The sequence below is a fragment of the Sinobaca sp. H24 genome (assembly GCF_023845525.1).
The window spans coordinates 457,096-544,670 of the sequence record NZ_JALBWT010000001.1 but is presented as its reverse complement, the minus strand read 5'-3'; the positions used below and the strand labels follow the sequence as shown (position 1 = coordinate 544,670).

Genomic DNA, 87,575 nt, shown 5'->3' with positions numbered 1-87,575 from the left:
CAGCAGCAGCCTCTCATTGATTTCTATACAGACAAGGCTACATCCGTAATGTCAGGGAGACCAGGATATTAATGTAGTGTTTGATGAAATAGATGCTTTGTTGAAAGGAATTCATGAATGATCATTTGTAAAACAGAACGAGAGCTTGATATTATGCGGGAGGCCGGCAAAATCGTTGCGCTGACGCATCAAGAGCTGCAAAAGCATATTAAGCCAGGGGTTACTACCCGGGAACTTGATGCTATTGCAGATAAAAATACGTCAGCATGATGCGGTCCCATCCTTCAAAGGGTATAATGGATTCTCCGGAAGTATCTGTGTATCAGTCAATGAAGAATTGGTGCATGGCATACCGGGTAAAAAAGTATTAAAAGATGGCGACATCATTTCTATAGATATCGGAGCCGAATATAAGGGCTATCATGGTGATTCTGCCTGGACTTATGCGGTAGGCACCATTACGGAAGCTGACCAGCAGCTGCTCGATGTGACGGAACAAGCGTTATACGAGGGGTTAAAGGAAGCATCACCGGGAGAGCGTCTTACCAACATGTCCCACGCAATTCAAACTTACGCAGAAAAGCATGGTTTTTCAGTCGTTCGTGAATACGTGGGGCATGGAGTCGGGCAGAATCTGCATGAAGACCCGCAGATCCCTCATTACGGTCCTCCAGGAAAAGGACCGCGCTTAAAGCCGGCATGGTACTTGCCGTAGAACCGATGATCAATGCGGGAGAACGTTATGTCCATACTCTTTCGGACAATTGGACAGTCGTAACGACTGATGGGAAAAAACTGTGCTCATTTTGAGCATACTATTGCCATTACCAACGAAGGATATGAGATACTAACGAAAGCCTGATTAACAATAAAGGTGATGATGAATGAAAGAATCAGAGTCGCTGCCCGGGATCGGCCAGATTGTCCGGATTCGCAAAAGGGCGGGAAGCCGGTAATTTTGCTGTAGTCATTGGTTTAGTAGATGATCGTTTTATTTTAGTAGCAGATGGAGAAAAGCGGAAATCCGACCGTGGAAAAAAGAAAAACAAAAACCACGTAGAGTTTCTGCGCACACTTCTGAAGAGGTTAAAGCGAAGTTTAATGGAAACCGGACGTGTGACCAATGCTAAATTGAGATATGCTCTGATAATTTATAAAACAAAGCATAGCACAGAGTTACTGAAGGAAGGAGAATACTTGCATGGCCAAAGATGATGTTATTGAAATGGAAGGTACTGTTCTTGAACCTCTTCCAAACGCAATGTTTCGGGTAGAGCTTGAGAACGGGCATAAAATTCTAGCGCATGTTTCTGGTAAGATCCGGATGCACTTTATCCGTATACTCCCAGGAGACAAAGTAACCGTTGAAATTTCCCCATATGATTTGTCACGCGGACGTATTACGTACCGCTATAAATAAAAACCGGCAGGATGAGTCGTAGCACGTTTACTCTCGCATGTACTCCAAGCGGTTAAGGAGGTAAATAAACATGAAGGTGAGACCGTCAGTCAAACCAATGTGTGAAAAATGTAAAGTAATCCGCCGTAAAGGTACGGTTATGGTTATTTGCTCCAATCCAAAGCACAAGCAAAAACAAGGCTAAATAAAAAGGAGGTGCTCAAATGGCACGTATTGCAGGCATAGATGTTCCGCGCGATAAGCGTATTGTAATTTCTTTAACGTATGTATATGGTATCGGTAAATCTGCAGCACAAAAGATTCTTAGCGAAGCTAACATTGATGAAAGCACGCGTACTCGCGATCTTACAGAAGATGAACTTGCTAACATTCGTACTGTAGTTGAAAACTTCACAGTAGAAGGTGACCTTCGTCGTGAAAAGTCACTAAACATCAAGCGTCTTATTGAAATCGGAAGCTATCGTGGCATTCGTCATCGCCGTGGTCTTCCTGTAAGAGGACAGAACACGAAGAACAACGCTCGTGGCCGTAAAGGTGCACGTCGTACAGTAGCAAACAAGAAAAAATAATCATTTACGAAAAGGAGGTTAACTTCTATGGCTAAGCCAAAAAAAAACAACCGTAAACGCCGTCAACGTAAGAATATAGAAACTGGAATCGCACACATCCGTTCAACATTCAACAACACGATCGTGACGATTACAGACACACAGGGAAATGCTTTATCCTGGGCAAGTGCTGGAGCATTAGGTTTTAGAGGTTCACGTAAATCTACTCCTTTCGCTGCGCAGATGGCTGCTGAAACAGCTACTAAAGCTGCAATGGAGCACGGTCTTAAAAGCGTAGAAGTAGCTGTTAAAGGACCAGGGTCCGGACGTGAAGCTGCTATTCGTTCTTTGCAGGCAACTGGACTTGAGGTAAACATGATCCGTGACGTAACCCGGTTCCTCATAACGGATGCCGTCCGCCAAAACGCCGTAGAGTATAATTTTCAGAGGTTGGTGCAACGCCTAGCTTTATGATGGATACAGATTTCCTTGTAAAAGCTTATGCATTATAAAGAAACAGGTTCGTCGCTTAATCGAAAGCTGACTAAATGAAAATGCCCAAATCGCTTATTTTGTAAGTCGATGACAGGAAATTCTACGTTTTGAAGGAGGGTATATTGTTAAATGATCGAAATCGAAAAGCCTAATATCGAAACGGTTGAAGTAAGCGAGGATGCCAAATATGGCAAGTTTGTTGTAGAACCACTAGAGCGTGGGTATGGAACAACACTTGGAAACTCCTTACGCCGTATCCTTTTATCCTCTCTTCCAGGTTCAGCTGTCACAACAGTTCAAATTGACGGCGTCCTGCATGAGTTTTCCACTATTGAAGGTGTGGTAGAGGATGTCACAACCATCATATTAAACCTAAAAAAGCTGGCTCTGAAGATTTATTCAGATGAAGAAAAAGTATTGGAAATTGAACAAACGGGCGATGGCATTATCAAGGCGAAAGATATTACCCATGATAGTGACGTAGATATTCTAAACCCGGATCTTCATATCGCTACTCTTACAGAAGGAGCGAATCTTCACATGCGTTTAACTGCTAAGCGCGGAAGAGGTTATGTTCCAGCTGAAGGAAACAATGCGGATGACCTTCCGATTGGTGTTCTTCCTATCGATTCCATTTATACTCCGGTTTCACGTGTAAACTACCAGGTAGAAAATACGCGTGTCGGGCAGATCACTAACTATGATAAGCTCACTATGGATGTATGGACAGATGGAAGTATTCGCCCTGAAGAAGCTGTTTCGCTTGGAGCGAAAATTCTTAACGAACATTTAAACATCTTCATCGGATTAACAGACCAGGCTCAAAACGCCGAAATCATGGTAGAAAAAGAAGAAGATCAGAAAGAAAAAGTGCTTGAGATGACTATCGAAGAGCTTGATCTATCTGTTCGTTCTTATAACTGCCTAAAGCGTGCCGGTATTAACACCGTGCAGGAGCTTACCCAGAAATCCGAGGATGACATGATGAAAGTTCGTAATCTTGGACGTAAATCATTAGAGGAAGTTCAAGAAAAACTAGCGGAACTTGGTTTAGGTCTTCGTAAAGAAGAATAGAGCAAGCCATGCAATATTTATGAAGGAGGGAATTAAATGACTGCATATGCAAAGCTTGGACGTGACAGTTCAGCAAGAAAAGCATTATTTCGTGATTTGGCTACAGACTTGATCATCAATGAAAGAATTGAGACAACTGTATCTAAAGCAAAAGTATTGCGCCCTATTATCGAGAAAATGGTAACTCTTGGCAAGCGCGGAGATCTTCACGCACGCCGTCAGGTTGCTGCTTATATTCGTAAAGAGGTAGCTAATGAAGAAACAGGACAGGATGCTATTCAAAGTTATTCGATGAGATTGCTCCTCGTTTCGAAGACCGCCAAGGCGGATACACTCGCGTTCTAAAAGCAGGCCCGCGCCGCGGAGACGCAGCTGAACTTGCTATTATCGAGTTCGTATAAGTAATTTTCACGGGCTGATAAAAAAGGGCTGGACGGATCTTTAGAGGATTGCGTCTACGCCCTTTTTTAAAAACCGAAAAGATATGTAATCAAGAGACCAGGTTCTTTCTTCCCGAAAGGCCTGGAGCCTCTCTTTTTCTAAAAAAGCAGGCCTCCTTTGAAGCCTGGATACAGTTGTGCTGTAAAGGTAAGAGGACGATGTACATTAGAGAAAAGAGGACTAAGCAATGAAGGCAGTAACGTTAAACAATATTCATTTTCAATATGAAGAAGACGGCCCCGTCATATTATCCGACGTGAGTGCCTCTATTCAAAATGGAGAATGGATTGCTGTTATTGGCCCGAATGGTTCAGGAAAATCTACATTGTCACGATTATTTAACGGATTGCTGCTTCCCCAGTCAGGAGATATCCATATTAATGGAAAATCTATTTTTTCTGATGAAGATCTTCCTAGTATTCGAAGAGAAGTGGGAATGGTCTTTCAAAATCCGGACCATCAATTTGTAGCACCTACTGTTAGGGATGATATCGCATTTGGAATGGAAAATGCCGGTGTACCTAGAGAAGACATGCTTCAACGTATTGAAACAGTAGCCCGCCAGACGGGAGTAGAAGATATTTTAGATAAAGAACCACATCGGTTATCCGGTGGACAAAAACAGCGTGTTGCTATCGCTGGGGTATTAGCTCTTTATCCATCCATCATGGTATTGGATGAAGCGACCTCTATGCTGGATCCAAATGGTAAACAAGAAGTTTTACATACTATTCGTTCTCTGCACGCATCAAGTGATGTGACGATCTTATCCGTTACGCATCAGCTGCACGAAGCCCTTATGGCGGACCGCGTATGGTACATGGAAAACGGACGCATTATTTATGATGTTACAGCCGAAGAGCTGCTGAACAATTTAGATTGGCTGCAAGAGAAGAACATCCCATTGCCTTATGCTGCATCCTTGTATCAATCTCTAGCACATAAAGGGATTTCCTCCCGGTCATTAGAAGCGTTTCTTTGGAGGGAAAAAAGCAGATGAAGGTATCATTAAAAAACATAGAACACACTTATATGAAAAAGACGCCGTTTGAAAAACAGGCATTAGCGAACGTTAATGTTGATTTCGAAAAGGGGTCTTTTACTGCTATCATCGGACATACCGGTTCGGGAAAGTCTACGCTTGTGCAGCATATTAATGGTCTTTTAAAGCCCCATAGCGGACATGTAACGGTAGGGAGCCTGACGGTTGATGCGAAGTCCAAACGCAGGCAGATCAAAGCGCTGCGCGAGCACACGGGCATGGTGTTTCAATATCCCGAGCATCAGCTGTTTGAAGAAACGGTAGAAAAAGATCTATTGTTTGGTCCTCGTAATGCAGGCAAGGAAGAAGCCAGAACCAAAAAAAAGCTTCCGGAACTTCTGGAGCTGGTCGGGTTGGATAAAAGCTTTCTTGCCCGTTCTCCTTTTGAGCTGAGCGGCGGGCAGATGCGTCGTGTTGCCATAGCCGGTGTACTGGCCGTGGAGCCTAAAGTACTCATTTTGGACGAGCCGACTGCAGGCCTTGATCCACAAGGCCAGGAAGATATCCTTTCTTTGTTCAAATCCTGGCAGGAGCAGTACCAGACAACAACTATTATGATCACTCATCAAATGGAGGAGGCCGCACGTCTGGCAGACCGGATTATTGTTATGAGTGAAGGCCGGATTACGATGGAAGGAGCTCCTTCTGTCATTTATGAAAAACAGGCAGAACTAAAAGCCCTTCATTTGGATGTGCCGGAACAGGTTAAAGTATTGAAGCAGATAGAGAAGGAAATGGGAGTAGTCTTTTCCAGCTATCACCTGAAACCGGAAGATGCAGCCCGGGAATTGGAAGCGAAACTTCAAGAGAAAAAAGGCGATACCGATGTTTGAACACGTGATTATAGGGCAGTATCTCCCAGGCCGCTCGATTCTTCATCGAATGGATGCGAGAGCAAAGCTGGCCTCCATTTTTCTATTAATTGCGGCTATTTTCCTAACCAATTCCTGGACAGGCTACGCTGTATTGGGCGGGGCTGCAGCAGTAATATATCTATCATCCGGTGTGCCGTTTCGCTATATACGAAAAGGGATGGCTCCTATTTTTCTATTAGTGGTGTTCACCTTTTTTATCCATGCCCTGTTTACGAGGGAAGGAGAGGTGCTCTTTTCATTAGGGGCATTTCAGTTTTATGAAGACGGGGTTATTCAGGGGCTTTTTATTGCGCTTCGCCTGCTGCTGCTGGTGTTTCTAACATCACTTCTCACCTTAACGACGAGTCCGATTGATTTGACGGATGCCATGGAGCAGTTCTTATCACCGTTGCGTCGTTTTCACTTTCCGTCCCACGATGTGGCAATGATGATGTCTATTGCGATCCGTTTTATTCCGACGTTAATGCAGGAAACAGAAAAAATCATTAAAGCTCAGACTGCGCGCGGCGCTGATTTTAACAAAGGGTCCTTAAAAGACAGGGCTCAGGCATTCGTTGCCTTACTGGTGCCGTTATTTGTACGCTCTTTTAAACGAGCGGAGGATTTAGCGTATGCTATGGAGGCAAGAGGCTATAACAGCGGAGCTGAGCGCACAAAGCTCCGTCAGCTGGTCTGGAAAATGAAAGATACAGCAGTTTGTGTGCTGGTCGTGGTGCTGGCAGCAGCATTATTTTTATTAAGGGAGTAACAACAGAATGAAGTACAGAGTAAAAGCAGTTATTGCCTATGATGGAACGAATTATTCCGGCTGGCAGGTGCAGCAGAACAGCAAAACGCTGCAGGAAGCAATAGAAAAAAGCCTGACCAAATGCACCGGGGCAGAAAAGTAACGATCTTTGCTTCCGGACGTACGGATGCAGGTGTCCATGCCAATGGGCAGACAATTCATTTCGACACCGATTTTTTGTTCCGGAAGAACGTTGGCCAATCACCTCTTCCGGTTTGTTTCCGCCTGATATTCAAATACTATCGGCAGAATATGTAGATCCTTCTTTTCACGCCCGTTATGACGCACTCGGTAAAGAATACCGATATCGGGTACTGACTGGAAGAACAAGAGATGTGTTCCGCCGTCATTATACGTATTTTTATCCTAAGCCGGTGCAGGTCGCCAAAATGAGAGAGGCGCTTCCTTTGATTGAAGGCACTCACAATTTTTCGTCGTTCTGCTCTACTGGGACGGCGTAACTAGCATGGTACGAACCGTTTATGAGGCACGTATTGAAACGCATGGAGACGAGCTGCATTTTGTCTTCAAAGGAAACGGCTTTTTATACAATATGGTCCGCATCTTAGTAGGTACGTTTCTTCTTGTCGGCAATGGCAGTATAGAACCCGGGGAAATCAAAGCTATTCTGGAAGCAGAAGACCGGGCAAAAGCAGGGCAGACTGCGCCGGGACATGGTCTTTATCTGGAGCGCGTTGTATATGAAAAAGGCCTGTTCTAACAGTAGTTCAGCGCCTATCGAAAAAAATCTTAAAAAACAACGATTCCTGGTGTACATTGCATTGACATTAAGTATTGCATGTTATATGATAGTTGTTGGCATTTCAAAGTCCCACAGCCCCGGGATACGGAATGATAATGGACGATGACAACTGACAAAAACCAATAAAAAAGAACTAATTAGGAGGGAAAAAATAATGCGTACAACATACATGGCAAAGCCAAAAGAAATCGAACAAAAATGGCACGTTGTAGACGCTGACGGACAAACTCTTGGACGTCTTTCCAGTGAAGTAGCATCTATCCTTCGCGGCAAGAACAAGCCTGAGTTTACTCCTCACGTTGATATGGGAGACCACGTTATTATTATTAATGCAAGCAAGATTCACCTTACAGGAAAGAAGCTCCGTGATAAGATTTACTACAAGCACAGCGGACATCCAGGCGGTCTTAAAGAAACAACGGCCGGAGACATGCGTGCAAACAAGCCGGAGAGAATGCTTGAGCTTGCTATCAAAGGCATGCTTCCAAAAACATCTCTTGGACGCGTACAATCTAAAAAACTTCACGTATTTGCAGGTTCTGAGCACAATCATCAAGCACAACAGCCAGAGAAGTACGAACTTCGCGGCTAAATTAGAAGGAGGGAAATTATATTATGGCACAAGTGCAATACTACGGTACCGGACGTCGTAAAAATTCTGTTGCTCGTGTTTTTGTCGTACCAGGCGATGGCCGTGTGACGATAAACAACCGCGACATTGATGAATACTTCAACTTTGAAACACTTAAGCTTATTGTAAACCAACCACTCGTAGAAACGGGAACTGAAGGTCAGTACGACCTTAAAGTGAACGTAAACGGCGGTGGATTCACAGGACAGGCCGGCGCTATCCGCCACGGCGTAGCCCGTGCGCTTTTAGACGTTGATCCTGATTTCCGTAAGTCTCTTAAGGCTGCCGGATTCCTTACACGTGACCCACGTATGAAAGAACGTAAGAAGCCCGGTCTTAAATCAGCCCGTCGTGCTCCTCAGTTCTCAAAGCGTTAATCATCTCGATGCAAAACCTTTCAGCCTCATTGGCTGGAAGGTTTTTTTGTGGATAGACATTGTAGTTGACTTTCTGGAGAGTTCGGGATAAATTACGAACATAACCTGTTAGGAGGGAAGCGCCATGATCAGCGGACAGTTAGAAAAATGTGTACGGAAAGCTCTGCACTGTAATGAAGGCAGCACTTACGGAGGTAACGTTACGGCTTCGTTTATAGAAGGCAGAGGCGGCGTTTTTACAGCAGCTTCGGTTGCGCTTGCCCATTATTACAGAGAAGGCAGTGTAGCTTCCAAGAAAAAAATAGAAGATATTTTAAATAAAGCTTCTTTTTTTCAGGAACATCCATTAGAAGATAACCAGGAGCTTGCCGAGGAAATTTTGAACGAAATTAAACTGATCCAGGAAGAAATCTTCATTGACCGTTATCAGGTCGATTAGACAACAGGCACCGGCAGGGTGTCTTTTTTTATGCCTTTTTCAAGAGAAACTAAATTTTTGATGTCAATACACATACTTTAGTTGTAATACTAACTAATCATAATATATACTTAATATGTAAATAAATGATTGCAATTAAGTGCACTGCTGAGAAACGTCTACTAGATATGATGCAGCTGCCATATTGAGCAGGAGGAAGAATATGAGCAACCAAAGGCGGGATGTCCGTTTCAATTTTGAATCTCATCCTATTGAAGGAATGTTTTCTATATATAAAATGCAGGAAGAGATTATAGAAAGCAAACCGGCACGTATGTATCTCCAGGATTTGTCCGCCGGCGGTCTGCGCTTTTCCAGCAGACTGGATATTCCACCAGCAGCAGGAGTGACGTACTGTTTTACTTTTCAGGTATTGCAGACCTCTTTTCAACTATATGGCACAATCCAGCGTAAACAAAAAGAAGGAAACCGTTATTACTATGGAGTGAAGCTGGTGCACAGTGACCGGCAGATGCGGCTGAAAATCATTCAAATTGTTAATCGTCTTGCTATCAATAGAAGAAAAAGAGAGCGGCTGATTAAAGGCCGATAGGATTTATTTTGCCGGTTTGTATAGCAAACGTTTGAAAAGAACCTAGAAAACAATGTATGCTAGGAACAGAACAAATTGCTGCTAAAAGGATGGTGTCCGTTTTGATCACAGAAGAGCAGGTCCTCGAGGCCTTAAAAAGTATAGATGATCCCGATTTAAATAAAAGCGTTACAGAAACAGGTGGAGTAAGAAGCGTTAGAATTAAGAACGGCAATGTAAGCGTTAAGATTGCCCTTGCCCGCACAGGTACGCCGGAACAAATGAAATTACAGCAGGAAGTAGTTAAATTGTTAAAGGATGCTGGAGCCGACTCTGTTGGTCTTCGTTTTGAAGCATTGGAAGAAGAAGAAATAGAAAAGCACGGAGGCGGATCTCCTGCATCTGCGTCTCTGCTATCCAAAGATAATAAAGCTGAGTTTATCGCAGTAACAAGCGGTAAAGGCGGCGTAGGGAAATCAACTGTCTCTGTTAACCTTGCAGTAGCACTAGCAAGAGCAGGGAAAAAAGTCGGTATTATTGATGCAGACATATACGGTTTCAGTGTACCGGATATGATGGGCATTGATACGCGTCCAAAAGTAGAAAATGACCGGATTTTCCCAGTAGAGCGTTTTGGAGTGAAAGTAATGTCGATGGGCTTTTTCGTAGAAGACAATGCTCCAGTTATCTGGAGAGGTCCGATGCTTGGGAAAATGTTAAATAACTTCTTTAACGAAGTTGAGTGGGGCGAGCTGGACTATATCGTACTGGACCTTCCACCAGGTACAGGGGACGTAGCTCTTGATATTCACACGATGCTTCCGGAATGTAAAGAAATCGTCGTAACCACTCCTCATGCGACTGCGGCATTTGTAGCAGCGCGTGCAGGCGCAATGGCAATTCGGACTCATCATGAAATTCTTGGTATTGTCGAAAACATGGCCTACTTTGAAAGCAAGGTTACCGGTGAGAAAGAGTACGTGTTTGGTGAAGGCGGCGGAGAACGTCTGAAAGACGAACTTAAAACAGAAGTGCTTGGCCGTATTCCATTAGGCCAGCCAACAGAAAACAAAGATGTCTTTGCTCCTTCTGTGTATGAAGAAGAGCACCAAATTGGCGGTATCTATAAAGATATGGCGCAGCGGGTCGTCGAGAAAATCGGCAAATAACACGATAAAGCACTTCTTTTCTTTTACATAAAGAAAGGAAGTGTTTTTTTGTATTCTAGTGAAGCGGTTTCAAATACCAGGTAGCTTTTTTAAACCCTGCTTGATAGAATTTATATGAAGCCACACGTGAAGACATAAGGGGTGCAGCAATAGTGAATGCGAGGAAAGTAGTTTATTTGTTTTTTTCTACACTGCTTATAGGAGCACTAAGTGGAGCAGTGGTAGGGATAGTGATAGATCCCTCTACATATTTTAATGGCGGGTTTTTAAATTTCCTGTTCGGATTGATCTGGATTTTAGGTATCAGTGCAGCCATCAGCCTGGTCGCTCAAATGGGTTTTTTTGCATATTTAACTCTTCATCGCTTCGCGCTGAGCCTGTTTAAAACGACAAAGCTTTGGAACCGGGTGCAGACAGTATTGATTGTTTTTGTATTCTTTGATCTTGTTTACTTTCGCTATATTGCTTTTGCAGAAGGTACGGAAACGATTTTTAATTACATGGTGATGCCGGTTATCTTTTTGGCCCTTGCAGGAGCGGTTGCTTATCGAAAGAAGGTAGAAACGAACAATCAGGCTTTTATTCCTGCTTTCTTCTTTATGTTTGTTGTTACAACAATAGAATGGCTTCCGGCTCTTACAGTGGGAACAGTGAACGAATCCAAATGGCTTTGGATTTACATCACTCCGCTGTTTGTATCCAACGCCTGGCAGCTTCTTCTTCTTCACCGCCTAACGAAAGACAGCCGTTCGGCAGTTAAAAAGAAGCCTCTTTGACCCTAAAAAAGAGGCTTCTTTTCTTTTTAAAAAAAGCGAGACTGAAAAAAAGAAAAATACTGAATAAAATGATTTTGGGATAATATGAAAAAATAATGTATAACATGTTGACGTTTATTAATTGACCGTGGTACATTACTTCTTGCGCCAAAAAGCGAAACAGTAAAGAAAAGTTGGAAAACAAAAAAACAAAAATAAAGTATTGACTTACTTTGACCAACTTGATATACTATGAAAGTCGCCAAAACACGACGGCAGCAAAAAACAGTGTCCTTTGAAAATGGAATGAAAACAACGCGCGAACAAGAAGTCGCGGCAGCAAGGTCTGCTGCGCAATGTAAGACCAGCAAGAACTAAGTATCAACTTTCATGGAGAGTTTGATCTTGGCTCAGGACGAACGCTGGCGGCGTGCCTAATACATGCAAGTCGAGCGCATGAACCCGGCGGACCTCTTCGGAGGGAAACCGGGGAATTGAGCGGCGGACGGGTGAGTAACACGTGGGCAACCTGCCCTTCAGACGGGGATAACTCCGGGAAACCGGAGCTAATACCCGATAATCAAGCGATCTCCTGATCGGCTTGTAAAAGCATGGTCTTCGGACCATGCACTGGGGATGGGCCCGCGGCGTATTAGCTAGTTGGAGAGGTAATGGCTCCCCAAGGCGACGATACGTAGCCGACCTGAGAGGGTGATCGGCCACACTGGGACTGAGACACGGCCCAGACTCCTACGGGAGGCAGCAGTAGGGAATCATCCGCAATGGACGAAAGTCTGACGGTGCAACGCCGCGTGAGTGATGAAGGTTTTCGGATCGTAAAGCTCTGTTGTGAGGGAAGAACAAGGGCGGTTCTAACAGGGCCGCCCCCTGACGGTACCTCACCAGAAAGCCCCGGCTAACTACGTGCCAGCAGCCGCGGTAATACGTAGGGGGCAAGCGTTGTCCGGAATTATTGGGCGTAAAGCGCGCGCAGGCGGTTCTTAAGTCTGATGTGAAAGCCCACGGCTCAACCGTGGAGGGTCATTGGAAACTGGGAGAACTGGAATGCAGAAGAGGAGAGTGGAATTCCACGTGTAGCGGTGAAATGCGTAGATATGTGGAGGAACACCAGTGGCGAAGGCGGCTCTCTGGTCTGTTATTGACGCTGAGGCGCGAAAGCGTGGGGAGCAAACAGGATTAGATACCCTGGTAGTCCACGCCGTAAACGATGAGTGCTAGGTGTTAGGGGTTTCGATGCCCTTAGTGCCGAAGCTAACGCATTAAGCACTCCGCCTGGGGAGTACGGCCGCAAGGCTGAAACTCAAAAGAATTGACGGGGGCCCGCACAAGCGGTGGAGCATGTGGTTTAATTCGACGCAACGCGAAGAACCTTACCAGGTCTTGACATCTTTTGCTACTTCTGGAGACAGAAGGTTCCCCTTCGGGGGACAAAATGACAGGTGGTGCATGGTTGTCGTCAGCTCGTGTCGTGAGATGTTGGGTTAAGTCCCGCAACGAGCGCAACCCTTAATCTTAGTTGCCAGCATTCAGTTGGGCACTCTAAGGTGACTGCCGGTGACAAACCGGAGGAAGGTGGGGACGACGTCAAATCATCATGCCCCTTATGACCTGGGCTACACACGTGCTACAATGGATGGTACAGAGGGATGCGAAACCGCGAGGTGGAGCCAATCTCGCAAAGCCATTCTCAGTTCGGATTGCAGGCTGCAACTCGCCTGCATGAAGCCGGAATCGCTAGTAATCGTGGATCAGCATGCCACGGTGAATACGTTCCCGGGCCTTGTACACACCGCCCGTCACACCACGAGAGTTTGCAACACCCGAAGTCGGTGAGGTAACCCTTTGGGAGCCAGCCGCCGAAGGTGGGGCAGATGATTGGGGTGAAGTCGTAACAAGGTATCCCTACCGGAAGGTGGGGATGGATCACCTCCTTTCTACGGAGCTTTGATTCGTGGATCGACCCCGGACCACCGGTCCGGAGTGCGCGCAGTTGTTTTCATTCCATTTTGAGAGGATACCCTCTCGCAAGATGAACCCTGGTTCTTTGAAAACTGGATAGCGACAACGAAACAAAAAGACCAAGCAAGCCCTGCATTATGCAGGCGCCAGCTGTTTTTTTACGGAAAAACGGTTAAGTAAGAAAGGGCGCACGGTGGATGCCTTGGCACTAGGAGCCGATGAAGGACGCGACGAACGGCGATACGCCCCGCGGAGCTGTAAGTGAGCTGTGAGGCGGGGATGTCCGAATGGGGGAACCCACTATCGTTAATCCGATAGTATTTCTACCTGAACACATAGGGTAGATAAAGGCAGACCTGGGGAACTGAAACATCTTAGTACCCAGAGGAAGAGAAAGCAAATGCGATTTCCTGAGTAGCGGCGAGCGAAACGGAATCAGCCCAAACCAGGATGCTTGCATCCTGGGGTTGTAGGACACTCCATCGGAGTTATCAAGATCAGCGATAGGCGAAGCGGCCTGGAAAGGCCCGCAGGATACGGTAACAGCCCGGTAGCCGAAATCGCTGATCCTCCGGAGTGGATCCTGAGTACGGCGGGACACGAGAAATCCCGTCGGAATCCGGGAGGACCATCTCCCAAGGCTAAATACTCCCTAGTGACCGATAGTGAACCAGTACCGTGAGGGAAAGGTGAAAAGCACCCCGGAAGGGGAGTGAAACAGATCCTGAAACCGTGTGCCTACAAGTAGTCGAAGCCCGTTTATGGGTGACGGCGTGCCTTTTGTAGAATGAACCGGCGAGTTACGATCGTATGCCAGGTTAAGCCGAAGAGGCGGAGCCGCAGCGAAAGCGAGTCTTCAACGGCGTATTAGTATGCGGTCGTAGACCCGAAACCGGGTGATCTACCCATGTCCAGGGTGAAGGTAGGGTAACACCTACTGGAGGCCCGAACCCACGCAAGTTGAAAATTGCGGGGATGAGGTGTGGGTAGCGGTGAAATGCCAATCGAACTCGGAGATAGCTGGTTCTCCCCGAAATAGCTTTAGGGCTAGCCTCGGATAGAGTCCTGGAGGTAGAGCACTGATTGGACGAGGGGCCCTTACCGGGTTACCGAATTCAGTCAAACTCCGAATGCCAGAGACTTGTTGTCCGGGAGTCAGACTGCGAGTGCTAAGATCCGTAGTCGAGAGGGAAACAGCCCAGACCACCAGCTAAGGTCCCTAAATCCGCATTAAGTGGAAAAGGATGTGGAGTTGCTTAGACAACTAGGATGTTGGCTTAGAAGCAGCCACCATTGAAAGAGTGCGTAATAGCTCACTAGTCGAGTGACTCTGCGCCGAAAATGTACCGGGGCTAAATGCGGTACCGAAGCTGTGGAGGATCCCCCATCGGGGGATCGTGGTAGGGGAGCGTTCCAGGGGCTGTAAAGCCAGACCGTGAGGACTGGTGGAGCGCCTGGAAGTGAGAATGCCGGTATGAGTAACGAAAAGAAGGGTGAGAATCCCTTCCGTCGAAAACCCAAGGTTTCCTGAGGAAGGTTCGTCCGCTCAGGGTTAGTCGGGTCCTAAGCCGAGGCCGAAAGGCGTAGGCGATGGAAAACAGGTTTAAATTCCTGTACCACCTCCTTTCCATTTGAGCAATGGGGGGACGCAGGAAGGTAGGGCAAGCGTGCTGCTGGATATGCACGTCCAAGCCGTTAGGCCGAAGAGCAGGCAAATCCGCTCTTCATCAAGGCTGAGCGGCGATGGCGAGGGAAATTAAGTACCGAAGTTCCCGATCCTACACTGCCAAGAAAAGCCTCTAGCGAGGAAAAAGGTGCCCGTACCGCAAACCGACACAGGTGGGTGGGATGAGAATTCTAAGACGCGCGGGAGAACTCTCGTTAAGGAACTCGGCAAAATGACCCCGTAACTTCGGGAGAAGGGGTGCTCTTTCGGGTGAATAGCCCAGGAGAGCCGCAGTGAAAAGGCCCAAGCGACTGTTTATCAAAAACACAGGTCTCTGCGAAGCCGCAAGGCGAAGTATAGGGGCTGACACCTGCCCGGTGCTGGAAGGTTAAGAGGAGAGGTTATCCCCTTGGGGAGAAGCTTTGAATTGAAGCCCCAGTAAACGGCGGCCGTAACTATAACGGTCCTAAGGTAGCGAAATTCCTTGTCGGGTAAGTTCCGACCCGCACGAAAGGTGCAACGACTTGGGCACTGTCTCAACGAGAGACCCGGTGAAATTATATTACCTGTGAAGATGCAGGTTACCCGCGACAGGACGGAAAGACCCCATGGAGCTTTACTGTAGCTTGATATTGGATGGTTGTACTGCTTGTACAGGATAGGTAGGAGCCTTGGAACCGGACCGCTAGGTTCGGTGGAGGCATTGGTGGGATACTACCCTGGCTGTACGACTATTCTAACCTCGGTCCGTGATCCGGATCAGGAACAGTGTCAGGTGGGCAGTTTGACTGGGGCGGTCGCCTCCTAAACAGTAACGGAGGCGCCCAAAGGTTCCCTCAGAATGGTTGGAAATCATTCGCAGAGTGCAAAGGCAAAAAGGGAGCTTGACTGCGAGACCTACAAGTCGAGCAGAGACGAAAGTCGGGCTTAGTGATCCGGCGGTCCCGTATGGAAGGGCCGTCGCTCAACGGATAAAAGCTACCCTGGGGATAACAGGCTTATCTCCCCCAAGAGTCCACATCGACGGGGAGGTTTGGCACCTCGATGTCGGCTCATCGCATCCTGGGGCTGAAGTAGGTCCCAAGGGTTGGGCTGTTCGCCCATTAAAGCGGTACGCGAGCTGGGTTCAGAACGTCGTGAGACAGTTCGGTCCCTATCCGTCGCGGGCGTTGGAAATTTGAGAGGAGCTGTCCTTAGTACGAGAGGACCGGGATGGACACACCGCTGGTGTACCAGTTGTTCCGCCAGGAGCATCGCTGGGTAGCTACGTGTGGACGGGATAAGTGCTGAAAGCATCTAAGCATGAAGCCCCCCTCGAGATGAGATTTCCCATCACGCAAGTGAGTAAGATCCCTTGGAGATGACAAGGTAGATAGGTTTGAGGTGGACGTGCGGCGACGCATGGAGCTGACAAATACTAATCGATCGAGGACTTATCCAACAACTTTTTCCATTCGGATGTCGCTATCCAGTTTTGAAGGAACCAGCCTTGTCCGGTGACGATAGCCAAGAGGTCCCACCCGTTCCCATGCCGAACACGGAAGTTAAGCTCTTGTGCGCTGATGATAATTGGGGGGCGACCCCCTGTGAAAGTAGGACGTTGCCGGGCTAATTATTTATAAGCTTTATAGAAAATTTGATCTCCAAGAGATCAGATTTTTCTTCTATATAATAGACATGCTTCCTTAGCTCAGCTGGTAGAGCGCATCCATGGTAAGGATGAGGTCACCGGTTCAAATCCGGTAGGAAGCTCCATTACACAAACGCGTAACCTCTTGGGATGGTATAATCACTCAAGAGGTTTTTATTGTATATGGAGTCTTTTCAGCAGGTTTGAGCTTGGTATAATAAGGATTCAAATGACAGCTCTTATAGGCATGGGTACATCACCTTCTTATGAGGAATATAAAACGATGAATCAACAGAAGGAGAAGATAGTTATGGAAGCAAAAAACGTATGAACGAGGCGAATTAGTAGGTTATCCAACGGCACCGACTTTATCACAGACGAGAGTGCTGCGTATTGATCAGGGAGAAGAACTGGTGATGCTTGTCGAAATTACTTTGGCCGCCTGTTTTGATATGGGGTTTGACCCGGTGGATGGCGAAGAGCATATTCACGATTTCCTTTGGGACCAGGGACTTACTTTTATAGACAATGAGAAGCCGACAGAACAGAAGCGGCTTGTGATTGCTTCTATTGATATTAAAGAAGGCCGTGTCAACAGCAAGTATTCCGACATGCTGAAAGCATTTGACATCGTTTAAAGACAGAGCAAAGGCATCCTCCCATAAGAGAGGATGCCTTTTATTTGTTTGTAAAGTCAATTCGGCTCATCAGCTTTCGAATGCGCGCGGGAGAAAATAGGCAAGCGGAAATGCCACAATGAAAGCAAGGAGCCAGGAGCGAAGCCATAAAGGAAACCATCCTGTAAAGCCGTTGTTTACTAAAAGCATAATCAATGAAATAAGACCGGACATCCCCAACGCCATTAAAAATGTAAAGATCAGGTGTTCATATCGTTTATTGATTTTCATTTTGTTTCTCCTTTTACCGGTTCTTTTGCGAGAGTCTCGTGACACAGTATACTACAGAAACAAAAGAAGGTATAAAAAAATGTTTTAAGAGGCTGTGCCTATTTTTCAGGAGAACATCCGCTGTACTTTCTGAAAATAAGCCTCTGCGCCCTCCTGTTCCTTCAAGGCTATAAACTCCCTGGCGTCCTCGCCGATCACATATCGAAGCTGAACGCTTTCATCGACGGCTGCCTTATAAATCTCTTCCGCTACAATATTGGGGGAAATCCGCCGCTCGACAGCTGCTTCATTTTCTGCAGGAGGTCTTGGCTGTAGGTTTTATAGTCTTCGAGACTGTCATCTTCAAAAAAAGTCATGGACCGGCCGCTGAAGTCAGTCAGCACCACGCCCGGTTCAATTAGTTTCACCCGGATACCCTGGGGCTCTAATTCAAATGCGAGGGATTCTGTGAAACCTTCAACAGCAAACTTTGTCGCGTGGTAAAGAGAAGTAATGGGGAGGACCACCCGGCCTCCGGCAGAAGTTACATTCATAATCAGTCCATTCTTCTGTGAACGAAAATGGGGCAGGAGGGCTTTGGTCACATCCATTAAACCAAACACGTTCACATCAAACTGTCGACGGATCTCGCTGTCCTCCGCTGCCTCAAATATACCTGTAGATCCATAGCCTGCGTTATTTAAAAGTACATCTATGGTCCCGAATTTTTTCAGAGCTTCCTGTACCGCCTGCGAGATAGTTTCTTTCTTTTCTACATCCAGATAAAATAGCTCGATTGACGAGTAGGCCTGCAGTTCTTCCTCTTTTTCCGGTGTCCGCATGGTAGCCGCTACGTTCCATCCCTTTTTGGCAAAGTACACCGCAGATGCTTTTCCGATACCTGATGAAGCTCCGGTAATAAAAATGGTTTTCATTCTTTTTCTCCCCTTTGTATATAAAAACGTTTCTTTTGCTATAGTTCCCTTCTTGTTAAAAAATCCCTTTTTTTCGGTTCCATTGATTATTGTTATAAGTATCCTTAAAAGGGGTAAAGTCATTAGTTAGCTATCATATAATAATGGGGTGATTGTTTGTCACAGGAAAAAGAAAAGGCATCATCAGGGATTGAATTAAAGGATCCGCAGAATGTATTGACGATAATCGGACTGGCTGCGGCACTTGTCCTTACATACTTTGCTTACTTTTATTCCGGATGGTCTCTTGTTTTACTTTTTTGGATTGGTGCCGGTATAGGATTTACTCTATTCCACGCGCGTTTCGGATTTTCTGCGGTGTACCGGGAAATTGTCGAAAGCGGAAATACACAGATGCTGCGTGCTCATATGCTTATGCTCGCTATAGCCGCCACACTGTTCCTTCCTATTTTTGTATTTGATCTCGGATGGTTTAATGCCACTCCAGAAGGAGCTGTTTCGGCTCTTAGCGTAGGGCTGGTTGTGGGATCATTTATTTTTGGATTCGGTATGGAGATGGGAAGCGGGATGGCGCCTTCTTCTTTATACAAAGCAGAAGGCGGCCGCTCTGCTATGATGTGTACGCTCTTAGGGTTTCTGACAGGAGCCGTTATTGGCGCTTCTCATTTTGGATTTTGGAATGATACGCTTCCGGCCGGTCCTGATATTTCGCTGGCTGTGGATACAGGACTTGGTTATGTTGGAGCCTGGCTTCTATCCCTGTTCATTTTTGCAGCGGTAGCGGCTGGTTCTTATATGTATAAGAAAAGAAAAAGACCGCCTGTACTGCCGGCTCTTCCGGCTGCAGTCGGCTGGAGAAAAATATTTTTTGGTTCGTGGCCTTTATGGGTTGGTGCGCTTCTGCTTGCCGTATTGAATGCTGCAGCACTGATGGTACAGGGTGAACCGTGGAAACTGACGGCAGCCTTTATTTTATGGGGGTCACAGCTCGTGGAGTTAACGGGGGTCAATGTAGATCAGTGGCAGTATTGGATCGCGGAAGACCGCCTGGCTGCACTTCAGCAGACGATCTTTATGGATGGCACCAGCATGCTGAACTTAGGAGTAATAACTGGGACGTTCCTTACTATGACTATTGGAGGGCTCGTACGTTTTGAGCGTATACCGCTGCGAATTATCATTTTGGCATTAGGAGGAGGGCTTCTCATGGGATATGGTGCCAGCATTTCTTTTGGAGCCAACATCGGATCTTATTTCAGTGGTATTGCTTCGTTCAGCCTGCACGCCTGGGTATGGACATGTTTTGCGGTGCTGGGCGTGTACAGTGCCTATTTCCTGGAAAAGAAACTACAGCTCACTCAATCGAAAAAAGAGAAATAAAACAGGAAGGGACCCCGGTCTCTTCCTGTTTTTCATACATAACGGCGGTTGACATATAGGTTTTCGTGCATTAATATATAAGCAAATAGCTATATAGTGATGGAGTGATATAAATGGAACGATTACAGGCAGAAAACTTAAACGGCACCCGCTATTTGTTTTTTACCGGTAAAGGAGGCGTAGGCAAGACAACGACAGCCTGCGCCATCGGTACCTCTTTAGCGGACAGCGGAAGCCACGTGCTGCTCGTAAGTACCGACCCTGCTTCAAATCTACAGGATGTGTTTGAACAAAAAATTGAGCAGACTGCTACGGCCATTGCTTCGGTTCCGGGCCTGCACGCGATCAACCTGGATCCGGAAGAAGCGGCAAAAACATATCGTGATTCGGTAGTCGGTCCGTATCGGGGGCTTCTCCCTGAAGACGCGATTACAAATATGGAAGAACAACTTTCAGGGGCCTGTACGACAGAAATTGCTGCGTTCGATGAATTCTCGCATCTTCTTACCGATAAACCGGTTGCAGAAGCCTATGACTTTGTTTTATTTGATACCGCTCCAACAGGTCATACGCTGCGCCTGCTTCAGCTTCCGCTCGCCTGGTCCTCTTTTTTGGAAACGAGCGATCACGGGGCTTCATGCCTTGGCCCGCTTTCTGGACTTGAGGCGAAGAAAGAGCTGTATCAGGATGCTCTTCATACGCTGACAGATCAAGCAAAGACGTCATTAATCCTGGTAGCAAGACCGGATATCTCCTCGTTAAAAGAAGCGGAGCGGGCAGGCAGGGAGCTACAGGATATTGGTATTGAAAACCAGACCCTCATCGTTAATGGGTTGTTTCAACGCAGTACAGAGGATGCGACAGCTGTGCAGCTGGAACAGGGGCAGCAGGAAGCGATAGATGCGCTGCCGGCATTTTTCGCAGACAAAAAGCAGTATTATCTGCCGCTCTTTGGTTTTCATTTAACAGGGATGGATTCGTTAAGACGTCTCTGGAATGAAGAAGAGTCAGCGTCGCCTTCTGTGTCAGAAGAAGAACGGCCGTCTCTTGAACTTCCTTCCCTGTCTTCGATTGTGGAAGAGCTGGCTCCGCTTGAAAAAGGAGTCTTTATGACGATGGGTAAGGGCGGTGTAGGAAAAACGACCGTCGCCGCTTCCGTAGCGATGGGGCTGGTGAAAAAAGGACTGCGCGTTCATTTAACGACGACTGATCCTGCTAATCATCTATCCTATTCAGGCCTTACCAAAGACATGAAAGAAAAATTAAAAGTCAGCAGCATTGACCCAAAGCAGGTTGTCGCTGATTATAAAGCAAAGGTCCTGGCTGATGTTACAGGTGAGCTGACCGAGGATGAGCTTGCCTATATTAAAGAAGATCTGGAGTCACCATGTACAGAAGAAATTGCTGTTTTTCAGGCTTTTGCTGAAGTAGTAGAAGAGGCAGATAATGAATTTGTCATTATTGATACGGCACCGACCGGCCATACGCTGCTGCTGCTGCTTGATTCTGCTGGTTCTTATGAGAAAGAGGTGGAAAGAAGCAGCGGCTCTGTTAATAAGGCGGTTACCAATCTTCTGCCGAGACTGCGAAATCCCGAGGAAACCTTTGTAGCGGTAGTAACCCTTCCGGAAGCAACACCGGTTCTTGAAGCAGAAAGGCTCCAGGAGGACCTGAAACGCGCGTCTATTCAGCCGCACTGGTGGATTATTAATCAAAGCCTGTATGGTGCAGGCACAACAGATCCGGTTCTTCAGGGCCGAAGTGCTGCAGAATACAGATGGATCAATAAAGTAAGTACGGAACTTGCGGATCGGGCTGTCCTGATTCCATGGAAACCGGCCGAAACGGCAGCAGCCTCTGTGCAGAAAGTTTAGAAAGGGGGAAGGAACTTATGGAAAAAAAGAATATATTGGAAATAGAGCGTACGGCCGTTATTTTAAAGCTGATGGGTGATAAGACAAGACTCACTATGCTCCGCCTTCTTGCCGATCATGACTGCTGTGTGTGTGAATTCGTAGAAATTTTTGAGATGAGTCAACCTTCTGTCAGTCAGCATGTCCGAAAAATGAAAGACGTCGGCATGGTAAAGGAGCACCGGAGAGGCCAATGGATTGTTTACTCTTTGAACGATTCATTTGAAGGATATGATTTGGTTAAGGATATGCTTGAATACGTTCCTGATCAAAATCACCATTTGGAAGAACTCATTGCAGCAGGCAAACGTATCAGCTGCTGCGAATAATATCAGGGAGTGTTTGAGACGATGGAAGTAGGACTTGCGAGTATTATCTTTCTTGTTACCCTGACGCTGGTTATCTGGCAGCCAAAAGGTCTGGGAATCGGCTGGTCGGCGTGCGGGGGAGCCATTATAGCTTTATTGATTGGAATTGTTTCTTTTCAGGATGTTCAGGACGTAACCGGCATTGTATGGAATGCCACATTAACATTTGTTGCCCTTATTATCATTTCGCTTATTTTAGACGAAATAGGATTTTTCGAATGGTCCGCTCTGCATATGGCAAGGCTTGCTAAAGGAAGCGGCATTCGCATGTTTATTTACATTATCCTGCTGGGATCCGTGGTGGCGGCTTTATTTGCAAACGATGGAGCGGCGTTAATTTTAACGCCTATTGTTCTGGCCATGGTCCGTAATCTTCAATTTAAAGAAAAAATGATCATGCCTTTTATTATGGCCAGCGGCTTTATTGCAGATGCTACATCTCTGCCGCTGATCGTCAGTAACCTGGTTAATATTGTATCAGCTGATGTATTCGGAATTGGTTTTGTCGAATATGCCACCCGCATGATTGTGCCAAACTTTTTCAGCTTGGGAGCCAGTATTCTGGTGCTGTGGATTTATTTTAGGAAAGACCTGCCGGATCGTTACGACGTAGCTGATTTAAAGGCACCGGCTGATGCCGTGAAAGATGCGAAAATGTTCCGGCTTTCCTGGATGATTCTAGTCTGCTTCTGGTTGGTTATTTTGGCAGTGAATTTCTGGAAATCCCGGTATCGCTGATTGCCGGCATTATTGCAATTGTGTTTCTCCTGGTAGCAGAAGAAGCGAAGCCGTAAATACAGCGACTGTAGTTAAGGGAGCCCCATGGGCGATCGTGTTTTTTTCCATCGGTATGTATGTGTTGTATACGGTCTGCGTAATGTAGGTCTGACGGGCGTGCTTGCGGATGGAATTCAATGGACGGCGGAACACGGAATGTTTGCAGCGACAATCAGCATGGGCTTTATCGCAGCGGTATTGTCCTCTGTAATGAACAATATGCCGACAGTACTTATTAATGCGCTTGCGATTCAGGAGACGGTAACGTCCTCTGAAATCCGGGAAGCGCTGATTTATGCAAATGTTATTGGTTCAGATCTAGGTCCAAAGATTACGCCAATCGGTTCTTTAGCCACTCTTCTGTGGCTTCATGTGCTGAAACAGAAAGGCTTTAAAATCAGCTGGGGCTACTACTTTAAAGTCGGAATTGTACTGACGATTCCTACACTGCTTATTACGCTGATTGGCCTTTATTTATGGCTGGTTCTTATTTTATAATTAAAGGAGAGAAAAAAGATGGAGAGAAAAACGCTTTATTTCTTATGTACAGGCAATTCGTGCCGAAGCCAGATGGCAGAAGGCTGGGGGAAAGAACTGCTCGGCGATGAGTGGGAGGTAAAAAGCGCTGGAATTGAGGCACACGGCCTGAACCCGAATGCGGTAAAAGCGATGAATGAAGTGAATATCGATATTTCAAATCAGACGTCTGACATCATTGATACAACGATATTAAACAACGCAGACCTTGTCGTTACTTTGTGCGGCGACGCAGCAGACCGCTGTCCAATGACACCTCCTCATGTGAAGCGAGAGCACTGGGGATTTGATGATCCGGCAAAAGCGACGGGGACAGAGGAAGAAAAATGGCAGTTTTTTCAACGCGTTCGTGATGAAATTGGCGGGCGTCTGCAGGAATTTGCCGATACAGGAAAATAAAGGAGAGGGGATATTTTCATGACATCGATTAAAATATATGATCCTTCCATGTGCTGCTCTACAGGGGTGTGTGGACCGACAACAGATCCGGAACTGACAAGAGTTGCCACCGCTCTTTATATGCTGGAAAATCAAGCAGAGATTGAACGGTATAATTTAAGCGCTGAGCCGCAGAAATTCATTGAAAATCGTGACGTCCAGCAGATTCTTCAAAAGGAAGGGATCGATGCTCTGCCTCTTACCTTTGTTAATGATGAGTGCCGTCTGAAGGGCAGATATCCTTCCAATATGGAACTAGCGGAATGGACGGAAACGACACCGGATGAATTAAAAGAGAAAAAGTCAGGATTTACAATTGATTTGATGCAAAAATAAAAAGAAGGGTGCCGGATTCGTTCCGGCATCCTTCTTTACGTTTGCAGCATACGTTTAACTGTACGATAGTACAATTCAGTGCCTGCCGCGATGTCCTCATCGGTACTGAATTCTGCTGGATTGTGGCTGATACCCTTTTCGGAGCGGACAAAAATCATGCCGTAATCACAGACCTGGGATAGGGGGAGGGCGTCATGAAAGGGACCGCTCATGAGATGGGGAATGCTGTCTGCCCCCATACTGAAAGCCTCCTCTGTCATATAGTCCATAATCCAATCGGCACAATAGCGGGGATCGCTTCTTGTATCCTCCTCCAGTTCGAGTTCAAGTCCCCGGCGGTTGCAGATAGCATGAAGTTCATCCATCAGCTTTTGTTCACAGGCGTTGCGGCGTTCCAGATCAATATCGCGCAGATCGATCGTAAAGGATACTGTTTCCGGAATAATATTTCGCGAATTAGGAAAAATAGTCATGTTGCCCACTGTTCCTACCGTAGGGGCGGGGGAATGTTCGGAAACAATAGTATGAAGAGCTGCCACCGCTTCCGAAGCGCCTAGGAGGGCGTTTTTTCGCAGATGCATCGGTACAGAACCTGCATGCCCGGCAAATCCTTTAAAGGTTGCAGTCAGCCAAAGGGGTCCTGAAATGCCGGTTACGATGCCGATCGGCTCATTTTTTTCCTCCAGGACAGGTCCCTGTTCGATATGCATTTCCAAATAAGCACGGATCGATCCTTGGGGATAAACAGAAGAGCTGAACTGGGAAGGATCGCAGTTCATACTGAGAAGGGCTTCCCGGCGTGATATGCCATTCTCGTCGGTACGTTCGAGTTCTTCTTCGGTCACTTCGCCTAAAATACCGCGTGAACCAAATAATCCTTTGTTGAAACGGGCGCCTTCTTCATCAGCAAATGCGATCACGTCTACAGGCCATGGAGGCGTCACGCCTTCTTCTATAAGTGTCTGTACACTTTCTAGTGCGCCCAGGACGCCTATAGGACCGTCAAACCTTCCGCCATAAGGCTGACTGTCAATGTGAGACCCAAGCATCAGTACAGGGGCCTGCGGGTCCTTTCCTTCCCAGCGTCCGATCAGATTGCCAAAATGATCTACTCTTGCTTTCAGGCCGGCTTCTTCCATCCATGCCTTTACCTGTTCTATTCCTTCTGCGTCTTCTGGGGAATGAGCCAGGCGCCTTACGCCGGTACCCTGGATTTTTCCGATTTGGGAGAGGGCATGAATGCGGTTCGTTAATCGTTTATCGTTAATATGATAGGTGCTGCCGACTGTCATGTAATCCCTCATTTCTTTAGTATAAGAAGATATAGTATGAATTTTACAGAAAAACTACAATAGAGGCATTAGACATAATGTAACAAAATGTTTTGAATTATTTAACATTTTGGGAAGCATGAGAATCGTTCAAAGGTTTGATACAAAAGAAGAGGGGAAAAGAGGCAGGGGAGCTCATGCTTTTATATTGAGGTTTCTGCTATACTGTAACGAGCGATAAATACTACGAAGCAAAGGAGTCAGCACCTATGATTGATCTGCACACCCATATTTTACACGGTATAGATGACGGCCCGAAAACAATGGAAGATTCTGTTGAGCTGGCCCGGTCGGCGGTGGAAGCAGGGGTTGAGTCCCTAGTGGCAACTCCTCACCATCGTAACGGCATGTTTACGAACAGCGGAGAAATGATCCGCAGCAAAGTACAGGAGTTAAATTCTCTGCTTGAATACGAAGAAGTGCCGCTGGAAATAAAGCCGGGTCAGGAAATTCGCATTAACGGAGACATACTTGATGAACTAAAGGACGGCACGGCGCTTACTTTGAATGACAGCCGCTATTTGCTGATTGAACTTTCATCAGTGGAAGTGCCTTCTTACTTAAAGCGTCTTTTTTATGACCTGCAGGTAGCAGGTTATATTCCGCTGATTGCCCACCCCGAACGAAATAAGACCTTTGTTTCGGAGCCGGGAAAGCTGTTTGATATTGTAACGAACGGAGCAATTACCCAGATTACCGCAGAAGCTTTGTCAGGAAAAGGGGGCAAGGCCTCCCAGCAGTTCTGTGAAACGCTGATTGAACATAATCTGGCCCACATTATTTCCTCCGATGCCCACGGTATTGACCACCGGCCATTTGCTTTATCTGAAGCCTATGCTCATGTAGATGACGTATTTGGACCAGAAGTAAGCGATATGTTTAAAGAAAATGCCGCGGCTATTTTTGATAATCAGCCGATAGGACTGGATCAGCCTGAACCATTCGAAAAAAAGAAAAAGAAAAAACGGTTCGGTATATTTTAATAATGAAGAGACTCCACCTGCCTGCAGGATGGAGTCTCTTTTTAAGGGTTATTTAATAGAAGAACGAGGCTCGCGGACGCTCCGGGAGATCGGAGCAGGGTTTGTTACGAGCCTATTTTTCATATAATGTACTAAAGGTAGCTCTATATAGGAATAAACCAGGCACCCTCCTGCCGAAGAAAGAAAGATAAAAAGAAGGGTCGTCACCCAGCCTCCCACTAGTTCAAATAAGGAAAATGCAGCAAACAGCTCAGAAAGCACGTCGAGCAGCACGAGATGGGAAAGATAAATAGAGAATGCTGCTCTTCCCAAATAGTCCAGGGCCCGGGGGAGGTAAATATCTTTTCTAAGGTCAATGGACCCCAGGCCAAGGAGAAGAAGAATGGAAGCGGCAGCTGTTGTGAAATCAAATGCTAAAGGAAGCCATTCATAATGGTAGTTGGCCCACGTCAGCGGAAATCCAGCCAGCCCAAGCGCAGTAAGCAGCCAGCCAATACCGGCAGGAAAGGGTGCACGGAGCACAAGCCAGGCGCTCGCGATCCCGGCGGCAAACATAAGGTTATACTGGCTGAATGCAAAATACACAAGCTCTTGATCTCCTGGTACAAGACCGAGCGAATATAACAGCGATCCGGCTATCCAGAACATAAAGAAACCTCGTGCTAGCTTCTGCTGTTTCAAAAAGAACAGGGAAAAAACGGCATAAAACAATACGGTGTGAATAAGAGACCAGGCGACAAGAAGAATGGGATCAAGCGCCTGATTACTCGGAAGCAGAAGCAGGGAATACCACAATGTGGCAGCCTCTGTTTCATGACCAACGCCAAAATGAGCAGGCAGAAGCACGATAATCATCAGCCATATAAAGGATAAGAGCCAATACAGCGGATAAATGCGAATAAACCGCTGCAGCAGGTAAGGACGAAGTTCCGCAGGATGAGCCATTTTTTTATAATAAATATAAAAAACCATAAAACCGGTGAGCGTAAAAAAATAGTTCACTCCGCCGGAAAGCGGATAAACGGAAAGCCCCAGAAAATCAAAGTCAAAGTAATACATAACGCTGGCGGCCGCATGAAACGTTACGACCATCAACGGGACTAAAGCTCGTGAAAACTGAATAAGGGCCAGTTTTTTTCGCGGCACCGGGTACTCCTCCTGTGTAAGTAAATGTATGTAAAGAACTGTATCATGATTTTCATTCTTAATAAAGAACAATAATGTCATTTTAAAATAAAAGCAGGATAACAGTCTGTCATAAAGAAATCAATTAAAGAAAAGAAGGAGGAGAGCAGCATGAATAGTATTCATTTAATCTGTTTAGGGGTAAAAAATATCGAAGCTTCACTGGCTTTTTATCGGGACGGGCTGGGATTTGAAACCACAGTAGAAGAAAAGAAGCCGGCGATTGTCTTTTTTAATAATGGAGGTACCAAGCTGGAGCTTTTTCCGCTGGGAAATCTGCAAAAGGAAATAGGAGAAGCAGCGGCAGTCGCGTCAGAAGGGTTTCCCCGTTTTACGCTTGCACATAACACTACCTCCAAAGAAGAGGTCGATTCACTCTTGAGCCGGGCGGAACAGGCAGGAGCGGTTATTGTAAAAAAAGCAGTAATCCAGAGCTGGGGAGGATACAGCGGTTATTTTAAAGATCCGGATGGGTTTATATGGGAAGTAGCATATGGGGAAGACTGGACATTTGATGACCAGGGCATGTTGATTATCCCCTAGCACTGTTTCCTTTTACTAATTGACAAATAACAGCGCGTGCGATTTAATCAACTCGACCCACCGTTTTCTTTTGGTATAAAATGGTGTGCTTACAAAGGAAAATGGGAGAAAACAAATCATGAAAAAAAGAACATATCAGGAAGGGACCCACAGGCATTTTCTGGCCCTTGCCCTTCCTTTAACCCTCGCAACAATTACGACCCCTGTTCTTGGGGCCGTAGATACGGCGGTGGTAGGCTATTTGGATTCGCCTCATTATCTCGGCGGTGTAGCTGTGGCAGCCCTGATTTTTAATACACTGTACTGGCTCTTTGGTTTTCTAAGGGTCAGCACGTCAGGCTTTACAGCCCAGGCAGCAGGAAGAAGCTCTGCTTCGGATATGAATATCTTGTTTGCCCGCCCCCTGCTCCTGGCAGCTCTGATCGGTTCTCTGTTTATTTTGTTTCAGCATCCTATTAGAGAAGCAGCTTTTGCGCTGCTCCAGCCTCCGGCTCAAGTGGCAGCTCAGGCTGACGCTTACTTCAGCTTTCGGATATGGGGAGCACCTTTTGCACTGATGCAGTACGTAGTTATCGGCTGGCTTGTAGGAAGTTCCAAAGTGAATATAGCGCTTTTGCTTCAGCTGGGCGCCAATGTGCTTAATATGGGATTGGACGTTTTGTTTGTGTTTTACATAGAGATGGGTGCAGCGGGTGTCGGCCTTGCTACGCTGATTGCCGAAGTATCAGCCGCAGCGGCAGGTCTCAGCTATGTTCTTTGGAAAACCCGGATGCCTTTTTCTCTTTTCCGGTCCGGGAGCCTGTGGAAAAAAGAGCCTTTACTGCATATGCTGCGCGTCAATCGCGACTTATTCATCCGGACTACCTGTCTGCTGGCTGTATTCGTCTGGTTTACTTCTTCCGGTGCCCGATTTGGAGAAGTCATTCTTGCGGCTAACGCTATTTTATTTCAAATCCATTTTATTATGGCTTATTTTTTCGACGGTCTTTCCAATGCCGGGAGTATTACATCCGGTCGGGCGATAGGCCGGCAGAACAAACCGCTCTTGTGGAAAGCGATGAAAATAGGAATGCTGTGGTCCGGGATTGTAGCTGCTGCAGCGACGGCCGTTATGCTGCTTGCCGGACCTTCTATAGTAGGCTGGTTTACCTCTATTGCTGAAGTTCAGGAAACGGCGGTGAAGTACAGCGGCTGGGTGGTATGGTTTCCTGCCGCCGGATTTGCCGGGCCAGCTGTATGGATTCTTTATTGGTGCGACGCAGACCGCTCCAATTCGCAATTCGCTGATATATTCAATGATTGTCTTTTTTTTCGTGTTATGGGTGTTTATTCCTATTCTAGGAAACCATGGACTCTGGCTGGCGTTTATTCTATTTTCACTTTCCCGTTCTGTCGTACTGGCAGCTTATATTCCGCGGCTGCTGAGAGATCCTTTCGAAGCAGCGAATATGGAGAGAAAATAGGAAAAATAAGAACTAAAAAAGAACCTTTTCCCTTTTAGGAGGGAGAAGGTTCTTTTGAGCCTGGTTTTCTATCCCGCACGAGCAGTAAATATGCTAGAAGAGCTAATCCGTCTGCGGTAAAAATTACAACCCCCATCGGAACAGCTGTATCTTCGCCGGCAATCCCCACTAAAGGAGCCGCTGCGGCTCCAAGAATAAAGGGAAGCAGACCTAAAAGCGCAGAAGCACTTCCTGCCCGGTGTCCCTGCGATTCCATCGCAAGTGAAAAGGAAGTAGTAGCAATAATACCGACACAAAATACAATAACAAAAATAGGAATAACAATACCGATTAACGGTGCTTCAATCAATGTCATCACCAACAACACAGTACTGGCTGCAAAAGTAAGGATAAGACCTATGGAGAGAAGCTTCTTCTCCGGCACAATACCCGCAAGACGTCCAACGATTTGGGTGCCGATAATTAAGCCGATGCCGTTCATTCCAAATAGTATACTAAATGTTGTGGGAGACACGCCGTATATCCCTTGATAAATGAATGGGGTGCCGGACACATAGGCGAAAATACCGGCCATTTTAAACCCCTGTGCCAGAGAGTATCCTGTAAAGGAGCGATCTTTTAAAAGCGAACCGAATGTTCGTATCGTCTCTCCGATATTGCTTTTAGACCGGCTTTCCACAGGAAGCGTTTCCGGAAGGGCCCATACTACGGTAGCAAACATCACTACTGCTATAGCACTTAACACAATGAAAATACCATTCCATATAGTGAATTCAAGAATGATTCCCCCGAATACGGGAGCTAAGATAGGGGCAAGGCCATTAACAAGCATCAACAGGGCAAAAAACTTTGTTAATTCTTTTCCCTGAAATAAATCACGTACGATGGCTCTGGATATAACAATTCCTGCTGAAGCGGCAAAGCCCTGGATAAACCGGCAGACGATGAGAACCCAAATAGTAGGGGCGATGGCGCAGAGGATGGAAGCTACAAAAAAAGCAGCAAGTGCTCCCAGAAGCGGTCCTTTTCGGCCGCGCACATCGCTCATAGGACCCATTACGAGCTGTCCTACTGCCAGACCGAGAAGACAGGTAGTCAGGCTCAGTTGTACGAGTGAGGCAGTAGTCTCCAAATCATCAGAAATAGAGGGGAAGCCCGGTAGATACATATCAATTGTCAGAGGACCAAAAGCAGCAAGAGATCCCAATATGACAGCCATCCATAGACGGCGTTTAGGTGACAGAACAGTAGCCATAAGAACGCCTTCTTTCTTTCCATATATATTTCCATTAAATGTATGAAGCAATTCTCTTATTGTAACGCAAAAATGAAAAAAGAAAAGAGATTCCTTATTCCTTCTGAAACCGCCGGCAATTCTTGTTATAATGAAAGAAGATAGAGAGAGAAAGAGGAGGTTACCCTTGTTGATGTGGGAAAGCATAGTATTAGCAGGTATAATACCCCTTTTACTTATTGTTCTGCTGCTGGTGCTGCTGGCAAAACAATTTGGAGGTACGATTACCACGCATGTAAGAGATACACATTTTGATTATAGCCATTTAGAAAATGGCCAGTTGGTTCCGGCCGATCCAGATTCAGCCACAAGGCTGATTGTCACTCTATTCGTGCAGGCCCACAATAGTTCAGCCGCCACGAAAGCTGTTCATAACAGACATATTGCCGTAAAAGATAAGACTGGTGCAGTAGTCCGCATTGAACTGCTCGAACAAAAGAACGTGGTGCAGGACGGGGAAAAGCAGATAGTAAAAGAGCCTGTGGGCATTATCAATATGCCACCCGGACATTTACAGGAATGGCGGCTTGAAGGAGTTATACTTGCCAATCAGCCGAATTTAACGACACCGCTGACAGCTTTTACTGACGCCGAAAGCTTTGCATTTTCTTACGATGTGCAGAAAAAGAAAGCCGGACAAACCAAAAAAGCTACAAAAGTCCTGCAGCATCAATCGTGAAAAAATGTGTAAAATGTAACACTGTGAAGGAATTATCGTCTTAATAGAGAAGTGGTTTTTAAAGCAGAAAGAGGAGGAATAGTGATGAGTTACGTAAAGAATGATCCAGAAACAGAGGAATTTATTCAATCACTCGAAGAACCCCAAAGAGAGATCTACCTATTTATGCGCAAGGAATATGACATCTTGACAGACCAGGGTGAGCATTTTGATGAAGCAAAAAATGATGAATATGTAGAACAAAAAGCAAGCGAGCATTTTGACATTTCCTCAGAAGAAGCAGGAAATGTTTTTGCTAAGACAGAATCACAGATCCGTTCCTTCCAGAATTACAAAATCTAAGCTGGTTTTCCGGTCTTATCCTTATACGTATATAACGAAAGTCTCCCAGATCCGGGAGGCTTTTTTTGTTTCATTTATCCAATACACTCAAAGACTTGTTATATAAATAAAGAGAAGGCTTTCATACAATATGCCGGAAAAAAAGAGTCTATGTTCTTTCTGAAAAAAGGTAGACAACACCTAAAAAATGTCATAGTATCATCATTCGTTGGAAAAAACAGAGCATAGGAGGTATTGTATGATAAAACACATCCAGGGTTCTACAAGAATCGTTTTACTCGTTTTTATGATGTGTACATTTGCGATTGGAATGACAGAATATGTAGTAACCGGACTTTTAACCCAAGTTGCTGCTGATTTGGATGTGCCTGTCTCAACAACCGGTATGCTTTTGAGTGTATACGCAATCAGTGTGGCGGTCTTTGGACCGATTTTGAGGATTTTGACAATTAAATTTCCTGTAAAGCCGCTTTTGTTGGCATGTATGCTGGTATTTGTGGCCAGCAATAGTATGGCTGCTATGGCACCTAATTTTGAAGTGCTTCTGCTTGCCCGATTATGTTCAGCCGCTATGCATGCCCCGTTTTTCGGCTTGAGCATGGCAGTAGCTTTCAAAATGGCGGAGGCTTCGAAAAAGTCCCAGGCGCTGGCTGCCGTGAATGGAGGACTAACGATTTCTATTATGATCGGAGTGCCTTTTGGCTCTTATTTGGGCGGAATGCTCGATTGGCGTGTCGTTTTTTGGTTAGTAGCTGTTCTGGGCACGATAGCGCTTATTGGTCTGCTATTAGCCGTACCGAATGAAAAACCGCTTCAGGCCCCTAATATTAGAAAAGAGCTCGGCGTCCTGAAAAATAAAAATGTACTGCTCGTTATTGCTATTGTTTTATTCGGCTATTCCGGTGTATTTACTACGTATACATTCAAAGAACCAATTTTGAGGGAAATTGCCGGGTTTGGTGTGACAGGAGTCACTTTTGCTTTATTTGCTTTTGGGTGCGGAGCGGTGATTGGAAACTTTGTATCCGGAAGAGTTCGTTCCGAGGTTTTAACCCAGCGTCTGTTTTTTGCGCTGGCGGCTCTTTGTATTGTACTGGGATCTTTTACATTTCTCGTACAGTGGGGGCCTGCGGCTATTCTGGCAGGTTTTCTGCTTGGTCTTTGTGCTTTTGGAACAGTGCCTCTTCTAAATGCAAAGATGATTATTGCCGGTCAGGAAGCACCTTCCCTTGCAGGAACAATCGCTGCTTCAGCGTTTAATTTATCCAATGCCCTCGGAGCTGTGATTGGAACCTTTGTCTTAAATAGTGGAGCTTCTTTTCTTGTGTTAACGTTCATTGGTGCAGGAATTACAATTTTAGGCCTTATTATTACAACCATTACGAATAGAGTAGAAGATAAAGAACTGTTTGATCCTTCCCTCTCTTAAAATGAAAACCGGTCTCCTGCTTTCCAGCGGGAATCGGTTTTTTCTAAAAAAAAGAGGGTATTGGAAAATATATACGAGAAAGGAGAAGGGCTATGCCAATTATAGAAAAATCGGTGGTTCTGGATTACACTTATAAAAACAGGCAGCAGCATACATTATCGATCTGGCTTGCCGTTCCTCCCCAAATGGCCTGCCAGCGCGTAAAAAAGATAACTTACTCCATAGAGCCGGATCACCACTCCAAACAAATGGGGCAGGAGCTTGCGTTTTACCAGCTGGCTCCGGGAGAGGCTGTTCACGTAAATACAGAACTGGATCTATATTCTTCCTCTCTGGAAGAAGACGAGGAGCCGGAGAACCTTTCCTTGAAAGAAAAACAATTTTATCTGCGGGATACTTTTTTAAGTCCGGTTAATGAATCCATGCGAACGCAGGCTGAAGCGGTAGTGAGGGAATCAGCAGATCCAATGGATAAACTGCAGGACTTATTTGAACATATCTATTCTACTTATACATATCATTTTCCACCAAACAGACGAGGAGCACCTTTCTTTTTAGAAGAAGGAAAAGGGGACTGCGGGGAATTTTCCTTTCTATTCTGCTCGTATGCCCGTGCTCTGGGTATTCCCTGCCGTTCCGTAATCGGAGCGTTCACGAAAAAGTTTCAGCCGCACGTATGGAACGAGTGTTATGTAGACGAATTTGGCTGGGTTCCCGTTGACACCAGCGTAGCCGCTTCATTGAAAAAAACGGATAATTTAACGAGGCATCCGTTGCAGCGGGGAGAAAGTACGAGAGCTTTTGATTATTTCGGCGATTTTTCAGGGCGTCGTGTTGTGTTCTGTCTTGACGCAGAGTGGCCGCTTACCCCGGAATATGCCGATGCCAAAGCGCCGGACGAACTGTCTCTTAGCACGTTTGGAAAAGAAAATTTTGCCTATGGTTTTCATAGTCTCGACGGGGCAGCTCCATACCTTCAGCCTATTTATACAAAGTTTGAAAGCAAGCCTTCTCCCGCGAAAATCAAAGACGTGCTGGGTACCTGGAACATTCGGGATGCCAGTATGTATCTGCAGAGTCTTTTATGGGTGAAACGGGCTTCTTATTACTTGTTTATCGCGGCAATGGCTGCCAGCGTAATCGCTATTCCTTTTACAGACAATATTTATTTTTTAACAGCAGGATACATGATAGGGGCAGCAGGACTTGGTGCTTCTATCCTTCGAAAAGAATACAATGGATTAGTGATTCTTGGATTTCTTATGTTGGTGATCCTTTCTATACTGTATCTAATCATATGAGACAGCGTTGACAAAAATAAACCCTCCCATTATGCTGATAGCAGAAGTTATTCTACGGAAAGAGAGGTACCCTGCCAATGAAGCAGTAATCCTGATTACAAGACGTGCCTATCATGATTGATGAAAAGCAATAAACGTCTGGACAGGATTAGTTTGTCTTCATAAGGGTACTTTTCTGCAAAACGTATTATTTAACAGGAAAAGTATGTCTTTTTTGAAAGCGGCTGATCCTCTCTAGCACATCTAGGGAGGTTTTTTTATGTTGGCAGCAGAAACAATAAATGTGGAAAAAAGCTATGGCGTCCGTAAGGTAGTCCGGAACGTCAATTTAAAAATATATGAGGACAGCCGGATCGGTATTGTTGGAAGAAATGGAAGTGGTAAATCAACGCTTCTGCAGTTAATTGCCGGCGTCGATGAGCCGGATAAAGGCCATGTGAATTTGTGGTGGCCGCCGGCGTTTATTCCACAGCTGGAGAAGGCAGAACCGTTATTTCTGACAGCGAAAGAAAAAGATATCTGGGGAGTCTCCGGCATGGATGAGCCAAAGAAGAGCGGGGGAGAAGAAACGAGGAAGAAAATTGCCGAGGCATTCTCAGCAGAAACCCGGCTTCTTTTGGCAGATGAACCGACCAGTCATTTAGATATCGAGGGAATTGAGCAGCTCGAAAAAAGCCTGAAGCGCTATCAGGGTGGCATTGTTTTAATTTCCCATGATGAGATGCTGTTGAACAACATCTGTACTGTAATCTGGGAAATAGAAGACGGTGTAGTTACAGAATATGCTGGAAATTACAGTGCTTATCAAAATCAGAAGCAACAAGAAAATGAGCGCAAAGCAAAAGAATACGAAAGCTACCATAAAGAAAAAAAGAGACTAGAAGCAGCCGCGGAGGCAAAAGAACAGCATGCCCGCCAGCTGAAAAAAGCACCGAGCCGCATGGGGAATTCGGAAGCCCGGCTGCACAAACGCAGTGTCGGCCGGCAAAAAGCTAAATTGAGCCGCGCGGGAAAATCGGTAGAAAAACGAATGACTCAGCTCGAGGAAAAAGAAAAACCGTTCGTACAGAGCCAGTTGAGCTTTAAACAGCAGCCCTTTACTCCGCTTTATGGAAAGTCAGCTGTTTTTTTAGATGAAGGCAGGATTACCCGTAACGGCCGCCTGCTTTTTCAGATGAAACAAACTGATGTGGTTCCGGGTACTAAGTTAGCTGTTACCGGCAGCAATGGATGTGGAAAAACCACGCTTCTGGAGAAAATATATCAGCAGGAAGAAGGTATCATCACAGCAAAGCCTGCGGTGATAGGCTATTTCGATCAAACAGTTTCCCGGCTTAACCTACAAAAATCTGTCCTGGAAAATGTGAAAGAAAGCAGTCTTTACACTGAACCGTTTATTCGCACAGTGCTGGCCGGTCTTCAGTTTAAAAAAGAAAAAGTGCATCAGCCTATGTTCTCCTTCAGCGGGGGAGAGCGGGTGAAGGCGGCTTTATTAAAAGTTATGATGGAGCCTGCTAACCTGCTCCTTCTTGATGAACCGACCAATTATTTGGATATGGAAGCTAAAGAAGCATTAAAGGGATTGATTCAAACGTATCCAGGCACTATTATCTTTGTAACGCATGATAGAGAATTCACAGCCGATACAGCAACACATGTAATGGAAATTGAATCGGGAAAAGCAGAAATAAGCAGGATAGCCGATTTGGAACAACCTTCAGGAGAAGAAAGGAATGAAAGAATAACGCTGCTGGAGATGAAGATAACAGAAGTGTTGAGCCGGCTGGGAGAAGCAGAGGGTGAAGAGAAAATCAAACTGGAGCAGGAGTTCCAGGAGCTTATAAAACAAAAAAATATACAAGGAGAGCAGCACTGAGCTGCTCTTTTTTTAATCTGGCATCTCCTCCTGACTGAAAGAATAAGGATATATATACAATGGTTGTCAAAAAACAGTAAGACACCCTTTAGAAAGAGTAAGCAAAAAAATCAGGAGGCGATGAGATTGTACAGAAACTTAGCTCAGCTTGTAGATGTAAGAGGACAGGTCAAAAGAAATGGATCGTTTGCTTCCAGGTCATGGTCTCAAATTACAGGCATTGCCCGACATCACTCAGCAACGACGTCAGGAGATGCTTTTTCGTTTGCAAACTATCACGTAGATACTCTTGGCTGGCCGAGCGTCGGCTATCATTTTGTTATTACGAGAGACGGGGCGATTCAATGGGCAAACAGCGTAGATCGTATTTCTTATCATGTAGGAAATAATAATACTCCGCTGATTGGAATTTGTCTGGTAGGAAGCGGTTCTTTCACCGCAGCACAGGAACAATCCTATTTTGACCTAGTTACAGCTCTGCGAAGCACAACTGGTATTAACGTATCCATCGCGAATCTGCGCGGTCACAATGAATATCCCGGACACGCTTCTAATGCCTGCCCTGGTATAAATATGGACACGGTTCGCGCTGCCATAGCAAATGGACATCCAGTAGGAGACCCGGGGCGCCCTGTGCTGCAGAGAGGCGACAGCGGGCCGGAAGTTCTTGTACTGCAAAATGATCTGATGGCTGTTGGAGAAAGTCTTCCACAGTTCGGGGCAGATGGAGATTTTGGCGCTGAAACAGAAACTGCTGTAAGGTCTTTTCAACAGAAAACTGGTCTTACTGTAGATGGAGTCGTTGGAGCTCAAACGTGGGCTGCTCTTGATCGTGCCAAAGTAGAAGGACGTCTGGTAGTCGTTACCGCGGCTTCAGTAAATGTTCGTTCCCGGCCTTCCTTCGCTGAAGATGCTATAGCCGGCCAGGTATTTCAAGGGGAAGCATTTACGGTTGTAGAGATCGTATCTGTGCCAAACAGTTCGTCTACTTTGTATCGTCTGGTTTCCGGATTGTATATTACGACAAATGAAAGCTACGTAACGCTTCGCTGACAGGAGGATAGTTAGAAAAATGAATAAAAAAAACATTAAAAAGATAGTACTATATAATGTACCGCTTATCGCTTTAGCCATTGGCTCTTTCTTTGGACTGGATAATCTGACGGAAATTGAAACGGCCCTGTCAGCGCTGATTTCCTCTATTTTCGCTGTGCTGGCATCTCTTGGCATTTACTCGAACAATGAACAGCTCACTATAAGAAACGAAATGAATCAAAAAGGATAATTTATATTCGAGCAGAACCCGGAGAAAGATCTCCAGGTTCTGCTTTTTTATGTTAAAACTGTTTCCGCCGTGCTTTTGAGAGAACAAAAGAGTCTCCTTCAGGTAAGAGCAATAGACAGTTCAAAGCTGGGATAATAAACCAACAGTCAATAGAATCCTCTCTGAATGCTAATTCATCAGAAATAGCTCTGTTTCAATATAGAGAATGTATTCTTTTGGTTATTTTTAGAAAATAATGAAATTTGAAGTAAACAGAAGAATGAGTTGCTTAGTTCGTTTTAAAGAACCTAAAATGCTTTATATAGTTCTAAATCGACTTTGTATTCTTTTTAAAGAACGTTTAGATTCTTTATTAAGAATATAAAAAGATTTAGGGGGATGGCGGATGAAAAGAAACAGGATTCTGGCCTGGGGTTTGGTGTTTGTATTGCTTATGAGTGTTTTTCCAGTGAACATGGCAGAAGCAGAGCCTGATGGCGGGGAAAAAGCGGTCATAATGTATTCTTCAGAGAATAATGAGATTGAGGAAAATCAAAAGGTATTGGATGGCATGATCAGCCGGTATACAACAGATATTTCCTATGTAAGAGCAAACGAAGCAGAAGCTGAAGATTTGGAAGGTGCCACCCATCTGTTCTATTACGGGCAGACAGAGGAGAAACTGAAGGAAGAAACAGTAGAACAATTTACTAATTTCGATGGTGTAAAAACCGCGATTGGTCAAAATGCCGACCAGTTAAGTTCTCAGCTTGATCATGTGGATACTTCTTTACAGGAAACAATGGATGGAGCTTACGAGGCAGAAAATGAAGAAAAGGCAGTAGAATTTGAGGCCCAGGCTATGTTCCCTGCCGCACCCTCAGAATCGGCAGAAGTACTGTTGTATGGAACAAACGGAAATCAGGAGAATCCTCTGTTTTTTTTAGAGGATGACATATACTATTATGCTGCTCCGGACTTAGAATCTATGCACGCTGTACTGTTGGCTAAAGAAATGCCTGAATTATTTAACCAGCCAGAAGAAGAAGGGCACCCCGGCTATTTGAGGCTGGAGGATGTTCATCCTTTGGGAGATGCAGAGCAACTGCAAGAGATAGCTGATTACTTAAAAAGTGAGAATATTCCGTATATGATTGCGGTTATTCCTATTTATACCGACCCGGAAACAGGCCGGGAATATCATTTTTCTGATAACAAAGAGCTTACTTCTGTATTGCAGGAAATGCAGGCAGATGGAGCGAGTATTGTTTTGCACGGGTATACTCATCAATTCAGGCAAAGTGAAACTGGAGAAGGGTTCGAGTTCTGGGATGTAGAAAACAATATGCCTATTTACCACGGACCAGATGAAGAAGTAGTTCAAAAAACAAAAGAAGATTTCGACAGTGCGGAAGAATTTGAAGAATACAACCAGGATAATCTGGATTATGAAAGAGCTTATATAGAGAACAGAATTGAAAGCGGAATTGATGAGATGGCCAAATATGATCTGTATCCGCTTGCATTTGAAGCTCCACACTACACAATGTCTCAAAATGGCTACAAAGTTTTGTCTGAATATTTTTCCACTTATGTAGGGCAGATACAGCTGAGCGATGAAAACTGGGAGATTATGCGGCCTATCCCAACGGTAGGACAGCCGACATATCTTCATGGGATGACGTTATATCCGGAAACGATGGGTTATGTGCAGCCGGAGGAACCTGATTCTGTCGACATTATGATGAAAAACGCCGAAGAGTATCAATTTATTGATAGGGGTGTTACTTCTGCGTTTTATCATCCTTATCTCGGTTTGGACGGTTTAATTGAAGTAGTAGAAGGTATGAAGCAGATCGAAGGTATTGAGTGGATTGATCTGAAAGAGACGGATAGTCAAGTGATAACAGATAGAGTAGAAATAAGAGCAGATAACGGCGAGATAGACGTTATGAAAGATCGGATCGCTCTTTACACTTCAGGCTTTTCCTATCCGCTCTATTTCTTAAACAATACCGTCGAAACAGTCGTTAGAGGCATAGCTGTTATCGGCGGGCTGGCAGTGCTCATATTTTTCTTTTACATTTTCAGAAACCGTTCGCAGGCAAATAAAGGATAAGGGGAGGAACCCGTATGGCAGATGTATTGTTATATACTTCGTTATTTATTATCTGGCTGATGTTGTTTTATCATATGTTTCTTATGCACGGGGGTATTTGTACTCGTTAAAGCATAAAAAACTGGAAAAAGATTGGACAAGTGAGCCGGTGGAACTTCCGACCGTCAGCATACTCATCCCGGCTCACAACGAAGAAGTCGTTATCGAGCAGACGATCCAGTCGATGATCGCCCTGCGATATGATAAAACAAAACTGGAAGTCATCGTGATTAATGATAATTCCAGTGACAACACGGGCCATATAGCAGACTTGTATGCAGCAAAGCATCCTTTCGTTAAAGTAGTGCATACAAAACCTCCTAATATCGGAAAGGGTAAGTCCGGGGCTCTAAATCAAGGATTAAAGCACGCCACAGGGGAAGTAGTTGTTGTATATGACGCGGATAATACTCCGGAACCTGATGCTGTGTATTATTTAGCTCTTGGCATCGCAAAAGATGAAAAAGCGGGAGCGGTCGTTGGTAAATTTCGAGTAACAAACGCCAACCAGAATTTGTTAACCCGATTGATAAATATCGAAACCCTTACGTTTCAGTGGCTCGCCCAGGCCGGCCGCTGGTACTGGTTTAAAATGACTACTATTCCAGGTACAAACTTCGCGATACGGCGATCCATTCTGCAGAAACTAGGCGGATGGGATGAAAAGGCGTTGTCTGAAGATACAGAACTAAGCTTTCGCGTATACAATCTCGGCTACTATATACGTTTTTTCCCTTCGGCGGTCACATGGGAGCAGGAACCTGAAACGCTTAGAGTATGGTGGAAGCAGCGTACTCGTTGGGCACGAGGCAATGAATATGTGATTTTTAAATACTTGTTTTCTCCAATGAAAAACAAAACTGTTACGTTTGACCTTTTCTACTTTTTGTTTACCTATATTCTTTTTTTCTCCGGGATTCTTTTATCGCACGGTATTTTTGTATCGAACCTGATTTTTGATTTAGAGCTGAGCATCGGACCTATCTCTATCGTACTGCTTATCACCGGCTTTCTGCTCTTCGTAACGGAGGCGTTAATTGCGTTGAGTATGGAAAAAAAGCAGCTGACGTTTAGGAACACTATGGTTGTAGTGCTGATGTATTTCACTTATTCGCAGCTCTGGGTAGCACTGGTTGCTTATGCAACGGTGCTTGAAATCCGCAGAGTGGTATTCAAACAAGAAGTGAAATGGTACAAAACCCAGCGTTTCAAGCAGAATCCGGAAAAAAATCCAACGGATCAGAGGAGCGGATAAGATGATAAAGGTTATGACGATTCTAGGTACAAGGCCGGAAGGTATTAAGATGGCCCCGGTCATTCAGGCATTAACTCAAAGTGATCAATTTGAAAGTGTGTTTGTTAATACAGCCCAGCACCGGGAGATGCTGGACCAGGTACTCGAGCTGTTTCACATAGTCCCGGACTATGATTTAAATATTATGCAGAAAGGCCAGTCCCTGGAGCAGCTGACAAGCCGGATATTTCTGGGGCTTTCGCCTATTATAGAGCAGGAGAAACCAGATCTGGTACTCGTTCATGGGGATACAACGACTACGTTTATTGGGGCCTACGCTTCCTTTTTGAAGCAGGTGCCGGTCGCTCATGTAGAAGCCGGGCTGCGGACAAATGATATGAAGTCTCCATTTCCGGAAGAAGCCAACCGTCAGCTTGTAGGGAGGATTGCAGACTATCATTTTTCTGCAACAGCCGCTAACAGAGAGAATTTACTTCAGGAAAATAAAAAACGAAAAAATAGCTGTAGTCGGCAATACAGTGATTGATGCTTTACTTACAGTCGCTGATAAACCATACGTTTTCCCGGAGCATTTGGAATCTATTTTTCTTTCAGATAAAAAAACTATTCTGCTGACAACGCATCGCAGAGAAAACCTGGAAGAGCTGCAGCATGTCTACAAAGCTATAAATCGCCTGGTTAAAGAAAATAATGATATTCAAATCGTCTTCCCCGTGCATAAAAATCCGGTTATCCGTAAAAAAGTGTCGGAAACAATCGAAGATACTTCGAGAGTTCACCTCATTGAACCGTTGGATTATGAAAATTTTGTTCACGTTATGAAGCATTCCTATTTGGTTATCACTGATTCCGGAGGTATCCAGGAAGAAGCTCCCGCTTTAGGGAAGCCGGTACTTGTAGCCCGTAACACTACAGAGCGGCCGGAAGGTGTAGAAGCGGGGACGTTGAAGCTAGTAGGAACGTCGGAAGAAATGATATATAAAGAAGCGTCCAGGCTTTTAAATGATGAAGAGGCCTATCATGAGATGAGCCAAATCAAAAATCCGTTTGGAAACGGGGAGAGCGCTCTGGCCATTTTACAGCACATTCAAAACTGGAAGGCAGCTGACCTCAATCTTGAGAAAAAATCAGAGTCTATTATCTAAAGGAGTGGGGAGTGGTTGAAGATGCTTGTGATTATTCTAATTGTTGCAGCCTTAGTGGGAACAGGTATTTATTTATATTCCTCTTCTTCCTCCCCTTCACCTTCTTCAGAAAGAGTGGTGGATGACAAGTATCCCGTCTCTGGTTTTATTCAAACCTGGATGTTAAACGATAATGGAACTGTTGCCACATATATTCAGGATGGGGATATAGAAGACTCAGATGAAGTAAAAGGAAGAGAATCACTATCGGAAACGCTGGGATTATGGATGGATTTCGCTGTCGAAGAGAACAATGAAGAGCTTTTTCAGAAAGGATATGAACAGCTGGAGAATTATTTTTAGAAAGAAATGGGTTTGTTAACTGGAAAATTCAAGAAAACGGAGACAGGCTGGAAACGACGAATGCACTGGTAGATGACATCAGACTCGTGGAAGTGCTCTACAAAGGATTCGAAAAATGGGAAAAACCTGAATATCAGAAAACGGCTCGGAGTATTGCTGCTTTTACGACCAGCAATAATGTAAACCAAAATGTGTTGACGGACTTTTATGAGACAAACGATGAGTATGCAAGCGATGTAATTACGCTGTCGTATATTGATATGCAGGCGCTCACCCGAATGAACGAGGAAGAATTGCTGGAGCAGCAGATCTATGAAAATATGGAAAGAATATTAGAAGAGGCTCCTTTACGGAATGGATTCTTTCCAAAAAGCTATAACGTGGAAGAACAAGAATATGAATACGACGAAATCGTTAATATTGTTGATCAATCCCTCGTTGCTTTATATAGAGCGCAGAGCGGAGGACAGACTACGGCATTTCTTGAATTTATACGTAAAGAAATGGATGACCATGGAATGGTGTTCGGACAGTATGATATAGAAACAAAACAGGAAAATGTGGATTATGAATCTCCCGCTATTTATGGGATTCTGATAATGTACTGTTTAGCTGCAAACGAAGAAGAGCTGGCAGTGGACATATTTGAACGTTTAAAAGTACACCAGAACAGCAGGAATAGTGATCAATATGCAGGAGGTTACTCAGTGTATGATGACGACACCCACATTTTTGATAATCTGCTGCCATTACTTGCAGAACAGCAGCTGCGCAAGGATGAACTGATTTAACAGAAGAGGTAATGTGAATATTATATTCGATATATGTAAAGAGCAGACCAAAGCAGTGTACTGTTTTGGTCTGCTCTTTTGTGCCTAGAAGGAAGCTGCGGGATAAAAAGCCCGGTGCAGCTCTGCAGCAACAATATTCCATGCTGCGACAGCTTCCTTTTCGGGACCGGTGTTCATAAATGTGTGGGTGCAGTCAGTCTTTAAACAATTCATATCGGACTGGAATCTGTGCGTCTTGCAGCTTGTTAGAATAACGCTCTATTTCAGGACGAAAAGCATCATATTCACCGGCAATAATTAATGCAGGAGCTACCTCCCTTACATCAGCCGCCAAAACAGGAGAAGCAAGCGGATTGGAGGCCTTTTCAATCGTTGGCACATAGCAGGCATTTAAAAAGCCGGCAGCCTGAGGATATTTTGCCCTCAGCGGGTCCGGTTCCGGTTTATCGGCATGAGGGGTAATGAAGTCCAGCATCGGTGCAGAAAGAACCTGCAGCACGGGCTGTTTTTCCTGGCGCTGTTTGAGAAGCAGGCAGACAGCTGCAGCGAGATTACCCCCTGAGCTCTGTCCGCCGACAGCGATCTTATCCGGATTGATTCCTAACGTCTGGCCGTTGCTGCGAACCCATTGGATTACTTGATAACACTCTTCGAGCGCACCTGGAAATGGCGTTTCAGGGGATTTACTATAGTTCACGTTAACGACCACAGCACCGGCCTGGTTAGCTGTGAGCCTGCAGTATGGATCGTCTATGTCTTTATTATTCATAATAAAGGCTCCTCCATGAAGGTTAATGTACACGGGGAGTGAGTCGTTTATGGATGTTAAAGGGTAATAGCAGGTGAGATGTATCAGCCGTCCGTCTGTTTCCAATAAAAAATCCTGAACTCCCCGGACAGCTTCCAGATCCACGATGGATCTGCCCGCTTCTTTATCAGGAAGGGTGCGCAGTATAGTTGCAGCAATTGTTTTTAGCATAAATAGTCCTCATTTCTTTTTTTACTTATACCCTTCCCGAATGAAATGTAATCGAAGCAAGGGCTGGAGAGAGTAATTTCCAGTTAAAAAGGGTATATTAGAGAGAAGAAAAATTTGTTATCGTTTTCTTTTTAATGAAGAAATAAACATAATTTTATTACAAAGGGGTCTGCAATTATGTCCGAACAAGTAACTGTTATCGGTGGAGGACTTGCAGGTATGGCATCTGCGATCCGCTTAGCCGGAGAAGAATATAATGTAACGATTATTGAAAAAGGAGAGCGCCTGGGCGGCAAGCTCAATCAGCGTATGGGAAAAGGATATATTTTTGATACCGGTCCGTCTATTCTGACGCTTCCCTGGGTGCTGGAAGAGCTATTTGAATCAGTTGGTAAGGATGTCCATGATTATTTAGACATACAGCGCATTGAACCAGGCTGGAGAACCTTTTTTGAAGATGGGACGAAGATTGACTTAACAAGCGATCTTCCTAAAATGCTGGAAGAATTGAAAAAGGTATCAAAAGATGATGCCTCCCGCTTTTTTGAGTATCTGGATTACTGTAATAAAATGTACGATTTAAGCATGAAGTCTTTTTACCGGGATAGTATTTCAGGAGTATCTGATCTTCGAGCCAATCATTCCCTCAAAGAAATGTGGGCAATGGATCCGTTTCATTCCCTGAATCAGACGACGGAGCGGTTTTTTAAGGACAAGCATCTTCAGCAGCTGTTTAATTTTCTCATTATGTACATCGGCTCCTCTCCTTATGAGGCTCCTGCTATGTTATCCCAGATGACTCATGTCCAGCTGGGTGTGGGCGTTTATTATGTACAGGGAGGCATGTACAAGATAGCAGAAGCGATGGAGAGCGTACTTGAGGAGCAGGGTGTAAGCATCCGCCTGAATACAGAAGTAGAGAAAGTCACAACGAAAAAGAAAAAGGTGACAGAAGTTCATTTAGCCGGCGGCGACGTGCTTACTCCGGATCTTGTCGTATCCAATCTGGAAGTTATTCCTTTTTACGAACACTTAATGGAGAGCAAAAAAGCTCCGTAAAAAAGCCCTGGCCGACCGCAAAAAGTTTGAGCCTACGGTATCCGGACTCGTGCTTCTGCTTGGAGTGGATAGTAATTATGATAAACTATCCCACCATAACTTCTTTTTCTCTGAAGACCCTGAAAAAGAGTTTCATCAGATTTTTAAAGAAAAGAAGCCGGCTGATGATCCTACTGTATACGTTGGAATTTCTTCAAAAAGCGATTCCTCGCAGGCGCCTGCCGGCAAGGAAAATATGTTTGTCCTAACGCATGTCCCAGCGCTTCAAAAGGGAGAAGACTGGAACAAAAATATGGCAGGCTATCGTGACATTATACTTTCCAAGCTCGAACGCATGGGAATGACCGGTCTGCGTGATCGGATTGAATATGAGCATACATTTACACCAAACGATATTGAATCTCTCTACGGCTCCAATGGAGGGTCAATCTACGGAGTAGTAACGGATCGTAAGCTGAACGGCGGATTTAAGATGGATACGACGAGCAGCGTAGTGGATAACCTTTATTTTGTCGGAGGCGCTACACATCCAGGAGGCGGTGTTCCGATGGTCACTTTATCCGGTCATATGGCAGCCAATGCTATTCTGGAAAAGCACGGAAGCCCGAAAAAAGCTGTAAAATCCTGAGGTGAATAGTCATGTGGTTTCTTGTAACAGCAGTACTGGTGACCCTTCTGCTTTTTTGGCAGAGGGTCTCTTTTCCTATCACTCCGGAAAAAGAAACCGGCACATATTCGGTTATTATTCCGGCACGTGATGAAGAGAACAATCTGAAACGGCTGCTGCCGTCTCTTTTAGCTGTTCCTAATAAAAATCGGGAAATCATCGTGGTTGACGATGATTCGAGCGATAAAACAAAAGAGACAGCGGCCTCTTTCGGGTAAAAGTAATCAGCACTCCTCCTCTTCCTGATGGATGGATGGGCAAATCCTGGGCCTGTTTCCAGGGAGCAGAGCAGGCAGAAGGAGATACGTTCTGTTTTTTAGATGCGGATACGTGGTTTTCACCGGACGGACCGGATCGAATGATTCGATACTTAGAACAATCAGGAACGGTTTCTTTTGTCACCGTCCATCCTTTTCATTTTATGTATTCTTTCTGGGAAAAACTGTCGGCTGTTTTTCATTTAGTTGTGTTTGCCTCTTCTGGAATTACTCATATCTTTGCGAAACAGAGCAAATCGCAGGAGGATTTGGGCCGTGTCTCTTAATAAGGAGAGAGACCTATTGGAAAATGGGCGGGCATGCCTGTATCAAAAAAGAAATTGTAGAACATTTAGCATTTGCCCGAAAAGCGCAGCAACAGGGAATAGAAACCCGTGCTTTCAGCGGCAGAGAAGTATTGAATATGAGAATGTATGAAGCAAAGCTGATGGATGTGATTCAAGGCTGGTCGAAAAGCTTTGCTTCTGGAGCCAAAACAGCTTCTCCATGGCTGACTGCAGCGAATGTGATATGGATTACAGCCGTCGTTTCTTTTTTCGTAAACAGTCCTGAGGCTGGATGGTGGAGCCTGGCCGGATATTTGGTGATTGCGCTGTGGCTCTACAAAACGCTTCGGGATATTGGGAATTTTCAGTGGTTCGATGCTCTGCTGTTCCCGGTATACTTCTTGTTTTTTATCACGATATTTGTATATTCACTTCTTAAAACATTTTTCTTTAAAAAAGCGACGTGGAAAGGCCGTAATATTGCAGGGAAGTAGAGAGAGGGGGCACGTAAGATGATTTGGATAAATGCAGCAGCCTGGCTGTTTATTCATCTGAGCATTGGAACTGCCGTGTATTTTCTTTCTTCATCTGTGATAGCTTCTTTTTCGTGGCTGTATAGAATCCGGGAATGGGAAGAAGATGGAAAAGTATACGATGCGCTTAAAATTAAAAAATGGAAAGACCGTCTTCCGGAAGCAAGCTCCTGGACAAAACTTGGAATTTCCAAAAGCACCCTGAGTCTTCGAAATACGAATGATATTGCGGTATTTTACACGGAAGCAAATCGCTCCGAGCTTTCGCACTGGCTGCAGATTCTGCCGGCTCCACTTTTCTTCTTATTTAATGAACCATGGGTCGGCTGGTTTATGATTGTTTATGCGGTTGGTTTTAATCTCCCCTTTATCATGATTCAGCGCTACAACCGGGGACGGCTGCAGCGCTGGGAGAGAAAGCGTATCTAGAGAGATTAGATGCCTATACTTGCAACGATGACAATCAACAAAACAATAAAGATGACGATTGTAATGATGAAACTGACAACTGCGGCTCCTATGGATTTTCCAATAGAAAATCCATTAGCTTCTCCGAACATGCCAATGATTAAAATAAAAGACCATACGGTCAGAAGGTTTACAGCGATGGAATAGAGTTCAACTATGACAGATGTTTCTGTAATAATTCCTGTTATATGAAGCAGGAAAAGCAGGACGGTCACAGGCAGAATGATAATATAGGGAAATAAAGAAAGACCGTAGATTTCCATCATTTCTTTATACGTTGCTTTTCCTTCGAAAATCACAGCAATCAGCTTCATAAACGCAGCAATGACAAAGAACAAAACAACCGTACCGGCAGTAGCTATTAAAATCAGAACCGGCTGGCTGAGCATTTCCTCTTCCTCTGCTACAGGCAGGAAGGAAAATTCAAACAGCGAGGTAATAATGGATAATGCCAGAATAGAAAAAGCAATAGGCAGCAGCGGCCGTTGTTCTTTTAAAGCGGCATACTGTTTTCTTGGATTAATCATTAAACGAAAAAGATTGGAAAGCATATATACACTCCTCTTATACAATAAATGGAAAATATTTAAAAAATTAGTATACCACACACAAAAACCAGGAGCAAAGCAGCTCCTGGTTTTGTGTATTATTTTTCTTTTTTAGAGATAGTAAAAGCCTGTTTCATACCATTTTTAATGGAGAATTTGCCATACATCAGCACGCCGCCTTTGTATATTCTGGCAGCCAGCATGTTAATAAGAAAAGCGCTGGCGGTAAGAATAGCGATGATCAAAATAATTTCCCAAACAGGAACCGAAGTCATGCCTATTCTTAAGAACAGCAGCTGTGGTGTGAAAAAGGGAATGTACGATAAAATTTGAATGATCGTTGCATCTGGAGCATTTAAGCCAAAGATGGCTATAAAAAATGCAACCATAGCTACATAAATGAGCGGCTGGATCGCCTGGTTCACTTCTTCTGCGCGGCTGACAAGCGCTCCGAGCATAGCGGCGATACCACCGTACAGGAAATAGCCTAGTACAATAAACAGCAGGGCATATAACAGCAGAGATATTTCAATTGTTTCACTGAATAAGCCCTCCAGAATGTTATCCCCGCTGATGGCGTCGCCAATGAGCGCAGCTGCGGCTAATACGACTACATTTAAAAGACCGACAATCCCAATACCTACAAGCTTTCCAAACATTTGTGTAATAGGATTAACACTGGAAACAATTAATTCCATCACCCGGGAAGACTTTTCAGTAGCGACTTCTGTCGCGATCATAGATCCAAACATAATGACGAGCAGATAAATCGCAAATACAAGAGCATACACCATCCAATAAGCTTGATTGTGTGCTTCTTCGGTCTGGACTTCCGCTCCTTCAGTCAAAGGCTGCTCGGAAAATGATACCGGTTCGTAGATGGTGGCGAGCTGCTGCTCATCAAGATTGAGTTCATTCGTAACAAACCCTTCTTTAATACGCTGCACATCCTGATTGATCACCTGACCATCCTGAAAATCACTCTCACTGCCGTACAGAACAGCGTCCAGCTCAGCCGGCTCTCCTTCCAGCGTGAGGACAAATGCATATTCCTCCTCTTCTGCTGCAGAGAGGGCCTCTTCTTCTGTACCAGAATAATTTTCATAGGCAAAGGAGCTTTCTTCGTAGGAGGCGAGAGCCGCTCCCATTTCTTCGTCTTCTGATGTGTTGTCTATAACGGCTACATTCGATGCTTCTCCAGCCTCGTCATCGGAAAAGGAGGATAATATACCGGCAGCGTTCATTAATCCTACAACCAGTATAATGGTAACAAGGCTTGACCAGAAAAAGGATTTGGAGCGTATGCGTTTTGTCATCGTATGGGCAACGGTAATCCAAAAATTATTCATCGTTTTCTACACCTGCCTTATCAATAAAGATATCGTGCAGGCTGGGCTGTTCTACTTCAAATTTACGGACAAATCCTTTTTCGGCAATGCGCTGAAAGACGGGTTCTGCAACCGTCTCATCCTTTACACGGAGCACCGCTCCATTTTTATGCTGCTGCAGGTCCAGAACGCCTGGGACATCGTGGAGGAAAGCAAGGTCATAGTCGGCCTGTACCGATATATTCTTTACGCCGTAGGAGTGCTTTATATCCCGCAGGTTTCCCTGCAGTACTGCCTTTCCGCGCTTAAGCATAATTAAGTCTTCGCACATTTCTTCAACATTTTTCATTTGATGGCTGGAAAAAACAATAGTAGTGCCTTGCTGTTGAATGTCCTGAACAGCCTGCTTCAGCATATCGGTATTTACAGGATCGAGTCCGCTGAAGGGTTCATCTAAAATCAAAAGCTCTGGTTTATGTAGGACAGCTGCAATGAATTGAATTTTCTGCTGATTTCCCTTGGACAGCTCTTCAATTTTTTATTCTCGTATTCCGGTACTTGAAACGTCTCAAGCCATGCCTGCAGGGCGGGAACGATACTGGCCTTTTTCATTCCTTTCAGCCTCATTAAGTAAATGATCTGTTCTTTTACTGTCAGCTTGGGATAAAGGCCTCTTTCTTCCGGCAGGTATCCAATTAAACTAGTGCGCTTATAGGAGAGAGGATGACCGTCCCAGGTTACGGAACCTGAAGTGGGATCAAGCAGCCCGAGAATCATACGGAATGTAGTGGTTTTGCCGGCTCCGTTTGCTCCAAGCATCCCAAACATGCTGCCTTTTTCTACAGATAACGACACCCCATCCACCGCTTGGTGAGAGCCAAATCGTTTCGTTACATTGTTAATGACGAGCGTCAATGGTCATACCTCCTGATCGTAGTAGTTGTTAGATCTTCTTTTACTATGATGGAAAGTGAAAGTAATATCAATTCTTTTAGTATATTTTAATACACTGTAGTTAACCGGTGTGCTTCTTTTGCTCTTCTTTTTTTTGACCCAGTGCCCGTCTTCAAGCTGATACCCTTTTCCTTTCATTCGTATAATGTAAAAAATAAAGGAAAGGACGGCACCGCCTGCGAATAAAGAAGCCTGAAAAATAATGTCTCGAAGAGGAAAATCAAAGGAATAGGAGACAAGGAGAACACCCCCTACAAAAGCTAATATAGCAAACAAAATATCCGGTTTAAGGTTAAAGTCTTTATCCGCCTGGGATAATGAATCTTCGGTCGTTTTCTTCAGGCGGGTGTCCACGTATAAAGAAATACCGATTAATAGAATAAACCCGATAAAGTAGTTGTTCGTTGATCTTGCAATAGAATCACTAGGGGAGGGTTCTGTGAACGAAACGGATCCCAGGAAAATCAGAAGAACAAAAAGCCCCCCAAATCTCAGCTGCCATTTAGACGGATCAAATCTTCTTTTCATTCTATCCACCTCATTATAGAAAAATCACCGGGCCTGTTTTAATCTGCGCAGGCCGGCCAGGCATCCTAAATAGGAAGCGGCCAGGGCAGCGATGGCCGCTGAAATGCTTTGAAATAGTAAAAAGAATAGAAAAAAAGGAATAATAATGTAACGTTTTTTGAATCTGGAAGAAGCAGCAAAAGAAACAAAAAAAGCAAATAGAAAAATCACGGCATGAAATAAAATAAATGGACCAATAGGCATAGGCCGGCTCCTTTGTTCAAACAGATGGTATAATTCAAAAAGATGATTTGTTAAAAATATTCTTCTATTTATAGAATAAATTGTAAATTAATCCTATCATAAATCCGCCCGGATACTAAAGATTTTTCCCGGGCAGGACAATAAGTGAAAACAGCGAAAGAGACTAGAGAGGGCTCAGTAGTCAGGGGGAGAAGAGTACGATGAATATTGCTATTATATTTGTCATTCTTATAGGAATTGCGGCTGTGGCGATTACGCTTGGTTTAACAAAAATAACAGACGAAGAAGACAAAAAGTACGATTCCGGCAAAAGTACATCAAATATGCTGGTGCTCTATATTATTATTCTGCCTATACTAGTGATTCTTGTAGGAATTGCGGCCAGCATGGCCGTTTTTTCTTAAAGGGGTTCTACTGCCAGCGTTTCACAGCATAATGATAAAAAGCGTACATCAGCACAAACAATCCTACTGCGAGAGGCTGCAGCGTGATGAGATAGTAAGGCCATTCTCCAAGCCAGTCAAATGGAGTAGGCGAGGGCGGTTTTTCCATTAAGTACATATAATTGCCGCCTGTCAGGGTATTTACGAAAAATACAATGGCCGCAAGCCCATTCATTACAAGCCATACTGGAAAAAGTGAACGAAAGGTTATCGGTGTTCTTTCGATAATAAGCTTATAGAATACGGCTGTAATGACGAGACCGTGGGTTATAAAAAAATGCAGAAAGCGCAGATGGGGAAAGCCGTAGTTATCGATATCAGGAAAGACCAATGTTAGAGAAGCACTTGTCGCACCGGCATAAAAAGCAAATGCTGTCCAAAAGGAGGGTCCTTTTGTCAGAAGCATAGCAATTGCGGCCATCCAGGCAAAGCTGCTTAAATTTAAAGGCAGGGCAAAACGAATATCCCAGATTCCTTCAAAAGCGTACCAGACGTGCAGCCATATTTCTGATAGAAGAAGTATGGCTGCAGCGCTCCAGCAGAAAGTTTTCTGGAAAACCTGCGACTGCCGGAGCGGGCGCCGCCAGACAAGTAGGAATATACAACTTAAAATAACAAATGCAAATACAAGAAGATGGGCAGAACCGAACGGATCAAATCCCGGCCCATCATGATGAAATTCCGTCCACCACATAGAGATACCCCCTTTTTATATGGTTCCTTTCTTTCCCATAACCTTTTTTGGAATACTTTAACCGCTTAACCCCATGGGTATGTTTTTAGTGAAAAGGGTATAGAAGCAAAAAAGAGGTGATAACATTGTGCGGTAGATTTACGTTATATTCTTCTTCCACAGCCATCGAACAGGAAACAGGTACAGCGATTCCTGAAATGCAGCCAAATTACAATGTAGCACCCACCCAGCTTGTGTTGACGATTGCTTCAAATCATGAACAGACGAAGGCGGGATTTTTGAAGTGGGGGCTTGTGCCGTCCTGGGCTGATGACCCTTCCATCGGTCACAAAATGATTAACGCGAGAGCGGAAACAGTAGACGAAAAACCTTCTTTTAAAAAACTGCTGGAGCGAAGACGCTGCCTCGTAGCAGCTGACAGCTTTTACGAATGGAAAAAAAGGGCAAAGAAAAGCAGCCGTATCGTATTACGGTAAACGATGAAAGTATTTTCACATTTGCAGGGCTCTGGGACAGATGGGAAGGCGAAGAAGAGACAATTACTTCCTGCACTATTATTACAACAGAAGCCAATGATTTAATGAAAGATCTTCACCACCGGATGCCGGTAATTATTCCGAAAAGCCAGAGGGAAAAGTGGCTGCATCCCGATACGTCTAAAGAAGAAGCAAAAGCGATGCTCAAACCCTACGACAGTCAGCAAATGACAGCATATCCTGTAAGCCGTGCAGTAAATAGTCCTAAAAACAACACTCCCGACCTATTAGAAAAACAATAAGGAGGCGCTGCTATGTCCCTGCAGAAAAAGTATGTACCGGAAGAATGGGATCATCAATATGCAGAAGTGAATGGAATAACGGTTCATTATGTGCAGGCCGGAACGAATAAGGCTGCTCCTATACTGCTGCTTCATGGATTTCCACAGAGCTGGCTGATCTGGAGAGACCTTATCCCAAAGCTGGCGGAGGATCATTATGTACTGGCTGTTGATTTACGAGGGTACGGGGATTCGAGCAGGCCGGAAGGGCTTCACGAATATGACAATGAAAAAATGGCTGCGGACGTGTATGGTCTGGTGCAGCTGCTGGAGCTTGAAAATATAGCAATGATTGGTCATGACCGGGGAGCGCGTGTTACCAGAAGATACGCCCTGGACTACCCTGAAAAGCTTGCAGGTATCGGACTGATTGACATTCTGCCGCTGGAATACATTTATGATAACCTCACAGCAGGCGAAGCGGCAGAAAAGTATTGGCACTGGGTATTTCAAGTCGTGCCTGATGTACCGGAGACATTAATTGAAGGCAAGGAAGAAGCGTATTTAGAGTTTTTTTTAAACGTTCCCCCGTTTAATGGAAGTCTTTAAAGCAGATGGGGCCTGGGAGGAATACCTTCGAACCTGGCAGAAAAAAGGGTCTGTGCAGGCCGCTTTAAATGATTACCGGGCTTCGTATCAAGTGGATCTGCCCAGGTACAGAGAGAAACAAAAGAACGACATAAAAGTGGAAGTACCCGTAATGCTGCTTTGGGGAGATACAGGAAACTTAGCAGGCCAGCCGGTAGTCGATATTTGGAAGCAGAAAGCCTCTTCCATCGTTATGGCTGAAGAAGTAGAAAACTGTGGGCATTATGTCCCGGAAGAACAGCCGGATATAACATTTAAGTACATTCAGGCATTTACAGAGGATTTATTTTCAACATAAAAGAGCCGGGGCATCTGCCGCCCCGGCTTTACTTGTGTTCAGAAAGAGTAAACCCTATATGCTTTAAAGCTGTTTCCAGACTGTGTACGATTTTGATATTTAACTGCAGCAGTGATACGGCTCCTGTCTGGTTTTGGGCAAAATCTGGTGAAATACCGGTAAGAATAGCTTCAATACCCATCAATTTAAGCGATTTAACAAGGTCGATTAATACTCTTGGAAAAATACCGTCCAGTATAATCAAACCGGATAAATCAATAATAAAATAGTTAATATGGTGAGAAGCTCCATAGCTTAAAACAGACTGGGTGATTTTATCCGCCCGTTGCTCATCTACAATACCTTGAATACTAAGGATGGAAACGCCCTTTGTGATCGGAATGATCGGTACGTTCAAGAATCCCATATTAAATTTGGTTCGGTCCAGTTCAATAATGTGGGAAAGAATTTCTGCCATTGATTTTAAGTAGTTAACGTCTTCTTCGGTGAAATTATTTTTTTCTCTATCCATTACGCAAAGAGTGCCGAATACATTTCCCTCCAGATCAAAGAGAGTAACTCCCAGAAATCCTTTTACTTTAAATTCATCCGTTATTTTTAAATGTTTCATTACATTTTCTTCGTTCACATTGTTTGTAAAAAAAGAGTGGTTCTTTTCTGATAAAATCATCTGGCAGTAGGTGTCTGAATGATCAAGTGAGTACCCTTCCGGGACGATGAGATCTTTTGCGTTGTAGGAGCTGAGAGCAGTCATGCTTTTATCGCCGCGCAGGGCAACATACGCTGTATTTACATTTAAACGTTTACTTATAATATGAAATATCTTCTGAGAAACAGATTTTAATGAAGAAAAATCAGAAGAGTGTAAGTTATATTCATTCGACACTTGCGAAAACTCCCTTCGCTGCTGGTACATGATAATAAAATGATCTACTGGCATATGAAGTTGAATATATCACTTTCCGTCTTTTTTTTCTATAAAAAGCAATTATGAAAAAAAGCAGAGTTTTTTTGCTATTTTTATGGACAAATGTTATCCATAATGGATACAATGTGTCTATATTAATAAAAAGGATGAGTGCTGTGAAAATGAAAACAGGAGTAGAACAGGCCGCCTGCATTCTGGCGATGATTTCTACACAAGAAGAGCATAAATTAGTCAGCAGTGATGTGATCAGCTCTAAGCTTAAAGTATCGTCATCTTATTTGAAAAAAATGCTAAGAAAGCTGGTAGTGCATGAGCTGATTGTTTCAGTTCCGGGAAATCAGGGGGGATTCGGCTGACAAGACCGCCTCAGGATATAACGATTTATGATGTGTTTGTTGCTATTGAAGAAGACACGCCTTTTATAGAATTAAACGGGTTAATTCCACTGGCATTTCCGGACTCGGAAGTAGCGCCCGAAGGAGAGGCCTTATTGAATGACATATTCGCCGAAGCACAAGAAAACTATTTTTCTACTCTAAAGAAAGTAACGGTTGCAGATGTACTAAAACAAATTATCGGAACAGATCAATTCAGAATTATTGATTGGAATCAAAAGCCGGATCATGAGGATATCCAGGCACTGCGCCGGAAAATGCAATTAGGAGACGATGTCGAGTGAAAATGATAAAAGCGGAATGGCGCCATTTGCTGCAAAACAAAAAAATAATGGTAGTGGTGCTTGCAGTTATTCTTATTCCTCTTATTTATGCCGGGATTTTTCTGCGGGGGGCCTGGGATCCCTTTGGAAATGCAGATCACCTTCCTGTAGCTGTTGCAAACGAAGACAGGCCTGCAGAGTATGAAGGAGAGACATTAAACGTTGGCCAGGAAACCGTAGATAATTTAAAAGAAAACGATGAGCTGGACTGGATATTTACCAGCGAAGAAAAAGCCCGGCAGGGAGTGGAAGACGGCGAGTATTATATGGCCGTAGTCATTCCTGAAAATTTTTCGGGAAATGCTGCTACTGTTTTCGATGAACAGCCCGAAAAAATGGAGCTTGATTATTATACAAATCCAGGTTTAAACTACACTGCCGGACAAATCAGTGAACAGGCAGCCGAAGGACTTTATGAAGAAATCGCAGATAGTGTATCAGGAGAATATGCAAAAGCGATGCTGAGCCAGTTTGGTGATATTGAAGAAGGTCTGCAGGATGGAGCGGAGGGAGCAGGGGAATTAAAAGAAGGAAATGAAGAGTTGGAAAGCAATCTAGCTGTTCTGTCTGATAGTACTTTGACCTTCCGAGATGGGCTGGAGGAAGCAGCAGATGGAAGCGGTGATATTGAACGAAGCATGGGAACGGCAGCAGCCGGTGCGCAAGAGCTAAATGATGGAGTAAATACGTATACAAGAAGTGCCGGGGAGTTGAATGAAGGCATCCAGCAATACGTATCCGGTGCTGAAAATCTCGATGAAGGAGTACAGGAATATACTGGAGCAGCCGGGGAATTAAACAGCGGTATCCAGCAGTACACCAGCGGAGTAGAGGAGCTGAATGAAGGCATTCAAACTTTTTCTACAGGTACAGAAGACCTGGGAGAAGGGCTGGAGCAGTACACGAGCGGAACGGGGCAGCTGGAGGAAGGATTAGTCCGTCAGCAGGAAGGCACGGAAGAACTAATTTCCTATAATGAAGAGCTGGTTAGCGGAAGCAGTGCGCTCGCTTCCGGCCTGGAAGAAGCAGCTCCCGGCGTGCGCGCGTTAAATGAAGAGGTACAGGCGGTTGCATCAATGGCAGACGCATTAGGCAATGTAAATTCATCCGCCATTGAAGAAGCTGTGGAAGAAGCAGCTGGAGATATTCACCTGGAAGCTGCCGCTTCTTCTGAAGAAGCAGAACGAATAACCGAAGCGTTAACCTCGATCGCGGCCATGGAACAGGGCGGCGCACAGATAGAAGGAAGAGCCGAAGTGGAAGAAGCCCTTCAGGGTTTAGCTGAAGCTGTAGATCGTTTAGAGGAACCTGCCCCTTCTTCAAGCAGGGATCAGATGACAAGCTTGATAAACAATACATCGGCCGAGCTGACAGAAGAGCAGGAGCAGGTGCTTTTGCAGGAAGCGCAGAGTACAGAAGAGCCGGAAGCTGCAAACATAAATAAAGAGGAAGTAACTTCGGCTCTTCAACAGCTGGAGTCAACGATAGAGGGTTTGTCCCCTTCCGAAACAGAAGGCGCTTCTGAAAGGGCAGCCTCAGCGCTCGACTCTGCCGAATCTTTGCAGGAAAGTCAGTATCAGATTCTTTCTATTACAGAAAACGGCTCTTTAGCCTCTCAAATCTCGGCTTCTCTTCCGGAAATTCCCGAGAACCTTTCTTCTGAGCGGATAACGGAATTTGCTGCCGGGACGGAAGAATTAAATCAAGGGCTGGGAGAGCTTGCAGAAGGCGCCTCAACACTTCAGACCAGTCTTGTTGATTATACGCAGGGGGTATCAGCCCTTAACGAAGGGGCACGAACGCTAACAGAGGGAGCGGGCATGCTTACTGAGCAATCTGATACTCTTCTAACGGGTGTCAATCAAGTAACGCAAGGATCAGCGGAACTGGCGGAAGGATCCGGGCAGCTTGCAGCTCAATCCGGAAGCTTATCTGAAGGGGCACAGGCTTTTGAAGACAATGGAGAAGAACTGGCAGCAGGATCAGCAGAATTTGCCGCGGCAGGAGGGGGGCTGGCAGAAGGCGGAAGCGCCCTTGCAGACGGCGGCAGTGAGTTAAATGAAGGAGCCGGATCTTTATCAGAGGGCATGCCGCAGCTTCAAGAGGCGACGCAGTCTTTAAACACAGGGCTGATTGACTTGAGAGACGGTTCGGTGGAACTTATGTCCGGCACAGGTGAACTGCAGGACGGGGCAGGATCACTGGTCGAAGGAGCAGATGAACTGTCTGGAGAACTCGCAGAAGGAGCGGAAGATATAGGAGAAGTCGGTTCTGGGGATGCAAACAGCGATATGTTTTCCAGTCCGCTTCTCCTCGGAGAACACGAGATGTCTTCTGTTCCTAATTATGGAAACGCAATGGCACCTTATATGATGGCAGTAGCACTTTTTCTGGGAAGTGTGATATTTTGTCTGCTGTATCCGGTAAAAGACCCGGAAATAGTACCAAGCTCAGGTGCTGCCTGGTGGTTAAGCAAGTTTTCTATTCTTCTGCCTGTATCTATTTTACAGGCGGTGATTATGGCAGGCGTAGTATTGTGGATGGGAGTCGACGCCCAAAGCACAGGACTTGTCTTCCTGATAGCGGTCATTTCTGCTCTTGCTTTTATGGCTGTCGTACAGTTTTTTGCAGTAGTCTTCGGTAATCCGGGACGTTTTATCGTGTTAATTCTAATGATTTTACAACTGACGGCAGCTGGGGGAACGATGCCGGTGGAACTGCTTAACGATTTCTTCCGGTCTATCAGTCCGTTTCTGCCAATGACCTATGCTGTATCTGCTTATCGGGAAGCTCTTTTTCTGGGCGGCTCGGTAACAACAGAGCTAGTTGTGCTATTAGGAATCTTCCTTGTTTTTCATACAGCTTCCATCGTTTATTTCACATGGAAAGCGAAGCGTTGGACGACAGAAACGATTTCCTCTTAATGATGGAAGAGCTTCCCTTTGCCAGGGAGGCTCTTTTTTGTTTTTAATCGGAAAGAATAGAAACTCAAATCCAGTGGTATAATATATAAAAGCGCATTCATAAAATAAACGGGGTGAACCAATGATTACGAAATTTATGGCACCTGAAATCATTTTTGGAGACCACGCTATTAATCAGGTTGGAGAGAGTTTTTTACGTTTGGGTGCGCAGCGTATTCTTGTAGTCAGTGATCCAGGTGTAAAGGCTGCTGGATGGACGGGGCAGGCTGTGGAGAAAATAGAAGAAACAGGACTGGCTCATACTTTGTTCGATAAAGTCACAACTAATCCAGATTCGCCGCAGGTAGAAAAAGGCGCGGCATTATATCGAAAAGAAAAATGTGATGCTGTACTCGGGGTTGGAGGCGGAAGTGCTTTGGATGTAGCGAAAGCTGTGGCTATTATCGTAAGCAACGGAGGCAGCATTGAAAACTATGAAGGAGTGGACCATATTCACAGTCCCCTGCCGCCGACGATAATGGTACCAACTACTGCAGGCTCAGGATCTGAAGTGTCGCAATTTTCGATCATTATCGATCCGAAACGAAAAAAGAAAATGACGATTGTTTCTAAATCATTAGTACCTGATATTGCGATTGTCGATCCTTTCGTATTAATGACCAAAGATCATTTATTGACGGCCGCGACCGGTCTGGATGCGATATCACATGCAATTGAAGCATATGTCAGCGTAGCAGCTACCCCGCTTACGGATGTAAACGCCTTAAATGCACTAAAGCTGGCAGCTGCCAATTTAAGACCTTCGACAGCTTCTCATACGAACCTCGAAGCCAAGCGTTCGATGGCTATGGCAAGCATGCAGGCCGGTTTGGCCTTCTCCAATGCTATATTGGGAGCTGTTCATGCCATGTCTCATGCTATAGGGGGTCGCTATGAGCTGCCTCATGGAGAAATTAACAGTATTCTGCTTCCTCATGTGATGGAGTTTAATTTGATCGCCTCTCCTGCCCGCTTTGCTGAGATAGGAGACATACTGGGAGCCTCGGCACACACAGAAGATGAGATGGAAAAAGGACGCTTCGGTATTCGTGCACTGCGAGAACTTGCAGCTGATATTGGAGCTCCCAAAACGCTGAAAGAAGTAGGGCTTCACAACCCTGATTTTCATAAGATGGCAAAAATTGCTCTTGAAGATGCCTGTATGGTAACGAATCCCAGGGACGTGAGTATTCGGGACATAGAGGACTTATTTCAGAAAGCTTATGAATAAGGGGGAGGTTCCATGTTTACAGAAAAGGAAAGTGTGATTGAAAAACTGACAGGGATTAAAGCATCTAAGAAAAGCTACTATACCGATTTGAAAAAAACGATAGAAGAACTGGAAAAGAAAAATCAGAAGCTGGAAATATTAAATGAAGTAGCAAAGGGATTTCAATTGACTGGAACAATGGAGAGATCCCTTCGGCATATTTTAGAAACCATCTATGAGCTTTATCCTATTGACCGGGTCAGCATATCCCTGATTGAGAACGATGTAATGACCCTTCAAAGTATCTATCCGGTTTCCGCAAAGGTAGAAGAAGTTGGCCTGCATCTGCCGCCCGGCCGGTCGATCTACTGGAAAGCCATCAATCAGGGCCTTATTGTCATTCATGAATGGGAGCCTGGAGCCCCCCACCGCTTTGTGGAAGAACAGACACTTGCCGATAACAATTTGTATCATGCCTGTGTGATTCCACTGCGTATGAAAACTTCTACAATTGGCGTATTAACCTTTGCTACAGCAGAACGTATAGACTATGACTATTCAGATATTACTTTTTTCCGCCAGCTATCTGATCATATTGCTGTGATGGTGGAAAACTCCAGACTCTATCGGGAAGTATCTGCTAGCAAAAAAGAGTGGGAAGAAACGTTTCAGGCGGTGGCTGACCTGCTTATTCTTACTGATACCGATCACCGAATTATCCGGTGCAATCAGGCATCCTACCATTTTTTCAATCAGCCTCCTGCGAGCATGACAGGTCTTCGCTGCCATGATGTGCTATTTCCAGAAGATCATACGTTTTGTCCAATAGAAGAAAGTTATCATACGCAGTCCATGAAAAACTACCAAATGACGTTAAAAAACGGGAGTATGTGTGATATTCAAAACCTATCCTGTCCGTGGTCAGACCGGTGAAATGAAGGGGCTGCTGATCTATATTAAAGATATCACAGAGAAAATCAGGCAGGCTCAGGCTCAGCTTCAGCACTCCGGCCAGCTTGCGGCCATTGGGGAAATGGCAGCTGGGGTTGCGCATGAATTGAACAGCCCACTCACTGCGGTCATTGGAAATACACAGATTTTAAAACGCCAGCTTTCAGTGGATGGCAGGTCCCTTGAGCTGGCAGAGGCCATTGAAAGAGGCGGAAAAAGGTGCCAGGGGATTATCCGCAACCTTCTCTCCTTCTCTCGTCCGGATAAAGAAGAAAGTACAGAGTGCTGCCTGAATGAATCTGTAGAGGATGTCCTAAGTTTAATAGGCTTTCAAATCGAACGGGAAAATATCCAAATTAAGCGGCGCTTCTCAAAAGATATTCCACTGGTCGAAGCCAGTCCTCATCAAATCGGACAAATTATTATCAATCTGCTTCTCAACGCTAAAGATGCATTAGCTGAGAGAAGAGGAACCAAAGTATATTACGTTATCGACCTGTCACACATCGAAATATATCAGCTTATTTGTAAAAGATAACGGGTGTGGGATTGCTGATGATAAAAAAGATGTTATATTTGATCCGTTTTTTACGACAAAAGAAAAACAAAGCGGCACAGGGCTTGGACTTTCAGTCAGCCGCGATCTGGCAGAACGAAATGAAGGAAGCCTGGTTGTAACAAGTACAGCCGGGCATGGCAGTACGTTTGAGCTGAAGCTTCCAATAGTGTCGCAGAAGGAGGTGGAGGATTGAATATCTTAGTCGTAGATGATGATAGAGATATAGGAGATTTTTTCACGTATCTGCTGGACGGGCAGGATCATACCATTCACTTGGCCCGAAATGGAAAAGAATTTCATCAGCTGATGCTGGCCTGGGAGAAATTTGATATGGCTTTTATAGATATAAAGCTCCCGGACACGAACGGCCTGCGGCTGCTCAAAGAAATAAGGCTGCAGCAGCCCGGCTGCCGATGCATTGTAATGACTGGATATAGTACGATTGAATCGGCAGTGGAAGCGATTAAACTGGGAGCAGAAGATTATATTGAGAAACCATTTGAAAATATAGCGTTTCTTGAAGAAAAAGTAAATCGAAAAGACAACGTGGAACAAACCAATGTTGTAGAATATGCAGCCAGAAAAAGCGGTATGGTGATAGGGAGAAGCAAAGCGATGCAGGAGCTTGTGCGGCTGGCCTCCCGTTTTGCACCTAAGCCGCTGACTATTTTAATTGATGGTGAAACAGGAAGTGGAAAAGAAGTAGTGGCCCGCTTTATTCATGAAGCGGCTGGTGAAAAGGAACGTCCATTTCTTGGAGTGAATTTTGGGGCGCTGCCTGAGAACGTGATTGAAAGCGAGCTGTTTGGGCATGAAGCAGGCGCTTTTACAGGAGCACAGAAAGTCCGCAGAGGTTTCTTTGAAATGGCAAAAGGCGGTACGCTTCTGCTTGATGAGATTGGGGAAGCATCGTTATCGACGCAGGTGAAGCTGCTGCGTGTGCTGGAATCAAAAGAATTTTTTCGTGTAGGAGGCGAGCGCTCTGTAAAAAGCAGTGCAAGAATTATTGCCGCGACGAACCGATCGCTTCATGAAGCGCTGGAATCGGGGCACTTTCGTGAGGACCTGCTTTACCGTCTGGAAGTCGTCTGCTTGACTATCCCTCCTTTGAGAGAACGAAAAGAAGATATTCCGGAGCTGGTAGAGGCGATGCTTCAAAAAGAAGGGCCAGATGCAAAACAAATAAGCCATGGGGCGCTGAAAAAGCTGGAAAGCTATACATGGCCGGGAAACATCAGAGAACTAGCCAATGTGCTGGCAAGAGCCTCTGCCCATGCAGATGAAAAAATTGAGGCAGACCACATCTTGTTTCATGGAAATGGAAAAGCACTAATGGATAAAGCCGAAGAAGCAGGGCCCATTTCCAATACGTGGGTGGATGGACGCAAAAAGCAGCTGGAAGAAGACGATTACCTCTCTCTTGAAAAAATGGTCGATGAAATGAGAGAGTCAGAAAAAAAGGCTGTACAGCAAGTGATAGACCATACATTGATGATGACAAGAGGAAACAGGCAGAAGGCAGCAGAGCGGCTTGGAGTAAACACAAGAAAGCTGCGCTACTGGCTTAACGAATAAAAAAACCTTCAGCAGCTGAAGGTTTTTTTGCGTACATGATGCTGTTATTCGTGTATTTTCAGAACAATTCGTCCATTAATATCTCCATGTTCCATTGAATCGAATACTTCATTGATATCATCAAGAGATCTTGTTTCGATAATCGGGCGTATCTGTCCTTCTGAAGCAAGCGTCAGACACTCCTGGAGATCCTTTCTCGTTCCGACGATAGAGCCCCGCACGTTTACTGCATTTAATACAGTTTCGAAAATAGGAATCGGAAGCTCTCCAACGGGCAGTCCCACTACTACAAGGGTGCCGCCCCGTTTAACGGAACGGTAGGCCTGCTCAAATGCTTTCGCATTGACTGCTACACTTATAGCTGCCTGCACTCCATTAAAACGCTCCATGATAGCCTCACCAGGATCTTCGTTCATTCCGTTAATGACTTCATCTGCCCCAAGCTGCTTGGCAAGCTCTAATTTATCATCACGAATATCAACAGCTACCACTTTTAAGGACATAGCTTTAGCATATTGAACCGCTACGTGGCCAAGTCCTCCGATGCCGAAAATAGCAACCCAGTCACCTGGTTTGGCCTCGGATACTTTAAGTGCTTTGTACGTTGTTACTCCGGCACAGAAAAGAGGAGCGACTTCATCAAAGCCCAGGTTGTCGGGTATTTTGGCTACATAAGCAGAAGGTGCTTTGCAGTATTCTGCGTAGGCGCCATTAATGGAATACCCCGCATTTAGCTGATCATGGCAGAGTGTTTCCCGGCCGGAAAGACAGAATTCGCACTCCCCGCAGGCAGAATAGAGCCAGGGAATCCCAACACGATCGCCCACTTTTAATGATTTTACGCCTTCAGCTACTTTTTCAATAGTTCCTACCCCTTCATGTCCCGGAATAAGAGGAAGAGTTGGTTTAACGGGCCAGTCGCCGTGGGCGGCATGAAGATCTGTATGGCATACTCCGCAGGAATGTATTTTTACTAGAATATCTCCGTAATCCAATTCCGGCATGGGCACGTCTTTGATTTCAAGTTTTTGATGAAATTCATTTATCACTGCTGCTTTCATAAGTGAAACCCTCCTTAAAAGAATAGTAGTTCTATCTATTACTACTGCAAGAGCCGTGCCAAAAGATAAATATTGGCGATTGAGGGAGAAGAGGCAGTTTTCACCTATAAAATAAAAACGTATACATAAAAAAACAGCCGAAATATCGGCTGTAAATACAAAAAAATTGTTTATGTTTCTGTAGGTATCTGTTTTGCTGCAGCGGAGCGCGGTCTTGCTGCATGATACCAGTGCGAGCAGAGAATAATGATGATAAGTAAATCTACGGCGTCGCCTCCATAGTACATCAGCATGCTTCCAGACCGAGCCTGCTCCGCCGGAACGCCGGCAGGAGGGTTAGCGTAAAGGTATTTGGACAAGATGCCGTGTCCTGCAAGCGCTGCTGTGAGGACGAGAGCCCGGGTAAGAAAACGGACCCGGTGGGGCATAGGATCTATATAAATAATAGAAGCGGTGAAAAAATACCCTGCTAGAAATACATGCAGATGAACGAGTATATGAAGCAGCATGTACTCGTGCATGAGCGTATATAGACTGGTGGTATATAAGAGCCAAAGGCCTCCCACGTTCAGCAGAGCAGGTACGAGAGGGTAGGTAAGAACACGCAGCCAGGGTTTTTTAAGAAAAGCAGTTACTCTTCTTGCCTGGTCCGTAGAAATAGAACGGAGCAGCAGCGTAATAGGCGCTCCAAGAACAAGCAGCAAAGGTCCGGCCATACCTAATAGAAGGTGTCCGGTCATATGGGCGGTGAAATCAGAATGAGCCTCCTGGGCAAGTGGTCCAATAACGGAAATCAAGCATAACGTAAGGCCGGCATTCCAAACTATCAGCCGATAAACGGGCCACAGCTGTGATTTCAGAAGCGAAATAACATAAAGACCGTTATATAAAAGAAAAAGAACTGCAAAAGGAGCAGCCAGAACGATCTGCGGCCACCATTCCAAGGCCGCGTGATGTTCATGCATCAGGATACACCTTTTCGTCTGATTGTTTTGTTTGTCTGGAAAATAAGGATAAGACCTGCAATAAGGAGGACTGCGGCTGAAATGTTCCACGTCAGATCATAAAGAAGCAGATCGACGCCGTAGCGGATTTGATGAATACCCATTACTTTATGCTGAATTAAACCATCATATAGATTAAAAAGTCCGCCTCCTGCAAGCAGTCCGCCAACCCAGCGTTTCAGCCACCATGCTCCTCGCCTGCGCAGATCGGCTACCATAAACAAAGAGCCGACGGTCGCCAGCCAGCTGAAAGCATGGAAAATCCCGTCGGAAACCAAGCCGGCGCTTGTAGTGGAAAGATCATAGAAATGATGCCAGTGAAGAAGCTGATGAAAAACCATTTCGTCTATAAAAGCGACAAGGCCAAGTCCAAAGAGAAATCCAGATAATAAATTTCTTCTGGAGTAGATTACGGCCTGATTATCTATGGATGAAGAAGCTTTTGTATCCACTGGAAAACCCCTCCTTTTTAGCTTGTAGTTAAATAATAAACCTTTTCCTTTAATGAGTACTCCTAAACAATAAAGTAAAAAAAGAGAGCTTATTCTTTTTTAATAATGTTTTAAAGTAGAGATAACGGGAAAACAAGAAAGCAGAGGACGAGCCAATAAAGCTTTTCCTTCTTGCGAAAAACTATGTGAGCCTATAATTAATATAAAATAATATTTAAACAGCCTGCAGGCATATGAATCACCGGACTATAGAGCCGTGTGTAAAGCCGGAAAGAAGACCTACCTTCTTTCCGGCTTTTTTATCCTCCGTGTTTCAAACAGAAGTGTACATACAGGAGGTGATAAAAAAATAACCGAACCTAAGCGTACGAGAGCACAAGGACCCTGGGCACTATAACATTTGTAATTAATTAGAGGAGGATTTTATAATGGCAGATCCAAAAAAGCACGCAGATGAAGGTCTAGAACAAACATCAGAACAGAAGAAGCAGGAGATTCTTGACAGCTATCAGGGATTTCAGGATTACCTGAAAAAGCAGATTCATAAGGGAGAAAAAGTCGGCCTGAATGAAGAGCAGCTTGCAAAAGGCGCTGAACGTGTTGCAGAACATCTTAATAAAAAAGAAGATCCTAAAAACCCTGAAGAAAAGCTTCTTCATGAGATGTGGAATGTAGCAGATGACGAGGAAAAGCGTCCTCTTGCACGTGTACTTGTAAGACTTGCAAAAGAAGAAGGAAACGCGTAATTAAAATGACGATGCATTGGCCATGCATTAAGAAATAGGGCCTTTTCTTCCGCAGAGGGGGAGGAAAGGGACTATTTGTACATATTCTTTTCAATAGAAAAGAGGGCACCAGCTGTCTTATATGTTATTTCATTTAAACTAAAAGGAGAGATACGATGAAAGCTGTAACAATACAAGGAAAAGAACATATGGAAGTAAAAGAAGTAGAAGCCCCAAAGATTCAAAAAAATGATGATATGATTGTGAAAATAACAGCATCAGGTATTTGCGGTTCGGATCTGCATTTATATAAAGGCGGCATTCCAGCTCCTAAAGATTACATTATCGGCCATGAACCAATGGGTATTGTTGAAGAAGTAGGCCCGGATGTAAAAACCTTGAAAAAAGGGGACCGGGTTGTTATTCCTTTTAATATAGGATGCGGGGAATGTCATTACTGCACTCATGATATGGAGAGCCAGTGCGATACATCCAATCCCCATCAGGAAATGGGCGGTCTGTTTGGATTTTCAGAAGATTTCGGCAGCTTTCCCGGCGGCCAGGCGGAATACCTGCGGGTTCCCTACGCAGATTTCACTTCATTTAAAGTTCCGGAAAACAGCACGTTGAGCGATGAGAGTGTCTTGTTTTTATCTGATGTTATTCCGACTGCGTTTTGGAGTGTGGAAAACAGTGGTGTGAAGTATGGTGACACGGTCATTGTTCTTGGCTGTGGACCAATTGGCCTCATGACACAGAAGTTTGCATGGCTTAAGGTGCTACGAGAGTGATTGCTGTAGATCAGGTGCCGCACCGTTTGGAGCATGCCAAACGTACGAATCATGTAGAAACGTATAATTTTAGTGAAGATAGATAATATAGGCCAGCTTCTTCATGAAAACACAAAAGGCGGCGCTGATGTCGTGATTGACTGTGTAGGCATGGATGGAACGGTTCAGCCAAATGAAACATTCGGTTCAGAAGGAGACAATCAGTTCGGTACGATAAGCCCGATTATTACGGCATCGCAGGCTGTAAAGAAATTCGGTGTGGTTCAATTAACAGGGGTGTACGGGACAGAAGCAAATAATTTCCCGATAGGGGACTTCTTTACCCGTAACGTTGCGTTGACGATGGGACAGGCACCAGTTATTCATATGATGCCAAGCCTTTATAAAATGGTGGAAAACAAGCTTATCGATCCAACGGATATTATTACTCATCCAATGCCTCTTCTGAAGCGGTAGAAGCATACCGGATTTTTGATAAGAAGGAAGACGGTAATATTAAAGTAATTCTTAAACCATAAAACACCAAAAAAAAAGCTCCGTATATCCAGGCACTCTGCCTGATATACGGAGCTTTTTTAATATTACTTAAAGTATTTGGAAAGAAATTCTTCTGCGTCTTCAGGTGATTTTAAATCGGCACTGTGCAGGTGGGCTGTCTTCTTACCATCCTTGAATACGAGAAGACTTGGAATGCCTCTTACTTCGTATTCCTCGCCAATGTCGGAAAGTTTATCACGATCGACTTCATACATAGGAAGAGTTGAGAATTTTTCTTCCACAGAAGGAAAGAAAGCTTCAAAGCGTCTGCAGTCCGGACACCAGTCTGTAGAAAAATGAATGACTACCGGCTCGCTGGCTGCGATCGTTTCCTGAAAAGACTGTTTGTCTGTAATAGCTTCATGCATAATAATACCCCCAATAGAAGTTTCTCCCATTTTAGCACAAATGGCAGTGATTTTTCCTGTAAGAAGAACGTTTGTAAAAATAAACAATATTTTAAAAAATCAATGAGGAGAAGGGCTTCAGGCTGAAATCAGAAAAATATCAAAAAGAAAGTGATCCAAACAAAATATGTATGCGTTAACCCTGATAAGAAAACAGCACTTCATATTAAAAAAAAATGACCAGGAGATGATTGAAGATGAAATTGAAAAGAACTCTAGCAGGCGCAATGAGCGTAACATTTCTACTACCAACCGCAGCCATGGCTGCAGATCACGAAGAAGCAGAAATGGAGCCGGTAATGGAAACTTCACCTGCTTCTGATCTAAGATCCGACCTGGACTACCTGCTATCCGAGCATTTCGTTCTTGCTGTTGAAACCATGCAGAAAACGTACGACGAAGCACCAGATGCTCAGGAAACGGAAGATGCGTTGTATCAAAACTCTAAAGACATGCTGCCAGCTATTGAATCGGTTTACGGAGAAGAAGGAGCAGCCGAGTTTGACCGCATTTTTACAACGCACAACGATTATACAGATGATATTGTAGAAGCTGCTAAATCCGGAGACGAAGAAGCACGTGCAGAGGCAGAAGAAGAAGTAGAAGAATTTGTTGTAGAATTCTCCACTTTCCTTGCCGGTGCAACAGAGGAGAACCTTCCGCAGGAAGCTGCAGAAGAAGCCATTCGTGCTCATGAGATGGATGTACTAAACACATTTGACAGCTATGTAGAAGGCGATTATGAAGCAGCTTACACAAGCTACAGAGAAGGATTCTCCCGTATGTTCGATATCAGTAAAGCATTGTCAGGGGCTATTGTCACGCAAATGCCGGAAGAGTTTAATAACACTTCCGTCGACACGCCGGCAGCAGACCTTCGTTCTGACTTGAATAAATTAACAGCTGAACACTTCGCCCTTGCCACCTACGGTATGGAAAAAGGTGTCAATCAGGCAGATGACTATGACTTCGTCACATGGGCAGAAGACCAGAATACAGCAGACTTCACTGCAGCTATCTCTTCTATCTACGGAGATGAGGCAGGCGGGCAGTTTGCAGAACTATGGCAGCCTGATCACATTGACGCTCAGGGACAGCTGGTAGCAGCTGAACTAGAAGGCGATGAAGAAGCACGTACGATGGCACTTGATCACATCGATATGTTCACCCAGGACTTTGGTGCTTTCCTTGGAGCAGCAACTGAGGAGAATCTTCCAACAGAAGCCGCTCAAGAAGCACTTCGTACACACGAAGCACAGGTTCTGAGCACGTTTGACAACTATAATGCAGGAGACTATGAAGCATCTACTGCTGACTTCCGTGAAGGCTACCAGTTCATGTTCGGTGTAGGCGAAGCACTTGGCGGCGCCATCTCTGCCCAGAACCCTGATCAGTTTGGCGGAGATGAAAATATGATGCCCGAAGAAATGCCGCAGACAGGCATGGGCGGAACAAGCAATGACGGCTGGATGACAGCACTATGGGCAAGTGTCACAGCCCTTGTTGGCGGAGCCGCTGCACTATTCATCCGTAAAAAGAAAAATGCATAAGTAATAGAAAATAAAAGAGGAAGCAGAGCACGTCTCTTCTTCCTCTTTTTAATCAAACAAGCGGGAGGCCGTAAATCATGAAAATGTATTCGAAGCAGACACTGGCCGCACACTACTATATTTTAGACGAAGAGCTGACAAAGAAGGCAAAGAAAACACTCGGAGCCGCTCCTGATTTTTTAGTATATACCCAGTGGGACCACCAGGGAAGAGTATCATCAATTGGCGTAGACAGCCGGAGTACAGATGAAGTTATCCTGCGGAAAATAAAAGAACAGCAGGCCTCCCGCCGCAAGCAGATGAACGAAAGGAGCATACCTTCATGATTCGTTTTCATTTCAATGATGGAAAAATATATGAAACACCAGAGGTGAATGGGACATACGATGAGCTGTTTGCTTTATTGAATAAAGGCAGACAGTTGAATGCCCCTTTTGAAGAACTAGATATAGAAGGACAGAAGCTCGATAAAACAGTAAACGATATTGAAAAAGTAGAAATAACGTTAGCGTAATAAAAAAGGCCGAAGAGCATGAGCTCTCCGGCCTTTTTTCTATTTGGTCTGTGATTCTTCAGAAATGGAAAGATTTTTGGCTTCGGCAATCAGCTCGAACGAACGGAGTCTGTCCTCATGATGATAGGCTTCGCTGTTAATCATCAGCTCCTGTACGCCGGTTCGTTTCACGAACTCGTCCATTTGGGCAGCTACGGTTTCTTTGTCGCCGACAAATGTATTTTTCAGCATATCGTTTACGGCCATTTTTTCCCGCTGGCTCCACACTTCGTCTATATTATCTACTGGAGGCTGTGTGCGGCCCGGGCGTGTTGCGGATCAGGCTTAGAAATTTCAAGTAAAGAGAAGATGCCACATGTTCTGCCTGCTCATTTGTGTCTGCAGCGATGACGTTCACGCCGACCATCGCGTATGGCTTATCAAGAACCTTGGAAGGTGTGAATACCCGGTTATATACAGATAGAGCATCCATCATACTGGCAGGGGCAAAATGTCCAGCAAATGCAAATGGAAGGCCTAGCTGACCGGCAAGCTGGGCACTGAATGTGCTTGATCCAAGCAGCCAGACGGGGATGTCGAGACCTTCTCCAGGTATTGCACGAACCCGGCGCGAGAATTCATCGTACGGTTCGAAATAACTGCGCAGTTCTTCCAGAAGAGCCGGGAAGTTATCACTGCTATTTACATTACGGCGGAGTGCCATAGCTGTCAGCTGGTCAGATCCTGGAGCACGGCCGAGACCCAGGTCTATACGTTCTGGGTAAAGAGTTTCGAGTGTCCCGAACTGTTCAGCTATAGCAAGCGGTGCGTGGTTTGGAAGCATAATGCCGCCGGAGCCGACGCGGAGGGTACTTGTGCCGCCGGCAATATATCCCATTAGAACAGAGGTAGCGGAGCTCGCAATACCGTCAATGTTGTGATGTTCGGCAAGCCACATCCGGTTGTATCCCCATTTTTCGGCATGCTGGGCCAGGTCAAGGCTGTTATGCATCGATTCTGCAATGGTTTGATTTTGGGTAACGGGAGATAAATTTAATATAGAAAATGGTATGTCTTTCAATGGAGTGTGATCCATACTAATCGTCCTTTCTTTTTCAGGAAATAGGTTCAGAAAAATGTCTGTGAGCTGATTATTTTTCTATTGTCTCATTGTATGGGATTCAGCAGGCAGAAACAAATTTCTGAACTCGAAATACTTTCATGTCTCGTCAAAGCAGCAATGATATAGAAGAGACACAGCAGAAACTACATCCTGGGAACGCAGACGTGCAAATCCGATAATAACAGTGGGGGGCTGATCAGCAGGCGTTGATTCTTTCAGCCGAAAGCGCTCTATTCCGTAGAGCTCAAGCCTGCGCTCTTTTGCTTTTTCCAAAATAATATCCAGTTCCAGGGGTGTATTGATTTCCATCAAAAAATGAAGACCTGCCTTTTCTCCGGTGATAGAAATAGAAGAGCCGAATGTCTCATGAAGAGCTTCAATTAGCTGTTCACGTACAGTTTTATAGTGTTTGCTCATGCGTTTAATATGTTTCTGATACTCTCCGTTTTTGATGAAAACGTAAAGGGCCAGCTGAATAAGCGAAGAGGAGGTCTGCATGAGGTGGGAAGCCTGCTCTTTATATCCGGCCAGCAGAGCTGGAGGCAGAACCATATAGCTGAGCCGGAGTCCCGGAAGAAGCGATTTGGAAAAGGTCCCTGCATAAATGACGCGGTTTAAATCATCAAGGCTGTGCAGAGCTGGAATGGGATCGCCCTCATACTTGAATTCCGCATCGTAGTCATCCTCTACAATATAGCGACCTTCCTCTTTGTAGCTCCAGTTTAAAAGCTGGATACGTCTGGAAACCGGCATAATACCACCTGTCGGCATTTGGTGGGAGGGAGTAACAACCGCGATGGTCGCTCCGGACTCTTCAAGTTCGCGGGGGTTCATACCTTTTTGATCGATAGAAACGGGACATACCGGCCGGCCGGCAGCATGAAACTGCTGATAGATCCGCTGATAGCCGGGATGTTCGACGGCAAACAGCGCATGCTTGTCGCAGATCATGGAGAGGAGCTCAAACAGCCACTGCGTGCTTGCAGCTAATATAATCTGCTCCGGGCGGCAGCGAACTCCTCTGGTACGTCCAATGGTTTTTGCTATTTCTTCCCGCAGCAGCCACTGGCCCTGCGGGTGTTCCAGATTATCCAGACTGCCTGCATAATGGCGCAGAGCCTGCTGTTCACTGTGCTGCCAGGCGCGGAATGGGAACAACGAAGCATCCGCATTCATATGAGAGAAAGAAAATTGATAAGCTGAAGATCTTTTTTCGACCAACTCTTCTGGAAAAACATCTTCTCCTGGTACGGCAATAAAGGCATCAAGCGCCTCAACAAAATATCCGCGCCGTTCCTTCGTGTACACATATCCTTCTGCAATCAGCTGCTGATAGGCTGACATGACGCTGTTCATGCTGACATGCAGATATTCAGCGAGCTCCCGCTTGGAGGGAAGCTGATCATGCTCAGATAAAATTCCTTCCAAAATCTGCTGTTTGAGTGCCTCATAAATCTGCTTATATAAAGGTCTGCTGTTCACAGAGCGTGTAAGCTGTATAGATAACATAAAAAAACTCCTTTAACTGGTACCATTATTATTTTAAAACTGGTTCTATCAAGCATACCAAATTAATCATACAATTATGAAAATACTTAATATAAGGAGTGAAAAAAATGACAAACGTACAATCAGAAACATGGCAGGAAAAGAGAGATCGATACGTTCCCAAAGGTGTAGGAAACGGAAACAGAGCAATGGCTGCTTCTGGAAAAGGTGCAGTGCTGACAGATATTAATGGACAAGAGTATATCGATTTTGCCGGAGCGATCGGCACGATGAACGTTGGACATTCCCACCCAAAAGTAGTCGAGGCTGCCGTAGCCCAGGTGGAAAAGGTAACTCATCCTGGATTCAACGTTATGATGTATGACAGTTACATTGAAGTGGCAGAAGCATTATGTCATATTACGCCGGGAGACTTCGATAAAAAAGCGATCCTATTAAACAGTGGGGCGGAAGCGGTTGAAAATGCTGTAAAGATTGCACGTAAAGCTACGGGACGTCAGGCTGTAGTTACATTTACGAGAGGCTTCCACGGCCGCACGAATATGACAATGGCGATGACGAGCAAAGTAAAGCCGTATAAACTCGGTTTTGGTCCGTTTGCTTCTGAGGTATATCATGCGCCTTATCCTTATATGTTCAGAAAGCCGGAAGGCATGACAGAGGAAGCTTACATTCAATGGAGCAAGGACGAATTTGATTTGTTTTTCAAAACGGAGGCGGCACCTGAGAATATTGCCTGCGTCGTTATGGAGCCGGTTCAGGGAGAAGGTGGATTTATTATTCCTCCGAAAGCCTTTGTTCAACACGTAGCAGCGCGCTGCAAAGAGCACGGCATTCTGTTTATTTCTGATGAAATTCAGGCCGGATTTGCCCGGACGGGAGAATGGTTTGGTATTGAGCACTTTGACGTGGTACCGGATTTGATTACCGTATCTAAATCGCTTGCTGCAGGCTTCCCATTAAGCGCAGTAGTCGGTCGAAGCGAAGTAATGGATGCAGCGGCGCCGGGAGAGCTTGGGGGTACTTACTGTGGAAATCCAGTCGCCTGCAAGGCAGCGCTTGCGGTTATAGATATTATCAAAGAAGAAAAGCTTAATGACCGTGCTGAAAAAATCGGCGCAGTTGTAGAAAAAACAGCGGCTAAGTGGACAGAAGAGTTTCATTTCGTCCGCGGATTCCGTCGTCTGGGGGCGATGGCTGCTTTTGAAATCGTAAAAGAAGACGGATAACGCCGGATCCGGAACGTACTTCTTCTATTGTAAAGGGAGCGAATGCCTCCGGGCTGCTGCTTTTGTCAGCAGGTGTGTATGGTAATGTAATCCGCTTTCTTGCTCCAATCGTTATTACCGATGATCAGCTTGAAAAGGGACTGGAGCTGCTGTATGATCAGCTGGCTGCGTCAATAAAATAGGAGGAACTTATCTTGCAGAAAAAAGTACTTTCACAAAAAGATGTCATGTTTTTAGCATTAGGAGCCATGCTTGGCTGGGGCTGGGTTGTTTTATCCGGCACGTGGATTAATGAAGCAGGTTCCTTGGGAAGTACGATAGCCTTTCTTATAGGAGGCCTGCTTGTTATTATGATCGGTTTAACCTATGCAGAGCTTTCTGCAGCAATACCTGAATCCGGAGGCGGCCTTGTGTTTGTAGAACGGGCATTTGGCCGGCCGCTGGCTTTTGTTGCTGCCTGGGGAATTCTGCTCGGCTATGTTTCGGTTATTACATTTGAGGCAGTGGCGCTGCCAACCGTTATTGACTATATTCTGCCAAGCGAACATGTAGGTTACCTATGGACGTTAAGTGAGTGGGATGTCTACATAACATGGGTATTGATTGGTTCAGGCGGAGCGCTTGCACTTACGGCTTTGAACTACTTTGGTTTGAAACCAGCTTCCTTTTTTCAATCTATTTTCACCCTGATCATTGCAGGAACCGGTATTCTTTTGCTGGGCGGAGCTCTTTTCAATGGAGATTACGGCAATGTGCAGCCTTATTTTCAGGACGGTGCCGTAGGAATGTTTGCTGTCCTTGTCATGGTTCCGTTTCTTTTCGTTGGATTTGATGTTATTCCACAGGTGGCATCTGAAATAAATGCAACGGGAAAAAGTATTGGCCGCATTTTGATTGCCTCTATTGTCAGCGCAGTAGTCTTTTACTTATTGATCGTTTTTGGCGTAACGCTTGGATTGTCTCCTGCTCAGCTTGCTACAACGGAGCTTGCCACCGCTGATGCGATGGTGAACCTGTTAGGCAGCCAGACTTTCGGTACTGTGCTCGTTCTTGGCGGTGTAGCCGGTATTATTACAAGTTGGAATGCTTTTATTATCGGCGGCAGTCGTATTCTCGGGAAAATGGCGGAGCGTAAAATGGTTCCTGAATGGTTCGGCTACATTCATCCGAAATACGGAACACCGAGCCATGCAATTATTTTTCTCGGGGCGCTGGCGTTTGTAGCACCTTTATTTGGACGCCCGGCTCTTGTGTGGATTGTAGACGCCGGCGGAGTGGGAATTGTAGGTGGATATCTTCTTGTATCCATGGCTTTTCTAAAGCTCCGCAAAACAGAGCCGGAACTGGACCGGCCGTTTAGGATCAGAAATCCGCAGGTGGTAGGATGGCTGGCTATTATATTGAGTATTGGTTTTATCCTTTTGTACTTCCCCGGCATGCCGGCTGCTTTGATCTGGCCGTATGAATGGGTCATATTAGGTGTATGGATATTAATCGGTGCTGCATTATTTATTGTTAAAAGAAAAGCTTAAACGTAAGGAGGCCTGCATCTGCAGGCTTCTTTTTATTTGATTTATTTTACATAAAAAAGGGTAAAAGGGAATATAATGAAAAAATGAGGTGTCCCATGTCGTCGGATCGAATGATTTCTGTTATTTCATACATAAGTATTTTTTTTGCGCCTGTTCTCCTGCCTTTAATTGTGTGGATAGTAGGAAATGAGTTTGTTTCTAAACACGCAAGAAGAGCATTTATATCGCAGGTTCTTCCCTGGCTTTTTTTCCTGGGAGCAATGGTGCCCCTTTGGATAGTAGGCGGGGATTTTCAGAGTGAAAGTATTTCTATCGTATTTATCAGTTTGATTTCCCTTTTTATGATTAGTTTACTGGTCGTTGTTATTTTGAACATTATCTGGATGATTATTGTTTTAAAAAACACTAAAGCTTCTGCTTAACTATCAGCTTTATGCCGGCGTTTTTGTGCATGAAGAAAAAACAACATGGGCAGGCAGGGGAATATAACATGGAAACAGAATATAAAGGGTATAGGTAGACAAACGACTGCCAAAATGATGAAAAAGGGGTGCAGAAATGAAAAAGTTAATCAATCAAACAGACGATATCCTGAATGAGATGCTTGAGGGCATGGTGGCTGCCCACCCAAATGAAATCAAACGACTGGCGGAAACAAATGTAATCGTTCGCAGTAATGCTCCGATAAAAGGAAAAGTAGGATTAGTGAGCGGCGGCGGAAGCGGCCATGAGCCTGCACATGCTGGATATGTCGGCCATAAGCTTCTTGATGCAGCAGTGTGCGGGGAGGTGTTTACCTCGCCGACGCCGGACCAGGTATATGAAGCTATAAAAGCAGTAGACGGCGGAGTAGGAGTACTGCTTATTGTAAAAAACTACAGTGGAGATGTTATGAATTTTGATATGGCAGCAGATATGGCAAAGGACGAAGGCATCAAGGTAGAGCAGGTGATTATTCGTGATGATGTGGCCATTACCAACCTGGAAGACCGCCGCGGGGTGGCAGGAACTATTTTTGTACACAAGATTGCAGGTGCGGCAGCCGAGTCTGGTAAATCTCTGAAGGATATAGCAGAACTGGCTCAAAAAACAGCAGACAGCGTCTTCTCTATGGGTGTGTCGTTAAGTCCAAGCATTGTCCCGGCATCCGGTAAACCGGGATTTGAGCTTAAAGAAGATGAAATAGAAATTGGGACGGGCATTCATGGGGAGCAGGGAATAGAACGTAAGCCTCTGAAGCCCGCCGATGAGATTGCAGAAGAGCTTGTACAAAACCTGCTCAAGCATATGGATATTAAGAAAAGCCGTGTTGCTTTAATGATTAACGGCCAGGGTTCCACGCCTTTAATGGAACTCTACATTATGAATCGAAAAGTCAGTGAACTGATAAACGAGCAGGAAGCAGAAATTAAAAAAACATTTGTCGGAGAATATATGACCTCTATTGAAATGGCAGGGTGCTCGGTAAGCATCTTAAAACTTGATGATGAGCTCGAATACTTCTTACACTAGAAAACGGGGGAAAAGGCATGAATCTTACTACAGAAACAGCAAAAAAATGGTTTCTTGCAGCTGGACGTGAAATTCAGGAAAATAAAGGCTACCTGTCAGAGCTTGATCAGGCCATAGGCGACGGAGACCATGGTCATAATATGGCGCGGGGCTTTTCAGAAGTGGAAAAAAAGATTGCGTCAGAAACCTACGAAGATGTAGGGGGCGTAGTAAAAGATGCTTCCATGACTATTATTTCCAAAGTAGGCGGAGCGGCAGGACCACTTTATGGAACGGCCTTTCTAAAGGCTTCCGGAGTCTGGAAAAATAAAAGCACGTTATCAGATGAAGAGTTTGCAGAAGGTTTGAAAGCAGCTATTGAAGGAATCGCTAAGCGTGGTAAGTCCGAACAAGGTCAGAAAACGATGCTCGATGTATGGATACCGGTTCTCGAAGAAGCGGAAAAAGGCAGTATTGATGTGCATCAGCTGGTTCGAACTGCTAAAGAAGCAATGGAAAAAACAAAAGATATCGAAGCAAAAAAAGGACGCGCTGCCTATTTGGGGGACCGGTCTATCGGCCATCTCGATCCGGGCGCATATTCGTCCTATCTATTGTTCGAAGCTCTGGCAGAAGCGGTAGATGAAGAAGGGGAAGAATCTAATGGCTAAAGTAAGCACAGTAGTAGTATCCCACAGCCGTCAGCTGGCTGAGGGTGTTGTAGAACTGATCAATCAGACAAAGCAGGAAGACGTCATCGTTGTGGCAGCCGGCGGCACGGAAGATGGAGAAATAGGAACATCGCCTGATTTAATCAGTGAAGCCTTGAAAAAAGCTGACAGCCAGGCTGGGACCGTAGTTCTTTTTGACTTAGGCAGTGCGTTAATGAATACGGAAATGGCTCTGGATATGCTTGATGAACTTGAAGGGGAAGTTGTTATTGCTGACGCTCCTATAGTCGAAGGAGCTTATGTGGCAGTGGTGGAAGCCGGTATGGGGAAAACGCTCCAGGAAGTACAGGAGTCCGTAGAAAAAGCTAAAAAATGGAACAAAAAAACATAAAGAGACGGATGCCTAATTGGCCCGTCTCTTTTTTTAACGTTGTGCTGCACGATATCCGGCCTGCTCCGCTTGTTCCGGTGTGCAGAATAATTCCTCTTCTTTTGTCTGTTCATAATGCTGGCCGCCGGGAACATGATAAATTCGTTCCCCGCTGGAGCTGTGATTGCCCTTAATAGACGGATCTTCGCAATCTGATTGAAAAGAAGGTTCGGCGCGCGAAGTTGTGCTGGGATGAAAGCCTTCATCGGATACATATCCTTCTATACTCCATATACCCCGCTCCGCCTGGCGGGCTTCCTGTTCTATTTCACGAAATGTACTTTCATAGCGGGTGTTAGGCTCATATACATAGGCTACCCGGGCCAGCCCCTCTTCTAACAGCTGCTTATTAATCATCTCATCTCCACGCCAGATATAGGCTAAAAAGCGGTCATACCGGTCTCGTGTCGTGGTATCTATTTCTACTTCTATGGAAGAGCCTTCCGGCAGCTTTTGCTTTACGAAGCTGCTGGCCTCAGGGCCGAAAGGCTGAACCGGCTCCTCGGGGTGAACGGTTTCCGGCGTGTCGATCATGAGAAGCCGTACCGTTTCCTCCGAGCCGTCATTCATTGTAATCCTTATGGTGTCCCCGTCTACGACCCTATCTAGAGTGGCAGGAATTCGTCCATCTGTGGTTTCGGCATCACTGCATGCAGTTAAATGGAATAACAGTAAGGTGGTCAGAACAAAAAATATGTATTTCATAATGGCTTCTCCTTTATATTTACTTATGTTTTAGTTTGAAATAAAGCAGCGGTGTTCAAATCAATAAAACAAAAAATGGAATACTTCTATGTGAAAACGGGAATATATATATAAATAAGCACTTAATTATAAACTACTTATTTTATACTAAAACCTGAAAGGATGATCGGCATGCCGGTACATTATCAAGACCAGAACATTACGGTATTTCAAAGCGCATTATTCCAAACGACATCAACTGTAGCTGTAACCGAAGAAGCGGTTATTATTGTAGACCCTACCTGGCTGCCTGAAGAAATAAGAGAAATCCAAAATCATGTAGCGCTTGTAAGTAAAGGTCGGAAGCAGTACCTTGTTTTTACACATTCAGATTACGATCATATATTAGGATATCATGCCTTTCCGGAAGCTGTAACTATTGCTTCAAGAGCATTTGTGTCCAACTCCAGAAAAGATGAAATCCTGGAAGAAATTAAGGAGTTTGATGACAGTTATTATATTGTAAGACCATACGGGATAGAATATCCTTATATTGATATTATAGTTGATAACGACGAGCAGATGATTGAAACCGGCTCCCACACGCTTACTTTCTATCTGGCACCCGGTCACAATGTAGATGGGATGTTCATCTTAATTGACCATCTGGGAGTGCTCATTACCGGAGATTATCTAAGTGATGTGGAGTTTCCATTTATCTATCAGAACAGCGAGGCTTATGAGCGGTCTCTTCAGAAAATAAACAGCCTTTATGAAAAACAGAAAATTAATTTCCTTGTTCCGGGCCATGGTTCTGTTACATCAAGCCCTGCAGAGATTAAAGACAGGCTCGATGACTCTCTTTGGTATATTGAGCAGCTCCGGAAGACCACCGAAGAAGATGGGGAGTACCACGTACTTGAGGCTTTCGTGGATGGATATGGATTTTCAACATTCATGAAGAAAATGCACCACAACAACATTGAACTTGTAAAAAAGGAAAAAGATGCTTAAAGTGAAAGATAATAGTCTTGTCAAATAGATTTTCATTTTGCTAAAGGAAGCGATAAAATGAAAAAAATAGCAGTTGTTGGAGGCTTATTACTTCTGTTGGGAGCAGCTGCCTGCTCTGCAGATGAAGCAGAAGAGCCTTCAGAATCTTCTCAGACAGATTCAGGTGCTTCAGCAGAAGAAAGCCAGCCATCCTCTGAAGACACAGACGAAGAAACAAAGCCGGAAGCTCCTTCTCTTAATGAAGAAGGCGTAGTGGAAGATCCCGAAGCAGTAGATATGATCGTAAACCGGGACTACCATTTATCCTCTGATTACGAGCCGGAAGACTTGATTCAGGCAGATATCCGGTATGCTTCTCCCGGGGATGACCCGAAAAATCTGATTAGAGAACCTGCCGCAGCGCCCTTAGAGCAGCTTTTCGCTGATGCTGAATCTACCGGGCACGAGTTGTATGCTATATCCGGCTATCGTTCCTATGAGCGTCAGGACATTATCTTTACTCAGAACGCGGAACGAGACGGGGAAGAGCAGGCGAACACCTACAGCGCAAAGCCCGGAGAAAGTGAACATCAAAGTGGACTTGCTATGGATGTGAGCTCTAGGACTGTCGGAAACCAGTTGAATACTGACTTCGGAGATACACCGGAAGGCCGGTGGATAGCTGAAAATGCCCACAAGTATGGGTTTATTGTCCGATATCCGGAAGACAAAACAGATATCACAGGCTACCAGTATGAACCATGGCATCTCCGTTATGTGGGAGAAGAGCTGTCCGAAGAACTGTATGAAGAGAACTTAACACTTGAAGAGTACTATGGGCTTGAAGGATAAAAGGGAACAGCAAAGTCTGTTCTCTTTTTTCGTGGGTGTGCGTCAGGACCGTCTCATCTGCGCTTTTTTTATTTGAGAAGATAATTTCCGCAGGCGGTTTTCTATGGTAAGATATAGTGGTGTTATTCTGTTTAAATAGCAAACAGCTGCTAAAATTAGTAGATAGTCGTCTACATATATACCATTGTCCTGCACTTTCTGTATTTTTAGAACAAGAATACAGATATTTGGAGTGCTTTTTAACAGCGCATATATCACGAGATATTATTTAGATTAAAAACCTTGGTTTAAAGAAGAGGAGCGTTTAGTAGTGTACATTGATATCGATGGCGTGAACGTCCATTACCAGGTATCTGGAGAAGGAGCAAACGTCATGCTGCTTCATGGATGGGAGCAAATGTTCAAACGTTTGCTCCGGTCCACCAGCGCCTGGAAAAGGATTTTAAAGTATGGTCTATTGATTTCCCCGGTTTTGGTCAGAGTGCTGAACCACCGGAGCCCTGGTCTGTAGGAGATTATACGGAGATGCTTGGGAAACTGATCCGCAAACTTGAAATTGAAGATCCGATTTTAATGGGTCATTCTTTCGGAGGCAGGGTTTCTATTAAATATTCGTCAGCCAATGCTGTCCGGAAGGTTATTCTTGTTGACAGTGCAGGCGTTCTTCCAAAACGGACATTTAAATATTATTATAAAGTGTATACGTATAAAACGTTGAAGAAATTATTGAAGCTGCCTCTTATCAACAAATACGAGCAGACGATAATGGACCGCGTAAAAGGAAAAGTCGGTTCTTCTGACTATAAAGATGTTTCCGGCGTTATGCAGCAGACCTTTGTCAAAGTAGTTAATGAAGATTTAACTCATCATATGCCGGATATTAAAGTGCCCGTTCTTCTTGTATGGGGAGAAAACGACGAAGCTACACCGGTAGCTGATGGAAAGCGAATGGAAGAATTAATACCTGATGCGGGATTAGTTGTATTGAAACGCGCAGGCCATTATTCTTATCTTGATAATTTAAATGAATTCATCGTTATCATTGACCATTTCCTCCAAAAAGAAAAAAAGGAGGCGGCAAGCCTTGATTAGTCTGCTTATTTTACTGTTTATTATTGCCTGGGGGTATTATACGCTGCGTCTCGTAAAGAGAAGCACGCACGCACATGCTCCAGCTGAACAGTTATAGAAACGAAAGAATTTGGAAATGGATGAAAGAACATCAGGACCGTGTATTCCCTATTAGAAGCTTTTGGCCGCTGCTTGCGCTGCTGCCATTGTTTGCAGGAAACGTCTGGCTCGCTCTGACCATTGGAATTATATTATATGGTTTTAATGTATTAATGATGCAGGATACGACGGAGAAAAAGAAGCTGGTCATCACCAAAAGAGTCCGGCGCCTGTTTATTACCATTACGTTATTGTATGCAGCGGTTATTATCGTCGGGCTGTCGCTCAGTGCAGGGATTAACGGTTCTTACTTCTGGCTTATTGCGCTTGCCATTCTGACGAATATTTTTGTGTACTTTATGGTCATGATTGCGAACTTAATTAATATGCCTATCGAACGTCAGATTAACCAGCACTTCTTTAATGATGCTGAACGGATTATTAAGTCGATGCCTAACCTGGAAACCGTTGGAGTTACGGGAAGCTATGGTAAGACAAGCACAAAACATGTGCTGGAAGCCGTTCTTTCTTCTCAGTTTAATGTTCTGATGACTCCGGAGAGCTACAATACACGAATGGGTATCACGTTGACGATCCGTAATATGCTTAAGCCGTACCATGAAATTTTCATAGCGGAAATGGGTGCCAAGCAGGAACATGACATCCAGGGTGTCTGTGACCTGGTCCACCAGAAATATGGCATTATTACGGCGATAGGTGAACAGCATCTGGACACGTTCAAAACGCTCGACACCATTAAGAAAACGAAGTTTGAGATTGTGGAAAGTCTGCCAAATGACGGAACGGCGTTTTTAAACAAAGACGATGAAAATATTATGTCCTATGAGCAGCGCAATCAGGTGCGTACGATGTATTATGGAATTGATGCAGAGGACCTTCATTTCCGTGCAGACAATATTGCGTTTTTCTAAAGGCTCCACTTTCACCATTATGAAATATGATGGCAGTTCCGTGGATGTAGAAACAAAACTGCTGGGCCGCCACAATATTTACAACATCCTGGCAGCGGTAGCCATCGGTTCAGAAAAAGGTATTCCTTTGGAAAAAATGGCGCGCGCCGTGAAAAAACTCCAGCCGGTGGAACACCGCCTGGAGCTTAAGAAGCCGCAGGGCAATATTACGATTATTGATGACGCCTTTAACTCAAATCCAGTAGGGTCAAGAATGGCACTTGAAGTATTAGGCCAGATGCCTGAATACAAGATGCTGATTACTCCGGGAATGATTGAACTAGGCGATAAAGAATATGACTTGAATAAAGCATTCGCAGAATATGCGGCGGATGTGTGCGACTTTATTATTTTAGTAGGGAAAAAGCAGACAAAGCCTTTGCAGGACGGTCTGCTGGAAAAAGAATTCCCAGAAGAAAAGTACTACGTAGCGGCTGACCTGCAGGATGCTTTAAACAAGATGCACGAGAAAGCTGTCCAAAAATCCATTGTCTTATTGGAAAACGATCTGCCGGACACATTTAATGAGTAAAGAATGCGAGGGACTTACCTATGAGAACTAGAGTTGGTGTTTTTTTCGGAGGGATTTCTGTAGAGCATGAGGTATCCGTTATTTCAGCGGTACAGGCTATGCACGCCCTTGATGAGAAATTATACGAAGCAGTACCTGTTTATATTGCAAAAGACCGTCAATGGTATACAGGAGAAGATCTACGTGACATTGAAAACTATAAAGATCTTAACCAGCTGTTTGAAAAGCTGCAGAAAATTACCGTTACAGGCGGGGATGACGGCGGCGTGGTGCTGCAGAAAAAGCCTGTTCCTAAATTTGGAAAGCGTGTCGTCGCGGAAATTGACGTAGCTTTCCCCATTGTGCACGGCACATTTGGAGAGGACGGGGTTCTGCAGGGATTCTTTGAGCTCATGGATATTCCTTATGTAGGGTGTGACGTTATGTCCTCTGCTGTTGGAATGGATAAAGTAATTATGAAGCAGGTGCTTCGTGATGCACAGATTCCAGTTCTAGATGACATTTGGTTTTACGGCACGCACTGGTCCGATAATCCGGAAGGAATTACGGCGTTAGTGGAAGAAACGCTGGAGTACCCGGTGATTGTGAAGCCGGCTAATCTTGGATCAAGCGTAGGTATCAGCAAAGCCGGAGACCGTGATGAACTAAGAAGTGCGGTAGAAGAAGCGATGGAGTTTGCAAGCAAAATTCTTGTAGAGCACATGGTTGAAGATATGAAAGAAATTAACTGTTCCGTTGTAGGCGATTATGAAGAAGTAGAGGCTTCTGTATTGGAAGAAGTATTGAAAACAGAAGATATTCTAAGCTATCAGGATAAGTATCAGGGCGGCGGGAAAAGCGGCGATGGCGCTAAAGGTATGGAAAGCACCGACCGCGTCATTCCGGCTCCTCTGGATGAAGAACAGACAGAGGACATTCAGCAGCTGGCAAAGGATACGTTCCAGTCGCTTGGCTGCAGCGGTGTCTCCCGTATTGACTTTATGATCGATCAGGCCGCTGATATGATTTATGTAAACGAAATTAATACAATTCCTGGTTCCCTTTCCTTTTATCTTTGGGATCCAGCGGGTAAAGATTATACAAATTTAACACATCAGCTGATTCAAATGGCTTTAAAGCGGAGAAGAGAGCGCGAAAAACTCACCTTCTCGATTGATTCAAACTTGTTTTCCACGCAGAGCGCAGGCGGGCTCAAAGGTGGAAAAAGCGGATCCAAGACAGCTTCCCGAAGCTAGTTGGAAAAGCAGAAAGAGCCGGAGATCTCTCTTCGGCTCTTTTTTTCTTTTTATATAACAAAATGATTGCATCCTATAATTTCATGGGGTATAATATCATTTGGCAGTAAGGAATTTATGTTTCCCTGCTTAATATGGCCCGTTGGTCAAGTGGTTAAGACACCGCCCTTTCACGGCGGTATCACGGGTTCGAATCCCGTACGGGTCACCATTATTATTTTGTTTATACCAAGCAGATCAATGGGAAAAGTTTGTTATGGAGGGGTAGCGAAGTTGGCCAAACGCGGCAGACTGTAAATCTGCTCCCTCTGGGTTCGGCGGTTCGAGTCCGTCCCCTCCACCATTTAAAAATAGAACGAGCCATTAGCTCAGTTGGTAGAGCATCTGACTTTTAATCAGAGGGTCGGAGGTTCGAATCCTCCATGGCTCACCATTTTTTATCATGACAATAAAGTCATGGTTTTTTTTGTGCTTAAAGAAAAATTATGAATTGAAAAATGAGGATAAAGAGTTAAAAAAAGGAAAAATTCTCTAATAATATGCATATAAAATACATAATTTTAAATAGCTCGTTATATTATCTTCCGAAAAGCAAAGCCAGCCTGAAAATTCATGCTACCTTGATGAAAGAATTTACTTTGAACATATGAGGTGAAGGCATAGTATGAAAGTTAAAGACATTTTCACATTTAAAAATGAACGTATTAAAATTTTACATTTCTGCTGGTTTGCTTTTTTCGTTTCCTTTTTTGCCTGGTATAATATGGCGCCGCTTGCGACAACGATGATGGATGATATGGGCTGGCTGACTACTCAGCATATAGCGGCACTCGGTATTATTAACGTAGCACTGACCATCCCGGCACGTATTGTAATAGGAAGTCTGCTGGACCGCTTTGGACCTCGTATTGTTTATTCTTCTTTGTTAGTACTAATGTCTTTTCCTACTTTTATATTCGCATTCGGAGACACCTGGATGCAGCTGATGATATCCAGATTGCTGCTTGGAAGTATCGGTGCAAGCTTCGTTGTTGGTATACGAATGGTATCTGAATGGTTTCCACCTAAACACGTTGGCTTTGCAGAAGGTATTTACGGCGGATGGGGTAACTTCGGATCGGCCGCTGCTGCGATGATGCTTCCGTGGCTTGCGCTGACTCTTTTTGGAGGAGACCAGGGCTGGAGATATGCAGTAGCTTTTACTGGAGTCGTTACCTTTGTTTATGGTTTTATCTTCTACTTTAATGTTAAGGATACACCGGATGGCCGCGCAATGATTAAGCCGAAAAAAGCAAGCGCCATGGAAGTAAGCAGCTATAAAGATATGGTTCAGCTTATTTTCTGGACTCTTCCACTTGGCGGAGCATTAGCTCTCAGCGTATGGAGAATTGAACAGCTTGGGTTCGTATCTGAACCAGCGCTTTATACAATATGGTCTATTATTGTTGTCGTTGTAATTTATCAGATATACAATATTTTAAAAGTAAATCTGCCTATTTTGAAAAAAGGTGTTCCTGAAGACGATCGGTACAATTTTAAAACGGTAGGAGCATTGAATAGTACATACTTTGCGAATTTTGGAGCGGAGCTTGCCATTGTAGCCATGCTGCCGATGTTCTTTCAGCTTACATTTTCCCTCTCTCCTGCCCATGCAGGTCTAATAGCTGCATCATTTGCATTTATTAATCTGCTGGCCCGGCCGCTTGGCGGCGTTCTTTCTGATAGAATGGGAAGCCGCCGGAAAATCATGCTCATTTATATGTTTGGTATATCTTTCGGCCTGATTGGGATGGGAATGATCAATTCCGGATGGCCGCTTTACTTAGCTGTCCTGGTGACAATCTTCACTTCTATGTTTGTGCAGGGGGCAGAAGGCGCCACATTTGCAATGGTGCCAATGGTGAAAAAGCGTATTACCGGTCAGGTAGCCGGTATGACGGGTGCTTACGGCAATGTTGGAGCTGCCGTGTACTTAACGCTTTATACGTTTGTTACTCCCCAGCAGTTCTTTTTTATTCTGGCGGGGGGAGCATTTACCAGCTTTGTCATTTGTTATTTCACATTAGAAGAACCACAGAATTCTTTCAGCGAAGACTATTACTACTCTGAAGATGATATGGCACTGGCAAAAGAATCAGACGAGAAGATAGCTGCAAAAGAAGTAGCCGCCAATAAGCGGTGAAATAAGAAATATGAAAAGCTCCGGCCGCTGCCGGAGCTTTTTCTTTAAGACAGCTGAGAATAAAAGCTTTGTTGACGTCAAAAAATAAGAATGGTATAGTAGAACTTGTCTTGGAAAGAGTAAGTGTTCATGCGGGTGTAGTTTAGTGGTAAAACCTCAGCCTTCCAAGCTGATGATGTGGGTTCGATTCCCATCACCCGCTCCATACATATTATGATAGAAGGGGCCTTAGCTCAGCTGGGAGAGCGCCTGCCTTGCACGCAGGAGGTCAGCGGTTCGATCCCGCTAGGCTCCACCATTTCTATAAAATACAAAGTTGTCGGCTGTGAGCCGGCGGCTTTTTTTTTACGATCAATTGTTCAAAATGGCCGTCAATATCCGAAATAGAAGAACCGTGGTACAATAAATTGTGCTTAAATGGGAAGAGAACGCCCTTCTGCCTGAAAATCAATGGAAAAGAACTATACATATATTTGCTTTGAAACGAAAGGGTTTATTCTGCGTAATTAAGAGACCCGGAGAGGGTGGAGGTCATAAGAAATGGATGCGGTTGTCAAACGTCTGATTAAAGCGATAAAAAAAGAAGACGATCAAGATGCTTTTGCAGAGCTTGTGGACCTGTATAAAGACAAAGTGTACCAAATCGCATACCGGATGACCGGAAACGCTTATGAGGCTCAAGACGTTGCACAGGAAGCATTCCTCCGGGCTTATGCCAATTTGGAAAGCTATGATGAATCC

Annotated in this window: 82 protein-coding genes, 6 tRNA genes, 3 rRNA genes and 15 pseudogenes (1 of these 106 running past the window's edge); 86 read left to right on the top strand and 20 right to left on the bottom strand. The window is 44.8% G+C overall.

Annotation, left to right across the window (positions count from 1 at the left end; translation table 11 throughout):
• Positions 1–117: 117 nt before the first annotated feature.
• The 23 genes and pseudogenes from map to MMY81_RS02935 all read left to right on the top strand — a co-directional run bounded on the left by map (position 118) and on the right by MMY81_RS02935 (position 17,301).
• Positions 118–862, top strand: a pseudogene (map, locus tag MMY81_RS03045) (type I methionyl aminopeptidase).
• Positions 863–921: 59 nt separating this feature from the next.
• Positions 922–1,215, top strand: coding sequence for a KOW domain-containing RNA-binding protein (locus tag MMY81_RS03040; protein WP_308215189.1), 294 nt, complete (start codon positions 922–924; stop codon positions 1,213–1,215).
• Entirely contained in the window at positions 1,202–1,420 is a 219-nt protein-coding gene (gene infA / locus MMY81_RS03035; RefSeq protein WP_091663629.1) for a translation initiation factor IF-1, read from the top strand. The genes MMY81_RS03040 and infA overlap by 14 nt, the downstream gene beginning before the upstream one ends.
• 70 nt (positions 1,421–1,490) lie before the next feature.
• Positions 1,491–1,604 (top strand): 50S ribosomal protein L36, encoded by a 114-nt coding sequence (gene rpmJ / locus MMY81_RS03030; RefSeq protein WP_120194610.1) that lies wholly within the window; start codon positions 1,491–1,493, stop codon positions 1,602–1,604.
• 19 nt (positions 1,605–1,623) lie between these two features.
• Complete coding sequence (gene rpsM / locus MMY81_RS03025) at positions 1,624–1,989, top strand: 30S ribosomal protein S13 (RefSeq protein ID WP_252311593.1); 366 nt, start codon at positions 1,624–1,626, stop codon at positions 1,987–1,989.
• A gap of 27 nt (positions 1,990–2,016) precedes the next feature.
• Positions 2,017–2,408 (top strand): annotated as a pseudogene (rpsK, locus tag MMY81_RS03020) (30S ribosomal protein S11).
• A 184-nt stretch (positions 2,409–2,592) separates the two neighbouring features.
• A complete protein-coding gene (locus tag MMY81_RS03015) occupies positions 2,593–3,537 on the top strand; it encodes a DNA-directed RNA polymerase subunit alpha (RefSeq protein ID WP_252311592.1) in 945 nt (314 codons plus the stop codon).
• A gap of 36 nt (positions 3,538–3,573) precedes the next feature.
• A pseudogene (gene rplQ, locus MMY81_RS03010) lies at positions 3,574–3,938 on the top strand (50S ribosomal protein L17).
• A 227-nt stretch (positions 3,939–4,165) separates the two neighbouring features.
• Positions 4,166–4,978, top strand: coding sequence for an energy-coupling factor transporter ATPase (locus MMY81_RS03005; RefSeq protein WP_252311591.1), 813 nt, complete (start codon positions 4,166–4,168; stop codon positions 4,976–4,978).
• The gene (locus MMY81_RS03000) at positions 4,975–5,853 is read left to right on the top strand and encodes an energy-coupling factor transporter ATPase (RefSeq protein WP_252311590.1); all 879 of its coding nucleotides are present in this window, start codon (positions 4,975–4,977) and stop codon (positions 5,851–5,853) included. The genes MMY81_RS03005 and MMY81_RS03000 overlap by 4 nt, the downstream gene beginning before the upstream one ends.
• Entirely contained in the window at positions 5,846–6,643 is a 798-nt protein-coding gene (locus MMY81_RS02995; RefSeq protein ID WP_252311589.1) for an energy-coupling factor transporter transmembrane component T family protein, read from the top strand. Before MMY81_RS03000 ends, MMY81_RS02995 begins: the two co-directional genes overlap by 8 nt.
• A gap of 7 nt (positions 6,644–6,650) precedes the next feature.
• Positions 6,651–7,403: pseudogene (gene truA, locus MMY81_RS02990) on the top strand (tRNA pseudouridine(38-40) synthase TruA).
• A gap of 196 nt (positions 7,404–7,599) precedes the next feature.
• Complete coding sequence (rplM, locus tag MMY81_RS02985) at positions 7,600–8,037, top strand: 50S ribosomal protein L13 (protein ID WP_252311588.1); 438 nt, start codon at positions 7,600–7,602, stop codon at positions 8,035–8,037.
• Positions 8,038–8,060: 23 nt separating this feature from the next.
• Positions 8,061–8,453, top strand: coding sequence for a 30S ribosomal protein S9 (gene rpsI, locus MMY81_RS02980; RefSeq protein WP_120194620.1), 393 nt, complete (start codon positions 8,061–8,063; stop codon positions 8,451–8,453).
• Positions 8,454–8,577: 124 nt separating this feature from the next.
• Positions 8,578–8,892, top strand: a complete 315-nt coding sequence (locus MMY81_RS02975) for a hypothetical protein (protein WP_252311587.1) — start codon at positions 8,578–8,580, stop codon at positions 8,890–8,892.
• Positions 8,893–9,094: 202 nt separating this feature from the next.
• Positions 9,095–9,484: a PilZ domain-containing protein gene (locus tag MMY81_RS02970; protein WP_252311586.1), complete on the top strand. Its 390-nt coding sequence runs from the start codon at positions 9,095–9,097 to the stop codon at positions 9,482–9,484.
• Between the two features lie 101 nt (positions 9,485–9,585).
• Positions 9,586–10,632, top strand: coding sequence for an Mrp/NBP35 family ATP-binding protein (locus MMY81_RS02965; RefSeq protein WP_252311585.1), 1,047 nt, complete (start codon positions 9,586–9,588; stop codon positions 10,630–10,632).
• Positions 10,633–10,784: 152 nt separating this feature from the next.
• Positions 10,785–11,408, top strand: coding sequence for a KinB-signaling pathway activation protein (locus MMY81_RS02960; protein ID WP_252311584.1), 624 nt, complete (start codon positions 10,785–10,787; stop codon positions 11,406–11,408).
• Between the two features lie 366 nt (positions 11,409–11,774).
• Positions 11,775–13,342 (top strand): 16S ribosomal RNA (locus MMY81_RS02955).
• 195 nt (positions 13,343–13,537) lie between these two features.
• A 23S ribosomal RNA gene (locus MMY81_RS02950) occupies positions 13,538–16,474 on the top strand.
• A gap of 51 nt (positions 16,475–16,525) precedes the next feature.
• Positions 16,526–16,642: ribosomal RNA gene (gene rrf / locus MMY81_RS02945) — 5S ribosomal RNA — on the top strand.
• The 16S, 23S and 5S rRNA genes sit together here with 1 tRNA gene alongside, the layout of an rRNA operon.
• A gap of 70 nt (positions 16,643–16,712) precedes the next feature.
• Positions 16,713–16,788 (top strand) — tRNA-Thr (locus tag MMY81_RS02940).
• Positions 16,789–17,076: 288 nt separating this feature from the next.
• On the top strand, positions 17,077–17,301 hold the full coding sequence (locus tag MMY81_RS02935) for a hypothetical protein (protein WP_252311583.1): 225 nt from the start codon (positions 17,077–17,079) through the stop codon (positions 17,299–17,301).
• 69 nt (positions 17,302–17,370) lie between these two features.
• On the opposite strand, the gene MMY81_RS02930 is transcribed toward MMY81_RS02935, so the two are convergent.
• Entirely contained in the window at positions 17,371–17,571 is a 201-nt protein-coding gene (locus MMY81_RS02930) for a DUF2798 domain-containing protein (protein WP_252311582.1), read from the bottom strand.
• 248 nt (positions 17,572–17,819) lie between these two features.
• Entirely contained in the window at positions 17,820–18,485 is a 666-nt protein-coding gene (locus tag MMY81_RS02925) for an SDR family oxidoreductase (protein WP_252311581.1), read from the bottom strand.
• Positions 18,486–18,641: 156 nt separating this feature from the next.
• Here MMY81_RS02925 and MMY81_RS02920 point away from each other — a divergent pair, with 156 nt between their 5' ends.
• The 7 genes and pseudogenes from MMY81_RS02920 to arsD all read left to right on the top strand — a co-directional run bounded on the left by MMY81_RS02920 (position 18,642) and on the right by arsD (position 24,234).
• Positions 18,642–19,865 (top strand): YeeE/YedE family protein, encoded by a 1,224-nt coding sequence (locus tag MMY81_RS02920; protein ID WP_252311580.1) that lies wholly within the window; start codon positions 18,642–18,644, stop codon positions 19,863–19,865.
• A 113-nt stretch (positions 19,866–19,978) separates the two neighbouring features.
• A complete protein-coding gene (arsA, locus tag MMY81_RS02915; protein WP_252311579.1) occupies positions 19,979–21,739 on the top strand; it encodes an arsenical pump-driving ATPase in 1,761 nt (586 codons plus the stop codon).
• 17 nt (positions 21,740–21,756) lie between these two features.
• Positions 21,757–22,107 (top strand): ArsR/SmtB family transcription factor, encoded by a 351-nt coding sequence (locus MMY81_RS02910; protein WP_252311578.1) that lies wholly within the window; start codon positions 21,757–21,759, stop codon positions 22,105–22,107.
• A 21-nt stretch (positions 22,108–22,128) separates the two neighbouring features.
• Positions 22,129–23,029: pseudogene (gene arsB / locus MMY81_RS02905) on the top strand (arsenite/antimonite efflux transporter).
• Positions 22,969–23,421: an ArsB/NhaD family transporter gene (locus tag MMY81_RS34890; protein WP_374561146.1), complete on the top strand. Its 453-nt coding sequence runs from the start codon at positions 22,969–22,971 to the stop codon at positions 23,419–23,421. Before arsB ends, MMY81_RS34890 begins: the two are co-directional and overlap by 61 nt.
• Before the next feature lie 18 nt (positions 23,422–23,439).
• Positions 23,440–23,859 (top strand): arsenate reductase (thioredoxin), encoded by a 420-nt coding sequence (gene arsC, locus MMY81_RS02900; RefSeq protein WP_252311577.1) that lies wholly within the window; start codon positions 23,440–23,442, stop codon positions 23,857–23,859.
• An 18-nt stretch (positions 23,860–23,877) separates the two neighbouring features.
• The gene (gene arsD, locus MMY81_RS02895) at positions 23,878–24,234 is read left to right on the top strand and encodes an arsenite efflux transporter metallochaperone ArsD (protein ID WP_252311576.1); all 357 of its coding nucleotides are present in this window, start codon (positions 23,878–23,880) and stop codon (positions 24,232–24,234) included.
• 35 nt (positions 24,235–24,269) lie between these two features.
• On the opposite strand, the gene MMY81_RS02890 is transcribed toward arsD, so the two are convergent.
• Positions 24,270–25,526: a M20 family metallo-hydrolase gene (locus MMY81_RS02890; protein WP_252311575.1), complete on the bottom strand. Its 1,257-nt coding sequence runs from the start codon at positions 25,524–25,526 to the stop codon at positions 24,270–24,272.
• Between the two features lie 248 nt (positions 25,527–25,774).
• Between MMY81_RS02890 and MMY81_RS02885 the strand changes: the two genes are divergently transcribed.
• Positions 25,775–26,548, top strand: coding sequence for a tyrosine-protein phosphatase (locus MMY81_RS02885; RefSeq protein ID WP_252311574.1), 774 nt, complete (start codon positions 25,775–25,777; stop codon positions 26,546–26,548).
• A 48-nt stretch (positions 26,549–26,596) separates the two neighbouring features.
• Here the strand turns inward: MMY81_RS02885 and MMY81_RS02880 are convergent, their stop codons facing one another.
• Positions 26,597–27,694 carry an acyltransferase family protein gene (locus MMY81_RS02880; RefSeq protein ID WP_252311573.1) on the bottom strand — a complete coding sequence of 366 codons (1,098 nt, stop codon included), beginning with the start codon at positions 27,692–27,694 and terminating at the stop codon, positions 26,597–26,599.
• 150 nt (positions 27,695–27,844) lie between these two features.
• Between MMY81_RS02880 and MMY81_RS02875 the strand changes: the two genes are divergently transcribed.
• Positions 27,845–28,276 (top strand): VOC family protein, encoded by a 432-nt coding sequence (locus MMY81_RS02875; protein ID WP_252311572.1) that lies wholly within the window; start codon positions 27,845–27,847, stop codon positions 28,274–28,276.
• A 118-nt stretch (positions 28,277–28,394) separates the two neighbouring features.
• On the top strand, positions 28,395–29,777 hold the full coding sequence (locus tag MMY81_RS02870) for an MATE family efflux transporter (RefSeq protein WP_252311571.1): 1,383 nt from the start codon (positions 28,395–28,397) through the stop codon (positions 29,775–29,777).
• Here the strand turns inward: MMY81_RS02870 and MMY81_RS02865 are convergent.
• Positions 29,774–30,994, bottom strand: coding sequence for a Bcr/CflA family multidrug efflux MFS transporter (locus MMY81_RS02865; RefSeq protein ID WP_252311570.1), 1,221 nt, complete (start codon positions 30,992–30,994; stop codon positions 29,774–29,776). The genes MMY81_RS02870 and MMY81_RS02865 overlap by 4 nt on opposite strands.
• Positions 30,995–31,163: 169 nt before the next feature.
• On the opposite strand from MMY81_RS02865, the gene MMY81_RS02860 reads away from it, so the two are divergent.
• The 12 genes and pseudogenes from MMY81_RS02860 to MMY81_RS02805 all read left to right on the top strand — a co-directional run bounded on the left by MMY81_RS02860 (position 31,164) and on the right by MMY81_RS02805 (position 43,615).
• Positions 31,164–31,712: a hypothetical protein gene (locus MMY81_RS02860; RefSeq protein WP_252311569.1), complete on the top strand. Its 549-nt coding sequence runs from the start codon at positions 31,164–31,166 to the stop codon at positions 31,710–31,712.
• Between the two features lie 84 nt (positions 31,713–31,796).
• Positions 31,797–32,054, top strand: coding sequence for a hypothetical protein (locus tag MMY81_RS02855; protein WP_252311568.1), 258 nt, complete (start codon positions 31,797–31,799; stop codon positions 32,052–32,054).
• A gap of 238 nt (positions 32,055–32,292) precedes the next feature.
• A complete protein-coding gene (locus MMY81_RS02850; protein WP_252311567.1) occupies positions 32,293–33,483 on the top strand; it encodes an MFS transporter in 1,191 nt (396 codons plus the stop codon).
• 92 nt (positions 33,484–33,575) lie between these two features.
• Entirely contained in the window at positions 33,576–34,784 is a 1,209-nt protein-coding gene (locus MMY81_RS02845) for a transglutaminase-like domain-containing protein (RefSeq protein ID WP_252311566.1), read from the top strand.
• A 259-nt stretch (positions 34,785–35,043) separates the two neighbouring features.
• Positions 35,044–36,660: a ribosomal protection-like ABC-F family protein gene (abc-f, locus tag MMY81_RS02840; RefSeq protein ID WP_252311565.1), complete on the top strand. Its 1,617-nt coding sequence runs from the start codon at positions 35,044–35,046 to the stop codon at positions 36,658–36,660.
• A gap of 126 nt (positions 36,661–36,786) precedes the next feature.
• Positions 36,787–37,713: a peptidoglycan recognition protein family protein gene (locus tag MMY81_RS02835; RefSeq protein WP_252311564.1), complete on the top strand. Its 927-nt coding sequence runs from the start codon at positions 36,787–36,789 to the stop codon at positions 37,711–37,713.
• Between the two features lie 19 nt (positions 37,714–37,732).
• Positions 37,733–37,945, top strand: coding sequence for a hypothetical protein (locus tag MMY81_RS02830; protein ID WP_252311563.1), 213 nt, complete (start codon positions 37,733–37,735; stop codon positions 37,943–37,945).
• Positions 37,946–38,330: 385 nt separating this feature from the next.
• Positions 38,331–40,043, top strand: a complete 1,713-nt coding sequence (locus MMY81_RS02825) for a polysaccharide deacetylase family protein (protein ID WP_252311562.1) — start codon at positions 38,331–38,333, stop codon at positions 40,041–40,043.
• Positions 40,044–40,057: 14 nt separating this feature from the next.
• Positions 40,058–41,337 (top strand): annotated as a pseudogene (locus MMY81_RS02820) (glycosyltransferase family 2 protein).
• Between the two features lies 1 nt (position 41,338).
• Positions 41,339–42,482, top strand: a pseudogene (gene wecB, locus MMY81_RS02815) (non-hydrolyzing UDP-N-acetylglucosamine 2-epimerase).
• A 15-nt stretch (positions 42,483–42,497) separates the two neighbouring features.
• Positions 42,498–42,824: a hypothetical protein gene (locus MMY81_RS02810; RefSeq protein WP_252311561.1), complete on the top strand. Its 327-nt coding sequence runs from the start codon at positions 42,498–42,500 to the stop codon at positions 42,822–42,824.
• A gap of 86 nt (positions 42,825–42,910) precedes the next feature.
• Positions 42,911–43,615 (top strand): hypothetical protein, encoded by a 705-nt coding sequence (locus tag MMY81_RS02805; protein WP_252311560.1) that lies wholly within the window; start codon positions 42,911–42,913, stop codon positions 43,613–43,615.
• Positions 43,616–43,808: 193 nt separating this feature from the next.
• On the opposite strand, the gene MMY81_RS02800 is transcribed toward MMY81_RS02805, so the two are convergent.
• Positions 43,809–44,594 carry an alpha/beta hydrolase gene (locus MMY81_RS02800; RefSeq protein ID WP_308215187.1) on the bottom strand — a complete coding sequence of 262 codons (786 nt, stop codon included), beginning with the start codon at positions 44,592–44,594 and terminating at the stop codon, positions 43,809–43,811.
• Positions 44,595–44,771: 177 nt separating this feature from the next.
• Between MMY81_RS02800 and MMY81_RS02795 the strand changes: the two genes are divergently transcribed.
• Genes MMY81_RS02795 through MMY81_RS02770 form a run of 6 tightly spaced genes read left to right on the top strand, consistent with a single transcriptional unit; the run spans position 44,772 to position 47,826 of the window.
• Complete coding sequence (locus tag MMY81_RS02795) at positions 44,772–45,653, top strand: phytoene desaturase family protein (RefSeq protein WP_252311559.1); 882 nt, start codon at positions 44,772–44,774, stop codon at positions 45,651–45,653.
• A 49-nt stretch (positions 45,654–45,702) separates the two neighbouring features.
• Positions 45,703–46,281, top strand: a complete 579-nt coding sequence (locus MMY81_RS02790; RefSeq protein WP_252311558.1) for a phytoene desaturase family protein — start codon at positions 45,703–45,705, stop codon at positions 46,279–46,281.
• An 11-nt stretch (positions 46,282–46,292) separates the two neighbouring features.
• Positions 46,293–46,538, top strand: coding sequence for a glycosyltransferase family 2 protein (locus MMY81_RS02785; protein ID WP_252311557.1), 246 nt, complete (start codon positions 46,293–46,295; stop codon positions 46,536–46,538).
• A gap of 35 nt (positions 46,539–46,573) precedes the next feature.
• Entirely contained in the window at positions 46,574–46,864 is a 291-nt protein-coding gene (locus tag MMY81_RS02780; RefSeq protein WP_252311556.1) for a glycosyltransferase, read from the top strand.
• 23 nt (positions 46,865–46,887) lie between these two features.
• Positions 46,888–47,358 (top strand): hypothetical protein, encoded by a 471-nt coding sequence (locus tag MMY81_RS02775; protein WP_252311555.1) that lies wholly within the window; start codon positions 46,888–46,890, stop codon positions 47,356–47,358.
• Between the two features lie 18 nt (positions 47,359–47,376).
• Positions 47,377–47,826: a glycosyl-4,4'-diaponeurosporenoate acyltransferase CrtO family protein gene (locus MMY81_RS02770; protein ID WP_252311554.1), complete on the top strand. Its 450-nt coding sequence runs from the start codon at positions 47,377–47,379 to the stop codon at positions 47,824–47,826.
• A gap of 5 nt (positions 47,827–47,831) precedes the next feature.
• On the opposite strand, the gene MMY81_RS02765 is transcribed toward MMY81_RS02770, so the two are convergent.
• The 5 genes and pseudogenes from MMY81_RS02765 to MMY81_RS02745 all read right to left on the bottom strand — a co-directional run bounded on the left by MMY81_RS02765 (position 47,832) and on the right by MMY81_RS02745 (position 51,466).
• Positions 47,832–48,416: a Yip1 family protein gene (locus tag MMY81_RS02765; RefSeq protein ID WP_252311553.1), complete on the bottom strand. Its 585-nt coding sequence runs from the start codon at positions 48,414–48,416 to the stop codon at positions 47,832–47,834.
• 95 nt (positions 48,417–48,511) lie between these two features.
• The gene (locus MMY81_RS02760) at positions 48,512–49,762 is read right to left on the bottom strand and encodes an ABC transporter permease (protein WP_252311552.1); all 1,251 of its coding nucleotides are present in this window, start codon (positions 49,760–49,762) and stop codon (positions 48,512–48,514) included.
• Positions 49,755–50,656: pseudogene (locus MMY81_RS02755) on the bottom strand (ABC transporter ATP-binding protein). The gene MMY81_RS02760 and the pseudogene MMY81_RS02755 overlap by 8 nt, the downstream one beginning before the upstream one ends.
• Before the next feature lie 3 nt (positions 50,657–50,659).
• On the bottom strand, positions 50,660–51,223 hold the full coding sequence (locus tag MMY81_RS02750) for a hypothetical protein (protein WP_252311551.1): 564 nt from the start codon (positions 51,221–51,223) through the stop codon (positions 50,660–50,662).
• Positions 51,224–51,247: 24 nt separating this feature from the next.
• On the bottom strand, positions 51,248–51,466 hold the full coding sequence (locus tag MMY81_RS02745; RefSeq protein ID WP_252311550.1) for a hypothetical protein: 219 nt from the start codon (positions 51,464–51,466) through the stop codon (positions 51,248–51,250).
• Between the two features lie 200 nt (positions 51,467–51,666).
• Between MMY81_RS02745 and MMY81_RS02740 the strand changes: the two genes are divergently transcribed.
• A complete protein-coding gene (locus tag MMY81_RS02740) occupies positions 51,667–51,870 on the top strand; it encodes a BshB3 potential contributor to bacillithiol synthesis (protein ID WP_252311549.1) in 204 nt (67 codons plus the stop codon).
• 7 nt (positions 51,871–51,877) lie between these two features.
• Here the strand turns inward: MMY81_RS02740 and MMY81_RS02735 are convergent, their stop codons facing one another.
• Positions 51,878–52,603 carry a YwaF family protein gene (locus MMY81_RS02735; protein WP_252311548.1) on the bottom strand — a complete coding sequence of 242 codons (726 nt, stop codon included), beginning with the start codon at positions 52,601–52,603 and terminating at the stop codon, positions 51,878–51,880.
• Between the two features lie 116 nt (positions 52,604–52,719).
• Between MMY81_RS02735 and MMY81_RS34885 the strand changes: the two are divergent.
• From MMY81_RS34885 to MMY81_RS02720, 3 genes and pseudogenes are all read left to right on the top strand, one after another.
• Positions 52,720–53,381 (top strand): annotated as a pseudogene (locus tag MMY81_RS34885) (SOS response-associated peptidase).
• A gap of 12 nt (positions 53,382–53,393) precedes the next feature.
• A complete protein-coding gene (locus MMY81_RS02725; protein ID WP_252311547.1) occupies positions 53,394–53,969 on the top strand; it encodes an alpha/beta fold hydrolase in 576 nt (191 codons plus the stop codon).
• Positions 53,956–54,306, top strand: a complete 351-nt coding sequence (locus tag MMY81_RS02720; RefSeq protein ID WP_252311546.1) for an alpha/beta fold hydrolase — start codon at positions 53,956–53,958, stop codon at positions 54,304–54,306. Before MMY81_RS02725 ends, MMY81_RS02720 begins: the two co-directional genes overlap by 14 nt.
• 28 nt (positions 54,307–54,334) lie before the next feature.
• On the opposite strand, the gene MMY81_RS02715 is transcribed toward MMY81_RS02720, so the two are convergent.
• Positions 54,335–55,222: a GAF domain-containing protein gene (locus MMY81_RS02715; RefSeq protein ID WP_252311618.1), complete on the bottom strand. Its 888-nt coding sequence runs from the start codon at positions 55,220–55,222 to the stop codon at positions 54,335–54,337.
• 74 nt (positions 55,223–55,296) lie between these two features.
• Here MMY81_RS02715 and MMY81_RS34880 point away from each other — a divergent pair.
• From MMY81_RS34880 to MMY81_RS02680, 7 genes and pseudogenes are all read left to right on the top strand, one after another.
• Positions 55,297–55,913: pseudogene (locus MMY81_RS34880) on the top strand (Rrf2 family transcriptional regulator).
• A 2-nt stretch (positions 55,914–55,915) separates the two neighbouring features.
• Positions 55,916–58,876 (top strand): YhgE/Pip domain-containing protein, encoded by a 2,961-nt coding sequence (locus MMY81_RS02700; RefSeq protein WP_252311616.1) that lies wholly within the window; start codon positions 55,916–55,918, stop codon positions 58,874–58,876.
• A gap of 121 nt (positions 58,877–58,997) precedes the next feature.
• On the top strand, positions 58,998–60,146 hold the full coding sequence (locus MMY81_RS02695) for an iron-containing alcohol dehydrogenase (protein ID WP_252311544.1): 1,149 nt from the start codon (positions 58,998–59,000) through the stop codon (positions 60,144–60,146).
• Positions 60,147–60,158: 12 nt separating this feature from the next.
• A complete protein-coding gene (locus tag MMY81_RS02690) occupies positions 60,159–61,058 on the top strand; it encodes a GAF domain-containing protein (protein ID WP_252311543.1) in 900 nt (299 codons plus the stop codon).
• A complete protein-coding gene (locus tag MMY81_RS02685; RefSeq protein ID WP_252311542.1) occupies positions 61,018–61,614 on the top strand; it encodes a sensor histidine kinase in 597 nt (198 codons plus the stop codon). Before MMY81_RS02690 ends, MMY81_RS02685 begins: the two co-directional genes overlap by 41 nt.
• Before the next feature lie 17 nt (positions 61,615–61,631).
• The gene (locus MMY81_RS34875) at positions 61,632–61,754 is read left to right on the top strand and encodes a UvrB/UvrC motif-containing protein (protein WP_374561123.1); all 123 of its coding nucleotides are present in this window, start codon (positions 61,632–61,634) and stop codon (positions 61,752–61,754) included.
• Positions 61,755–61,824: 70 nt separating this feature from the next.
• A complete protein-coding gene (locus tag MMY81_RS02680) occupies positions 61,825–63,210 on the top strand; it encodes a sigma-54-dependent transcriptional regulator (protein WP_252311541.1) in 1,386 nt (461 codons plus the stop codon).
• 44 nt (positions 63,211–63,254) lie between these two features.
• On the opposite strand, the gene adhP is transcribed toward MMY81_RS02680, so the two are convergent.
• The 3 genes from adhP to MMY81_RS02665 form a co-directional block, all read right to left on the bottom strand.
• Positions 63,255–64,271 (bottom strand): alcohol dehydrogenase AdhP, encoded by a 1,017-nt coding sequence (adhP, locus tag MMY81_RS02675; RefSeq protein ID WP_252311540.1) that lies wholly within the window; start codon positions 64,269–64,271, stop codon positions 63,255–63,257.
• A 170-nt stretch (positions 64,272–64,441) separates the two neighbouring features.
• Positions 64,442–65,236, bottom strand: coding sequence for a cytochrome c oxidase assembly protein (locus tag MMY81_RS02670; RefSeq protein ID WP_252311539.1), 795 nt, complete (start codon positions 65,234–65,236; stop codon positions 64,442–64,444).
• The gene (locus tag MMY81_RS02665) at positions 65,236–65,727 is read right to left on the bottom strand and encodes a DUF2243 domain-containing protein (RefSeq protein ID WP_252311538.1); all 492 of its coding nucleotides are present in this window, start codon (positions 65,725–65,727) and stop codon (positions 65,236–65,238) included. Before MMY81_RS02665 ends, MMY81_RS02670 begins: the two co-directional genes overlap by 1 nt.
• Before the next feature lie 428 nt (positions 65,728–66,155).
• Here MMY81_RS02665 and MMY81_RS02660 point away from each other — a divergent pair, with 428 nt between their 5' ends.
• Positions 66,156–66,473, top strand: coding sequence for a DUF3243 family protein (locus MMY81_RS02660; protein WP_252311537.1), 318 nt, complete (start codon positions 66,156–66,158; stop codon positions 66,471–66,473).
• Between the two features lie 155 nt (positions 66,474–66,628).
• Positions 66,629–67,761 (top strand): annotated as a pseudogene (locus tag MMY81_RS02655) (alcohol dehydrogenase catalytic domain-containing protein).
• Between the two features lie 63 nt (positions 67,762–67,824).
• Here the strand turns inward: MMY81_RS02655 and MMY81_RS02650 are convergent.
• Entirely contained in the window at positions 67,825–68,148 is a 324-nt protein-coding gene (locus tag MMY81_RS02650) for a thioredoxin family protein (RefSeq protein ID WP_252311536.1), read from the bottom strand.
• Between the two features lie 236 nt (positions 68,149–68,384).
• Here MMY81_RS02650 and MMY81_RS02645 point away from each other — a divergent pair, with 236 nt between their 5' ends.
• The 3 genes from MMY81_RS02645 to MMY81_RS02635 all read left to right on the top strand — a co-directional run bounded on the left by MMY81_RS02645 (position 68,385) and on the right by MMY81_RS02635 (position 70,251).
• Positions 68,385–69,737: a copper amine oxidase gene (locus MMY81_RS02645; RefSeq protein WP_252311535.1), complete on the top strand. Its 1,353-nt coding sequence runs from the start codon at positions 68,385–68,387 to the stop codon at positions 69,735–69,737.
• Positions 69,738–69,814: 77 nt separating this feature from the next.
• A complete protein-coding gene (locus MMY81_RS02640) occupies positions 69,815–70,063 on the top strand; it encodes a hypothetical protein (RefSeq protein WP_252311534.1) in 249 nt (82 codons plus the stop codon).
• Entirely contained in the window at positions 70,060–70,251 is a 192-nt protein-coding gene (locus MMY81_RS02635; protein ID WP_252311533.1) for a hypothetical protein, read from the top strand. The genes MMY81_RS02640 and MMY81_RS02635 overlap by 4 nt, the downstream gene beginning before the upstream one ends.
• Positions 70,252–70,290: 39 nt before the next feature.
• Here the strand turns inward: MMY81_RS02635 and MMY81_RS02630 are convergent.
• Positions 70,291–71,326 (bottom strand): annotated as a pseudogene (locus MMY81_RS02630) (LLM class flavin-dependent oxidoreductase).
• A 123-nt stretch (positions 71,327–71,449) separates the two neighbouring features.
• Positions 71,450–72,862 carry a MocR-like pyridoxine biosynthesis transcription factor PdxR gene (pdxR, locus tag MMY81_RS02625; RefSeq protein ID WP_252311532.1) on the bottom strand — a complete coding sequence of 471 codons (1,413 nt, stop codon included), beginning with the start codon at positions 72,860–72,862 and terminating at the stop codon, positions 71,450–71,452.
• A 107-nt stretch (positions 72,863–72,969) separates the two neighbouring features.
• Between pdxR and gabT the strand changes: the two are divergent.
• The 6 genes and pseudogenes from gabT to dhaM all read left to right on the top strand — a co-directional run bounded on the left by gabT (position 72,970) and on the right by dhaM (position 78,176).
• Positions 72,970–74,273 (top strand): annotated as a pseudogene (gene gabT, locus MMY81_RS02620) (4-aminobutyrate--2-oxoglutarate transaminase).
• Positions 74,274–74,285: 12 nt separating this feature from the next.
• Positions 74,286–75,623, top strand: coding sequence for an APC family permease (locus tag MMY81_RS02615; RefSeq protein WP_256497841.1), 1,338 nt, complete (start codon positions 74,286–74,288; stop codon positions 75,621–75,623).
• Between the two features lie 95 nt (positions 75,624–75,718).
• Positions 75,719–76,045 carry a magnetosome magnetite crystal formation protein family gene (locus MMY81_RS02610; protein WP_252311531.1) on the top strand — a complete coding sequence of 109 codons (327 nt, stop codon included), beginning with the start codon at positions 75,719–75,721 and terminating at the stop codon, positions 76,043–76,045.
• 136 nt (positions 76,046–76,181) lie between these two features.
• Complete coding sequence (gene dhaK / locus MMY81_RS02605) at positions 76,182–77,135, top strand: dihydroxyacetone kinase subunit DhaK (protein WP_252311530.1); 954 nt, start codon at positions 76,182–76,184, stop codon at positions 77,133–77,135.
• Between the two features lie 17 nt (positions 77,136–77,152).
• On the top strand, positions 77,153–77,785 hold the full coding sequence (gene dhaL / locus MMY81_RS02600; protein ID WP_252311529.1) for a dihydroxyacetone kinase subunit DhaL: 633 nt from the start codon (positions 77,153–77,155) through the stop codon (positions 77,783–77,785).
• Entirely contained in the window at positions 77,778–78,176 is a 399-nt protein-coding gene (dhaM, locus tag MMY81_RS02595; RefSeq protein ID WP_252311528.1) for a dihydroxyacetone kinase phosphoryl donor subunit DhaM, read from the top strand. The genes dhaL and dhaM overlap by 8 nt, the downstream gene beginning before the upstream one ends.
• Before the next feature lie 33 nt (positions 78,177–78,209).
• On the opposite strand, the gene MMY81_RS02590 is transcribed toward dhaM, so the two are convergent.
• Complete coding sequence (locus tag MMY81_RS02590) at positions 78,210–78,920, bottom strand: thermonuclease family protein (RefSeq protein ID WP_252311527.1); 711 nt, start codon at positions 78,918–78,920, stop codon at positions 78,210–78,212.
• Between the two features lie 171 nt (positions 78,921–79,091).
• Between MMY81_RS02590 and MMY81_RS02585 the strand changes: the two genes are divergently transcribed.
• From MMY81_RS02585 to sigW, 13 genes and pseudogenes are all read left to right on the top strand, one after another.
• Positions 79,092–79,913, top strand: a complete 822-nt coding sequence (locus MMY81_RS02585) for an MBL fold metallo-hydrolase (RefSeq protein ID WP_252311526.1) — start codon at positions 79,092–79,094, stop codon at positions 79,911–79,913.
• 57 nt (positions 79,914–79,970) lie between these two features.
• Entirely contained in the window at positions 79,971–80,744 is a 774-nt protein-coding gene (locus tag MMY81_RS02580; protein WP_252311525.1) for a M15 family metallopeptidase, read from the top strand.
• Positions 80,745–81,131: 387 nt separating this feature from the next.
• Positions 81,132–81,836: an alpha/beta fold hydrolase gene (locus MMY81_RS02575; RefSeq protein ID WP_252311524.1), complete on the top strand. Its 705-nt coding sequence runs from the start codon at positions 81,132–81,134 to the stop codon at positions 81,834–81,836.
• A 74-nt stretch (positions 81,837–81,910) separates the two neighbouring features.
• Positions 81,911–82,892, top strand: a pseudogene (locus tag MMY81_RS02570) (Mur ligase family protein); the annotation flags it as partial.
• Positions 82,866–83,417, top strand: a complete 552-nt coding sequence (locus tag MMY81_RS02565) for a glutamate ligase domain-containing protein (RefSeq protein ID WP_253075813.1) — start codon at positions 82,866–82,868, stop codon at positions 83,415–83,417. The pseudogene MMY81_RS02570 and the gene MMY81_RS02565, both read left to right, overlap by 27 nt.
• Positions 83,418–83,437: 20 nt before the next feature.
• Complete coding sequence (locus tag MMY81_RS02560; RefSeq protein ID WP_252311521.1) at positions 83,438–84,652, top strand: D-alanine--D-alanine ligase family protein; 1,215 nt, start codon at positions 83,438–83,440, stop codon at positions 84,650–84,652.
• A gap of 136 nt (positions 84,653–84,788) precedes the next feature.
• Positions 84,789–84,863: transfer RNA gene (locus MMY81_RS02555), tRNA-Glu, on the top strand.
• 47 nt (positions 84,864–84,910) lie between these two features.
• A tRNA-Tyr gene (locus tag MMY81_RS02550) sits at positions 84,911–84,995 on the top strand.
• 14 nt (positions 84,996–85,009) lie between these two features.
• Positions 85,010–85,085: transfer RNA gene (locus MMY81_RS02545), tRNA-Lys, on the top strand.
• A gap of 231 nt (positions 85,086–85,316) precedes the next feature.
• Entirely contained in the window at positions 85,317–86,834 is a 1,518-nt protein-coding gene (locus MMY81_RS02540) for a NarK family nitrate/nitrite MFS transporter (protein ID WP_252311520.1), read from the top strand.
• Between the two features lie 131 nt (positions 86,835–86,965).
• A tRNA-Gly gene (locus tag MMY81_RS02535) sits at positions 86,966–87,039 on the top strand.
• 17 nt (positions 87,040–87,056) lie between these two features.
• Positions 87,057–87,132 (top strand) — tRNA-Ala (locus tag MMY81_RS02530).
• A gap of 242 nt (positions 87,133–87,374) precedes the next feature.
• Positions 87,375–87,575 (top strand): annotated as a pseudogene (sigW, locus tag MMY81_RS02525) (RNA polymerase sigma factor SigW); it runs 365 nt beyond the window's last position.

Coding starts and splice junctions, on each gene's coding strand:
- MMY81_RS02640 (WP_252311534.1), top strand. CDS start 69,815: ATGAAAATGTATTCGAAGCAGACACTGGCCGCACACTACTATATTTTA.
- MMY81_RS02590 (WP_252311527.1), bottom strand. CDS start 78,920: ATGAAATACATATTTTTTGTTCTGACCACCTTACTGTTATTCCATTTA.
- MMY81_RS34875 (WP_374561123.1), top strand. CDS start 61,632: ATGATAAAAAAGATGTTATATTTGATCCGTTTTTTACGACAAAAGAAA.
- MMY81_RS02700 (WP_252311616.1), top strand. CDS start 55,916: ATGATAAAAGCGGAATGGCGCCATTTGCTGCAAAACAAAAAAATAATG.
- MMY81_RS02855 (WP_252311568.1), top strand. CDS start 31,797: ATGAGTTACGTAAAGAATGATCCAGAAACAGAGGAATTTATTCAATCA.
- MMY81_RS02540 (WP_252311520.1), top strand. CDS start 85,317: ATGAAAGTTAAAGACATTTTCACATTTAAAAATGAACGTATTAAAATT.
- dhaK (WP_252311530.1), top strand. CDS start 76,182: ATGAAAAAGTTAATCAATCAAACAGACGATATCCTGAATGAGATGCTT.
- MMY81_RS02875 (WP_252311572.1), top strand. CDS start 27,845: ATGAATAGTATTCATTTAATCTGTTTAGGGGTAAAAAATATCGAAGCT.
- MMY81_RS02750 (WP_252311551.1), bottom strand. CDS start 51,223: ATGAAAAGAAGATTTGATCCGTCTAAATGGCAGCTGAGATTTGGGGGG.
- MMY81_RS02885 (WP_252311574.1), top strand. CDS start 25,775: ATGATTGATCTGCACACCCATATTTTACACGGTATAGATGACGGCCCG.
- MMY81_RS02925 (WP_252311581.1), bottom strand. CDS start 18,485: ATGAAAACCATTTTTATTACCGGAGCTTCATCAGGTATCGGAAAAGCA.
- MMY81_RS02575 (WP_252311524.1), top strand. CDS start 81,132: ATGGGAGCAAATGTTCAAACGTTTGCTCCGGTCCACCAGCGCCTGGAA.
- MMY81_RS02910 (WP_252311578.1), top strand. CDS start 21,757: ATGGAAAAAAAGAATATATTGGAAATAGAGCGTACGGCCGTTATTTTA.
- arsC (WP_252311577.1), top strand. CDS start 23,440: ATGGAGAGAAAAACGCTTTATTTCTTATGTACAGGCAATTCGTGCCGA.
- MMY81_RS02745 (WP_252311550.1), bottom strand. CDS start 51,466: ATGCCTATTGGTCCATTTATTTTATTTCATGCCGTGATTTTTCTATTT.
- dhaL (WP_252311529.1), top strand. CDS start 77,153: ATGAATCTTACTACAGAAACAGCAAAAAAATGGTTTCTTGCAGCTGGA.
- MMY81_RS02670 (WP_252311539.1), bottom strand. CDS start 65,236: ATGCATGAACATCACGCGGCCTTGGAATGGTGGCCGCAGATCGTTCTG.
- MMY81_RS03005 (WP_252311591.1), top strand. CDS start 4,166: ATGAAGGCAGTAACGTTAAACAATATTCATTTTCAATATGAAGAAGAC.
- MMY81_RS02870 (WP_252311571.1), top strand. CDS start 28,395: ATGAAAAAAAGAACATATCAGGAAGGGACCCACAGGCATTTTCTGGCC.
- arsD (WP_252311576.1), top strand. CDS start 23,878: ATGACATCGATTAAAATATATGATCCTTCCATGTGCTGCTCTACAGGG.
- MMY81_RS02845 (WP_252311566.1), top strand. CDS start 33,576: ATGCCAATTATAGAAAAATCGGTGGTTCTGGATTACACTTATAAAAAC.
- MMY81_RS02830 (WP_252311563.1), top strand. CDS start 37,733: ATGAATAAAAAAAACATTAAAAAGATAGTACTATATAATGTACCGCTT.
- MMY81_RS02890 (WP_252311575.1), bottom strand. CDS start 25,526: ATGACAGTCGGCAGCACCTATCATATTAACGATAAACGATTAACGAAC.
- MMY81_RS02800 (WP_308215187.1), bottom strand. CDS start 44,594: ATGCTAAAAACAATTGCTGCAACTATACTGCGCACCCTTCCTGATAAA.
- abc-f (WP_252311565.1), top strand. CDS start 35,044: ATGTTGGCAGCAGAAACAATAAATGTGGAAAAAAGCTATGGCGTCCGT.
- MMY81_RS02660 (WP_252311537.1), top strand. CDS start 66,156: ATGGCAGATCCAAAAAAGCACGCAGATGAAGGTCTAGAACAAACATCA.
- MMY81_RS02850 (WP_252311567.1), top strand. CDS start 32,293: ATGATAAAACACATCCAGGGTTCTACAAGAATCGTTTTACTCGTTTTT.
- arsA (WP_252311579.1), top strand. CDS start 19,979: ATGGAACGATTACAGGCAGAAAACTTAAACGGCACCCGCTATTTGTTT.
- rpsI (WP_120194620.1), top strand. CDS start 8,061: ATGGCACAAGTGCAATACTACGGTACCGGACGTCGTAAAAATTCTGTT.
- rplM (WP_252311588.1), top strand. CDS start 7,600: ATGCGTACAACATACATGGCAAAGCCAAAAGAAATCGAACAAAAATGG.
- MMY81_RS02930 (WP_252311582.1), bottom strand. CDS start 17,571: ATGAAAATCAATAAACGATATGAACACCTGATCTTTACATTTTTAATG.
- MMY81_RS02865 (WP_252311570.1), bottom strand. CDS start 30,994: ATGGCTACTGTTCTGTCACCTAAACGCCGTCTATGGATGGCTGTCATA.
- MMY81_RS02645 (WP_252311535.1), top strand. CDS start 68,385: ATGAAATTGAAAAGAACTCTAGCAGGCGCAATGAGCGTAACATTTCTA.
- infA (WP_091663629.1), top strand. CDS start 1,202: ATGGCCAAAGATGATGTTATTGAAATGGAAGGTACTGTTCTTGAACCT.
- MMY81_RS02795 (WP_252311559.1), top strand. CDS start 44,772: ATGTCCGAACAAGTAACTGTTATCGGTGGAGGACTTGCAGGTATGGCA.
- MMY81_RS02580 (WP_252311525.1), top strand. CDS start 79,971: ATGAAAAAAATAGCAGTTGTTGGAGGCTTATTACTTCTGTTGGGAGCA.
- dhaM (WP_252311528.1), top strand. CDS start 77,778: ATGGCTAAAGTAAGCACAGTAGTAGTATCCCACAGCCGTCAGCTGGCT.
- MMY81_RS02585 (WP_252311526.1), top strand. CDS start 79,092: ATGCCGGTACATTATCAAGACCAGAACATTACGGTATTTCAAAGCGCA.
- MMY81_RS02635 (WP_252311533.1), top strand. CDS start 70,060: ATGATTCGTTTTCATTTCAATGATGGAAAAATATATGAAACACCAGAG.
- MMY81_RS02715 (WP_252311618.1), bottom strand. CDS start 55,222: ATGTACCAGCAGCGAAGGGAGTTTTCGCAAGTGTCGAATGAATATAAC.
- adhP (WP_252311540.1), bottom strand. CDS start 64,271: ATGAAAGCAGCAGTGATAAATGAATTTCATCAAAAACTTGAAATCAAA.
- MMY81_RS02770 (WP_252311554.1), top strand. CDS start 47,377: ATGATTTGGATAAATGCAGCAGCCTGGCTGTTTATTCATCTGAGCATT.
- rpmJ (WP_120194610.1), top strand. CDS start 1,491: ATGAAGGTGAGACCGTCAGTCAAACCAATGTGTGAAAAATGTAAAGTA.
- MMY81_RS02760 (WP_252311552.1), bottom strand. CDS start 49,762: ATGAATAATTTTTGGATTACCGTTGCCCATACGATGACAAAACGCATA.
- MMY81_RS03015 (WP_252311592.1), top strand. CDS start 2,593: ATGATCGAAATCGAAAAGCCTAATATCGAAACGGTTGAAGTAAGCGAG.
- MMY81_RS02565 (WP_253075813.1), top strand. CDS start 82,866: ATGAAATATGATGGCAGTTCCGTGGATGTAGAAACAAAACTGCTGGGC.
- MMY81_RS03000 (WP_252311590.1), top strand. CDS start 4,975: ATGAAGGTATCATTAAAAAACATAGAACACACTTATATGAAAAAGACG.
- MMY81_RS02560 (WP_252311521.1), top strand. CDS start 83,438: ATGAGAACTAGAGTTGGTGTTTTTTTCGGAGGGATTTCTGTAGAGCAT.
- rpsM (WP_252311593.1), top strand. CDS start 1,624: ATGGCACGTATTGCAGGCATAGATGTTCCGCGCGATAAGCGTATTGTA.
- MMY81_RS02690 (WP_252311543.1), top strand. CDS start 60,159: ATGTTTACAGAAAAGGAAAGTGTGATTGAAAAACTGACAGGGATTAAA.
- MMY81_RS34890 (WP_374561146.1), top strand. CDS start 22,969: ATGGGCGATCGTGTTTTTTTCCATCGGTATGTATGTGTTGTATACGGT.
- MMY81_RS02975 (WP_252311587.1), top strand. CDS start 8,578: ATGATCAGCGGACAGTTAGAAAAATGTGTACGGAAAGCTCTGCACTGT.
- MMY81_RS02695 (WP_252311544.1), top strand. CDS start 58,998: ATGATTACGAAATTTATGGCACCTGAAATCATTTTTGGAGACCACGCT.
- MMY81_RS02735 (WP_252311548.1), bottom strand. CDS start 52,603: ATGTGGTGGACGGAATTTCATCATGATGGGCCGGGATTTGATCCGTTC.
- MMY81_RS02765 (WP_252311553.1), bottom strand. CDS start 48,416: ATGCTTTCCAATCTTTTTCGTTTAATGATTAATCCAAGAAAACAGTAT.
- MMY81_RS02775 (WP_252311555.1), top strand. CDS start 46,888: ATGGGCGGGCATGCCTGTATCAAAAAAGAAATTGTAGAACATTTAGCA.
- MMY81_RS02720 (WP_252311546.1), top strand. CDS start 53,956: ATGGAAGTCTTTAAAGCAGATGGGGCCTGGGAGGAATACCTTCGAACC.
- MMY81_RS02650 (WP_252311536.1), bottom strand. CDS start 68,148: ATGCATGAAGCTATTACAGACAAACAGTCTTTTCAGGAAACGATCGCA.
- MMY81_RS02995 (WP_252311589.1), top strand. CDS start 5,846: ATGTTTGAACACGTGATTATAGGGCAGTATCTCCCAGGCCGCTCGATT.
- MMY81_RS02780 (WP_252311556.1), top strand. CDS start 46,574: ATGGGCAAATCCTGGGCCTGTTTCCAGGGAGCAGAGCAGGCAGAAGGA.
- MMY81_RS02970 (WP_252311586.1), top strand. CDS start 9,095: ATGAGCAACCAAAGGCGGGATGTCCGTTTCAATTTTGAATCTCATCCT.
- MMY81_RS02610 (WP_252311531.1), top strand. CDS start 75,719: ATGTCGTCGGATCGAATGATTTCTGTTATTTCATACATAAGTATTTTT.
- MMY81_RS02785 (WP_252311557.1), top strand. CDS start 46,293: ATGTGGTTTCTTGTAACAGCAGTACTGGTGACCCTTCTGCTTTTTTGG.
- MMY81_RS02825 (WP_252311562.1), top strand. CDS start 38,331: ATGAAAAGAAACAGGATTCTGGCCTGGGGTTTGGTGTTTGTATTGCTT.
- pdxR (WP_252311532.1), bottom strand. CDS start 72,862: ATGTTATCTATACAGCTTACACGCTCTGTGAACAGCAGACCTTTATAT.
- MMY81_RS02740 (WP_252311549.1), top strand. CDS start 51,667: ATGAATATTGCTATTATATTTGTCATTCTTATAGGAATTGCGGCTGTG.
- MMY81_RS02725 (WP_252311547.1), top strand. CDS start 53,394: ATGTCCCTGCAGAAAAAGTATGTACCGGAAGAATGGGATCATCAATAT.